At 37.3% G+C, this 115,343-nt stretch carries 102 protein-coding genes and 2 riboswitches (2 of these 104 running past the window's edge); of the genes, 48 read left to right on the top strand and 54 right to left on the bottom strand.

From position 1 onward, the window contains the following. The 5 genes from LACWKB8_RS08240 to LACWKB8_RS08260 form a co-directional block, all read left to right on the top strand. A protein-coding gene (locus LACWKB8_RS08240) for a MucBP domain-containing protein (RefSeq protein WP_038524493.1) crosses the window boundary here: on the top strand, positions 1-1,410 show its 3' portion. 1,731 nt of this gene lie to the left of the window's left edge; only the last 1,410 of its 3,141 coding nucleotides appear in the window; its start codon lies beyond the left edge, outside the window; the stop codon is at positions 1,408-1,410. A gap of 134 nt (positions 1,411-1,544) precedes the next feature. Continuing rightward, on the top strand, positions 1,545-5,084 hold the full coding sequence (locus LACWKB8_RS08245; RefSeq protein WP_038524496.1) for a BspA family leucine-rich repeat surface protein: 3,540 nt from the start codon (positions 1,545-1,547) through the stop codon (positions 5,082-5,084). Positions 5,085-5,218: 134 nt separating this feature from the next. Next, positions 5,219-8,695, top strand: coding sequence for a BspA family leucine-rich repeat surface protein (locus LACWKB8_RS09070; RefSeq protein WP_052059694.1), 3,477 nt, complete (start codon positions 5,219-5,221; stop codon positions 8,693-8,695). A gap of 334 nt (positions 8,696-9,029) precedes the next feature. Then, positions 9,030-10,994: a MucBP domain-containing protein gene (locus tag LACWKB8_RS09075; protein WP_052059695.1), complete on the top strand. Its 1,965-nt coding sequence runs from the start codon at positions 9,030-9,032 to the stop codon at positions 10,992-10,994. A 113-nt stretch (positions 10,995-11,107) separates the two neighbouring features. Next, positions 11,108-12,181, top strand: a complete 1,074-nt coding sequence (locus tag LACWKB8_RS08260) for a P1 family peptidase (protein WP_038524499.1) — start codon at positions 11,108-11,110, stop codon at positions 12,179-12,181. A gap of 146 nt (positions 12,182-12,327) precedes the next feature. Here LACWKB8_RS08260 and LACWKB8_RS08265 read toward each other — a convergent pair whose 3' ends face one another. Together LACWKB8_RS08265 and LACWKB8_RS08270 are read right to left on the bottom strand one after the other, a co-directional pair. Beyond that, on the bottom strand, positions 12,328-13,932 hold the full coding sequence (locus tag LACWKB8_RS08265) for an ABC transporter ATP-binding protein (protein ID WP_038524502.1): 1,605 nt from the start codon (positions 13,930-13,932) through the stop codon (positions 12,328-12,330). Positions 13,933-14,318: 386 nt separating this feature from the next. Further along, positions 14,319-15,311, bottom strand: coding sequence for a LacI family DNA-binding transcriptional regulator (locus LACWKB8_RS08270; protein ID WP_038524505.1), 993 nt, complete (start codon positions 15,309-15,311; stop codon positions 14,319-14,321). A 208-nt stretch (positions 15,312-15,519) separates the two neighbouring features. On the opposite strand from LACWKB8_RS08270, the gene LACWKB8_RS08275 reads away from it, so the two are divergent. From LACWKB8_RS08275 to LACWKB8_RS08290, 4 genes are read left to right on the top strand one after another with little or no spacing between them, the layout of a single operon-like run. After that, on the top strand, positions 15,520-16,230 hold the full coding sequence (locus tag LACWKB8_RS08275) for a transaldolase (RefSeq protein WP_207204697.1): 711 nt from the start codon (positions 15,520-15,522) through the stop codon (positions 16,228-16,230). 32 nt (positions 16,231-16,262) lie between these two features. Beyond that, positions 16,263-17,942 (top strand): PTS system mannose/fructose/sorbose family transporter subunit IID, encoded by a 1,680-nt coding sequence (locus tag LACWKB8_RS08280; protein ID WP_038524511.1) that lies wholly within the window; start codon positions 16,263-16,265, stop codon positions 17,940-17,942. A gap of 12 nt (positions 17,943-17,954) precedes the next feature. Continuing rightward, positions 17,955-18,374, top strand: a complete 420-nt coding sequence (locus tag LACWKB8_RS08285; RefSeq protein WP_038524514.1) for a PTS sugar transporter subunit IIA — start codon at positions 17,955-17,957, stop codon at positions 18,372-18,374. Further along, positions 18,352-18,837: a PTS sugar transporter subunit IIB gene (locus LACWKB8_RS08290; RefSeq protein ID WP_038524517.1), complete on the top strand. Its 486-nt coding sequence runs from the start codon at positions 18,352-18,354 to the stop codon at positions 18,835-18,837. Before LACWKB8_RS08285 ends, LACWKB8_RS08290 begins: the two co-directional genes overlap by 23 nt. A gap of 97 nt (positions 18,838-18,934) precedes the next feature. On the opposite strand, the gene LACWKB8_RS08295 is transcribed toward LACWKB8_RS08290, so the two are convergent. From LACWKB8_RS08295 to LACWKB8_RS08305, 3 genes are all read right to left on the bottom strand, one after another. Continuing rightward, complete coding sequence (locus LACWKB8_RS08295) at positions 18,935-19,441, bottom strand: O-acetyl-ADP-ribose deacetylase (protein WP_038524520.1); 507 nt, start codon at positions 19,439-19,441, stop codon at positions 18,935-18,937. 104 nt (positions 19,442-19,545) lie between these two features. Continuing rightward, on the bottom strand, positions 19,546-21,081 hold the full coding sequence (locus LACWKB8_RS08300) for a DUF5060 domain-containing protein (RefSeq protein WP_038524523.1): 1,536 nt from the start codon (positions 21,079-21,081) through the stop codon (positions 19,546-19,548). 23 nt (positions 21,082-21,104) lie between these two features. Continuing rightward, entirely contained in the window at positions 21,105-22,334 is a 1,230-nt protein-coding gene (locus LACWKB8_RS08305) for an MFS transporter (RefSeq protein WP_038524526.1), read from the bottom strand. A 173-nt stretch (positions 22,335-22,507) separates the two neighbouring features. Here LACWKB8_RS08305 and LACWKB8_RS08310 point away from each other — a divergent pair, with 173 nt between their 5' ends. Then, positions 22,508-23,467, top strand: a complete 960-nt coding sequence (locus tag LACWKB8_RS08310) for a LacI family DNA-binding transcriptional regulator (protein ID WP_038524529.1) — start codon at positions 22,508-22,510, stop codon at positions 23,465-23,467. A gap of 74 nt (positions 23,468-23,541) precedes the next feature. On the opposite strand, the gene LACWKB8_RS08315 is transcribed toward LACWKB8_RS08310, so the two are convergent. From LACWKB8_RS08315 to LACWKB8_RS08345, 7 genes are all read right to left on the bottom strand, one after another. Then, the gene (locus LACWKB8_RS08315) at positions 23,542-24,534 is read right to left on the bottom strand and encodes an ABC transporter substrate binding protein (protein ID WP_370448321.1); all 993 of its coding nucleotides are present in this window, start codon (positions 24,532-24,534) and stop codon (positions 23,542-23,544) included. Positions 24,535-24,565: 31 nt separating this feature from the next. Continuing rightward, a complete protein-coding gene (locus LACWKB8_RS08320) occupies positions 24,566-25,531 on the bottom strand; it encodes an ABC transporter permease (RefSeq protein ID WP_038524535.1) in 966 nt (321 codons plus the stop codon). Between the two features lies 1 nt (position 25,532). Further along, on the bottom strand, positions 25,533-27,011 hold the full coding sequence (locus tag LACWKB8_RS08325; RefSeq protein ID WP_038524539.1) for a sugar ABC transporter ATP-binding protein: 1,479 nt from the start codon (positions 27,009-27,011) through the stop codon (positions 25,533-25,535). 15 nt (positions 27,012-27,026) lie between these two features. Continuing rightward, the gene (rbsD, locus tag LACWKB8_RS08330) at positions 27,027-27,422 is read right to left on the bottom strand and encodes a D-ribose pyranase (RefSeq protein ID WP_038524542.1); all 396 of its coding nucleotides are present in this window, start codon (positions 27,420-27,422) and stop codon (positions 27,027-27,029) included. Position 27,423: 1 nt separating this feature from the next. After that, entirely contained in the window at positions 27,424-28,350 is a 927-nt protein-coding gene (rbsK, locus tag LACWKB8_RS08335; protein WP_038524545.1) for a ribokinase, read from the bottom strand. Between the two features lie 226 nt (positions 28,351-28,576). Then, positions 28,577-30,025 (bottom strand): L-fucose/L-arabinose isomerase family protein, encoded by a 1,449-nt coding sequence (locus LACWKB8_RS08340; protein WP_038524547.1) that lies wholly within the window; start codon positions 30,023-30,025, stop codon positions 28,577-28,579. Between the two features lie 111 nt (positions 30,026-30,136). Further along, the gene (locus LACWKB8_RS08345) at positions 30,137-31,153 is read right to left on the bottom strand and encodes a LacI family DNA-binding transcriptional regulator (protein ID WP_038524550.1); all 1,017 of its coding nucleotides are present in this window, start codon (positions 31,151-31,153) and stop codon (positions 30,137-30,139) included. Between the two features lie 136 nt (positions 31,154-31,289). On the opposite strand from LACWKB8_RS08345, the gene LACWKB8_RS08350 reads away from it, so the two are divergent. The 6 genes from LACWKB8_RS08350 to LACWKB8_RS08375 all read left to right on the top strand — a co-directional run bounded on the left by LACWKB8_RS08350 (position 31,290) and on the right by LACWKB8_RS08375 (position 38,922). Continuing rightward, entirely contained in the window at positions 31,290-32,123 is an 834-nt protein-coding gene (locus LACWKB8_RS08350; protein WP_038524553.1) for a transketolase, read from the top strand. Next, on the top strand, positions 32,116-33,060 hold the full coding sequence (locus LACWKB8_RS08355) for a transketolase family protein (RefSeq protein WP_038524556.1): 945 nt from the start codon (positions 32,116-32,118) through the stop codon (positions 33,058-33,060). Before LACWKB8_RS08350 ends, LACWKB8_RS08355 begins: the two co-directional genes overlap by 8 nt. A 13-nt stretch (positions 33,061-33,073) precedes the next feature. Further along, positions 33,074-34,543 (top strand): glycerol kinase, encoded by a 1,470-nt coding sequence (locus LACWKB8_RS08360; protein WP_038524558.1) that lies wholly within the window; start codon positions 33,074-33,076, stop codon positions 34,541-34,543. Between the two features lie 176 nt (positions 34,544-34,719). Continuing rightward, positions 34,720-35,715, top strand: a complete 996-nt coding sequence (locus LACWKB8_RS08365; protein ID WP_038524561.1) for a response regulator transcription factor — start codon at positions 34,720-34,722, stop codon at positions 35,713-35,715. A gap of 230 nt (positions 35,716-35,945) precedes the next feature. Next, on the top strand, positions 35,946-37,580 hold the full coding sequence (locus tag LACWKB8_RS08370; RefSeq protein ID WP_052059696.1) for an amidohydrolase: 1,635 nt from the start codon (positions 35,946-35,948) through the stop codon (positions 37,578-37,580). 1 nt (position 37,581) lies between these two features. After that, on the top strand, positions 37,582-38,922 hold the full coding sequence (locus LACWKB8_RS08375; protein WP_038524564.1) for an MATE family efflux transporter: 1,341 nt from the start codon (positions 37,582-37,584) through the stop codon (positions 38,920-38,922). A gap of 92 nt (positions 38,923-39,014) precedes the next feature. Here LACWKB8_RS08375 and LACWKB8_RS08380 read toward each other — a convergent pair whose 3' ends face one another. Together LACWKB8_RS08380 and glpK are read right to left on the bottom strand one after the other, a co-directional pair. Further along, positions 39,015-39,785, bottom strand: a complete 771-nt coding sequence (locus LACWKB8_RS08380) for a tyrosine-protein phosphatase (RefSeq protein ID WP_038524568.1) — start codon at positions 39,783-39,785, stop codon at positions 39,015-39,017. Positions 39,786-39,806: 21 nt separating this feature from the next. Next, the gene (glpK, locus tag LACWKB8_RS08385; protein ID WP_038524571.1) at positions 39,807-41,309 is read right to left on the bottom strand and encodes a glycerol kinase GlpK; all 1,503 of its coding nucleotides are present in this window, start codon (positions 41,307-41,309) and stop codon (positions 39,807-39,809) included. Between the two features lie 139 nt (positions 41,310-41,448). On the opposite strand from glpK, the gene thiD (LACWKB8_RS08390) reads away from it, so the two are divergent. The 9 genes from thiD (LACWKB8_RS08390) to LACWKB8_RS09415 all read left to right on the top strand — a co-directional run bounded on the left by thiD (LACWKB8_RS08390) (position 41,449) and on the right by LACWKB8_RS09415 (position 48,838). Then, entirely contained in the window at positions 41,449-42,261 is an 813-nt protein-coding gene (thiD, locus tag LACWKB8_RS08390; RefSeq protein ID WP_371211445.1) for a bifunctional hydroxymethylpyrimidine kinase/phosphomethylpyrimidine kinase, read from the top strand. Between the two features lie 65 nt (positions 42,262-42,326). Beyond that, on the top strand, positions 42,327-42,998 hold the full coding sequence (locus LACWKB8_RS08395; RefSeq protein WP_038525075.1) for a type 1 glutamine amidotransferase: 672 nt from the start codon (positions 42,327-42,329) through the stop codon (positions 42,996-42,998). Positions 42,999-43,185: 187 nt separating this feature from the next. After that, the gene (locus LACWKB8_RS08400; RefSeq protein WP_038524577.1) at positions 43,186-44,160 is read left to right on the top strand and encodes a LacI family DNA-binding transcriptional regulator; all 975 of its coding nucleotides are present in this window, start codon (positions 43,186-43,188) and stop codon (positions 44,158-44,160) included. A gap of 143 nt (positions 44,161-44,303) precedes the next feature. Beyond that, the gene (locus LACWKB8_RS08405) at positions 44,304-44,615 is read left to right on the top strand and encodes a PTS sugar transporter subunit IIB (protein ID WP_038524580.1); all 312 of its coding nucleotides are present in this window, start codon (positions 44,304-44,306) and stop codon (positions 44,613-44,615) included. Beyond that, positions 44,612-45,904, top strand: a complete 1,293-nt coding sequence (locus LACWKB8_RS08410) for a PTS sugar transporter subunit IIC (protein WP_038524583.1) — start codon at positions 44,612-44,614, stop codon at positions 45,902-45,904. The genes LACWKB8_RS08405 and LACWKB8_RS08410 overlap by 4 nt, the downstream gene beginning before the upstream one ends. Further along, positions 45,870-46,964, top strand: coding sequence for a DUF871 domain-containing protein (locus LACWKB8_RS08415; protein WP_038524586.1), 1,095 nt, complete (start codon positions 45,870-45,872; stop codon positions 46,962-46,964). The genes LACWKB8_RS08410 and LACWKB8_RS08415 overlap by 35 nt, the downstream gene beginning before the upstream one ends. A gap of 10 nt (positions 46,965-46,974) precedes the next feature. Further along, a complete protein-coding gene (locus LACWKB8_RS08420) occupies positions 46,975-47,313 on the top strand; it encodes a PTS lactose/cellobiose transporter subunit IIA (protein WP_038524589.1) in 339 nt (112 codons plus the stop codon). Between the two features lie 45 nt (positions 47,314-47,358). After that, on the top strand, positions 47,359-48,585 hold the full coding sequence (locus LACWKB8_RS08425) for an alpha-L-fucosidase (RefSeq protein WP_038524592.1): 1,227 nt from the start codon (positions 47,359-47,361) through the stop codon (positions 48,583-48,585). Between the two features lie 109 nt (positions 48,586-48,694). Next, entirely contained in the window at positions 48,695-48,838 is a 144-nt protein-coding gene (locus LACWKB8_RS09415; protein ID WP_371211446.1) for a hypothetical protein, read from the top strand. 119 nt (positions 48,839-48,957) lie between these two features. Here LACWKB8_RS09415 and LACWKB8_RS08435 read toward each other — a convergent pair whose 3' ends face one another. Beyond that, complete coding sequence (locus LACWKB8_RS08435; protein WP_166484955.1) at positions 48,958-49,218, bottom strand: hypothetical protein; 261 nt, start codon at positions 49,216-49,218, stop codon at positions 48,958-48,960. A gap of 250 nt (positions 49,219-49,468) precedes the next feature. Next, a riboswitch (TPP riboswitch) is annotated at positions 49,469-49,568 on the top strand. A gap of 72 nt (positions 49,569-49,640) precedes the next feature. Between LACWKB8_RS08435 and thiM the strand changes: the two genes are divergently transcribed. Genes thiM through thiE form a run of 3 tightly spaced genes read left to right on the top strand, consistent with a single transcriptional unit; the run spans position 49,641 to position 51,920 of the window. Next, a complete protein-coding gene (thiM, locus tag LACWKB8_RS08440) occupies positions 49,641-50,429 on the top strand; it encodes a hydroxyethylthiazole kinase (RefSeq protein WP_038524601.1) in 789 nt (262 codons plus the stop codon). An 11-nt stretch (positions 50,430-50,440) separates the two neighbouring features. After that, positions 50,441-51,244, top strand: coding sequence for a bifunctional hydroxymethylpyrimidine kinase/phosphomethylpyrimidine kinase (gene thiD, locus LACWKB8_RS08445; RefSeq protein WP_038524604.1), 804 nt, complete (start codon positions 50,441-50,443; stop codon positions 51,242-51,244). 10 nt (positions 51,245-51,254) lie between these two features. Next, positions 51,255-51,920, top strand: a complete 666-nt coding sequence (thiE, locus tag LACWKB8_RS08450) for a thiamine phosphate synthase (RefSeq protein ID WP_371211461.1) — start codon at positions 51,255-51,257, stop codon at positions 51,918-51,920. A gap of 100 nt (positions 51,921-52,020) precedes the next feature. Here thiE and gap read toward each other — a convergent pair whose 3' ends face one another. After that, positions 52,021-53,040: a type I glyceraldehyde-3-phosphate dehydrogenase gene (gene gap, locus LACWKB8_RS08455; protein WP_038524610.1), complete on the bottom strand. Its 1,020-nt coding sequence runs from the start codon at positions 53,038-53,040 to the stop codon at positions 52,021-52,023. A gap of 104 nt (positions 53,041-53,144) precedes the next feature. On the opposite strand from gap, the gene LACWKB8_RS08460 reads away from it, so the two are divergent. Next, on the top strand, positions 53,145-53,876 hold the full coding sequence (locus tag LACWKB8_RS08460; protein ID WP_052059697.1) for a LysR family transcriptional regulator: 732 nt from the start codon (positions 53,145-53,147) through the stop codon (positions 53,874-53,876). A gap of 48 nt (positions 53,877-53,924) precedes the next feature. Here LACWKB8_RS08460 and LACWKB8_RS08465 read toward each other — a convergent pair whose 3' ends face one another. From LACWKB8_RS08465 to LACWKB8_RS08480, 4 genes are read right to left on the bottom strand one after another with little or no spacing between them, the layout of a single operon-like run. Next, on the bottom strand, positions 53,925-54,764 hold the full coding sequence (locus LACWKB8_RS08465; protein ID WP_038524613.1) for a hypothetical protein: 840 nt from the start codon (positions 54,762-54,764) through the stop codon (positions 53,925-53,927). A 22-nt stretch (positions 54,765-54,786) separates the two neighbouring features. Beyond that, a complete protein-coding gene (locus LACWKB8_RS08470; protein WP_038525079.1) occupies positions 54,787-55,122 on the bottom strand; it encodes a hypothetical protein in 336 nt (111 codons plus the stop codon). A gap of 16 nt (positions 55,123-55,138) precedes the next feature. Further along, positions 55,139-55,900: a LiaF domain-containing protein gene (locus LACWKB8_RS08475; RefSeq protein ID WP_038524615.1), complete on the bottom strand. Its 762-nt coding sequence runs from the start codon at positions 55,898-55,900 to the stop codon at positions 55,139-55,141. Further along, entirely contained in the window at positions 55,900-56,361 is a 462-nt protein-coding gene (locus LACWKB8_RS08480) for a LytTR family DNA-binding domain-containing protein (RefSeq protein ID WP_038524618.1), read from the bottom strand. Before LACWKB8_RS08480 ends, LACWKB8_RS08475 begins: the two co-directional genes overlap by 1 nt. Before the next feature lie 267 nt (positions 56,362-56,628). Here LACWKB8_RS08480 and LACWKB8_RS08485 point away from each other — a divergent pair, with 267 nt between their 5' ends. Beyond that, entirely contained in the window at positions 56,629-56,901 is a 273-nt protein-coding gene (locus LACWKB8_RS08485; RefSeq protein WP_038524621.1) for a type II toxin-antitoxin system RelB/DinJ family antitoxin, read from the top strand. A 12-nt stretch (positions 56,902-56,913) separates the two neighbouring features. Next, a complete protein-coding gene (locus LACWKB8_RS08490; protein WP_038524623.1) occupies positions 56,914-57,231 on the top strand; it encodes a type II toxin-antitoxin system PemK/MazF family toxin in 318 nt (105 codons plus the stop codon). Between the two features lie 264 nt (positions 57,232-57,495). Here LACWKB8_RS08490 and purB read toward each other — a convergent pair whose 3' ends face one another. Together purB and LACWKB8_RS08500 are read right to left on the bottom strand one after the other, a co-directional pair. Then, positions 57,496-58,791 carry an adenylosuccinate lyase gene (gene purB, locus LACWKB8_RS08495; RefSeq protein ID WP_038524626.1) on the bottom strand — a complete coding sequence of 432 codons (1,296 nt, stop codon included), beginning with the start codon at positions 58,789-58,791 and terminating at the stop codon, positions 57,496-57,498. 3 nt (positions 58,792-58,794) lie between these two features. Next, the gene (locus tag LACWKB8_RS08500; protein ID WP_038524629.1) at positions 58,795-60,084 is read right to left on the bottom strand and encodes an adenylosuccinate synthase; all 1,290 of its coding nucleotides are present in this window, start codon (positions 60,082-60,084) and stop codon (positions 58,795-58,797) included. A 196-nt stretch (positions 60,085-60,280) separates the two neighbouring features. Between LACWKB8_RS08500 and LACWKB8_RS08505 the strand changes: the two genes are divergently transcribed. Continuing rightward, positions 60,281-61,273, top strand: coding sequence for a GMP reductase (locus LACWKB8_RS08505; protein ID WP_038524632.1), 993 nt, complete (start codon positions 60,281-60,283; stop codon positions 61,271-61,273). Positions 61,274-61,492: 219 nt separating this feature from the next. On the opposite strand, the gene LACWKB8_RS08510 is transcribed toward LACWKB8_RS08505, so the two are convergent. Next, positions 61,493-62,518: a sugar kinase gene (locus LACWKB8_RS08510; protein ID WP_038525081.1), complete on the bottom strand. Its 1,026-nt coding sequence runs from the start codon at positions 62,516-62,518 to the stop codon at positions 61,493-61,495. A gap of 5 nt (positions 62,519-62,523) precedes the next feature. Further along, positions 62,524-63,174, bottom strand: coding sequence for a bifunctional 4-hydroxy-2-oxoglutarate aldolase/2-dehydro-3-deoxy-phosphogluconate aldolase (locus LACWKB8_RS08515; RefSeq protein WP_038525083.1), 651 nt, complete (start codon positions 63,172-63,174; stop codon positions 62,524-62,526). 132 nt (positions 63,175-63,306) lie between these two features. Here LACWKB8_RS08515 and LACWKB8_RS08520 point away from each other — a divergent pair, with 132 nt between their 5' ends. Next, positions 63,307-64,296 (top strand): LacI family DNA-binding transcriptional regulator, encoded by a 990-nt coding sequence (locus LACWKB8_RS08520; RefSeq protein WP_038524635.1) that lies wholly within the window; start codon positions 63,307-63,309, stop codon positions 64,294-64,296. Between the two features lie 159 nt (positions 64,297-64,455). On the opposite strand, the gene LACWKB8_RS08525 is transcribed toward LACWKB8_RS08520, so the two are convergent. The 7 genes from LACWKB8_RS08525 to lysA are packed head-to-tail and all read right to left on the bottom strand — an operon-like array spanning position 64,456 to position 71,593. Continuing rightward, positions 64,456-65,517: an aspartate-semialdehyde dehydrogenase gene (locus LACWKB8_RS08525; RefSeq protein WP_038524637.1), complete on the bottom strand. Its 1,062-nt coding sequence runs from the start codon at positions 65,515-65,517 to the stop codon at positions 64,456-64,458. Continuing rightward, the gene (locus tag LACWKB8_RS08530) at positions 65,514-66,704 is read right to left on the bottom strand and encodes an aminotransferase class I/II-fold pyridoxal phosphate-dependent enzyme (protein WP_038524640.1); all 1,191 of its coding nucleotides are present in this window, start codon (positions 66,702-66,704) and stop codon (positions 65,514-65,516) included. The genes LACWKB8_RS08525 and LACWKB8_RS08530 overlap by 4 nt, the downstream gene beginning before the upstream one ends. Before the next feature lie 12 nt (positions 66,705-66,716). Further along, positions 66,717-67,475 (bottom strand): 4-hydroxy-tetrahydrodipicolinate reductase, encoded by a 759-nt coding sequence (gene dapB, locus LACWKB8_RS08535; protein WP_038524644.1) that lies wholly within the window; start codon positions 67,473-67,475, stop codon positions 66,717-66,719. Continuing rightward, the gene (gene dapA, locus LACWKB8_RS08540) at positions 67,475-68,398 is read right to left on the bottom strand and encodes a 4-hydroxy-tetrahydrodipicolinate synthase (RefSeq protein WP_038524646.1); all 924 of its coding nucleotides are present in this window, start codon (positions 68,396-68,398) and stop codon (positions 67,475-67,477) included. The genes dapB and dapA overlap by 1 nt, the downstream gene beginning before the upstream one ends. A gap of 18 nt (positions 68,399-68,416) precedes the next feature. After that, a complete protein-coding gene (locus LACWKB8_RS08545) occupies positions 68,417-69,556 on the bottom strand; it encodes an N-acetyldiaminopimelate deacetylase (protein ID WP_038524649.1) in 1,140 nt (379 codons plus the stop codon). A 4-nt stretch (positions 69,557-69,560) separates the two neighbouring features. Continuing rightward, positions 69,561-70,271: a 2,3,4,5-tetrahydropyridine-2,6-dicarboxylate N-acetyltransferase gene (gene dapD, locus LACWKB8_RS08550; RefSeq protein ID WP_038524652.1), complete on the bottom strand. Its 711-nt coding sequence runs from the start codon at positions 70,269-70,271 to the stop codon at positions 69,561-69,563. A gap of 8 nt (positions 70,272-70,279) precedes the next feature. Then, positions 70,280-71,593, bottom strand: coding sequence for a diaminopimelate decarboxylase (lysA, locus tag LACWKB8_RS08555; RefSeq protein WP_038524655.1), 1,314 nt, complete (start codon positions 71,591-71,593; stop codon positions 70,280-70,282). 86 nt (positions 71,594-71,679) lie between these two features. Further along, positions 71,680-71,858: riboswitch (Lysine riboswitch) on the bottom strand. 281 nt (positions 71,859-72,139) lie between these two features. On the opposite strand from lysA, the gene LACWKB8_RS08560 reads away from it, so the two are divergent. From LACWKB8_RS08560 to LACWKB8_RS08580, 5 genes are all read left to right on the top strand, one after another. Beyond that, positions 72,140-73,492, top strand: a complete 1,353-nt coding sequence (locus tag LACWKB8_RS08560; RefSeq protein WP_038525085.1) for an aspartate kinase — start codon at positions 72,140-72,142, stop codon at positions 73,490-73,492. Between the two features lie 20 nt (positions 73,493-73,512). Next, positions 73,513-74,499, top strand: coding sequence for a diaminopimelate epimerase (dapF, locus tag LACWKB8_RS08565; RefSeq protein WP_038524658.1), 987 nt, complete (start codon positions 73,513-73,515; stop codon positions 74,497-74,499). A 149-nt stretch (positions 74,500-74,648) separates the two neighbouring features. Beyond that, positions 74,649-75,545, top strand: coding sequence for an alpha/beta hydrolase (locus LACWKB8_RS08570; RefSeq protein WP_038524662.1), 897 nt, complete (start codon positions 74,649-74,651; stop codon positions 75,543-75,545). Positions 75,546-75,617: 72 nt separating this feature from the next. Continuing rightward, positions 75,618-76,496: an AraC family transcriptional regulator gene (locus LACWKB8_RS08575; RefSeq protein ID WP_038524665.1), complete on the top strand. Its 879-nt coding sequence runs from the start codon at positions 75,618-75,620 to the stop codon at positions 76,494-76,496. A 74-nt stretch (positions 76,497-76,570) separates the two neighbouring features. Beyond that, complete coding sequence (locus tag LACWKB8_RS08580) at positions 76,571-77,749, top strand: MFS transporter (protein ID WP_038524667.1); 1,179 nt, start codon at positions 76,571-76,573, stop codon at positions 77,747-77,749. A gap of 82 nt (positions 77,750-77,831) precedes the next feature. Here the strand turns inward: LACWKB8_RS08580 and LACWKB8_RS08585 are convergent, their stop codons facing one another. The 7 genes from LACWKB8_RS08585 to LACWKB8_RS08615 all read right to left on the bottom strand — a co-directional run bounded on the left by LACWKB8_RS08585 (position 77,832) and on the right by LACWKB8_RS08615 (position 84,380). Next, positions 77,832-79,232 (bottom strand): APC family permease, encoded by a 1,401-nt coding sequence (locus LACWKB8_RS08585; protein ID WP_038524670.1) that lies wholly within the window; start codon positions 79,230-79,232, stop codon positions 77,832-77,834. Positions 79,233-79,241: 9 nt separating this feature from the next. Next, complete coding sequence (locus LACWKB8_RS08590; RefSeq protein ID WP_038524673.1) at positions 79,242-79,970, bottom strand: gamma-glutamyl-gamma-aminobutyrate hydrolase family protein; 729 nt, start codon at positions 79,968-79,970, stop codon at positions 79,242-79,244. 173 nt (positions 79,971-80,143) lie between these two features. Next, positions 80,144-81,709, bottom strand: coding sequence for an ATP-binding cassette domain-containing protein (locus tag LACWKB8_RS08595; RefSeq protein ID WP_038524676.1), 1,566 nt, complete (start codon positions 81,707-81,709; stop codon positions 80,144-80,146). A gap of 274 nt (positions 81,710-81,983) precedes the next feature. Next, a complete protein-coding gene (locus LACWKB8_RS08600; RefSeq protein ID WP_038524679.1) occupies positions 81,984-82,427 on the bottom strand; it encodes an ASCH domain-containing protein in 444 nt (147 codons plus the stop codon). After that, complete coding sequence (locus tag LACWKB8_RS08605; RefSeq protein ID WP_038524681.1) at positions 82,427-82,819, bottom strand: cytidine deaminase; 393 nt, start codon at positions 82,817-82,819, stop codon at positions 82,427-82,429. Before LACWKB8_RS08605 ends, LACWKB8_RS08600 begins: the two co-directional genes overlap by 1 nt. A 28-nt stretch (positions 82,820-82,847) precedes the next feature. Next, positions 82,848-83,345 carry a GNAT family N-acetyltransferase gene (locus LACWKB8_RS08610; protein WP_207204684.1) on the bottom strand — a complete coding sequence of 166 codons (498 nt, stop codon included), beginning with the start codon at positions 83,343-83,345 and terminating at the stop codon, positions 82,848-82,850. A 147-nt stretch (positions 83,346-83,492) separates the two neighbouring features. After that, positions 83,493-84,380, bottom strand: a complete 888-nt coding sequence (locus LACWKB8_RS08615) for an SDR family oxidoreductase (RefSeq protein WP_038524683.1) — start codon at positions 84,378-84,380, stop codon at positions 83,493-83,495. A 159-nt stretch (positions 84,381-84,539) separates the two neighbouring features. On the opposite strand from LACWKB8_RS08615, the gene LACWKB8_RS08620 reads away from it, so the two are divergent. From LACWKB8_RS08620 to LACWKB8_RS08645, 5 genes are all read left to right on the top strand, one after another. Next, positions 84,540-84,905, top strand: coding sequence for a DUF805 domain-containing protein (locus tag LACWKB8_RS08620; protein ID WP_038524686.1), 366 nt, complete (start codon positions 84,540-84,542; stop codon positions 84,903-84,905). Between the two features lie 230 nt (positions 84,906-85,135). Further along, positions 85,136-85,780, top strand: coding sequence for an NAD(P)H-binding protein (locus LACWKB8_RS08625; protein ID WP_038524689.1), 645 nt, complete (start codon positions 85,136-85,138; stop codon positions 85,778-85,780). 1,549 nt (positions 85,781-87,329) lie between these two features. After that, entirely contained in the window at positions 87,330-88,595 is a 1,266-nt protein-coding gene (locus LACWKB8_RS08635; protein ID WP_038524695.1) for a M20/M25/M40 family metallo-hydrolase, read from the top strand. Next, a complete protein-coding gene (locus LACWKB8_RS08640) occupies positions 88,596-89,414 on the top strand; it encodes a DUF3100 domain-containing protein (protein ID WP_034978475.1) in 819 nt (272 codons plus the stop codon). Beyond that, a complete protein-coding gene (locus tag LACWKB8_RS08645; protein ID WP_038524699.1) occupies positions 89,407-89,892 on the top strand; it encodes a hypothetical protein in 486 nt (161 codons plus the stop codon). The genes LACWKB8_RS08640 and LACWKB8_RS08645 overlap by 8 nt, the downstream gene beginning before the upstream one ends. 284 nt (positions 89,893-90,176) lie before the next feature. On the opposite strand, the gene LACWKB8_RS08650 is transcribed toward LACWKB8_RS08645, so the two are convergent. Both LACWKB8_RS08650 and LACWKB8_RS08655 read right to left on the bottom strand, forming a co-directional pair. Further along, on the bottom strand, positions 90,177-91,343 hold the full coding sequence (locus LACWKB8_RS08650; protein ID WP_038524702.1) for a MalY/PatB family protein: 1,167 nt from the start codon (positions 91,341-91,343) through the stop codon (positions 90,177-90,179). 5 nt (positions 91,344-91,348) lie between these two features. After that, positions 91,349-92,239: a DUF3737 family protein gene (locus LACWKB8_RS08655; RefSeq protein ID WP_038524704.1), complete on the bottom strand. Its 891-nt coding sequence runs from the start codon at positions 92,237-92,239 to the stop codon at positions 91,349-91,351. 442 nt (positions 92,240-92,681) lie between these two features. Between LACWKB8_RS08655 and LACWKB8_RS08660 the strand changes: the two genes are divergently transcribed. From LACWKB8_RS08660 to tkt, 4 genes are read left to right on the top strand one after another with little or no spacing between them, the layout of a single operon-like run. Then, positions 92,682-94,634 (top strand): BglG family transcription antiterminator, encoded by a 1,953-nt coding sequence (locus LACWKB8_RS08660; protein ID WP_038524707.1) that lies wholly within the window; start codon positions 92,682-92,684, stop codon positions 94,632-94,634. Beyond that, a complete protein-coding gene (locus tag LACWKB8_RS08665) occupies positions 94,627-94,923 on the top strand; it encodes a PTS sugar transporter subunit IIB (protein ID WP_038524710.1) in 297 nt (98 codons plus the stop codon). The genes LACWKB8_RS08660 and LACWKB8_RS08665 overlap by 8 nt, the downstream gene beginning before the upstream one ends. A gap of 18 nt (positions 94,924-94,941) precedes the next feature. Continuing rightward, positions 94,942-96,216 (top strand): PTS ascorbate transporter subunit IIC, encoded by a 1,275-nt coding sequence (locus LACWKB8_RS08670; protein ID WP_038524712.1) that lies wholly within the window; start codon positions 94,942-94,944, stop codon positions 96,214-96,216. 23 nt (positions 96,217-96,239) lie between these two features. Beyond that, the gene (gene tkt / locus LACWKB8_RS08675) at positions 96,240-98,222 is read left to right on the top strand and encodes a transketolase (RefSeq protein WP_038524715.1); all 1,983 of its coding nucleotides are present in this window, start codon (positions 96,240-96,242) and stop codon (positions 98,220-98,222) included. 100 nt (positions 98,223-98,322) lie between these two features. On the opposite strand, the gene rsgA is transcribed toward tkt, so the two are convergent. The 6 genes from rsgA to LACWKB8_RS08705 all read right to left on the bottom strand — a co-directional run bounded on the left by rsgA (position 98,323) and on the right by LACWKB8_RS08705 (position 107,746). Then, positions 98,323-99,351, bottom strand: a complete 1,029-nt coding sequence (rsgA, locus tag LACWKB8_RS08680) for a ribosome small subunit-dependent GTPase A (protein ID WP_052059700.1) — start codon at positions 99,349-99,351, stop codon at positions 98,323-98,325. A gap of 138 nt (positions 99,352-99,489) precedes the next feature. Then, positions 99,490-100,512 (bottom strand): branched-chain amino acid aminotransferase, encoded by a 1,023-nt coding sequence (locus LACWKB8_RS08685; protein WP_038524718.1) that lies wholly within the window; start codon positions 100,510-100,512, stop codon positions 99,490-99,492. Positions 100,513-100,742: 230 nt separating this feature from the next. Continuing rightward, positions 100,743-102,845, bottom strand: a complete 2,103-nt coding sequence (locus tag LACWKB8_RS08690; RefSeq protein ID WP_038524721.1) for an ATP-dependent Clp protease ATP-binding subunit — start codon at positions 102,843-102,845, stop codon at positions 100,743-100,745. 208 nt (positions 102,846-103,053) lie between these two features. After that, positions 103,054-105,579 (bottom strand): AAA family ATPase, encoded by a 2,526-nt coding sequence (locus tag LACWKB8_RS08695; protein ID WP_038524724.1) that lies wholly within the window; start codon positions 105,577-105,579, stop codon positions 103,054-103,056. Continuing rightward, the gene (locus LACWKB8_RS08700; RefSeq protein WP_038524727.1) at positions 105,579-106,445 is read right to left on the bottom strand and encodes an alpha/beta hydrolase; all 867 of its coding nucleotides are present in this window, start codon (positions 106,443-106,445) and stop codon (positions 105,579-105,581) included. The genes LACWKB8_RS08695 and LACWKB8_RS08700 overlap by 1 nt, the downstream gene beginning before the upstream one ends. Before the next feature lie 5 nt (positions 106,446-106,450). Next, the gene (locus LACWKB8_RS08705; protein WP_038524731.1) at positions 106,451-107,746 is read right to left on the bottom strand and encodes a PTS sugar transporter subunit IIC; all 1,296 of its coding nucleotides are present in this window, start codon (positions 107,744-107,746) and stop codon (positions 106,451-106,453) included. Positions 107,747-107,896: 150 nt separating this feature from the next. On the opposite strand from LACWKB8_RS08705, the gene LACWKB8_RS08710 reads away from it, so the two are divergent. Continuing rightward, positions 107,897-108,133, top strand: a complete 237-nt coding sequence (locus LACWKB8_RS08710) for a hypothetical protein (RefSeq protein WP_038524735.1) — start codon at positions 107,897-107,899, stop codon at positions 108,131-108,133. Positions 108,134-108,200: 67 nt separating this feature from the next. Here LACWKB8_RS08710 and LACWKB8_RS08715 read toward each other — a convergent pair whose 3' ends face one another. The 8 genes from LACWKB8_RS08715 to LACWKB8_RS08750 all read right to left on the bottom strand — a co-directional run. Next, entirely contained in the window at positions 108,201-108,908 is a 708-nt protein-coding gene (locus tag LACWKB8_RS08715) for a DUF975 family protein (protein ID WP_038524738.1), read from the bottom strand. Positions 108,909-109,455: 547 nt separating this feature from the next. Beyond that, positions 109,456-110,430: a serine hydrolase gene (locus tag LACWKB8_RS08720; RefSeq protein ID WP_052059701.1), complete on the bottom strand. Its 975-nt coding sequence runs from the start codon at positions 110,428-110,430 to the stop codon at positions 109,456-109,458. After that, entirely contained in the window at positions 110,430-111,737 is a 1,308-nt protein-coding gene (gene dltD / locus LACWKB8_RS08725) for a D-alanyl-lipoteichoic acid biosynthesis protein DltD (protein WP_038524741.1), read from the bottom strand. The genes LACWKB8_RS08720 and dltD overlap by 1 nt, the downstream gene beginning before the upstream one ends. Further along, entirely contained in the window at positions 111,730-111,969 is a 240-nt protein-coding gene (dltC, locus tag LACWKB8_RS08730) for a D-alanine--poly(phosphoribitol) ligase subunit DltC (RefSeq protein ID WP_038524744.1), read from the bottom strand. The genes dltD and dltC overlap by 8 nt, the downstream gene beginning before the upstream one ends. Positions 111,970-111,996: 27 nt before the next feature. Beyond that, positions 111,997-113,241 carry a D-alanyl-lipoteichoic acid biosynthesis protein DltB gene (gene dltB, locus LACWKB8_RS08735; protein WP_038524747.1) on the bottom strand — a complete coding sequence of 415 codons (1,245 nt, stop codon included), beginning with the start codon at positions 113,239-113,241 and terminating at the stop codon, positions 111,997-111,999. Then, on the bottom strand, positions 113,241-114,755 hold the full coding sequence (gene dltA / locus LACWKB8_RS08740) for a D-alanine--poly(phosphoribitol) ligase subunit DltA (RefSeq protein ID WP_038524751.1): 1,515 nt from the start codon (positions 114,753-114,755) through the stop codon (positions 113,241-113,243). The genes dltB and dltA overlap by 1 nt, the downstream gene beginning before the upstream one ends. A gap of 14 nt (positions 114,756-114,769) precedes the next feature. Further along, positions 114,770-114,922: a teichoic acid D-Ala incorporation-associated protein DltX gene (locus LACWKB8_RS08745; protein ID WP_038524754.1), complete on the bottom strand. Its 153-nt coding sequence runs from the start codon at positions 114,920-114,922 to the stop codon at positions 114,770-114,772. 116 nt (positions 114,923-115,038) lie between these two features. Further along, positions 115,039-115,343: the 3' portion of a hypothetical protein gene (locus tag LACWKB8_RS08750; protein ID WP_038524757.1), read on the bottom strand. Its footprint extends 13 nt past the window's final position; only the last 305 of its 318 coding nucleotides appear in the window; its start codon lies beyond the right edge, outside the window; the stop codon is at positions 115,039-115,041.

Here is a 115,343-nt window from a genome sequence, read left to right on the forward strand (position 1 = left end):
CTTGAAAGTGTAGATTTATCTAGTTTTTCCATTAAAGATAATGCTACAGCACAGAGTATGTTTAATCTTTGTGCAAACTTGAAAAAGTTAGTTTTAGGCAAGAACTTTCAATTTACGCCAAGCAATGGTAAGCCAAACAATTCCCTCAATTTGTCAGGTACCTGGATAAACATGGGAGTTGACCAAGGCTCTCTGGCCAAGGGTACTAATCAATGGTCTTCAGCTGATTTAATGACCAATTACCAAGGTGATAGAGATCATGACACCTATGTTAGGTATACTGGTGGCATCGTAACTGTTCATCGCCAAGACGAAGAAGGCAAGCAGCTAGTTGATCAAAATGGTAAGGAAATTCCTGATGAAAAACTTTTCGGCAACATTTCAGACTCAGTAACTGTTGACACCAGGAAGGAAATTGCCGGTTACACTTTCAAACAAAACAAAAATTCTGATGTAAAAGCATTTACTTCTGATCCGCAAGATATTACTTTGGTCTATACAAAAAACTCAACAACACCCCCTACTCCAGTAAAAGCAAAACCGGTGACCGTTTACTACAAGTATAAAGCCGATAATGGTGAACTGGTTGAGATCCCCGGCACCAATCCTGAAAACTTCCCTAAGGATACCACTACTAGCGTAGTTGGCGATCACGTACCCATTTCTTTCAAATCCATTGAGGGCTATACCCCTAATTCATACCAAATTAATAATGACAACATCGTAAAGAGCACTAATGTGCCAGAAATTGCTTTAGCTGCTGATCCACAGTCTGTTAACCTAATTTATACCAAATCAGATAACAATAATGGTTCAAACACTGTTAATACTGGAACAACTGTGACCAGTCCTGCTGCTATAGCACCTGCAGTCACAGTTCATTACCAAGATGAATATGGTAATACTATTGCTCCTGACCGTGTTGTTCAAGGTCGGATTGGCGATGGCTATACTACTGGTGCTGAGACGGTTTCCGGCTATAGTTTAAAGACCAGACCGGATAACGCAACGGGTTTCTTTAACAACAATCCGCAAAGCGTTACCTATGTTTACAGCAAGAGTGCTGGCAATACTACTGACACTATACCATCAGATAACACGGCCTCAGCTGAAAATGAGCCTACTCCAATTCCAACTCATAAAACGAAAAAGTCTAAAACATTTAAGCATTGTCAGACTGCTAATAAAGGACTTAGAGAAAGGCATCAAGCTAAGCGCCAAACAACTAGATTGGCAGCGACAAGCGGCAAGCTGAATAAAGCTGCTAATGAACCGCAAAAAGGCAGGCAAGATAACACCCTGCCGCAAACTGGCGCTGAGAAACGCAACAGCTTCGCTATGCTGGCCTTAGGCAGCTTAGCTTTGGCAACCGCCTTAGGTGCTGCTTGGCTTAACCGTAAGAAAGACTAAATAAATTCTAACAAAAAACGTTCTATATTATTAAATATAGGACGTTTTTCTGTCTAGCTTAGCTTAGTTTGACTTTTAATAGGGTCAGCCATATACTAAACTTATATTAATATGCAGTTTAGAAGAGGAATTATATGAATACACATAAGAATGCTAACAAGCAAGGAGAAAAAATATTGCTCGGCGGCGTGGCCGCAGCTGCTTTAGGCTTAATTAATGCCAAACCCCAAACGGTGAAGGCAGCTAATCAAAATGGCAACCGTGCCACTAAGAAGACTGCGAGCAGAGCAGTCAAGACTAAATTGACCTACCAAAGTGAAACTAGTTCAGAAACGGAAGGCGAAACAGCTACTAATGATGACCCTGCTGGTCAAAACAGCAGCAGTCAAACAAATGGCAGTGAAAATAATGTAGGAACAGCAAGCAGCAACCCTGAAACTGGACTAGGTCAAACTGGTGCCAATAGCAATCCAGCAAGTGGCAGTAATCAAAATGCAGCTGCAGGCAATACCAGCGCTCCAAGCACTACAGACAATGCAAAAACTGACAAGCAAGAAACGGGTTCTATACAATTTGACCCTGCTAAAGCTACTCGAGATGGCGCAATTTCAGGTACTTGGAATAGTATACCTACCACTTTTTCTGATGGAGTATTGTCTATTGGAGAACAAGGAAACAATTACTCGTTTGGTAACATAAACTCCGACTATCAGGGACTTTCATTTAGTGACAATAAGAAAAACTTAAAAATTGATGATTTATCTACTATTACAGAAATTGATTTTAATGCTCCTATCAAAATTTCAGGTGGGGTAATAAATTTTTTTGGTGGTTTAACTAACTTAACTACAATTAAGGGACTGCCTAATTTAGATACTGAGAATGTAACTAGCATGTATGGCTGGTTTGATGGTTGCAAGTCTTTAACCAGTTTAGATTTATCTCATTTTGACACTTCTAATGTTACTAATATGTCTCGTATGTTTGATAAATGCTCATCACTAGCATCTATTACCTTCTCTAATAAATTTAAGACAGATCAAACAACTGACATGTCCTATATGTTCAATGGCTGCCAAAAACTACCAAATATTGACTTATCTACGTTTAAAATAACGAACAGAAACAGAACTGACATGTCCTATATGTTTAAAGATTGCAAATCTTTAACCAAATTTGACTTTCCTAATTTTTCCTGTAACGGTGATGCGAGTTATATGTTTGAGGGTTGCGATAATCTTGAATACTTAAATTTACTTAACTTTACTACAAAAGATGAATTTGATAATGGTGAAGAATTTGATAGAGCTACTTGCTACTCTATGCTTAAAGATCTTCCTAAACTAAAAGTAATAGTATTAGGCCGCTACACCCATATAAAACAGTCCGATTTTAATACTGAAGGGACTTGGGTAAACATGGGTATTCCGCAAGGGGGTTGGCCAGCCCCCAAAAAAGGTTCAATCCAACTAAGTTCTACTGACCTTACCCAAAAGTATGCTAATATGGATAATGACTTTGGCAAAGCGCTTTATCAAGACACTTATATTAACTTTAAGAATCTCGGTAAGGGAATTACAATTCAATACCGTGACGAAGATGGCAACAAAATTCCTGGTGTTGACGATGATATTCAATTTGGTAATATTGATGATTTTCTTGTAAACAATGATCCCTATACTGCCTTTAAACCACAAGAAAAGTTTACCGATAGTTCAGGGAACGAGTATGATTTTGATAATTTAGCTAAGATAAATAATAGTACGGTAAATTATAATGCTGTGAAGTTTACCCCTAATGACCAGACTATTACTTTCTTCTATACTAAAAAAGCTAATAGTTCTGTTCCTTCCAATGGTTCAGACTCTTCTAATGGCTCTAATACTTCTAATGGTTCAGATTCTTCCAATGGCTCTGATACCTCTAATGGTTCAGACACTTCCAATGGCTCTGATACCTCTAATGGTTCGGACTCTTCCAACGGCTCTGACCCCAGTGATTCTGGTCCTTTTATTTCAAGTACTTGGGAAGGTGTGCCTGTTTTCTTTTATACTGATACTGGTAAATTAAAAATAGGTCTTCCTAATAAGACATATACTGTTAAAAATAATAATACACTTGGCGATATTAGCATTAAGAACAACACCTTAGAAGTAAATCCTTCAAAGATTACAAAAATAGATATAGTAGGAACCATAGAAATCGAAGGAAATGCTCAAAAGCTATTCTCTGGGCTTTCTAATTTACAAACTTTTAAGGGTTTGGAAAATTTAAAAACAGATAAAGTAACAGGGATGAACAATATGTTCGATGGTTGTTCATCACTAACTTCCCTGTCCCTTCCTAAAAGTTTTAATACAAGTAAAGTAACTGATATGGGAGGCATGTTTGAAAGTTGTACGGCCCTAGAAACTTTAGATTTGTCATATTTTGATACTTCTCAAGTAACTAGTATGTTAAATATGTTTAGCGGGTGTACCAGTCTAAAAAGCTTAAATCTACAAAATTTCAATACCGATGAGATAGATGATTTTAATGGGTTAGGTTCTATGTTTGAAAATTGTACCAATCTTGAAGAACTAGATATCGAAAACTTTAATATTCCATCTGCTAAGTCCGCTATTTCAATGTTTGAAAATGACTCTAATCTACGAAAATTAGTTTTAGGACCTAAGTGCGATATTTCAAATTCTAATCTTAATGTTCAAGGCACCTGGGTAAACATGGGTTTAGGAAAAGGTTCTCCTAAAAAAGGTACATGCAAATGGTACTATCCACAGGCATTCTTAGATGAATTTAATCCTTCGACTCAACATGATACCTATGTATGTTTTGCTGATCTTGGAGGACCAATTACAGTTCATTATCAAAGTGATAATAAAGATATCGCTGATGCAGAACAGCAATTTGGTGATATAGATACTAAACTTGTCAACGACGGCTCATTCACTGCTTTTAATCCCAAAGAAATTAAGGGATATAAATTTGACCACGCAGAATTCAATGGATCGGGAACGGATATAAATAGCTTTCTGTTCACAAGCAAGCCTCAAACCGTTAATCTTATATATAAGAAAACTACTGGTGGTTCTGGTAGTGAAAGCTCAAGTGATAGTAGTTCTGGATCTACTTCTGACAGTGGAAGTTCTAGCAGCAGCTCCTCTACTTCCACACCTGGGAATGGCAGCACCAGCAGTAGCGCCTCAAACTCTAACTCCAGTAGTACTAGTTCTACGCCTTCTGGCAGCTCTGGTATTTCCAATGGCTCCAATAGTTCCAATAGTTCAGGATCAAACAATAGTAGCGGCAGCAATGTGATTAACAATAATACGCCTACCCCAATTCCGACCAATAATAAGTCAAAGAAGAAATCTACTAAGAAGTTACATAAAGACCACCGGATGGATAAGCAGAATAGTTCAAAGACAGTTAAGCATCATCAAACTGCTAATAAAGGACTTAAAGAAAAGCATCAAGCTAAGCGTCAAACTAGATTGGCAGCGGCAAGCGGCAAGCTGAATAAAGCTGCTAATGAACCGCAAAAAGGCAGGCAAGATAACACCCTGCCGCAAACTGGCGCTGAGAAACGCAACAGCTTCGCTATGCTGGCCTTAGGCAGCTTAGCTTTAGCAACCGCCTTAGGTGCTGCTTGGCTTAACCGTAAGAAAGACTAAATAAATTCTAACAAAAAACGTTCTATATTATTAAATATAGGACGTTTTTCTGTCTAGCTTAGCTTAGTTTGACTTTTAATAGGGTCAGCCATATACTAAACTTATATTAATATGCAGTTTAGAAGAGGAATTATATGAATACACATAAGAATGCTAACAAGCAAGGAGAAAAAATATTGCTCGGCGGCGTGGCCGCAGCTGCTTTAGGCTTAATTAATGCCAAACCCCAAACGGTGAAGGCAGCTAATCAAAATGGCAACCGTGCCACTAAGAAGACTGCGAGCAGAGCAGTCAAGACTAAATTGACCTACCAAAGTGAAACTAGTTCAGAAACGGAAGGCGAAACAGCTACTAATGATGACCCTGCTGGTCAAAACAGCAGCAGTCAAACAAATGGCAGTGAAAATAATGTAGGAACAGCAAGCAGCAACCCTGAAACTGGACTAGGTCAAACTGGTGCCAATAGCAATCCAGCAAGTGGCAGTAATCAAAATGCAGCTGCAGGCAATACCAGCGCTCCAAGCACTACAGACAATGCAAAAACTGACAAGCAAGAAACGGGTTCTATACAATTTGACCCTGCTAAAGCTACTCGAGCAAGCTTTCCAAGTAAATGGCAAGGATTAGACATCAGTTTCGACAACGCAACACGTATATTAACAATTAGTGGTGGTACAATCGATAACAGTGATAATCATACTGTCAGCCTATACTACAACTTAAATGATCAAAATCCAGTATTAGCTGCTGACATTAAAGAAATTGATATTACTGGCAAACTCAAAATTATTGGTTCTGCTGATAAAATGTTTACTAGCCTTGAGAATCTAGAAACTATCAAGGGGTTAGATAATCTTGATACTACTGATGTTACCAGCATGAAAAACATGTTTGGGAATAATCAAAAACTAAAGAGTATCGATTTATCTAGTTCAACTTCTTTCATAACCACAAAAGTGACAGACATGTCATACATGTTCTATCGTGATCAAGCTTTAACTAAATTAGATTTATCTTGCTTTGATACGTCAAATGTTACTAACATGACGCATATGTTTGAAAGCTGTGTGGGACTTCAAAGTTTTGCATTCCCAGCTACTTTTAAAACAGATAAAGTGACAGACATGTCATACATGTTTGATAACTGTAATCAAGTTTGGTCAATTGACGTAACCAAATTCAACACTTCTAATGTTGAAAACATGGCATATATGTTTTATAATTGTCAAAGTTTTCTTAAGTTAGACGTATCAAGCTTTGATACGTCAAAAGTGACAGATATGTCATATATGTTTGGTGCTTGTGTTAATTTGCTTAAATTAAATCTGCCATCTACCTTTGTTACCGATAGTGTTCAAAATATGAAGGGAATGTTTAGCGGTTGTGAGAACATAACTGAGTTAGACTTATCAAAGTTTAATACTGCTAAAGTAACTAATATGGCCAATATGTTCGCAGGTTCTAACAAATTGACAGACATTATTGCCTCTGATAACTTTACTACCGCAAATGTTACCGACATGAGTAACATGTTTTCTGCTATCCCAATTACTACTGATAGTATAAACAAATTAATATCCAGATTTAATACTAGCAAAGTCACAGATATGACAGAAATGTTTGATGGCTGCTCACAAATAACTTCACTTGATTTGTCCAAATTTGATACTGCTAATGTCGGAAATGTCCCTGAAAAACTATCTCGTGCTGGTATGGAAAGAATGTTTAGTGGCTGTGGTAACTTAACTACCTTAGACTTAAGCAATTTTGATACTAAAAATGTCCGTGATATGAGCTGGATGTTTTACTACGATAAAAATTTAAAAAGTATAAATCTTAATCTTTCTCTTTTCAATACCTCTAACGTTATTGACATGAAACACATGTTTGATGATTGTCATTTATTAACTAGTGTTGATGTTAGTCATTTTGACACTTCAAACGTCCTTGATATGAGTTACATGTTTAATGATTGTGTTAAATTACCTGCAATAGATGTTAGTCATTTTAATACTACCAAAGTAACTGATATGACGAGTATGTTTTCATATTGTGATTCTTTACCAAGTTTAGATGTCACTAACTTTAACACGGTAGCTGTTACTGATATGGTTAGAATGTTCTGGCAATGTTCAAATTTAACCAGTTTGGATCTACACAACTTTAATACCAGAAAAGTTTCTGATTATACTAACATGTTTCAAGGCTGTGATAAACTAGCAAAACTTGATCTTAGTAGTTTCGATATGCAAATTTCAGCACCATCTATTGGTGATATGCTTAGCGATCTTCCATCTCTTGAAGTGCTTATACTAGGCAGAAGAAATAATTTGAAATTAGTCGAAAATTATTGGGACGGTGGTTTAGGCAACAATCATGATGGCAAAGAAGAAGATGTCTGGGTTAACATGGGAGTTAATAAAGACAACGGTGGTCTTCAGCCTAGAGTTCATTCTTGGACTGGTGCTGATTTAATGAAAAATTATGATGGCAGTAAGGATTATGATGTGTATATTAATATCAATAAAATGCCAAATCCTTGCAACATTACCATTAATTATCAATTTGAGGACGATAAAACCGCCAAACTCTCACCAAACGATTATCAATTCGGTACTGCTGGTAATGACGTGGTTATTCCAATCACAGCCAGAAAGTTGCCTACCTACAAACTTGCTTACGTTGAAATTAATGGCAACAAATATACCACAGATAAATATGAAGATGCGTTGAGTAAACTAAAGTTTACTAATGATCCTCAAACTGTTACCTTTGGATATGAAAAGAGTAATGCTGGTAAGGGTAATAGTTCTAATGGAACAGGTTCAGATAGTAATAGTTCCAACGGCAGTTCTTCTGGTTCTACCCCAGGCAGTGACAGTTCCAGCGGCAGTTCTTCCGGTTCTACTCCAGGCAGTGACAGTTCCAGCGGCAGTTCCTCTGGTTCTAATCCTGGCAGTAACAGTTCTAGTGGCAATTCCTCTGGTTCTAATCCTGGCAGTAGCAGTTCCAGCGGCAGTTCCTCTAGTTCTACTCCTGGCAGTAACAGTTCCAGCGGCAGTTCCTCTGGTTCTAATCCTGGCAGTAACAGTTCTTCTGGTTCCAATGCTGGTAACAATACCAACAATTCTGGTAGTGTCACTAATGGAAGTTCAAATAATTCTGGCATAACCAGCACTGGACAAAATAGTAATTCATCTAACACTTCAACTGACAATAATACCGAAAAAACTCCAACGAAGAATGGTGTCAAGAGAGTAGTTACCCACAACGCTTATATCTTTAACCAAAAAGGCAAGCGTGTAAAAGGTGAATACTTCGTTGGTAAAACTCTTACTACTTATGGTACTAAGACCATTAACGGCAAGAAATTCTATGCTTTAGGCAAGAACCGTTTCGTTAAGGCTAATAATGTTACTGGTATCAACCGTAAATTAAAGCACAATGCCTTTATTTACACTAAGAAAGCCAATAACAAAGTTAAACGCTATGGTCATAAAGTCCTTAAGAAGAACAAGACAGTTAGAACTTACGGCGGTGCTGTTAAAATGCACAATAAGTTATACTACATCGTAGGCAAGAACCAATTTGTCAAGAAAGCTAACTTTTAAAGATTAATAGATTTACTCTATAAATGAAAAGAACTCAACTAGCAGTTAAAAATGCTAACTGAGTTCTTTTTCTATGCTCAAAAATTAATAAATTACTTTAAAATTATGTGTCTATATTACTAACTAGTGTCATATCTCCCAGCAAATAACCAAATTGAATTTAAAAATCAAAAATCACCTCTTAGCTGAAGCTAATTATTAATTCTTTTAAAATAAGTTGAAATGTATAAATAGTGCTATTAAGTAAAATGAATTGTATAATAAGTTAAACAAGGTATAAGCTAAATGTTAATCATGTATATGTTTATTTTATCATTTAAGAAAGAATAGTAATATGAGTAAGAAAAAAGATTCTAATCGAACAGAAGCTTCAATAATATACTTTAGTGTTGCTGCTGCAGCCTTAAGTTTATTAGCTATATCCCCCCAAACAACTAAAGCAGACGAAATAGTGCCTTCATCGACTTCTGTAACAAAATCTCCGACCACAACAGGTCAAAACAATAACAAAGATAATCTTGCTAACGCTAAAACCAATGCCAAGCAGGAAGTTATTTCTCCAAAAAACTTGCCACCTAAAGATTCAGAACTGAGCACTCAAAGTGCCACTAGTTTCAAGTGGGGTAATCTCGATGTTAGCTACAATAATCATGTAATTACCATCCCAAGTGGCAGTGTGGATCAACCGGGTTCTTTAGCTCTTATTGCAGGCATTAACAGTGACGACGTGCAAGAAGTTCGATTTGCCGGCTCATTAAAAGTTAACTCGGCTTCTGAAATGTTCAGAGGGCTAACTAATCTAACTAAAATCACTGGTTTAAAAAACCTTGATACTTCTGCCACCATAGACATGAGGTACATGTTTGCAAATTGTGAAAATTTAACCAGCATAGACGGCATTGGTGATTTGCAGACCTCGGAAGCATCTAATATGTCTTTTATGTTTTCGGGCTGTAGTAAATTAACTAGTCTAGACTTATCAAATTTTGATACTGCTAATGCTAGCCACGCAGAGAGCATGTTTCAGGATTGTGAAAATTTGCAGAGCATTAAATTTCCACCTAATTTCACAATTGCCAAGGTGGACGATATAAGTCGCATGTTCAGTGGGTGTTCAAGTTTAACTGCTTTAGATCTCAGTAAGTTTAATACTAGCCAAGTTAAAAAAATGATTTGGACTTTTAAAGATTGCTCCAGCTTAACCAAGTTGGATTTAACTTCATTTGACACTTCTAACGTAATTGATATGAATGGAATGTTTAATAATTGTAGTAGCTTAAAAGAACTTGATCTCAGGAGTTTTGTCATAGATCCAAATATTGATAAAGGTTATATGTTAGACGGACTTGCTAAATTAAATACCCTTAAACTAGGTAAAAGTACATATATTAATGATACACATCTTAATACTTCAGGAACTTGGGTCAATATCGGCAATGGAAAAGAAGATGCACCACAAGCAAACAATAAATATCTGTCTGAAGACTTAATTGCCCATGCTGACGACATTCTTGGCGACACTTATATTCGACCAGGTAATCCTATTACTGTTTCTTACTTGGATACTAGTAAAAGACCACTTGCACCTGATATTAGTTTGAAGGGCAAAATTGGCGATGATTATAAGGTGACGGCGAAGACAATTCCGGGATATATCGTAAAGGAAGTCCCAGATAATGCCACTGGGGTTTTCACTGATCAACAGCAGAATGTCAAATTTATTTATTCTGTTGACCCCGAATCTACCTCTACCACCACACCAATTAAAGCTGCAGATGTTACCGTTTCTTATCAAGATGAAAACGGCAATAAAATTGCACCTGAAACGATATTACAAGGTAATGTGGGTGATGGCTACACCACTGGTGCTAAGGCGGTACCGGGTTATACCTTAAAAGTCAGGCCTGAAAATGCCACCAGCTTTTTTGGCGCTGCACCGCAAAGCGTAACCTATATCTATGTTAAAGATGAACCTCAAGCTAATACCAGCCCTGAGCATAGCGGTCAAAATAGTTCGACCAACTCGGCTAGTCAGACTCAAAGCAAGTCTAAAAATCCTCATCAAAATAAAAATAATTCTACTTCAAACGGTATTACTGAGAACTATACCATTTTTAAACCAGCTGAAAGTGATCCTGACTCCACCAAGTCAGTGCTATTCACTGACAATGGTCGCCATGAAAAATTGCCACAAACCGGTACTAATAAGCATTTCCAGATAACAATGCTTTTATTGGGCTTCATGGCAGTAATTGGCAGTCTATTTAGCAACTGTTTTGGCAAAAAGAAAAAAGATTGATTACAATAGTATGAAAAAGTTCCGTTAATTTACGATGGAATTTTTTGTCTTGCATAAAAATAATTGAACCGTTTTAATTAAAGAAGAATATTTTTTAAGCAAAAGGAGTAAAAATGGGACTTAATAAACCACTTTTATTTGCGCTTAGCGATACTAAGCCAGGACCAAAAAATTTAATTACAGATGTTGCCGGCATTACTGTCGGGCATAAAACAGTTGTCACTGACAGACTCAGAACCGGTGTTACCGTGGTCAACCCCTGCCCAGATAATATCTTCCGAGAAAAAATGCCAGCCGCTGCGCACGTTATCAACGGCTTTGGCAAAAGCACAGGACTTGTTCAGGTTAACGAACTGGGCACAATTGAAACACCACTGGTTTTAACCAATACTCTCAGCGTGGGTACCGCATCAATGGCTTTAGTCAAAAGAATGCTGGCTGAAAATCCAGAAATTGGTCTTTCCACTGGTAGTGTCAATCCGATCATCATGGAGTGCAATGACAGTTCGATTAACCATATTCGCGATTTAGGTGTCACTGAAGACGATGTGAATGATGCTTTTGCAGCTGCTAGTACAGATTTTGCTGAAGGCGGAGTTGGCGGCGGCACGGGCATGCGCTGCTACGAACTTAAGGGCGGCATTGGTTCTGCTTCAAGACAAGTAGAAATTGACGGCAAAACCTTTACAATGGGCGCGCTAGTCATGTCTAATTTTGGTCTTAGTGCTGATTTGAACATTTATGGTCATGCTATTGGTAAAAAATTTGTGGATAACAAGGACACTAAGGAAAAAGGCAGTATCATCACAATAATTGCTACCGATATCCCGTTTAACTCGAGACAATTAAAACGCATTGCCAAACGCTCCGGTATCGGCATCACTCGCAGTGGCTCATTTAGCGGCAACGGTAGTGGTGAGATTACTCTAGCTTTCTCTACTGCTAACCGGGTAAGTCATTTCCCTGAACACGAGTTGAGCACAATCCAGGCAATTACTGATGACAAAATTGACCGCTACTTCAGAATTACGGTAGATATTGTGCACGAAGCCATTCTCAGTTCTTTGGCTCATGCCCAAACAACGCCCGACCGTGACGGTAAGCCAATGTTATGCCTAAAAGATGCCCTCATGCAACTTGGTGATGATAAAGAGGCAGTGCAATTAATTGCAGACGTAGGTCTTTAAATTAAGCCAAAAAAATTACACCGCAAAGTTCTACGCTTGATATAATGATACCAGCTATTAGGTATTAAAATTATTTGCTAATGATGTAGTTCGTGAAGCAAACAAATAAAAGTCGTATTTGAATTTAAACTCAAATACGACTTTTTTTATTTATTCAATACAATATTTTCGTCGAATAAGTCGGCTGTTTCTTTTTGTAAATGGTGTGTTACTAAAACAATGGTTTTATTTTTCAGCGTTAAAATCAGTTTTTCTAACGAAATGCTGGCCGCCTTGTCTAATGATGAGGTCGCCTCATCAAAAAGATATACGGGCGTATCACGCAAAAGCGCTCGTGCAAGCGCAATTCTCTGCTTCTGCCCACCAGATAGATTAGTCCCCTGGTTTGCCAGTATCGTGTTGATACCAGCGGGTAAATGGGCAATTATTTGATCAATGCCACACGCCGTAATGACCTGTTTTAGCTTTGCAGGAGCAACCTTTTGCCCCAAAGTTAAATTCCACTTTAAACTAGCCGTAAAAATATATGGTGTTTGTTCGACATAAGAAATTATTTGATGCAGCTGAGTATCAGTAATTTTAGCATAGTCTATGCCACCCAATTTAATCGTACCGGTATAATTTTTTAACAGGCCACTAATAATATTAAGCAGCGTTGATTTACCTGCAGCTGAATCACCGAGCAAGAGATATTTTTTCCCTGCTGCAATAGTCAAATTCAGATTATCTAAAATTGGTTGCCTCTTTTCCTTATAAGTATACGAAAGGTTCTCAATTTGAATTTGTTTAGCAGAAATTTCTTGTTTCTGATCAGGCTGCGTGGTCGTCTTAATATTTGCCAACTTATCCATAATTGGTTTAAGTGATTTAAATTCCTGCCAATTAAAGCTGATGCCACTCAATTCGGCAAAAATTGTACCGGCAAAATATTGCGCGCCGCTTATAGTTCCCACCGGCGTAAGATGCCGCAAAATTAAATAACCGCTTTGAGCTAAAACAATCACTTGACTTAAATAGGCAATGCAATTGGTAAAGGCTTGGGTAAAGCCAGCCGACTTAACGTAATCAACAGCATTTTTTCGGACATCTGCAGATCCTTGATTAATTCTTTTAACAATTACTTGTGGTAAATTTGCTAAAAATAAGGTATTGAAGCCATTCAGGACATCATTAATTTTATTAACCAACCGTTCTTGCGCATGGGAGAGTTCAAGTGAACGTTTAGATAACCATTTTGAAAACAAATTAGGCACTACCGCCATAATTGTGGTTAAGATAACAACAGTAGCAAGTAAACTGACCTGAAAATACGCTAAAGAGACTGCTCCCAACAAGATTTCGCTAATTTGCTGTACAATCATCATCAAATCGTTAACACCAAATTCATTGATCGTATTAATATCATTGGTTAGCCATGAAGCGTAGGTAGCAGTGGTTTGCTGATGAAAAGACTGATAATCCGACTGTGACAACTTTTGGGCCACATCCTGTCGAATCAGCAGATCAATTTGCTGCTTCAATTTTGTTTGACTGACCGAAATTAAATAGGTAAAGATCGCGTACATGACATAGGCAGCAGCCATAATTGTGACCCAAATAAAAAACAGTTGGGCATGCAGTTTGGTGACCTGAGTTAGGGCGTTTGCACTGGCAATTCCTGCAAGTGTTGAAAACCCTGAATTAATAATAGTTAGGGCAATTACTATACTAAATTGCCACTGAGCTCTTTTAAAATATTTGAATAAGGGCATATTACTCCTAAAACTTATTTTTTATTAATGTTTTCAATTAATAATATGATATTTTTCATTTTTATTCAATTTTATTTAGCATAAATGGTTTAATTGCAAATATTTAATGCAGTGCTATTATTAAAACATGTATTAAGCAATTGAACGTATAAATTAATATTAGATTAATAAATATTGTAAAATGTGCTGTCAAAGAAGCACTTAAAAATGGTAAAATCACTCAAGAGCATTACGACAACTTTCTCAAGTATCAAAATAAAACTAATACTCAAAAAAGTATTAATATCATCATGTATCATAAACAAAGTCTTAAAAATTGTTTTTTCAAAAATTAACAAAAGGTTCTCAGAAAATGTTTTCTGGGAACCTTTTTAATTATATTTATACTAGGTCGTTTTTCTTTTCACTAATGAAACCGGAATAGTAAATTTATGTTCTAAAATATTTTCTCTTTTCAGTATTTTTAATAAATTGGTAGATGAAACCCGGGCAATCTCTGAAGTATTCTGCCTAATTGTGGTTAATTGCAGCTTGCTGGCTACTGGGGTATCGTCAAAACCAACTATACTCAATTGTTCCGGTACTCTAATCCCCTCACCTATTGCGGCCTGATAAATATAACTTGCCACGTTATCATTGATGGCAAAAATGCCCAGTTTTTGATGTTCTTTCAGCAGCTTTTTTATCTGCTTAAATATTTTATCTTTAACTAGATAAATCTCGTCTGAATTAGTTTTAGAATTAATAATTATTGGTTTATTTATGCCACGGCTTTTGACCGTTTGCGTGAAACCCAGAATACGGCTCTTATTGCTGGAAAATTCATTATTTTTGTTTGTAAGCATAATAGGATAACAACCTCTATCAACCAAATGGTTAGCGGCTATCACTGCACCCGCGTAATTGTCAGAAGAAGCTGTAATTGTGTTGTTACTTAGTTTTGGTGACCGATCTATAAATACCGTAGGTAAATCTGCCCGATTTTTGCTTATTGCTCTTTGAGTAGAGATAACCACTAGCCCATCAACTATATGATTACTTAACTTCGCAATATATTTTTCTTCTATTTCCGCATTTCTTTCTGTATTGCACACAATAGTTAAATAATCTTTTTCAAAAAAATATTGCTCACATTTTTTAACTATAGCAGCATAATAAGCGTTAGTAATATCGGGTACCAGAATACCAATTATTGCAAGGCTACCCTTACGCATCCCTTTAGCAATTATATTCTGTGAATAGTGATTTTCCTTAGCTATTTTTATAATTTTATCCCTGGTTTGATCGGAAAACCTGCCCGTATTATTTAACACTCGCGAAACTGTTGAAACTGAAAAGCCACTTAAACGAGCAATATCTTTAATTGATTTTACTGCCATTCTGCAATTTATCCTAATTTAAATTCTATTTTTATTTTTCTAATTTTACTTTACATCTTGTCAACAACATTATACAATAAAAATGTAGTTAGCGGAAACGCTTGCATTGATTAACTTTGAGGCCTTTAACTTAGGCCTATAATTTTTACTGTTTGCGCAAACGTTACCGCATTTTTGTTATAAAAGCAGGAGGAGAAAAAGCGTGAAAATTAACGATTTAAATGTGCAAATTTATGCTGACGGTGCTGTAATCAGTGACATGGTCAAGGCCAAAGAAAGTGGAGTAGTTAAAGGATTTACTACTAACCCCTCATTAATGAAAAAAGCCGGCGTCACCGACTATCTTAGTTTTGCTAAAGAAGTATTGGCAAAAGTAACTGGTTTGCCTATTTCATTTGAGGTTTTCGGCGATGATTTTGACACAATGGCCAAGGAAGCTCGAAAAATTTCAGCTTTAGGCGAGAACGTTTTTGTAAAAATACCAATTACCAATACCAAAGGTGAATCTTCTGTACCTTTAATTAAAAAATTATCCGCAGAAGGAATCAAGTTAAACGTTACCGCAATGTTTACATTAGAGCAAACCAAGGATGTATTAGCGGCATTAAAACCCGGCTCGCAAAATATTCTCTCAATTTTTGCCGGTCGTTTGGCAGATACTGGCATTGACCCAATGCCGTTAATGAAAGAAGCGGCAAAACTTTGTCATGAAAATGGTAATGGCTGGCTTTTGTGGGCAAGCTGCCGCGAGGTGCTTAATATTTTTCAAGCCGAAGAATGCGGCTGTGACATTATTACCTGCACCGCACCCGTTATTGCCAAATTCCCACTAATTGGAACCTCTCCTAAAGAGCGTTCCTTACAAACAGTCCAAGACTTTAACAAGGATGTTAAAGCGCTGGGATTCTCCATTTTATAAGCTGCTGAAAATAAGAAAGTTGAGGCGTTAAAATGTTTTTATCTGCGTTATTAGTAGCTTTACTCGCTATTATTTCCCAATGGTGGTTTTTTGCCCCGATAACAAGATGTTTAACTTATCCATTAACCACCGGCCTTTTAGTAGGTATTTTTATGGGCAATCCAATGCTGGGAATGCTATCTGGTGCCACTATCCAGCTGGTTTATCTGGGCTGGATCAATACAGGCGGTGTAATGCCAAGTAACACTATGGTTGCCGGTATTTTCGGTACCGCATTAACCATTCTTTCCGGAGCAAATCCTAAATTAGCAGTTACCTTTGCTGTACCTTTCTCATTAATCGGGCTTTTAATGGTAGAAATCTACCAAAGCGTTAACTCATTTTGGGTTCACAGAGCTGATGCCGAATTGGCTAAGGGCAATGTTAAAGCTATCAGGTTTTTAAATTATGTACCTTCATTCATTGTGTCACTAATTGTCTACGGTATTCCTGCCTTTTGTCTAGTATATTTTGGCAAAGGCTGGGCACAAAGCATGTTACGCATGATTCCTAAGAGCTTAACCACTGCACTTGAAGTCGTTGGTGCTATCATGCCTGCTCTAGGTATCGCAATGTTACTTAATTACTTAGGTAAAAAATCACTAGTACCATACTTCTTTATTGGTTTCTTCTTGACCGCTTATCTTAAACTGGAAATTATGGCTATTGCTATTTTCGCGGGTTTATTAGCCTACTTACTTTACATCAATGAAAAATCCAGAACTACCGCTGCTAATGCTGCACCGACAAAGAAAAAGGTTAATAGACTAACTTTGCAAAATAGAACAGGAGCACCTGAAACTGTAACTCCTACTGCAGCTGAAAGTACTAGTATTGCTCAAGACATTTCCCCATTAAACTATAAAATTAAATTGACTCATAGCGACTTAGTTAAAACTTGGCTATGGGAGCAATCAGACGAGGCCTGCTATAACTATGAAAGGCTGCAGGCTTTGGGCTTAACAAATATGATGATCTACCCTATCAGAAAATTATATCCGCAAAACAAACAGGCAGACGAACTTAAAAAGTACATGGTATTCTTTAACACTGAACCACACATGGTTGGACCTGTTATTCACGGTATTGCACTTTCGATGGAAGAAGCACGTGCAAACGGTGCGAATGTGAGTGCTGAAGATATTAACGGTGTTCGTACAGGATTAATGGGACCCGCAGCAGGTATTGGTGACACAGTACAGCAAGGTATAATCTTCCCAATTTTGGCAAGTATTGGAGCCACTATGGCACTAGAGCGTAATTACTTTGGTCCAATTATGTTCACTGTCGTATTCGAATTGATTATCTACTCTATTGGTTATTTGATGTTTATGTATGGTTATAAAAAAGGTAAGGCTTCAGTTGTATCCATTTTAAAGAGTGGCTTGCTTGATAAAGTCACAAATGCGTTTTCAATTGTAGGTTTAATGGTTGTCGGCACTATGGCAGCCACTAGGGTAACAATTAAAACACCATTAATCTGGCATGTAGGTCAAAGCGTAATTAAGGTGCAGTCCTTATTTAATCAGTTAGCACCCGGTTTAATTCCTCTATTGATTACTCTGTTAGTATGGTGGCTTTTAAGAAAGAAAGTTAACGCAAGTATTATTGTTGTCGGCATTTTTGTAATAGGTATTTTATGTTCTTACTTGGGCATCTTGGCAACTATTTAAAGGAGAATTAATTTGATACAAATTATTTTAGCTAGTCACGGTCAATTTTGTTTAGGGTTAAAACAAACCGTGGAAATGATTGCCGGAAAAACAGACTACTTGGAAACAATTTCTTTTAAACCCGGTCAAGATCCTGATAATTATAGGGATAATTTCGAACAAGTACTAAAATCGCAAAATGACGAACCTACATTAGTACTAGTAGATTTAAAGGGCGGTACGCCTTTTAATACGGCAATGTATTTAAAACAAAAATATAATTTAGAAATAGTTACTGGGGTTAATGTGCCTATGCTTTTAAGCATTGTTACTAGTAGAACAGCAAAAAGTTCCATTAGCGATTTGCTCAATATCTGTTTAAATAATGAAAACTGGGGTATTCAAAATAGTAAATTAGGAGGAACACATCATGCAAAACTTAGTCTTAACTAGAATTGATGACCGTTTAATTCATGGTCAAGTCATGACCAAGTGGCTCAAAGAAACCGGAGCACAAAACGTTGTTATTGTGGATGACGCAACATCAAATAATGACTTTATGATTAACGTTTTTGAGCAAGCGGTACCCGAAGATATTGGTATTGGCATATTTAATAAAGAAGACGGCGTCACATTCTTTTCACAACCATTGGAAGCTCCGACCATTATCTTGGTTAAGGTTCCTGAAACTATCGAATATATGGTTGATCATGGTATTGACATCACAGAAGTTGACTTGGGAGGTATGGGAGCAAAAGATGGTCGCAGCACCCTATATCAATACATCTCTACCAGCCCAGCAGAAGACGAATGCTTCGAGCGTTTACTAAATAAAGGCGTAAATGTTTACGTGCAAATAGTACCGCAAAACGAAAAACAGCCAATAAAACCATTGCTCACTAAAAAGGATAAATAAATTATTTTATTACTTTTGCTAATAATTAAGAGGATCAGTTTTCATCATTTTGAGTAGAACTGGTCCTCTTAGTATATTTATAGCAACATTAAATTGACTATTCTGCCAGCTCTTGACGATAAAGCTGAGCAGTTTTAGAATCAAACGCACACATAATAATCTTCATTTGATAGTCGGCGTTCTGTTCCAGCCAAGTTCTGACGGTCGTAAAAGCAATGTGAGCTGCCCGTGATGCAGGAAAACCATAAGCTCCCGTAGAAATGGCGGGAAAAGCAATACTGTGTAACCCGCGACTTTTAGCTAAAGCTAAAGAATTTAAATAGCAGTTTCTTAGTAACTCATCGTCTTGTTTAGAACCCGAATAAATGGGACCCACAGTATGAATGACATACTTTGCCGGTAACTGATAACCATTAGTAATTTTAGCTTGTCCGGTCTCGCAACCATGCAATTGACGACATTCAGCTAATAATTTGGGTCCTGCCGCACGGTGAATTGCACCATCAACGCCTAAGCCGCCAAGAAGCGACTTATTTGCGGCATTGACAATTGCATCGATTGTTAATTTGGTAATGTCACCCTGAACGATTTGGAGATTTTCCATGATTTTAGCCTCTTTTTATTCTATTCTAAACCTAAAGCTATTTTTGCCAAAACAAAAATGCGATCACATTGTGGTCGCATTTTATGCGTTCAACTTCATTTTCTTTAACATTTTTCAGTTAAAAGTAAGACTTGGTACGGTTTTCTTGGAAGATGAAATTTGTCTTTGTTAGTAATTTCAGCCGCAAAGTCTTGTGTTGTTTCTGTCCAAGCATTAATTAGTTTGGCAGTATATTTTTTGTTTTCAGGTAAAAAGTCCAAGATAACAAATTCAGACCCATTGTCGCCAAAATAAATCAGCCACTTATCTTCTTCAGGGGTTGAACCAACCGCATAATCCCAGTGGGGACCGGATGTAGCTTGAGGCTTTACCCAGCTAAAACCGTTATCTTGGAGCAAGTCATTTAAGAAATTAATTTTCTTTTGACTTTCTCCGTATAACTTACCTCCATGTGCCCACCAGATCGGTCGGTCAGTATTAGGCTTGTCAATGTAAGTTTCGCCGTGTGTACAACCTCCACCACGCAAGATGACCCGCCAGAAGCTGTCCATCATTCCTTGAGCCGTATTATCACCCCAGCCAAATTCAATATTGCCTTCATAGCGGCATTCATCAACCACTACCGGCTTTTGGTATTCAGCAATCCATTTAGGCACCATGAATAAATTATCAGTTTGGATACTTAAGTGCGTGATCCACGGCTTAGTATGATCATACCAATTTTTAATTGTGTCTTTATGCTGAGGGGGATCATAAAAGTTATGGATTGATTCCAAGTGGTTAGACGGATCTTTCTCACAAACATACTGTCCGATTACATCCCAATCTTTTAGCGGAATTTGTCCACACATATCCATTAAATCGTACTCATTGGCTAAAGACCACCAAACATTCTTATACGATGCCAAACGTGCAACTATATATTTTACATATTCTAAGTTATTCTTCAGCCCCATACGGGCAAAGCCCCAGCGGTCATAAGGGCTAAATAAAATCAGATCAGCTTCGATTCCCAGCTCATCCAGTTTGTCAATATTATTCTCCAGGTTTTGGAAGTACTGGGGCACTGGACGGGTAAAATCAAAGCCAGTATTGGCACCATCAAAGACCCAATCAGTTCCTCCGCGCTTAACATTAGGCTGACCTGCGAAAGGATAAATTTCCGGTTCATTATTGTTATAGTCATAGCTTTTCGGAAAAACCAGCATTCTAATTTTATTGAAACTATTCTCCTTTAAAGTTTGAATAGTCTGCTTTTGGATATTTGCTGGTTGAACAGTCCAAGCATAAGCTGTCGTGCCAAATGGAATAAAACCTGTGCCGTCCGCATAGGAGAAATGAGTTTTACCGGCAACCCGAACCGGCCCATGATTATTGCCTTCTGCATCTGTAACTGTAAAATGAACCTCTTTTTTATCAAGAGCAGGTATATTAGAAGCTGTAGTCAGGGTATATTCGCCCACTTGTTCCGGCATATACCTAATCTTGTAAATACCATTGCCATCATAAAAACCGTCAACGGTGACAAAATGATTGTTATGGTTGATCGTTCCAGTCAAGTTGACATCTCTAAACGGATTACCATTTTTTGGTCCATCTAGGGATAATTCATATCTGTGCCATTTTTCAATTGTCGTCATTTTAAATAACTCCCCTCTTTAAGCTACGCCACATTTCTAGCTTTATTATTGCCTTTACTTCTAAGAATTGCCATTATTACAAAAACAACTGCTATTAGGCCCAATATACCTGCACTAATCTTCATTTGATCAACCGCCGTACTTAAGCCTGTTATTTTGCATAAGCTTGAAATAACATAAGGAGAAGCAAATGCACCTAAATTATTGCAGACTTGCGCAATTGAAATAATCATATTACTGATTGAGCCGTCAACTTCTCCCAAGATTGTGTCATAAACATAAGGGATAATTAAATTGGCAATCATCATTAATAGTAAACCGATAAAGAAAATAGCCATATTGCCTGCTTTTGAGCAAACAATAAAACCAACCGCACCACAGGCAACTGCTACTGCCGGGGTAAAGTGCTTTAACATCTTAAAGATTTTCGAATATGCCATAGAAATCACTGCGCCAATTAGGCCCGCAATTGCGATTTCTGTAGAAAGTGCACCCTGATTGGCAAGATGATTCTGTTCAATAACTAAAGCCGAAGCTGTAGCTTCAACCATAAAAGCTGAAAAGAATAGAAACAGCATCAAAAAGGCAACATATATTAAACCGGGTATTTTAACATGCTTTTTCGTTTGGGTTTTATTCGCTGCAGCACTTTGTCCTTCAACAGTCGTTTCCTGCTCCATTTTTGGTGTGTAGCCCATCATAAAGAGAACTAAGAACGGAATTATAATTAAAAAGTACAAGAAGGTTGCTTGCCATTTGATTCCCAAAAGCAAGCCGGAAACAAAGGTCATCGAGCTGTTACCCAGAGTCCCCATAGCTCCTTGAATACCAATTAATGTCTTTTGTTCTTCACCACTAAAGCAGTCGCCAATTAAAGAAACGGCAAGGGATGTAAACAGCCCTATACCTGCTCCAACCAGCAAACGGCTAATTACAATAATAGTAAAATTATTAACAAAAAACGGAATAATACCACCAATTACAGCTACAATCATGCCTATGATTACGGTATTTCTTTTACCAAACCACTTAATGACAGCATTGCTGAACAAGATGAACAACATGATTGTGAATGATGGAATAGTAAATAATGCCTGCACCGAAGTCACAGATTCATGGGGAAAAGATTTGGCAATTAAAGGTATCGCCGCCAGGTTAGAACCAGCAACCTGCAAAAAAAGTGAGATCCCCAAAATTCCTACTTTGAGTTTCCAGTTACCCTTATTTTTCTCCCGCAAATTTTCAACGTTCATAATTAAACTCCTTTCTAAAGTATTAGGTTTGACGTTGATTTACATTTTTATATTATCTTGTAACCGGTTACAAAGCAATAGCGATTTACTTAACTATGACTAAAATAGTATAAATTAATTTATGAGTTATAATAAAAATGTAACCCATTACAGTAATTAAAAAAGGATCAATCATGTCTACTATTAAAGATGTAGCTAAATTAGCCGGAGTTTCTGTAGCTACTGTTTCTCGAATTATTAATGATTCGCCTAACGTCAGCCCTGCTACTAGAAAAAAAGTCGAACGAGTTATCAAAGAAATAAATTATCAGCCTAATCAAGTAGCACGAACTTTATACCAAAAAAAATCGCGGATGATTGGCATCATCATCCCCGACCTAAACAACCGTTTTTATGCCCAAATTATTGACGGCATTCAATCTATTCTCCAAAAAAAAGGCTATTCTGCGCTAATTTCTTTTAGTGCCAATTCAAATAAAAAAAACTATTTGAATTTTATTAACGAGTTCCAAAAAAATAATATTGACGGCATTATCACTGCCGCTTTTGATATGCCTGCTAATTTAAACTTGGCAACACCTCTTGTAATGTATGATAGCGCTAATATTGATGATAATGTTGCCCGCATAGTTTCAGACAACATCAAAGGTGGCAAAGACTGTATTTCTCTATTGCAAAATCAAGCAACTAGGGTAATGATTCAGCATTGGCCGCTGAGATTGCCAACAGTAAGGGAAAGAGTAGAGTCACTAGTTAACGAGCTAAACAAGCTTAATATTCCCTACATACTTAAAAAGGTTTCCGAAACCGATCCTGAGAAAGCTGCGCAAGAAGTCTTAAAGAAAAGCAATCGTTTTGACGCTGTAATTGCAGTTAATGATATCTATGCTGCGGAAATCATTAAGGAAGCTCAACGGCGTAATCTTAAAATCCCAGCTGATTTTCAACTTATAGGCTATGATAATAACGTGCTATGCGAATATACTACGCCTACAATTTCTACAATTGACCAACAGCCAAAATTGATTGGTCAAACTGCAGCAAGGCGATTATTAGATTTAATCAATGGAAAGAAATCTAGTCAAAATAGTATTATTAACGTCATTCCTATTAAGAGAAATTCGACATATTAAATAAAATAGGAGCTTAAAGTCTAACTTTAAGCTCCTATTCATTTTTATTAATAATCTATCAACAATTGGTTTTATTATTTGTTGTAAACTTGCTTCTTAAATGAAGCTACATTATTCTTAGTAATAATCTTGACTGCTACCTTGTCGTTCTTAGGAACCTTCTTATTCTGGTAGTGATCGTAAACCTTTTGAACAGATTCTTGACCTATCTTATTCCATTGCTGACCAACAGTAGCCGTAATTTGACCCTTTTGAATTAAATTCAAGCTGGCAAGAGTACCATCAAAACCAATGATAGTTATTTTCTTGTTAGCTGCTTTAACAGCTCGAGCTGCACCAACTGCTTCTTCGTCGTTTTGAGCAAAAATACCTTTAATATCACTATGAGCTTGTAAAATGTTTTCGGTAACGGTCAGGGCCTTGGCACGGTCAAACTGAGCGGTCTGCTTAGTCACAATATTTAATTTCTTATCACCAATACTATCAAAGCCTTTACCACGTTCACGTGTGGCAGAAGCTCCAGGAATTCCTTGAATTTCAGCAATTTTAGCATTTTCGCCTAATTTTTCAATTAACCAATTAGCAGCTTTTTTACCTCCGGCAATATTGTCAGAAGCAACTGTTGAAACTACTTTACCGGAGTCAGCACTACGGTCAACACAGATTACAGGAATTTTAGCATCATTAGCTTTTTTAACTACTGTAGAAATAGCTGAAGAATCACAAGGGTTGATAATTAAGGCATCTACCTTTTGTGTGATTAAATCTTCAACGTCGTTATTTTGCTTTGAAGTATCATTATTTGCGTCATCGATGATGACTTTTGAACCATGCTTTTTAGCATAGTCACTAATAACATTCTTTAAATTAACAAATGCGGGGTTAGTCAATGTTGAGATAGACACACCAATTTTCAAATCTTTTGGTGCCTTCTTTTCTACTTTAGAAGACGAACCCGAACTGTTGCTTAAGCCTGTGGAACCACAGCCCGCAAGTATTCCCCCTGCTAAAAGCAAGACAGAAGCTGCAGTAGCAATTTTCATCAATCGTTTGGAAAAATTTTTAATATTCATCATTATTTCTCCTCTAAAAATAATTTTATTCCCTGTTCTTTTGTGTTTGGGAATCAATCATAACCGCAATTAAAATTACGACACCTTTAACAATTTGTTGATAGAAACTATTAATCCCGAGTAAATTCATACCATTGCTTAAAGAAGCAATTAACAAAGCACCCACGAGAGTCCCTGCCATTCTTCCTTTACCGCCCATCAGGCTGGCACCACCAATAACAGTGGAAGCAATAGCGTCCATTTCATAAGACATACCTGCATCGGGCTGGGCTGAGCCTAATCTTGAAGTTAGTATAAAGCCAGCCAAAGCCGCAAATAAACCAGAAATCGTGTAGATAATAATCAATAATTTCTTAGTTTTAACACCGGCCACAAACGCAGCTTTTTCGTTGCCGCCTAACGCGAAGGTCTTACGACCAAAAGCAGTTTTATGAAGTAGAACGTAGCAAATAATAAATGCAATCAGAGTAATAATTACTGGAAATGGAATACCAAATAAATAGCCTTGCCCTACAAATTGGAAGAAAAAGCTGGTATTCATTTTACCGCCAGTAATAGGATTACCACCTGTGAAGACATATGTGGCACCGCGCCAAATAGTCATAGTAGCCAAGGTGGCAATAAAGGGGGTAACTTTGCCCCAGGTGATGAATACACCATTGAGAGCCCCCAATAAAGCTCCGATTGCAAGGCCAATTAATGCGGCAAGCCAAGCAGGTGTGCCTCCTAGAATCAAGCTGGCACTGATAGCTCCTGTGAAAGCCAAAATAGAACCGACAGATAAATCAATACCGGAAGTAAGAATAACAAATGTCATTCCAAAGGCGATTAGAGCGTTGACCGATGCTTGACGAAGCAAATTTAATAAGTTATTTGGCGCAATAAATTGAGGGTTTAAAACTGTAATAATAATTACTAAAATTATTAAAGCCACGAGCGCCATGTATTTCGTAAAATCAAATTTCTTTTTTGTTGTTTTTGCCTTGTCCATTCTACTTTCCTCCTGTAGCTAATTTCATCACTTGTTCTTGAGTTGCACCTTGGGCATTAATGACGCCCATTTGTTTACCTTCATACAGCACTTCAATACGATCACTCATACTAAGAACTTCAGGCAGGTCACTAGAAATCATTATGATGGCTACGTGTCTGTCGGTTAACTGATTCATCAGTTCATAAATTTCTTTCTTGGCACCTACGTCAACTCCACGAGTTGGTTCATCCAAAATTAAAATCTTGGAGCCGCTGCCAACCCATTTAGCTAAAACAACCTTTTGCTGGTTACCGCCTGACAAGCTGCCGGCCGTTACTTGCGCATTATTAGCCTTCACTGTTAACCGCTTAATCAGCATGTCAGCAAATTTGTCTTCTGCTTTTTTGTCAATAATGCCATGCTTACGGAAAGTATCAATACTTGGCAGGGCAATATTATCTTCTAAAGATTGTTCAGTGATCAGACCCTCATTTTTTCTATCTTCAGTTAAAAAGCCAATGCCTTTTTTAATGGAGACGCTGGGACTGGTCAATTTTGTTTCCTTGCCAGCCACATAGATTTTACCGGAGCTTAATTTATCAATTCCAAATAAGGCCCTCATGGTTTCCGTTCTGCCAGCTCCCATCAAGCCGGAAAATCCTAAAATTTCTCCTTCGTGGACTTCAAAACTGATATCGTGAAACTTCTTGCCTGATAAATGTTCAGCTTTTAATGCCACTTCTCCCAAATGCGGGTGGCGGCCAGGATAATAGTCGCCAATGTCACGCCCTACCATGTCGTGAACGATTTGATTTTCGGCAACGTCTTTGGTCTGATAAGTGTTAACTGATAAGCCATCACGCATAACTGTTACCCGGTCACATATTTGCCAGAGTTCTTCCATTCTGTGCGAGATGTAAATAAAGCCGACGCTATTAGACCTTAATTCTCTAATAGTTTTGAATAAAATAGCAGTTTCATTCTCAGTCAGTGCGGCAGTAGGCTCGTCCATAATAATTATTTTGGCGTTAATCATCAGAGACTTAGCTATTTCCACCATTTGCTGCTGACCTACAGTCAAGTCGCCCATTTTACTGTCAACATCAATGTCTGAACCCAAATTAGCCAAATACTGCCGGGCTTCTTTTCTCATTTTCTTTTGATCAACTAGGCCCAGCTTAGTTTTAATTTCTTTATTCAAAAACATATTATCGACAACGCTCATTTCGGCAAAGTTATTCATTTCTTGGTGAATAAAACTGATGCCATGATGTTCCGCGTCTAATGCGCTGGCGTAGGTAGTGTCGTGGTCATCAACTTTAATTGAGCCCGCGTCTTTTTTTAGTAAGCCAGTTAAAATATTCATTAAAGTAGACTTGCCGGCGCCGTTTTCGCCCATTAACGCATGGACTTCGCCAGAATGAACGTCAAAATCCACACCCCGTAAAACTTTATTGGTTCCAAAAGATTTTTCAATCCCTTTCATTTCAATTTTCATGAAAAGGCTCACCTCCTAAAAAATCACACCACTTTCGAGAATTACGTTTGAGAAAGGTGTCTCTTCTCCTGTTCGAATAAAAGCTTTTGCCCTGCGTAAATCCTGCTTTAATTCACTGTGAGGAATAAACTCAATTTCAACGTTTGGCAAAATTGCTTTAATGTTTTCTAACTGCTGTGGGTTCTGTTTCTTAATTTCCTCAGCAACATAAACTTTTTGCACAGCCAATTCTTTAAGAACTTCTTTTAAAACTTGCGTAAATGAGGGAAGGTTGGCAGAAACTGCCAAATCAATTTTTTCTGTTTCTGGCGGTACGGGCGTACCCGCATCACCAATTCCTAGCCAATCCATGTGCCCCATATCAGCCACGACACGAGAGATATTAGAATTTAAAATACCTGTTTTCTTCATATTAATCTTCCTTTCCGTACACCTGCTCAACCTTTTCTCTGGTAGGAATTGAGGGTTGCGCACCCATAACTTCAATGGTGATTGATGAAGCTTTTTGACCATAATCAATCGCTTCAAAAATATTTGAAAAATCTGGTTTTAATATGGATGCCATTGCACCAACGAAAGTATCTCCGGCTCCCGTAGTATCTACTACATGAACTTTGTGTGCAGGAACTAATTGGCTGATGGAACCAATTGAACAGTGTACTCCGCGCGAACCTAAAGTAATTAATGTTACTTTTACTCCCTTTTTCTTAAAATACATGTCTGTTTCGTGCATTGCATTTTGGTCTTTGACTTTGATGCCTGTAATAAAGGCACTTTCTGTTTCGTTAGGAGTAATAATGTCCGTTAATTCCAGTAGTTCATCACTAATTTTTGCGGCTGGAGCAGGATTTAAGATAGTTATCACGTTATGTTTTTTAGCAATCTTAAAAGCCTCAAGAGTTGCTTTAATTGGCGTTTCAAACTGCGCAATAATGTACTGAGACTTTGCAATCACATCTTCTGCTTTAACTATCTGCTTATGACTAATTAAACTGTTAGCTCCGGCATAAACCAAAATACTGTTTTGCCCATTCTTATCAAGCAAAATTGTAGCCGCACCTGTTTGCTCGTTTTCTTTAACTTCGACGTTAGCTAAATCAATGTCTTCCTTGCCCATTGTTTCCAGCATAAATTTTCCTGCAGTATCGTTGCCTACTGCGCCGATAAAATGAACAGTAGCACCGCTACGCTGTGCAGCCACTGCTTGATTAGCTCCTTTCCCGCCACCAGCATACGTTTTCTTATTTACTTGGAGCGTTTCACCAGGTAACGGGATATGAGTAATGTGATAAGTAGTATCTAAATTGATACTGCCAAGAACCGAGATATTAATACTCATGTTTTCCCCCTCTCACTAAAAACAAGTATTAAGCTTTATCTGACTTAAGGCTTTAATATACAGAGCCTTACACAAATTTCATTATCCCAGTTAATGCAATCGCTTTCAATAGCAGTTGATAATAAAATTTTATTTTAGTTTTGGTTTAGTTGCCGTTAGAGCACAAAAAAAGGAAGAATATAGGAATATTCTTGCCTTAACAATTACTAACTTTAAAAAGTAATTTTTATTTATCAGTTAAAATTGATTCATAGTCGCCGTACCAATATGCTGCAACTTTATCTTTAATCGGGTCAAAATAATCTGGCTCAACGTTAATGTACTTTCCTGCTTCAGCAAGAATTGGCACAACGTCGGCACGGACGCCAGCCATGTGGTGAATATAAGGACCATAGACATATTTTGTTTCAAAACGGTTTAGATCATTAAATTCAAACCAAGCATAAGTTCCTTGTTCATACGGACCCGCACAAGTTTTAGCATTGCCCAGCAGCATAGAATACTTGCCGTGGTCACCGTCAAAACGAACTAAGGTATAAGTGCCGTCTTTAGCCTGAAAAGCAGCAGAACCGGGATAATCAAATACAAAGTGCGATGGTGGCAAAACCGGACGGTTTTTAGCCGTTTGGAAAGCAAATGTACCCAGATGTTGCAACAATTCGCCGTTTTCGTTTTCAGGGTGGCGGCAGTTGACATCAGCAAATAACGCTCTTTCATCCCCAAGCGTAGCAGATTCTGCCAAGACTTCTGAAATTGCCCCGTTAATATCGGTCTCACAGGTTACCGGCAGTCCTTCTGTTTGGAGCAAAGCCTCAGAAGCATACGGCAAAATTCCGATTTCACGCTGCAGCTCCGTCCAGCATTGAATAGTGCCACAGTTGCAGCCATATTGTTTCATTTTATCTTGCATAGCCAATTTCAAGGCAGCGACTTTAGTAAAATCATCTTCCTTAATTTTAATATCTGCCCATTTTCTAAAAGTATCTTTAGTCTCTGAAATGCGCGGATCGTTATTCTTAATTAAATCATTCATATATGAAGTAAGCTCACCTAAGGGGATTGGTGAAAGTTGGATACCGAATTTTTCCAATAATTCGCCTTCATTGACAATAACTGACCAAAAATCAAAGGGACGAGGACCTATCTGCAAAACGCGGGTATTCCTAAAAGTTTTCACAACATTGCATACCTTCACAAAATCAATTACTCCGCGGCTGAATGACGGATCAGCAATATCGCTGTTTCTAATATAGGTAAAAGGAACATTAAAGTGACGCAGAACTTTACCAATAGCAAATAGACCACATTGCGTATCGCGCCTCCTTGAACCGTCGGGAGCCGGTGCCTCGTCTTTTGGCCCCCACAAAAGAACAGGTACGTTGAATTTAGCTGCCAGACGTGCAACTTCATACTCGGTACCAAAATTTTCGTTTGCAATAAACAAACCATCAATAGCCGCCGCTTTAAATTTCTGGGTTATTTTTTCGAGTCCGTCATCATCATAAAGAAGTCCATCATCATTAACTTCTTTAATATCAACGTAGTTAATTCCCAATTCATCTAATTTTTTTCGGGTTTTATCTGCAAATTCAATCGCTGCTGTTGCTGAGAAAATGTTTCTTCTAGTTGGTACAAAGCCAATTTTTATTTTTTGTAAACTTTTATTATTAACCATTAAAAAAAGAGCCTCCTAATTTTTTATATTTGTATTCGCTTCCAAAGCAAAATATAAACTAAACTAGAAGACCATTCAATACTGTTTTTACTTAATTAAACTAAACTATTTTTATAATGATTCCCTCTTAACCAATTTGGTTGAGATAAAGCACTTTTGGGGCAGCCAATTGTGGTCAGCAGCTTTGTTTTGTAATTGATTAATTGCTTGGCTGACAATCTGCGTTATCGGGACGTGAATCGTTGTTAATTCCGGCGTAACCATCGTGTCTTCAAAAATATCATCAAAGCCCATGATTGCTATATCTTGGGGCACTCTAATTTTTTCTTTGGTAAATTCTTTGACCAAACGCAGGGCCATATAATCATTTTCACAAAAAAGCACTTCAGGAAAAACTTTGCTCAAATGGATAAATTGCGGCAAGGCTCCTCTAAGTTCAGTAGGATTTAAGCTAAAAATAAATTCCGGCGGAATTTCAATGTTTTTCTCTTTTAGGGCCTGGGTAAAGCCTGCCCGTCTTTGCGCAAAATTGGGAATACTATGGTTAGAAGCAACATAGCCTATTTTCCGATAGCCTTTAGCCAAAATATATTTACCTGCTAAATATGCCCCCTGAAAATTATCAATTGAGATAAAATCGGCATTTACATCTTTAAAATACGTATCAATAAAGATCACATTTTTTAGTTTTTGATTTATTAACTTAACTTGCTTTTTATTCAGATCGGTTGCCAGTACAATTGAAGCCTTAGACTGCAGCAGTGCTGTATTTTCATTCAGATTATCTTGCAAGTGATTGATATCCAGTTGCACAATTTGGACTTGTCCGCCAAAACCGCCAATATTTTGCGTTAAGTTAGATATTAAGGTGTCAAAAAAGGGCAGGCTGGCATAGCTCCGATTCATCATTCCAGCTCGATCGCGAATAATAATCAGACTGATACTGGCCAATTTGCGAACCCCGCCTTTTTTATGTTTACGTAGCGGCTCATAACCTTGATCTTTAATAACCTTAAAAATCTTTTTTCTAGTTTTTTCGCTTACACCCGGCTTGCCATTTAAAGCAAAAGAAACAGCGGCTTTAGAAACGCCCGCTATCTTTGCAATATCACTCATTTTTAGGTTCAAAAAATCATCTCTTTAATAATATTGTTTACTAATATAAGCTAAACTAACTAATCAATATAACTAAACTAGTTATAAGCATGATACTCTATCAGTGTAAGCAATTACAAGTAATTATTTTTGATAATGAGGTGTTTTCATGAATATTCTTGAATTAAAAAAGAAGGCTGTTGCACTAAGAAAAAGAACATGGCAGCTAATCTATAATCACCAAAACGGTCACACCGGTTCTGACTTTTCCTGTGCTGATATCTTAGTTGCTTTATACTATGCGGTTATGAACCAAAACGCAGAAAATATTGGTCAAAAAGATGTTGACACGTATATTCAAAGTAAGGGTCATGCTGTTGAAATCTGGTACGAAATTTTAGCTGATAAAGGTTATATAGATCGCGTTGACCTTGAAAAAAGGTACTCTACTTTTAACAGCCCCTATATTGGCCATCCGACTACCGAAGTTAAAGGCATGGAATTTCATACGGGCTCTCTGGGTCATGGGCTAGGTTTAGGCGTTGGTGTCGCTCTTGCAGCTAAGATGAAGCAGTCACGCAAACACATTTACGTTTTAATGGGTGACGGTGAACAAGCTGAAGGATCAATTTGGGAAGCCGCAATGGCAGCTGGTAATTATAACTTAGACAATCTCACGGCCATTATTGACCACAATGACCTGCAAATTTCCGGCACTACCGATTCAGTGATGCGCTCAAACCCGCTAAGCACCAAATACCGTGCATTCAACTGGGATGTTTTGGAAGTTAATGGCAATAATATGGGCGATATGGTTAATATTTTAACCAAACCAAATGACACCAACAAGCCACGCCTGATTATTGCTAATACGGTCAAGGGCAAAGGTATTTCAGCAGCCGAAAACAGAGCGGATTGGCACCATAAAATTCCTACTGCAACTGAATACCAAGCAGGACTACAGGAATTAGATGCACAAATGGAGGCGTTAAATAATGAATAAGTTGGATGAAAAATTAACTGCAAATGCAGTCATTGCAAAAACGCTAAACGAGGCAACTACTAGCGATCCAGATTTAATAGTGGTCACATGCGATTCTCGGGGATCGGCAGGACTATTTCCTTTCACAAACGCACATCCCGACAGAACCATAGAAATGGGCATAGCTGAACAAAATGCCGTAACTGTAGCCGCAGGTATGGCTCATGAAGGTATGCATCCCTATGTCTTTTCTCCAGCTTCATTTCTGGCCATGCGAGCAATTGAACAAGTCAAAGTCGATGTAGCATTTAACCGCAATAACGTTAAACTCATCGGTATTTCTGGCGGTAATTCATACACTTGGCTGGGAAATACCCACCATTCACTTAACGATGTGGCAATTACGCGGGCAATTCCTGACCTAGAAGTCTACCAACCATGTGATAAATACCAAATCAAAGCACTATTCAATTATCTGCTTAAGTCAGATAAACCTGCTTATGTGCGCATTGGTAAACGTAAACTAGACAATGTTTACCACGAAGACTTCCATTTCACTCCCGGCAAGGCCAAAGTAATTCTCCCCGGTGAAGACGTTTGCTTAATCTCTACTGGCGAGACATTATACTTTGCTCTTCAAGCCGCTAAAGAACTGGCTAAAGACGGCATACAAGCTGCAGTGGTTGATCTTGCTTCAATCAAGCCGCTTGATACCGAAATGATTGCCAACTTAGCACAAAAATTTAATTACTTAGTAACTATAGAAGAACATGACGTTATTAACGGCATCGGCGCCGCCGTAGCATGTGAAATGGCAAAGTACGGCCATGCCAAACTTAAAATTTTGGGCTTTCCAGACGAACCGGCAATTCAAGGAACACAAGATGAAGTCTTTCATTATTATGGACTTGACACTGCCGGCATCAAGAAGTCTGTCAAAAGTTTTTTGTCTAAATAGAAGCTGGTAATTTATGCCTGAAAAATATGTTTTAACAATCGATCAGAGTACACAGAGTACAAAAGTTCTTCTTATTGATCAAAATAACCAGATTTTTTGGAAAACCAGCTTACTTCATAAACAAATAGTTAGCAAGAACGGATGGATTAGCCACGATCTAAGTGAAATTAAGACTAATTTGAAAAAGCTCTTTGAAGCTGCCCTTATGCAGGTCAAACCAGACCAACTGACAGCCTTAGCAATCACAAATCAACGTGAATCTGCAGCTGCCTGGTCGAAAAAAACGGGCGCGCCTCTTTGTAACACCATAGTTTGGCAGGACAATCGTGCTGAGAAACTGATCAAATCTATCTCTCATCCAGAATTAGCAGAAACAGTCAAAACAAAAACCGGCCTGGCGCTCTCGCCCTACTTTACCGGAGCTAAATGGGGCTGGATGCTGCTTCATGAGCCCAAAGTAATTCAAGCACAGGAAAAAGGCGATCTCTGTTTAGGGACTATGGACAGTTGGTTAATTTACCAGCTAACTAATAAAAATAGTTTTAAAACAGAACCTTCAAATGCCTGCCGGACCCAGTTAATGAACATCCATACGGGAAAATGGGATCAAGAGTTAGGAGCTATTTTTGGTATCGCAATTGAAAGCCTGCCTGAAATCGTTGACTCTAATTCCCACTTTGGTAATACGAATTTATTCGGATTGCTTAACCACTCTATCCCGATCATGAGTGTTCTGGGTGACTCCCAGGCTGCGTTATATGCTCATGGCTGTTTTAATGCAGGAGATTTCAAAGTAACCTTTGGGACAGGTTCTTCCGTGATGCTCAATATTGGCAGCAATCTGCCGCGAAGTATTCAAAATAAGCTTAATACTTCGATTGCCTGGTCTTTAAATGGGCAAACTTCCTATGTGCTTGAAGGTAATATTAATTACGCTGGCGCCTGCATTACTTGGCTAAAGGATAACTTAAAGCTGATTAGTTCGCCTAAAGAAACCAGTAATTTAGCATTGGCAGCTAATCGCAACGATCACACCTGTTTAATCCCGGCCTTTGCGGGACTAGGCGCTCCCTACTGGCAACCGGATATGAAAGCAGCTTTTGTTGGAATGACGACCATCACTGGTAAAAACGAACTGGTAAAAGCGACCTTAGATTCATTAGTTTACCAAATAAGCGACACCATTAGTGAACTGAAAAAATTATTTCCGCAAATTAACCGGGAGCTTAACGTTGATGGCGGGATGATTCAAAATCAATATTTAATGCAATATTTAAGCGATATTACCCAAATGCAAGTTAAACATGCTGCTATTTCAGAATTGAGTGCCTTAGGAACAGCTATGAATGCCATGAACCATAATAATAAAATAGCAGCAGTTAAGGTTTATTCACCTAAAATGAAGTTTTCACAAGCACAACTATACCGCAAAGACTGGGAAAATTGGCTTAATATCCTTTCAACAAAGCAAAGCGCATTATAAAAAGAGCACATTTTTGCTAATTTAATTAAGACAATTACAAATCTTATTATGAAAACGTTAAGATAGTTGGCACACATGCAATGCAATTGTCGTATACTAAAAAGAGATAGGTTCAGTAAATCATTAGTTTAATTAGTAATTCTGAATCAATATTCTTACTCGGAGTTATTTTAACGATGCGCAATGATATCTTTATTTATGTCTATGACGTTATTTTCATACTTCTTTTTATGAGCGTAGTTTGTAACTGCGCCGTTGTTTATAACTTATCAAAAAAGAAGCTCTTTTTACTGTTGAAATGGCTATTTATCTCTTTTATTTTTGAAAGTACTTTTGAAACAGGCTATGAGTTTGTAACTCGCAGCATTATTGCTGTTGGCAGTCGAAAAATAATCTTAAACTACTGGTATTTGCTGGTGGAATTTACCATTACTTTTGGTGAAAATATTATTACTATCTTCTGTCTTAACGAACTAACTAATATGAATAAAAAGTTACCTGTGATCCCAATAGCCAATATTTTGGCGCTAACTTCTTTAATCCTAGAAGTAATTTTTCTTACTACCCTCAATTCAGCCGATTGGTATATTACAGGTAAAAGCACTAATCAAATCTGTCAGTTCATTATTTTGCTGCTTTTTTGTCTGCCCTGGAAAAAACTGCCCCAGAACCAACAAATATTTTATATTTGTTCGTTTATCGCGCTGGGATTGTCTTTAATTGAAATTGGTGCCTTTTCAAAATGGCAAAGACTTATCGATGTTAAATTTCCGTTTTACGAAAATCACGTCAACCTGATTGAAGACGGTTATTATTTTATTTTAGCTATTGTTATTTTATTTATTACAAAACACGAACATGAAGAATACACCCACAGGCAAGTGGAAAATTTGGTGCAACAACGGCTTAGTGAATATACTGTGCAAAAATATGAAAATAAAGATTTATCTTTTCAAAAAGCAGAAGTTCACGAATTCTGTGATCATTATGGCTTGACCAAAAGAGAAGTTGATGTCTTGCTGTTAGTTTTGCAAGGTGAAAGCAACCAAGCAATCGCAGATAAACTTTATATTACCGTTGGAACTGTTAAGGCTCATGTCCATAATATCTTAAATAAAATGGAAGTTTCCCGCAGAAGCCAACTGATTAATAAATTTTTGAATTACCATTAGACATTCATTTTACCTTGTAACGCCGCTATAGCGGCTAAATCCAGGTTCATTTTGAAATATGAGCCTGGATTTTTTAATGCCCGTTAAGCTTAAGACCTTAGTCCTTGTAGCCTAAAGATATAGAGAAATATATCTTTAGGTTAATGTGAAAATGGTGTTTTTGCGGATAATGAATTGTAGCGCATGTGTTATTAGTCACATGAGTAAATTTAGTGAAAGAGATGGGAATTATGGAAGCAGATTATGTTTTAACAGGAAAAATTTTTACTGCTGCTCAAAAGCATAAATATGTTGAGGCAGTTGCTGTTAAAGACGGTAAATTTGTTTATGTAGGCTCTAAAGACGGAGCGAAGTCTTATATTGGTCCTAAGACCGAATATATTGTTAATAATAACGGACTATTTATCCCGGGAATGACAGATAGCCATATGCACTTTTCATCTGGTGCAACTGAAGGAATGTATAAGATTCAGCTAGCTGGTGGTAAAAGTGTCGATGATTACACGAAGATCATCAAAAAATACGTTGATGAACATCCAGATCGTGATTATTACATGGGTACTGGCTGGGAAAATGCTATTATTGCCGAAAGACCCGACAAATCATGGATTGATGCTGCATGCAGCGATAAGCCGGTATTATTGCAATCAGTTGACGGACACTCTTACATTGTTAATAGTAAAGCCCTTGAAAATGCCGGCATCGGCAAAGGCTATGTTTCCAAAGAAAAAGGTGAGTTCGTTCTTGATCCTAAGACCAAAGAGCCAACTGGCTTAGTTCGCGAATGGGCAATGGGCGATATTTTAAAGACAGTTCCGGATTATACGGTTGAAGAAATTAAAAAAGCCGTTTTATGGCTGCAAGATCGCTTATTATCAATGGGGTTGACTTCAATCTACGAACCAATTTTGCGTGATGAAACTCGGGCACAACAGGCTCTGGAAGAATTGGATATCGAAGGAAAGTTAAAGTTAAAGGTCGTATCAGGCTTCCACATTAGACCTGAGCACGATAGTCCCGACAAATTAGACGATTTTGCTGCTATTCGCGATGCTTACCATGGTAAACATTATAAGTGCAACAACCTGAAGTTTGTCGTTGATGGTGTGGTTGAATCAGCCACGGCTTACTTCTTTGACGACTATGTTCATAAACCGGGATACCGGGGTAACTTCAACTGCACACAAGAGCAATTAAACAACATGATGCGGCGGGCTAAAGAGAAGGGCTTCCAAGTTCACTGCCACGTTATTGGAGATGCCGCGATTGATGCAGCTTTGACTGGAATTGAGTATGCACAAGCCAAAAAGCCTAAAAAAGATTGGCGCCCAACTTTAACTCACCTGCAGGTCATTCGTGAAAGTGACATTGCCAGAATGGCTAAAGACAAAGTCATTGCTGCCTGTGATCCAGCTTGGTTCTTCAAGGACCCAATTTACTTTGACGCTTTGGAAGTTAAGTATTTGGGCTTAGAAAGAGCCTCACGTGAATACAAGTTAAAGTCATTTTGGGATCAAGGCGTTCTGGTATCTGCCGCAACTGATTTCCCAGTGACTAATCCTGATCCAATGGAAACCATCGAAGTTGGCGTTACCAGATGTGCTCCCGGCGATAAGAGTGAAAAGACTGTCTTGGACCCAACTGAAAGAGTCAGTGTCGAACAAATGCTCACCAGTTACACGATTAATGGTGCTTTCCAAAACTTCCGTGAAAAAGAAACGGGTTCAATCGAAGTTGGTAAAGCCGCTGATATGGTTCTACTTGATCAAGACTTATTTACAATTAATCCACATGACATCCACAATACTAAGCCAATCTTCACGATGATTGACGGTAAAATGGTTTACTCGAGAGGAAAGAAGTAGCATGGCAGAAGAAAAAACTAACCGATTAGCACGCGATTTTACCTTTTTCGCTCTTTTCATGTTTGGTGTACCCTCCATTTTGCTGCAATTATGGACAGGTATTTATCAAATCTTTGATACGGCCATCGCGACAAATTTCAATAGTACGGCTACTCTATCTGCTATCAATATTATTTACCCGGTGCAGGCGGTAATTGAAGCCATATCGTTTTTGATTTCCGGCGGTTCTACTGCCGTATTAGGCAAAATGATGGGTGAAAAACGTGATAAAGAAGCCAACCAGCTGTTTACTTTTATGCTTATTAGCTCAGTTTTAATTACTTTGGTTTGGGTAATTATCGTTACTTTAATGGGCAATAATGTCTGGCTCATGCTTGGGGCTGATGCCAAACTGGCTCCTGTATGTGCAACTTATTGGTCAGTACATAAGTACTTTATGATTGTTTATTGTATTCAGCTCGATTTCCAAATGTGGCTATTGGTAGCTGGTAAACCGACTTATTGTATGGTTATCACAATTGCCGGTGGTCTGGTCACTCTAGCAGCCGACTTTCTTTATCAGGCTGTTTGGCACATGGGTACAGCCGGTGCAGCACTTGGCTTTAACACTGGTGTAGCTTTCTCAGCCATCTTGTCACTGGTTGCCGTTATTTCTCACAAAAATTCATTGCACTACGCAGCGCCAAAGGCAACACCTGGAGAAATTTGGGAATGTTTTAAGTTAGGTTTGGCTGACTTTGTCTATAGTGCCGCTACCGCTGTTATGACTGCCGTCTACAATATTCAGGCAATGAAATTTTACGGCGAAAAAGGCGTAGCTGTTGCCGCCATTTACCTCTATGCACAGTTCTTATTCTTAGCACCATTCTTAGGTTATGGCAAAGGCGTTGGTCCTATTTTCAGTTATCTGATTGGTGAAAAGAATTACGTCAAAATTAAAGATATTTTCAAAAAGTACGTCAAAGCCTGCCTCGTTTTATTAATCGTATTCGGAGTTGGATCATGGTTTATGGCTTATCCAGTGCTGCGCATTTACGTAACACCTAACTCACCAGAATTTATCTTGGGTAAGCAAAAATGGCTGCTCTTTGCGACATGCTTTGTTTTTGTGGGTATAAATATTTGTATTCAAGACATGTTAACAGCATTCAATGATACAATGATGCCTTTAGTTATCTCAATTAGCCGGTCATTAGTAATGCCAATTCTTTGTTTAATTGTGTTACCAATGATCTTTGGCGGTAATGGTATTTGGATCGCTTTAACAGTTGCTGAAGCATTTACTGCAATTATATCCGTCTTCTTCTTATTTAAGGCACGTACGAAATATCATTACATGTAAAAATTATTTGTCCAATTTAAGCTTCAAATAAAAAAAGTCGCACATAATGTGCGGCTTTTTTGCTTGGTCTAAAACTTTACTGACTATTTTTGCTATTCCAAATACATGCGCTGCAGTTGGGCTAAGTCTTCAGCACTAAAACCCAGAACTTTGGTAAAAAAGGTGGGGAAACCGCCCCAACCGCCGCGAACAGTTTCTGTGATACCGCGGATGGCAATACCTTCTCCTTTAGTGACATTCATCTTAGAAACCATTTGGGTAATTTCATCATTACTTGGCAGTTGTCTTGAAACAGCAAAATCATAAAGTTCGTTAGTTAATAAATAATCGCGGGCAATCGTATCATCATCAATACCCAGAGCCATTAAAATCAATGCCGAAACCATACCGGTTCTATCCTTTCCGGCACTGCAATGATAAACTAAAGCCTCATCTGCCGGCAATTCCAGTAGTTCCGCAAAAACGCGTGCAAACATTTCCTGACTATGTGAACTTAATAAAGTTTGCTGGTATATACGCCCAATAAAGTTATTTTGCATATTGGGAATATGATGCAAAAAGCGGTAGACCCGATTATCCTGCCTGTCACTGATGCCATCAGAATATATTGGTAAATCAACGTATTCTACCTCAGGCCAGGGATTATCAGGCGAGGAAGATTTTTCATATTCAGAGCGCAAATCACAATCGACAGTGACCCGCAACTTGGCTAATTTAACCTGATCTTTTGCCGTTAGCGAGCTAAGCGAATCCGAACGATAAATTTTATTCCATTTAACTGTTTTACCAGCCGCATTTTGATAGCCGCCAACATCCCGAAAATTCATTGGGCCGTCTAATGCAACTATGCGATCGTGTGCCAATCTTCTTACCTCCCTATGTTTTTATTTGTCATGCGCAAATAGTTGAGTAGCTTTAACTGCTTTCTTCCAGCCATGATAGAGATTTTCTCTTTCACTCTGTGACATTTGCGGAGCAAAGGTTTTACCTACAACAAAAATATCCTTTAATTCCTCAACGTTTTGCCAATAACCAACAGCTAGTCCAGCTAAGAAAGCTGCACCCATTGAGGTTGTTTCCAATACTTGAGCACGTTCTATTTTGATTCCTAAAATATCAGATTGAAATTGCAACAGATAATCGTTATTTGATGCGCCACCGTCAACGCGTAAAGCAGGAATTGTAATGCCCGAATCTTCTTGCATTGTGTCAACTACATCACGTGTTTGATAAGCCAGCGATTGCAACGTTGCCTTGATAAAATCGTAGTTGTTTGTTCCCCGTGTGATGCCAAAAACGGCGCCACGTGCTTCTGAATCCCAGTATGGTGCGCCCAAGCCGGTAAATGCCGGAACAACATAAACCTCATTTTCAGACTTTGACTGCTTGGCCGCTTTTTCTGAATCTGCAGCTGTCTTGATCATTTTCATGGAGTCGCGCAGCCACTGGATTGCACTGCCGGAAACAAAAATAGAACCCTCTAAAGCATAAGAAATTTCACCATTTAGACCATAAGCAATAGTTGTCAACAGATTATTATCCGATTCTGTCGGTTCATTTCCCGTGTTCATCACAATAAATGAACCAGTGCCATAAGTATTCTTTACCATGCCCTTCTTCAAGGCCAGCTGACCAAATAAGGCTGCCTGCTGATCCCCAGCAATGCCGGCTATTGGCACTTTGCCCCCGAAAAAAGTATAGGACTTAGTATAACCGTATATTTCAGAATTCGACTTTACTTCCGGTAGCATTGCTTGAGGGATATTGAGCAGCTTTAAGATGTCATCATCCCATTTTAGATCATGAATATTAAAAAGCATGGTTCTGGAAGCATTAGTATAATCGGTCACATGGACTTCGCCATTGGTCAAATTCCATAAGAGCCAACTATCAATGGTGCCAAAAAGCAATTTACCTTTTTCGGCCCTCTCTTGTGCTCCTGCAACATGATCTAAAAGCCAGCGAATTTTAGTTGCACTAAAGTACGGATCAATAATCAGCCCTGTTTTCTGATGGATCAGGTCACTAAAACCGTCATTTTTTAATTTTTCAGCCAACGCGGTAGTTTGACGCGACTGCCAAACAATTGCGTTATAAATAGGCTTGCCGGTTTTTTTATCCCAAATAACTGTGGTTTCACGCTGATTAGTAATACCAATAGCCGCTATCTGCTCTGGTCGCACACCAGAATTAATCATGGCATTAGCAATAGTACTTTGTACTGCATGCCAAATTTCTTCGGCGTTGTGCTCTACCCAACCGGGCTGGGGAAAATACTGGGGGAATTCTTTTTGTGAAGACGCTATTTTTTGACCTTGATGATCAATGATCATTGCTCTGGTTGAAGTAGTCCCTTCATCAATTGCCATAATATATTTTTTTACCATACGTATCCTCTCCAAAAGAAAGCGATTTAAGTTAATTTTACTACCCAGCAGTGCTTTTACAAGAAATAATTATAACATTATAGTTATTTTAAGTTATACTGGTTACATAGAGCTTTTATTAAAATGAGGATACATAATAATGAGAAAAGAAATTATTGCTTTAACAATTGCCGGCAACGATAGCGATGGCAGCGCTGGTATGACTGCTGACCTGCATTCATTTTATGCCCGCCAAGTATACGGTATGGGCCTTTTAACAGCTGCTGTAGCTGGAAACACTACTGGAATTTATGCTCAAGAAGTCATGCCTATTTCTTTTATTCAAAAGCAATTTGACGTTTTAAATGATGATTTTAAAATTAGTGCGCTTAAAACCGGTATGCTGGCTAACAAGGATGTCATTGCCTGTGTTGCTGCTAATCTGCGCAAATATGATATGGGTAAAATCGTGCTTGATCCGGTGATAATGACCAAACATGGTGACACCCTACTGGATGACGACGCCTATAATGCCTTTCTTGAGCAGTTAATGCCGCTTGCCGACATTATCACACCTAATTTTTACGAGCAGCAAAAACTGACTGGTCTAAATTTGGATAGTAAGGATGAAATTTATGCAGGCGCTAAAAAGCTCCACAATATGGGTGCCAAAAATGTATTGATGAAAGGCCGCCACGACAACTCCAGCCAGTCACAAGTAACTGACATATTACTTACGGCAGACGGCAAATTCCATGAATTTTCCAAGCCCTTTATCAACACAGACAGAATTAACGGCACGGGTGATACCCTCTCTGCCGTGATTGCTGCTGAATTAGCTAAGGGACAGACCATTATTGACAGTGTACAAACTGCTAAGGACTTCACGTACGAAGCTATTGCCCATCCCATTGAAGTTGGCTCAAAATATGGTCCAATTAATCATTTTGCAGCGCAGCAAAATCTTAAATAACTATTCTTTGCCCACTTCTAGCTATTAAGATATACTTTAAACAAGATAATAGAGGTTGGTGCATGATGACGAATAAAACAATCAAAGTTGCATACTTATACGAAGACCTGATGAATACTTATGGCGATTCAGGCGATGTTAAAATTATTAGTTTTTTACTTAAAAAGCAAAACTATCACACGCAAGTTGATAACATTTCTCTTGGCGCCAAGTTTAATGCTTTTGACTATGACTTTATCTTTTTTGGCGGCGGACAAGATTTTGAACAGACAGTTGTTGCCAAAGATTTACCGCGTCATAAGGAAACATTAACCAAGTATATTAATGAAGGCAAACCTATGTTAGGTGTCTGTGGCGGCTATCAGCTCGTAGGCACTTATTACAAAACTAATGCCGGCATCACAATTAAAGGGTTAGATATTCTACCATTTCATACTGTCTTTAAAGCAGACAAACGCATGATTGGCGATACCCGCTATATGAGTGAATGGGGTGAAGTCAAAGCCTTTGAAAATCATTCAGGACAAACCTATTTTGATGACAAAGACAAGCTGCATCCTCTTGGCGAAATGATTGAAGGCTATGGCAACAATCCCCAAGACCACGTTGAAGGTTTGCGTTACCGCAATTTTATTGGAACATATTCTCATGGCCCAATATTAAAAAACTTAAATGTTGCAAATGCCATAGTCAAAATGATTTTAGAATGGCATAATGAGCGGGTAAATGCCCAATAACAAATAGCTATCCGCAAACTATTTAAAATCAAATATTTAATGTGTGAGTATTGGACTTGTATAGGCCAATACTTTTATTATGTATTTAGAAATGCGGATTATTTTTTAACTAACTTAATTTTTATATTTAAATCATGAATGTAATAACAATTTTATTATTCTAACAGTTTTAAAAGAGGTCATAAAAGTGGCAACAGTTAAAGATGTGGCAACATTAGCTGGTGTATCAATAGGCTCGGTTTCAAATTATCTCAACGGTAAACAGCAAAAGAAAGTCACAGCTCAACGCATAAAACAGGCTATGAAAGAATTAGATTACCATCAAAATATTATAGCCAGCGGTCTAAAGAAAAATAAAACCATGTCAATCGGAATTGTCATTAATCAATTAACCGATTATTTTTCCATGTCAATCGTTTCTGCGATTGAAACTTATGTGGAACAATTTGGCTACAGCATCATTGTCTGTGATTATCATGATGATAAAAAACGCCTTGAGCAAAAAATTGATTTTTTAATTAACAGGTCAATAGATGCCCTAGTCGTTTTTCACCAAGATAAAGTGACGCCGATGCTCAATAAGATTAGCAAAACGAATATCCCCATTGTCGCAATTGACGCCCCGATTAAAGGGCTTAAATCAGATGCGGTAGTAGTTAATAATTATGAATCTTCAAAAACGGGTATTAATTATCTAATTAAAAAGGGTTACCGCAATATCGGCATCATTACAGGTTCTGCAGATAATTATATTACCCAAAAAAGGCAGCAAGGCTATGAAGACGCCTTATTGCAAAATAATATACCTTTGCGTAAAAAATACATTTGGTCTGGCGATTATACCATCAAATCTGGTTATGACGGATTTAATTATCTCACCAATCAAAATAAGGATTTAGATGCAGTATTTGTTATTAATTATTATATGTCTTTAGGTGCGATCAAAGCTTATTACCAAAAAGGATCTAATAAAAAAATCAAATTTTTGATTTATGATCACTTTTTTATTAATGACATTTTTTATCCCGGTATCAGCTCAATTGAACAGCCTCTAGATCAGATTGGCAACACCGCTGGCAGGTTATTAATTAGTAGATTAACCAAGTCAAACCAAGCTAATTATCAAACAATCTATTGTAATAATACTTTTCACAAAATGTAGAAAGCGCTTGCGGCAAGCTGAATATGGTAATATAATTTACCTGTAATTTGAAATGTTTCATTTTGATCTAAATATTAATTTATTAGTTCAACATTTATTAGTTTTTAACAAATTTGAAACGATTCATTATAAGGAGGAAAATTATGAAGATATTACTAGCATGTGGTGGTGGTATGAGTTCATCCCTTTTAGCAACCGCACTACAAAATGAAGCAGCTAAACATGGGCAAAATTGGACAGTTCATGAAACCAGCATTGATAAGGTGCCTGACGACTTGAATGAAGAAGATTATCAATTTATTCTTCTAGCCCCTCAAGTTTCCTTTAAGAAAAAAGACTTCGAAGAAGAAGCTGCTAAGAAAAATACCAAATTTATTCTTATTCCAATGACCATGTACACGCCAGCAAAAATCAGCCAGTTGTACGAATTAGTTAACCAGGAGGCTGAAAAATGAGTTATGATACCATTTCCGCAAAGATGGGGCAAATTGCCAACAACCGCTATCTAACTGCTATTAGAGACGGAATGTCGGTAATCATTCCTGTTTCAATTATCGGCTCCTTCTTTACTATCCTGTTAAACTTGCCAATTGCTTCATGGAATAATTTTATTAAGCCTTATGCTGCCATGCTATCGGTGCCAATGTATTATTCCATTAACCTAATGGCTATTTACTGTGTTTTTTCAATCACATCTCATTTGTCAAAATATTACAAAGTTGATCCAATATCAACCAGCGTTTTAGCTGAAATGTCTTTTTTCATTTTAGCTATTGAACCTATGGTTTTAAACAAGCCTAAAGCTGGTTTGGCAGCCGGTACCTATGTTTCTATCGGCAACATGGGCGCTCAAGGTTTATTTACTGCCATACTTTGTGCTATTTTCGCTACCGAAATAGTTCGGTTCTTTAACCAGCACAACTTAGTTATTAAGATGCCTAACGGTGTTCCGGCTGCTGTCGGAAAATCTTTCAGTGCCCTGATACCAGGTGTTTTAATCATTGTCGTTTCGTTTATTTTGAAAGAAATATTCAAATTAGATATCAATAAAATATTGATTTGGGTCTTCTCCCCAATTGGGTACTTTGGTCGTGATACATTCTTATCAGCTATTATCCCAGTCTTACTGATTACAATTGTTTGGCTGTTCGGCGTTCACGGTATGGTTATCGCAACCCCTATTCTTTACCCATACTGGTATGCCAACCTTAATGCTAATGTAACAGCAATTGCCCACGGCCAAGCTCCTGTACACTTTATGACCGAGCAATTCTTCCAATGGTTTGTCTGGATTGGTGGTGCAGGCGCTACCCTGTCATTATCTATACTCCTACTTTTCTTTAGTAAATCAAAATTCAGTAAAGCAATGGGTACAGTAACAATTCTCCCTGCTATTTTTAACATTAATGAACCGTTAATTTTTGGTATCCCAATCATCATGAACCCGTATTTTGCAATCCCATTTGTCTTAGCCCCTACTGCAATGGCGGCCGTAACCTATGGCGCAATGAAATTACACTTGGTGGCATACACTAGAGCTGTTGTTGCTTGGACGCTTCCGGGACCTATTGGTGCCTGGATGTCTACCGGTTTTGACTGGCGCGCAATAGTTTTGTGCATAATCAATATCTTGATTTCGCTTGTCATATACTATCCATTCTTCAAAATGTTTGACAACAATCAATTAAAATTAGAAAAGGAAGGCAATAATGAAGGGGATATCAGTCTATCCGAACAAAAGTAGTGTCGCTAATTGCATTAACTATATTGATAAAGCGGCTGATTTAGGTTTTAGCAGACTTTTTACCAGTCTGTTAGAACTGACAGAAGATCAATCAAAAACTCTTAATAAATTTAAAACGGTATTAACCCATGCCCGAGCAAGAAAAATGTGGGTTAGCTTAGACGTTAATCCTGCTTTGTTTGCAAGTTTGCATGTCAGTTATAATGACCTTTCTTTTTTTAAAGAATTAGGAGCTGATATTGTACGCCTAGATTCCAGCTTTGACGGGCTGCCTGAATCAGTCATGACCTACAATCCCGAAGGACTAACTATTGAAGTTAACATCAGTAATGACACCAAGAATCTGGAAAACATCCTTAGTTATAGTCCCATAAAAGACAAAATTATTGGCTGCCACAACTTTTATCCCCAGCGCTACACTGGCTTAGACACAGAATACTTTTTGAACACAACCAAAAAATATCATGACCTCGGGTTAAGAACAGCAGCTTTTATTTCTTCAAATTCTGGCAAAATTGGGCCACATCCATATAACGCCGGTCTCCCTACTTTAGAAATTCACCGCGGAATTCCAATTGAAAAGCAGGCGCAATATTTGATTAATACTCAACTGATCGACGATATTTTAATTGGTAACGCATTTGCCAGCGATGAAGAATTACAAAAGGTAGCAAAGTTAAGCTCGAATATTCCCCAATTTTTTATCGATTTCGTTCCTACAGCCACTGAACTTGAAAGAGAAATAGTGCTTAAAAATCTACACTTTAATCGTGGGGATATTAACAGCTATGCTATTCGTTCTACTTTTGTTAAATTAAAATACAATAAGCAAAACATTCCTGTGAATAACCCAGTAGCCACCCTAAAGAGAGGGATGATTACAATCGGTAATAATGATTTCAAGCAATATAAGGGTGAATTGAATATCGTTAAACAGAACATGGATAATCATGATCATTTAAAAAATGTTGTTGCTCAGATAGTCCCTAGTGATTTGCAATATATCGACTTTATCAAGCCGTGGGACAAATTTAAATTTATTGAGCTTGCTAGTTATTAAAGGAAAAACTATGAAAGGTTTAGAAGAAAGCAGTTTTGAAATTATCAGCCATTCCGGACAGGCAAAGACAGAAATAATGGCGGCAATAGCTGATTCCAGAGATACAGTAAAGGATCCTCAGCCATTGCTTGAGGATGCAAAAGAAGAACTAAAAAAAGCACAAAATGTGCACTTAAAAGTGATATCAGACTTTGCCAAAACTGGTAAAAGTAATATTGATCCCTTATATATGCACGCTGAAGACCAAATGATTACAGCGGAAACTTTTCTTGATTTAGCTACTGAATTAATTAAAACTAATTCAGAAATCAATAAGTTGAAACAAGAGAAACGAAATAATAAGGATTAATAATTTACTATTAGTTAGTCCACCAATTGGTCCGAAAGAAAAATAATGGAAATAGCAACTAAACTGATAAATTTTGAAAAAATGGGTATCGGTCTCTTTGTTCATTGGGGACTATACTCAAAATTTGCTAAGGGAGAATGGTCACAAAATATTTTAAATATTACCAATTATCAAAACGCTTTTAGCGAATTTAATCCCATTGAAGATAATATTCATAACTTAGTAAAGCTGGCTAAAGAATGCGGTTTTAAGTATATTGTATTGACTGCTAAGCACCATGATGGCTTTTATTTATTTGATACCAAGGGCATCCACAATTTTGATAGTGTTCACACACCCTTTGGCAAAGATGTAATTAAAATATTTACACATGAGTGCCATGAGCAAGGAATTGCACCATTTATTTACTACGCTACTTATGATTGGCATAATAAAAAATATCAGGCAGATTTTAACGGGTATTTAAAGGAATTACGCCAGCTAATCGGAATCCTCTGCACTAATTATGGTAAAATTGGCGGTTTCTGGTTTGATGGTAACTGGAACAAGCCCAACGCTGATTGGCAGGATGAGCAGCTTTATCAGGAAATTAGAAAACTGCAGCCACAAGCTATTATTACCAACAACACCGGATTAGGAAAGCAAGGAATAAATGACGGGCGAAAAGTGGACGTCCTGACTTTTGAAAGAGGCAATCCTCAAGTAATTAACCATTTTCAAAATAATCGTTATTTTGCTGCTGAAACCTCATTGACTCTAAACAGACATTGGGGCAATGCCCAAAATGACCTTAATTATGTTTCTGCGCGGCACTTAATTGAACAAATTTGTCACACTCGCAAAGTGGGGGCAAATTTATTAATTAACGTGGGCCCAGAATTTGATGGCTCTTTAAATATTCATTGCCTGTCGTTACTAGAAATTATTAAACAATGGATGGCAATTAATAAAGAAGCAGTCTATAACACCAACAATTTTGAGCATAAAACTTACACCGCTGCTGGAAATGATAATGATTTTATTAAGGGTAATTATTTATTTGTGGATAATTTGGGTAATGTTGGCAATCAGAACGTAGTACTGGGAGGAGAAAAAATGCGAGAAATAGTATTTAATAATTTTCCGCCCCAAAAGATCGAGCGCATTGTTTGGCTGGATAATGGCACCAATGTGGCGTTTAAACAACTGCCAGAAAAAAGCCAACTAATAGTTAAAGCAGACGGATTCGAATACGGAACCAACTTGGTAGAGCGTGTAGCCAAGATTTATTGAACTTTATTTAAATAAAAAGACTAATAAATTACCATAATAAGGTGGTGAACCCCAAAAGTTAGACAACTTTTGGGGCTTTTTTACCAATGGCGTTATTAGTATCATTAAAATGGTGGCACAGTTTATCGGATCCGGCTTACTACTTTTTGTGTCATATTCTGATTTAGCAGTCTTTAACGCTTTGACTTTCTCCTTTTTACCAATGTTAGTCACGATTAGCACAAGAATGACCCACGAAAAGAACCACTTGTAGTTAATAGTCACTGGTTCTTTAAAGAACTTGTTTCACCATTCAAACAAGTTTTGATTTACTGGACTTTTTTGTATTTAAATCTCAGAAAATTAAATTAAAACTGTCTTGCAAAATTACTTTTAAAATTTGTCCCTATCATGTTTTCTCTTGTGCCAATCATGTATTTCAAAAAATGTACATATTGCGAAATAGAGCAGCACAACAACAAAAACCACGGTAATCACTTTAACGAAAACAGCAAAATTAAACAAAATTGATAACCATAAAAAGGCCACAAACACTGCAGCAATAGGTAAAAATATTTTATCAATTTTATGTTCTATAAAAAGTGTATGAAGCGCGTTATTTCGATCTGTATTTGTAATTTTCTTTTTCATCATGACCGCTCCTTTCGCCTAACATTAAAAATTAATTAATTAATTTTATTTAGTATAATATAGCATAAAAATTTAGGCAGCGAGTAATTGGCTAATTTTTTGATCTAAAAAAAGCGGCTGCTATAATTATTTGCTTTACTTGACAAAATACTTGGTTAGATTATGTAAAGAAAGCTTGATATTATAAGCAGAACCATATTAAGCAACAAAACATGACATTGTAATCTAGCATTAATTTCGTTATAATTGAAAGCGATAACACGAGGGGTGCCTTTTTGGCTGAGATGAAAATTATTTCAGACCCTTTGAACCTGTAAGTTAACACTTGCGTAGGAACGTGTCGAACCTGTTAGGCTTTGGCATTTTCACATGCTAAAGCTTTTTTATTAATCAAAATTTTAAAGGCAGTTAATTAGGAGAATATAATGCAGTTAAAATTATTAGACAAATTACGAGCGCAAAATCCGGTTATTTTCAACATTGCCAATTTTGTAACAGTTCAGGATGTGGCTAACGCAGTTAATGCTATCGGTGCGTCACCAATTATGAGTAACGAAGTCGCTGAAGCCGAAGAAATAGTGCGGCTGGCTTCCGCTGTTACAGTTAACATTGGCTGTTTAACCAAACAGCAAATTAATCACATCAAAAAGGTGGAAGATTTAGCACGACAATATAATAAACCAATAGTGTTTGATCCCGTAGCTGTTGGTGCGGTTGAATATCGCTACAAAATTGCAGATAAGCTTTTGTGGGATTTTCATACGAGTATTATTCGCGGCAATATTGGTGAGATCGCTGCCTTAGGTGATTTTGAGTGGAATTCAAAGGGCATTGATGCAGGTTTAGGCTCCGGTAATATTGATGATATTGCTATGAAAACTGCTCAGAAATATCATTGTACGGTCATTGCCAGCGGTCCTACAGATACAATTAGTGACGGCAAAAGACTAGCGCATATACATAACGGCTCGCCCCTTTTTAAAACCCACGTGGGCTCTGGTGACATGTTGACCAGTATTGTTACAGCTTTTACAGCTGTTGCTGACGATTCTTTTGAAGCGGCTCAAATAGGTGCTTTAGTTTTCAGTTGTGCTGGTCAATTAGTAGTTCAAGATCATCCCAATGTCGGACCAGGTACTTTTGGCATGTATCTCATGGATTATTTATATAAAGTAAAAGTTGCTGATATTGAACGAATTGCTGATTTTGATTAAGGAACTTTATGATGACTGAAAAAATTAATTCTTTTCCCCAAGTTTTAACTATTGCCGGCACAGATTCAGGTGGTGGTGCTGGAATCATGGCTGACTTAAAAACTTTTCAAATGCAAAAAGTATTTGGTACAGCTGTAGTAGTAGCAGTGACAGCACAAAACACTTTAGGTGTGCAAAAGTCGTTTTTACTGCCCTTAGAAATGATCGATGCCCAATTCGCCTCTCTGGCAGAAGATTTCCACATTCGTGCTTGTAAAACAGGAATGTTGGGCGATGCGGCTCACGCCCACCAAGTTGCACTTAATTTGCAAAAGTATGACTTTGGTCCTATTACCATCGATCCCGTGATGGTTGCTAAGGGGGGCGCACCATTATTGAGTCAAGATGCTGTCGCCACCGTTAAAAATGAACTACTGCCTTTAGCCGATTTAATCACACCTAACTTACCAGAAGCAGAAACTTTAACTGGCATTAAGGTACAAATGCAAGATCAATATCCAGAATTAGCTCATAAATTACAAGATATGGGAGTTAAAAATGTGCTAATTAAAGGCGGTCATGCAAGTACCGATCAAGTAAAAGATTATGCTTTATTTGCTGATGGTTCCGATCTTTGGGTCAGCAGTTCCAGAATACATACCGAGCGCACCCACGGCACCGGTGACACGTTAGCTGCAGCAATTACGGCTCAACTGGCTTTAGGTCAAAGTTTACCTGTGGCAATTAAAATTGCTAAAAAATACGTTACTAAAACCATTAAAGAAACTATTCAAGTTGGTCATGGTCACGGCCCTTTAAATCATTGGGCTCAGTAATTTAGGAGAAATAATGAAAAACTTTAACACTGATTTTTTACATGCTTACTTTATTTGTGGCAGTCAAGACGTGCCGGAAGGTAAAACATTACCGGGCATAGTCGCAGAAGCACTTGCTGCAGGTATTACTGCTTTTCAATTTCGGGACAAGGGTCCTAATTCAACTTTAAGTGAAGCTGAAAGACTCCCTATGGCGCAAAAGCTGCACCAATTGTGTTATGCATATCAAGTACCCTTCTTCATTGACGATGATGTTCAGCTTGCACAACAAGTTCATGCTGAAGGCGTTCATGTTGGTCAAAGCGATGAAGAAATCAGACAGGTCATTAAAGAAGTTGGCGCTCAAATGATTATCGGCTATTCTTGCTCGAATTTAGCTCAAGTTGAGCAAGCCAATAAAATTAGCGGAATTGATTATTATGGCAGTGGCCCAATTTATGCCACCCAATCTAAAAGTGATGCCGACCCCGAAATTGGTATTGCCGGCTTAAGCAAACTGGTCAAAAGCACAACCAGGCCAATTGTTGCTATTGGTGGGATTACCGCTAGCGACTTAGAAGCAATTGCTAAAACTAAAGCAGCTGGAGCTGCGGTCATTTCTTTGATTGCTCAAAGCAATGATATTAATCAGACCGTTAGTCAAATGCTCACAGCACCATGGGTGAAAAATGACTAGTATATTTTAAAAACAAAAAATGATTCTGCACCTGGCAGAACCATTTTTTATTGATGATAAACAGTTATAAATTGATAAAAATATCAGTTAATTTTTGGAATTAACCTAGCTGGGCAATCTTTTGGAGTGTTCTGATCATTTGGGCTACAAAACCGGACTCATTATCATACCAGGCGTAACCCTTGACTAGTTGTACCCCATTATCTCCAGTTTCAACTTGGGTGAGAGTTGGATCAAATACCGAACCAAATTCAGTGCCAATAATATCTGATGAGACAATTTGGTCGTCATTATAGCCAAAAGAAGCATTGCCTTCGGTATGCTTTTTAATTCTAGCGTTAAATTCTGCAGCTGTAACTTTTTCTCTTAAAACGGCAGCTAGTTCAGTAATAGAACCAGAAATAACCGGAACTCTCTGTGCAATACCCGTAAGTTTGCCATCCAGTTCAGGAATAACTAGTCCAATCGCTTTAGCTGCCCCAGTTGAATGCGGAATAACGTTAGCAACTGCAGCACGGGCATTACGGACATTGCCACCACGATCAGGCCCATCCTGCAACATTTGTGAAGCAGTATAGGCATGCGTTGTAGACATAATGCCCACCTGAATGCCAAATTCATCGTTCATTGCTTGAGCTAGTGGTGCTAAACAATTAGTGGTACATGAGCCTGCGGAAATAATTTGATCAGAGTCAGTTAATTGATCATCATTTACGCTATAAACAATAGTTTTCATATTGCCTGCAGGTGCAGAAATTAATACTCTTTTAACACCGGCATCAAGGTGAGCTTGTGATTTTGCAGTTGAAGTATAAAATCCGGTGCATTCAAGTACTATTTTAACTCCATCGTTTTTAACCCACGGAATTTGACTGGCATCTTTTTCCGCATAAACCGGAATATTTTTACCATCAATTACAATACTATTAGTTGTAGCAGTTACTTCATGATTAAATTGACCATGCGCAGTATCATATTTTAATAAGTGTGCTAACATAGCTGGTGAGGTTAAGTCGTTGATTGCGACGATTTCAATGTCGTCAGTGGCCACTTCATAAATTCGCCGTAAAGCAAGCCGACCAATGCGACCAAAGCCATTAATACCAATTTTTGTAGTCATAATAAGTTCCCCCTTTAGATTACAAAATTAGTATATTAAAACAAATTCACTCTGCATAATCCGAGATTGTAATAGGGTTATCACTTTTAATGATATGGAGTATTATGAATTTTAACGATTTATATATTTACCAAACAATTTATGAAACTAGATCACTGAATAAAGCGGCACTAAAATTGGGCTACACTCAATCCAATATTACGGCCAGGCTCAAAACAATGGAGCGAGAACTGAAAGCGCCACTTTTTGTGCGTTCTAATTTAGGGGTTAGACCAACTAAAAATGGGCAAAAAATGTATCATTTTGCAACTAAGGCACTACAAAACTATCAAAACTTAAAAGACGATTTAACCAGTAACAAACCAAAAGTTTTAATCTCTGGGTTGCTTTTTGGCTATGTTATTACCCAAAAGAAACAGTTTGCACTTGATCAATATGAAGTCATCATTAAAAGTACTAATGAAATTCAAGAATTATTGACTAAGCATCCCTATGACATGGTCTGGGCCTTTACTCCGATCACTTTACCCCAATATTCGTTAATCAAGAAAAGTCATTTACAAGCTTGTTTTTTAAAAGGCAAAAAGCAGGAAAATAAAAGAGTACCGGTTGCCATAAATGCAGACATAAATTGTCCGTTTCGTAACTTGACTCTCAAATTAACGCAGAATAAAAACAGCGTCACTGAAATTGATTCGCTGGAAATGATTTTAGAGCTGGTCAAAAAAGGTCAGGCAACTGCATTATTGCCTAAATACTTAATGAATGATGATTTAGTTGCAGCTGATTCGCAAAGCTGGAATATCCCCTATTATTTTTACCGCTATCAATTATAGACAAGTAAAAAGACACCATTATTTGAATAAAGGTGTCTTTTTAAATTTCTAATTTAATTTTTTTAAATACGTTTCATAAACTGGACACAGATTAAACGCATATTTTCTGTAAGTCCTCGTTGCTAATGGGTCCGTAGAGTCAAATTCACCACTTAAAGTTTGATATTTTGCTTGTGCCCAATTTAGCAATTGCTGTTGCAATTGGTCTAATAAATTAGGCTTAACAGCACCCATCCATCCTAAAGTCAATTCTTGAGGGGTATCCTCAAAAGAAAAGCAATAAGCCTTAATTTGTCCAGCAGCAATTAGCGCTAAGGGGGCGTGTTCAAGTTGATCAGTGAAAATGGTTTTGCTCCACTCACTAAGAGGTATCTTTGCAACCGGATTTACTAAATGATTTTTTTGATAATCGGAGAAACTCACTTGTGCCAGCTTATTCATCATTACAGAATCTTTTTTTATTTCGTGTAGAGTGATCAACTGTAAATCAGTATCTATCAGAATATTTTTCAGTGCCCTTTTCAAGGGCATCTGGGGTTCTACAGTAGTTCTGATTAACTTAAAACCATTTTTTTGACCAATGGCATTAAAGAGTAACTGCGGTGCATAATCATAAGTAATTAATGTGTTTTGGTGATTTTTTTGGGCTTTTGCCGTTAAATCCGTCAGTATTTGCTCATAAACCTGCATTTGTTCACCGCTGGTTAATCTAGGTGCAAGATAGCCCGCAAAATTTAAGGAATAAGGGTGAAAAGCATTTTGCCAACATGTCATTAATCCGACTGGCTTATTTTCCAGATAATAGGCTTGTGTATGTTGAGGAAATTGTTCTATAGTTTCCTTAATTTTTCTATCTGAACTTACATTGGCTAATAATGAGCCATACATAATTAATAATCTCCTTTATGGACTATTTTTTCGCCCGTAAAATTTTGGTCTTGGCATCATTGTAGCCGTCAATGTAGCGTTCTATTTCAATTGCTTTATTCTGGATAACACGATTAACTAAGTTAACACCTTTTTTAGGAAAAGCCTTGAAAGAATGACTCTCTGCATAGTCCTTTTTGGCTTGTTCATAACCCATTTGATAATCACTGAGAGAACTCTTTTTCACAGCAGTTTTTGCTGCATTATAGGTATAATCAGTGGTATCACGCCATTTTTTATAGGCTTTTTCAGCTTCTTTATAGTTTCCGGCTTCATAATTTTCTTTGACATAATCATGTAATTGTTTTAAATTAACCATTTTATTTTTCCCAAAGTTAAACATAATTAACTTCCACATCGCCCATGCTGAAATGACCTGTTAACATTAATGTAGGACCGCCACCGGTAGATCCGTCATCAATATCTAATTCTCCCAGAGCTAAGTCTAAGTTATCACTATTGACTCTCCATGAAGTTGGAACGTAAATTTCAATCTCACCCATAGTGCCACTAATGTCAACAGTCACTACATCGCCTGCAGCTTTAGCTTGATCAAGGTAGACCTCAACTTCTCCCAAAGAAGAATTAATTGTTATACTGCGTAAATTTTGTGAATGAACGTAGCGTGAAACTGATGACAAGCGCTGATTAATTACTATATCTTCGCCATCAACATTTCCAGTACCGCCACTGAATACGTTATTATCAATTCTTGAATGATTATTGCTAAAGTTCTTCCATTTCCCGTCTTTTTTTTGATTAAAATAGACTATCTTGGGAAACCAGCTTCTCTTAAAAATCAGTGTTAAACCTAAATAAATTAATAACGCCGCCACTAAGACCGTCCACGGTACAATTTGAGTAATATGCAACGGTTCAGCGTAAACAATTAACAAAAAGGCAATGGAGAAAGTTGTACCAAACAAACTTTTATCCGCTACACTTTCAATCAGTGCCGCTCCGAAGATGATAGTCCAAATAATCATGCTGACTTTTAGATGAAATGAAAGCAGATGCAGCTGATTAAGAACTAAGAACACTGCAGCAGCAACTAGAGCAATGCCCCAAAATATTTCTCTGAGTTTAAATCTTTTCATTATGATGACCTTCTCTCGTTTAATCTATCATTCAAATTATGATAGTAGTGACGTGAAACATAGACAGTTTTATAAGAATCGCGAAAATTAATCTTACAGTTAGAAATCGAGCGTGTTAACGCATAGATTTGATTTAAATTTAAAATTGTTGACTTAGATACCCGCATGAACTGGTTACTTAACAAGTTTTCCAATTCATAGAGCTTATAGTCTACCGTAAACGCATCCCTGGCAGTATGTGCAATTACCTGTTTATCTTCTGTTTCAAAAAATAAAATTTCATTCATACTCAAGTAATAGGACACATTTTCTTTTTTGCCTTCAATTTGATCTGGATGTTTATTAATACCTTGAAGTTGACGGTAAATTTGTTCAACTTCTGGTGTCACGGCTTTAGCATGAATTGTGATACTGGTATCATCATCGTCCAGATCTGGATTTAGTTCTATTTTTATTTTCACGCTTCTCACCTGCCCTTCATCACTTGATGATTTAATTAAACGCTTATTTTAATTTAAAATCTAGCACTTTTGACTAAGTGGTAATTATAAGAAACCAAGTGGCATATTTTTTTGATTAAGGAAAAGCCAAAAATTTAAAGTCAGTTTTACTATAGTATTTTATTTAAGACAATTTTAGACTAAAACTTATCAAAATTACCTAAAATATGCTATTCTAGGTAATTTTATGATATTATTATGTAAGAAGATAATTTTGGGAGGCAAATTATGGCAACTAAGATTGTTACTAAAAGATATTCTGTTAATATAGACAAACAAATAGCGGATACTGCAGAGCTAGTTATCCGAAAAATTGGTCTTAAACCTAATGATGTAATTTCAATGATGCTTACACAGATTGCGGACAAAGGTAAACTACCCGTAGCATTTTCAGTTGATGACTATGACCATCTAAAAGATGAAATTATTGCAGCTAGTCGTAAAATTCCTGCACAAAAGGTTGAAACCTCCGAAGAAATAGCTGACTTTTTCGCAGATTAAGGAGACCAGTTAATGAATTTGGGCGATATTTTTATAACATACCTTGAATACGAAGATGTACCAAATGGAAAAAGTCGGCCAGTTTTATACATTGAGCAGGATGATGAATTTTATTATGTATTTAAAATTACCAGTAAATATCAAAATAAGTCAAAACGCATTCGCGCAAAGTATGCTAAAATTACCGATTGGCAAAAGTCTGGCCTTAACAAGGAATCATGGATAGACTGTAATAAACGTTATCAGCTCAGAATTGATAAAACTCGACTAAAAGATATAGGTAACTTAACGGTAACTGATTTGAATAATCTTAAGAAATTTATGTGGTAACCAGCAATTTTACAGGTATTTATGCCTGCAAAGTTGCTTTTTGATATAACCAAAAAGTGGCCATTAATCTGAAAAAGAAAGCCAATTACAAATTAAGTAATGGCTGCCTCATCACTGGTATGCCACTGATTAGTGATGATTGATCTCTAATCTATTAAAATTATTAAACAGTATCAAGAATCAAAAATGCATTGAGTAATGAAGCTCAATGCATTTTTGGTTAGTCTAATAGCAATAATTTTTTCAGACTGCTTTACTAATTATTTATTCTAAACCGACTTTTTTAAAGATTTCGTCAACATGACGCAAATGGTAATGATAGTCAAAGGCATCGGCTACATCATCTTTAGAAAGGTAATTCATAATTCGACTATCTTCAACTAATTTTCTAAAGGAAATTCCCTCATTCCAAGACTTGTTAGTTAGCTTTTGGACCATATCATAAGCATCTTCACGAGAAAGACCAGCCTCATCAATCAATTTTAATAATAAGCGCTGGGAATAAATCAGGCCATAAGTTTTATCCATATTCTTAAGCATTGTTTCTGGGAAAACATCGAGGTTGGTTAAAATGCGGTTAAAACGATCAAGCATATAATCAATACCAATTGTCGTATCCGGTAAGATTATTCTTTCGGCACTGGAATGGGAAATATCGCGCTCATGCCAAAGTGATACATCTTCATAAGCAGTAATAATATGACCCCGTAGAACCCGCGCCATTCCGCAAAGATTTTCTGAGCCAATAGGGTTGCGTTTATGAGGCATTGCCGACGAGCCCTTTTGTCCCGCACGGAAGTGCTCCTCCACTTCGTGAATTTCAGAGCGTTGCAAACTTCTAATTTCGGTAGCCCAGTTCTCAATACTGGTAGCTATTAGCGCCAAAGTCGCAATATATTCAGCGTGTAAATCACGCGGCAAGACCTGGCTGGTAATAGGCTGCTGGGTCAGGCCCAATTGTCTTAAGACACTAGTTTCAACAGCTGGTGGGACGTTAGCAAAAGTTCCCACTGCTCCAGAAATTTTCCCTGATTCTACACCTTTTGCTGCATGTTCAAAGCGTTCAATATCCCGAGTAATTTCTGCATACCAGCGAGCGAGCTTCAGACCGAAAGTAGTGGGCTCAGCTTGCACACCATGCGTGCGTCCCATTTCCACCGTATTTTTATATTTACGTGCTTTATTCGCAATCGTCTGTTTTAAATCTTGCAAATCTTGGCGAATAATTGCATCAGCCTGTTTTAAAATATAACCCTGCGCCGTATCAACCACATCTGTTGAAGTCAAACCAAAGTGCACCCATTTTTTCTCCGGGCCCAGACTTTCAGAAACTGTTCTGGTAAAAGCTACTACATCATGGTGCGTTATCTGCTCTAATTCAGCCACTCTTTTAGGCGTGAAGCTGGCATTTTGGGCAATTTTAGCAGCATCTTCTTGAGGCACTTCCCCTAATTCGCTCCAGGCGTTGGTAGCAGCTATTTCTACTTTTAGCCATGCTTCATATTTATTTTCATCAGACCATATTTTACCCATTTCTGGGCGAGTATAACGTTCTAACATAAATTACATTTCCCACGGATCTTGTAAAACTATTGTTTGTTCACGGTCAGGACCCACTGAAACAGTAACTAAAGGTATCCCCACAAGTTCTGACACACGATTCAAAAACTTCTGTGCATTCTCTGGCAAATCAGACCAGGTCTTGGCATTCGTAATATCTTCTTTCCAAGCTGGTAATTCTTCGTAAACAGGTTGACAACGGTCTAATTCTTTTAGACTAGCTGGGTAGTAATCAATTTTTTGACCATCAAGTTCATAAGCAGTTGCAATTTTAATAGTGTCAAAGCCGCTGAAAATATCAAGTAGGTTAAGACTTAATCCGTTAATGCCAGAAACGCGCTTGGCATGACGTAAAGCGACTGAATCAAACCAACCTACGCGGCGTGGACGACCGGTAACTGTCCCATATTCATGAGCAGTTTCACGAATACGGTTACCAGTTTCATCTAATAACTCAGTTGGGAAAGGTCCGGCACCAACACGGGTCGTATAGGCTTTGCAGACACCAATAACAGTTTTTAACCGATTGGCACCTACCCCCATGCCACTGGCAATGCCGCCGGAAATGGTATTTGATGAGGTAACAAAAGGATAAGTCCCTTCATCTATATCAAGCATAATTCCCTGTGCACCTTCAAATAACACTTTTTCATCATTATCTAGTGCATCGTTAACTAACACTGACGTGTCAGTAACATATTTTTTCATTTTTTGACCATATTCATAATACTTAGTGAAAATGTCATCAAATTCAAGTGCCGGTTTGCCATAAATTTTAGTGAAAATGTCATTTTTTTGAGTCAAGTTAGCACGTAATTTTGCTGCAAAAGTATCTTTTTCAAGAAGATCACAAACTCGAATGCCTATTCTGGAAGCCTTATCCATATATGCAGGTCCGATTCCATTTTTAGTAGTACCGATTTTCTGATCGCCTTTTGCTTCTTCTTGGTACTCATCTTGCTTAATATGATATGGCATGATGATATGAGCACGATTGGAAATCTTCAATTTACTAGTGTCAATTCCCTTTTCTTCCAGATTTTTTAATTCGCCAAATAAAACCTCGGGATTGATAACTACGCCATTACCAATTACCGCACCTTTATCTGACGCAAAAATACCTGATGGAATTAAACGCATCTTAAAGTCTTGACCATTTATCTCAATAGTATGACCAGCATTATTACCGCCATTTGAGCGTACAGTGTACTCTGCTTCGTTACTTAAAAAATCGGTAATTTTACCCTTTCCTTCGTCGCCCCATTGACTACCAACAACTGCAACTGCTGTCATTTTTTATTCACCTCATTAAAATTCTACAAATATCACGTAAATAGTCTAGCAATTTACCAATCTTTAGTCAAATTTAAATGCGAATTATTATAGCAATTGTATTTTTAATAGTTCGATTTTTATGTTGACAAAAAAACTTTTATTGATTATAGTTACTTCGTTTGCAAAGAGATTTTATTTAGGAGCCGATTTATTTATGAGTAATTATTTCAGTATGGAAGCCTATGATTATGATGATATTCAGCTTGTGCCTAACAAGGGAATAATTAAAAGCCGTCATGACGCGGATACAAGTGTTAAGTTTGGAAACCGAACATTTAAAATACCGGTTGTTCCAGCAAACATGGAAAGCGTCATTAATGATGATTTAGCTGTTTGGCTGGCACAAAACGGCTACTACTATGTCATGCACCGCTTCCAACCTGAAAAACGACTCGCTTTTATCAAAATGATGCACGAAAAAGGCTTATTTGCCTCAATATCTGTTGGTATTAAAAAAGGTGAATACGACTTTATTGATCAATTAGTTAATGAAAACGTCAAACCTGAATATATCACGATTGATGTCGCACACGGACATTCAATTTACGTAATTGACATGATTAAGTACATCAAAGAAAAATTGCCAGATACTTTCTTAACGGCTGGTAATATTGCTACTCCAGAAGCCGTCCGTGAATTAGAAGGTGCGGGTGCAGATGCTACTAAAGTTGGTGTTGGACCCGGTCGTGCATGTATTACAAAACTCAAAACTGGTTTTGGCACTGGTGGCTGGCAATTAGCCGCTTTAAGAATGTGCAGTAAAGTAGCCAGCAAACCATTAATTGCTGACGGCGGTATCCGTTATAACGGCGATATAGCGAAGTCCATTCGTTTTGGTGCCACCATGGTCATGATCGGTTCAATGCTTGCAGGGCATGAGGAATCACCCGGTAACGTTATTAAAATTAATGGCAAAACGTACAAGCAATATTGGGGGTCAGCTTCTGAAGTGCAAAAAGGGGCGTATCGTAACGTTGAGGGCAAGCAAATGCTTGTTCCTTATAGAGGGCATATTGCCGACACGCTTAGAGAAATGCAGGAAGACTTGCAATCTTCAATTTCGTATGCCGGTGGCAAAGATCTTAGTTCAATTAAATTGGTTGATTATGTAATTGTCAAAAACACAATTATGAACGGCGACAAATAAATTCAGCTAATTTGAGATAAATTATGCAATTTATATGGTAAAACGGCGTTATTTTCGATAAAATGAGATTTATCTCAGTATTGTTAGGTAGGCAGTACTGAGATTTTTATTTTCTTCTAATTTATTTGATGCCTAGTTTTAACAAAGAAAAAAATAAAAGCGCGTCATATTAAGATTTCTTGGTCTTAATACGACGCGTTTTAAATTTAATTAAACTTTTTATCTTAATACACGCATATTACCTTGTTTAGCCATTACCGCTTGAATTTCTGCATCACTAACTAAGTTAAAATCACCGCTAATAGTTAATTTTAAGACGCTGGCTGCTAAGGCATAATTAAGCATCTTTTCCTTAGAAAAATTATGCACCAAGCCATGAACTAAACCAGCACCAAAAGCATCACCAGAAGCTACACCTTCCCAGACATGCATTTGATAGACTGGTGCTTGAAAAACCTCACCATGATCAACCATCAAAGCAGTCCACTTTGAATCTTCAACCGAATGAATATCTCTTAAAATGCTGGCTACTGTCTGACATTTAGGATATTTACGCGAAATTTCTTTCATCCCTTGAATAAATGTTTCTCTTTGCTCAATACCATGACTCATATCGTTATCAAAAGCTTTGATCCCTAAAGTCGCCTCAAAGTCTTCATCATGTGCAAGACAAATATCTACATAAGGCATTAATTTTGCCATTGCTATCTGTGCATCCTTAGGCGACCACATTTTTCCCCTATAATTAAGGTCACAGATAACCTTAATATCATGCTTTGCGCAATATTGACAAGCCGCCAAAAGTGCTTTTTGCAATGCAGAAGAAATCGCAGGCGTAATTCCTGAAAAGTAAAAATAACCCGCATCTTGCAAAATTTGGGGCCAGTCATATTCTTCAGCCGGTGCCACAGCAAAAGAACTTCCTGCTCGATCGTAAACTACACTGGTATTGCGGATGCTGGCTCCCTTTTCGAAAAAATAAATACCTAAGCGTGGTCCGCCCCGATGAATTTCACTGGTATCTACCCCATAACGACTTAGTGCTCCTAATGCTGCCTGACCAATAGCATGAGCTGGTACTTTAGAAACAAATTGAGCATTATCACCTAATAGAGCCAGTGATACGGCTACATTTGCTTCTGCTCCTCCATATAGACCAGAAAAGCTATCTGTTTGAATGATACGCTCGTTTTCACGCGGCTTCAGACGCAACATAATTTCACCAAAAGTGACAATCTTTTGCATACCCATCACCTATTTTCTTTAATTCGCAGATATTCTTTGCGATATAACTTAGCTTGCTCAGTTACTGCCGCATAATTTCCTTTGGCGGCAGCTGCAGTCAAACTGCTGCCGGCACCAACTACAGTGACACCAGCTTCGAACCACTCGTGCATATTGCTTAAGTTAACACCACCAGTCGGCATAATATTAGCTTGGGGTAAAGGTGCTTTAACAGCCTTAACAAAGCCAGGTCCCATGGTACTTCCCGGGAAAACTTTAACAATCTCTGCACCATAGCGCATAGCCGTTTGAATTTCACTCACAGTCATACAACCTGGTATATAAGGTACCTGATACTCATTACACAAAAATGCGGTATTCTGGTCGAAAGTAGGAGCTACAATAAATTTGGCTCCTGCCAAAAGTGCAATTCTTGCAGTTACTGCATCCAAAACTGTGCCGGCACCAATCACAACGTCTATGTCTTTAGCATATTTTGTACTTAGTTTTTGTATAATTTCTGAAGCATTAGGCACAGTAAAAGTTAATTCAATCGCTTTAATTCCACCCTTAATACAGGCATTGGCAGTTTTCTCAGCTTCTTCAGGAGAGTTTCCTCTAACTACTGCAACTATTCCTGCATTTTTGATAGCTAAAAGTGTTTCTGATTCTTGCATTGTAAGTCCTTTCATTACTCTTTTTATTTTATGGTAAACCTTTACCCAAAATAATTCAATGACGTTTTTCGCGGACCCGACAGTTTTTGGTTATTTGTTATAATGAACTTAGTACAATTATTCGAGGGTATTATGAAGAAAAAAACAGCAAGTATTAAAGATGTAGCCAGCTTGGCAAATGTCTCTATTGCAACAGTTTCACGTTATTTACATGGTCAACTTAATCGAATGTCAGCTGAAACAGCTGATCAGGTAAAAAACGCAATTGTTAAACTGAATTATGTTCCTAATGCTGCAGCCAGACAACTAATAACTCACAAAAGTAAAATGATTGCGATCATTGTTGTTAATATAGCTGATTCGTTTTCTACCGAATTATATAAGGGAGCGAATTCTGTCTTAGAAGGCGCTGGCTACGCCACCGTAATGCTTGATACTGATTCTCAACAAGCTAAAGAAAAACAGCTAATTAATATGGTGGGATTAAATACTTATGACGGGTTAATATTACAGCCTTTAAGTAGTGATGTTGCTAAAATCAAATCTGAAGTTCGGAGAGATTTGCCAATGGTAATTCTTGACCGTCAATTAAAGGACTCCCCGTGGCCCCAAGTAATAAGCGAAAATTTTGCGGCTAGTAAAAAAGCTGCTCAGTATTTTTATCAACATGGATTTACAAAAGCAATTGTTTTTTCATCTTCAATCGCAATTGCATCAACCAGACAAAAGCGTCTTAAAGGTATTAAAGCTGTTTATCCGCAAGTTACCATCTTTGAACTTGACGAAAAAATGCTCCAACATAAGGAAATATTTGCTAAATTAGAAAAAATTTTGGCTGAAAAAGCAGAAAAAACCGTGCTTTTCTTTTTAGAAGAACGGTGGCTTTTGTTATTTTTACCAGATTTAATCCATGCTAACCTTTTACCCAACAAAAATATAGAAATTTCTGGTTTTGCGGATTCCAGCTTAATTTCGTCTATTTGGCCCTCTGCTAAGATGATATTGCAAGACCCTTACAAAATGGGGCAAAAAGCTGGTGCAATCATGCTTAATTTATTGGCAAACAAACAAAACGTACCTCATACCTCAATGGTTAAAACCAGTTTTATTAAAAAAGACTAAAAAGGGGCAAAATCAAACTCAAAAAATAAAGCGTTGAGAACTTATCTTCTCAACGCTTTTTCAGATTGAATATAATATTGGTTTTCGTTAATTTATTCTGACTAATTTACACTATAAAAGCACAGTACAAAGTATTTTTTAGCCTGCTAATATAAATAGCTACTTAGGAACATGAACCAGGTTATCACGTACCAAGCATTCCGCAATCTCAACAGTATTGCTGGCGGCGCCTCTTAATAAGTTATCGGCTACGACCCACATATTGAATGCGCCGGGATTTTCTTGATCTGGGCGAATACGCCCAACAAAAGTTTCTTTTTTTCCTGCTGCTAACAAAGGCTGTGGATAAATCTGGTTTTGGGGATCATCTTGTAGAACCAATCCTGGAGTCTTCTTAATTTCCTGCTGGATAGCAGCTGCAGTGACTGATTTGTCTTTAAGGACGAAATAAACCGTTTCGCCATGACCAATTTCAACTGGCACCCGTACGCAAGTAGCAGTAACTTTTATCTGTTGTGAATCTTGATCATTATACAAAATCTTTTTTGTTTCATGAATCATTTTCCATTCTTCGTGTGTATAACCATCATCTTCAAATACATCAATTTGCGGTAATAGGTTAAATGCCATCGGATAATGCTTTTTAGCAGATGCAGTTGGCAATATTTTGGCTTCAGTCTCTTGATTATTCAGCCTATCTTGTGCTTGTTGAAGCAGCTCATCCCAAGCTGCCTTACCGGCACCAGAAACGGCTTGATAAGTCGAAACAATAATTTGTTTAATTCCCCACTTAACGTGCAGTGGATAAAGCGCAGCCACCATTTGTATTGTTGAACAATTGGGGTTAGCAATAATTCCGTGATGGTTAACTAATTGGTCATCGTTAACTCCTGGCACAATTAGCGGAACATCATCAGCCATACGAAAAGCACTGGTATTATCTACACACACTGCTCCTCTTTTAACCGCTTCAGGCAACAATTTTTGAGACACCGCACCGCCGGCAGATGATAAAACCAAGTCTACGCCATTAAACGAGTCCGGCCGTGCTTCTTCTACTTTAATTTCTTGATTTTTAAATTTTAGTTTTTTACCTGCTGAATTCTTAGAAGCCAGCAATTTAACTTCTTTAACAGGAATTTGTGCATGTTCTAATTCACTAATTAAGCGTTGACCCACTGCGCCTGTAGCACCTAAAATTGCAACTACATATTCTTTCATTTAATATCGCCCTTTTCTGCTAAAAATTTTTGAATACGCTTCATAGCTGTATGCAGATCTTCATCGCCAGCAGCATATGAAAAGCGAATATATCCTTCTCCACCAGCACCAAAAGCACTTCCGGGAGTACCACCAACTTTAGCTTCATGTGCTAAATCTAAGGCAAAAGCTTCGTCATCTTGACCGTAACTTGCTGGTATTTGGGCAAAAACATAAAATGCGCCCTCACTCTTATGCGTTTTTAAACCCATTTTATTCAAAGCAGCAACAATATAGTCACGCCTTTTTTGATAAATTATTCGTGCTTCGACAGGATCCTGATTGCCATTTTCAAGGGCTTCTGCAGCCGCGGCTTGAGCAGGATTAGAAGGTGCGGTTACCAAAAAGGCGTGCATCTTGGCAACTAAACTAATTAAAGCAGCTGGACCTGTCACATAACCTATTCTATAACCCGTCATAGCATGAGATTTTGAAAGACCGTTAATTACTAAAGTACGTTCAGGTAAATATTGCGCTATTGAAATATGGGCAAAATCATACGTCAATTCACTATAAATTTCATCAGAAATCACATACAGCTGATGCTGCCTAATAATTGGAGCCAGTTGACCTAAAACTGAGGCTGGGCACTCCCTACCAGTAGGGTTAGTCGGGTAATTCAGTAAAATGGCTTTTGCTTTAGGATACTTAGTTAGAGTTTTTTCCAGAACTTGCGGAGTTAAAACAAAATTTGTGTCTGCAGTATTAATGGCAATCAATTCGGCTTTAGTATACTCAATTAACGGAAAATAAAGAGCATACGATGGCGTTGGTACAATAATTTGATCTCCCGGTTGAAACAATGCCAACATAGTTGCAGCTATGGCTTCAGTTGCACCGACAGTAGCAATAATTTCACTTTCAGGATCATACGAAAGATTTTGTTTACGTTTTAAATAATTGCTGATTGCCTTCCGCAGTCTTAAAGTTCCCTTTTGAGCTGAATAGTGTGAATCATTATCTAAAATGCTTTGAGCAGCCGCTTGTTTAACATGTTCAGGTGTATTCAAATCTGGTTCTCCCAGAGTCAATTTGATTAAATCAGGTACATTTTCAATTTTTTGAGCAAAAGCCCGGATACCAGAAGCAGGAATTTGTGCCAAAGGTATGTGGGTAATTGAAGTTAAATCAGCAGCTAATTGTGGCATTCATTATTCTCCTTATAAAATTTGGTCCAAACCGACCACTAATTCCGATAAATTCATTATTTGATCTAAAGCAACTTTCACGCCTTGCATAAATGAAGAACGTGAAAACGAGTCTTGTCTAATAGTTAAAGCTTCGCCAGGACCACCAAAAAGCACCTGCTCGTGAGCTATATAGCCGGGTAACCGCACAGAGTGAACGGGAACGCCATCATAATCGGCACCGCGAGCTTGAGAATCATTTGCTGTTTGAGAGCAGTTTTCTGAATTACGATTAGCAGCAATTAATTTGGCAGTGGTAATAGCCGTAGCACTCGGAGCATCCTTTTTGTCAGCATGATGCATTTCAATGACTTCAGCATCAGGAAAGTAACGGGCTGCTTCTTGTGCAAATTTCATTAATAACACGGCCGACAAGCCAAAATTAGGAGCAATAATACCGCCTAACTTTTCTTTTTGTGCAATTGCTTGTAATTTCTCAGTTTGTTCAGTAGTTAAACCACTAGTGCCAATAATAGGACGTATATGGTGCTTGAGTGCAAATTCGGTATTTTCATAAACAGCTTGTGGAGTAGTAAAATCAATCCAAACATCAGCAGCAACATCAACCATTGCTAAATTATCAAATCGCTTAACGTCAGGCTTGAAATCCGAACTGCTAGAGGCTGTGGGTGCTAAAACTGCTACCAGTTGGCAATCCGGTAATTTTTCAACTAATTGAACTGCTTGTCTGCCCATAGATCCTGTGGCACCAGCTATTAAAATTTTTTTCATTAATCTACTCCTAATTCTAGTGGCAGTTCATGCAATAAAGCCGCTTCATCTAAACCTAAATGAATAGCTAATTGTCGTTTTTCTGCCTCATTTAAATCTACAATCGGTAACCGGCAGCCACCAGCAGGTAAACCCTGAGCGTTTAAAACTGCCTTAACAGGTGAAGGTGAGGGGTACATAAATAATGCTTGCATTTTCGGCATTAGTTGTCTTTGCAATTTACCCGCTGCAGCAATTTTGCCCTGATCCATGTCATCATACATTTCCCGCATAGCTTTGCCATAAATATGAGAAGCTACCGAAATTACTCCTTTTGCTCCCAAGATTTTAGCCGTTAAAGATTGTAAGTCCTCGCCTGTATATACCAAAAAGTCATTGGCTGCATGTTCAACAATATATTCCAAGTCTTCTAAATCTGAGCACTGCTTAACACCAGCAATTTTTGGATTACGCGATAAATCAACCAGAGTTTCCTTGCTAATCTTAATTCCTGTTCGTCCCGGAATATTATAAATAATGATTGGTACAGGTGAATTTTCAGCTACTTTTTGAAAATGAGCTGTAATTCCTCTTTGATTCGGCTTGTTATAGTATGGTGCAACTACTAATGCCATATCAATACCGGGAATTTGTCCTACTTCTTGCGTAAACGCAACGGTTTGTGCAGTATTATTGCTACCTGTGCCGGCTATCACAGGTACACGGTGATCAACTATTTGAGCGAATTTAGTATATAACGCAATTTTTTCATCATGGGTCATGGTTGCTGTTTCACCAGTCGTACCGCCAATGACGAAACCATTGCTACCTGTATTGAGTAAATGTTCGGTTAATCGTTTCAGACCAGGATAGTCAACTTCTCCCTCTTTATTAAAGGGAGTAATTATCGCAGTCATTAAGTCTGCCTTATCAAAATTAGTCATGTTTTTTCTCCTTTTGAGCTACATGTGACTCAGTAAAAAACCTACCATTGCTTTAATTCCTAATACTATTGCTTCTTCGTGCGGATTAAATGTTGCAGAATGAAGTTGGGAACTATCATTTACGCCCAGCCAAAACATGGTACCAGGTATTTGTGCCAGTAAATAGCCAAAGTCCTCCCCTGTCATAGCCGGCTGCATCTCTTGGTAATTAATTTGAGTATTTTCCTTCATATAATTAATGAACTCGCTTGTGATTTGAGGATTATTTTCAACTGGCCAATAGCCGCCTTGATTAAGCTGCAAATCAACCTTAGCATTATAGCTTTGTGCTATTCCTTGAGTTACCTCCCGCAGACGCTGATCGATTCTTTCGATCATTTTTTGAGTTAGCCCGCGAATAGTTCCTTCTAAATGAGCATGACCGGCAATCGCATTTCTAACTGTTCCAGCCCTAACTTTTCCTATTGTAATAACACCACTTGCAATTGGATCAATACTGCGAGATATAATTGTTTGAATTTGTTCTATTAAAGCAGCAGCGGCCACTACCATATCATTAGCTTGCTGTGGATATGCGGCGTGACCATCTTTACCATATAAGTCAATATTGATTTCAGTTGTGCCCGCAAATAATGTTCCTAAACGGCAGCCAATTGTGCCGGTGGGCAAGTCGGGGGTAACATGCAAGGCGAAGAATTCATCTGGATGCCATTTACCAGTAAAAACCCCAGCTTCATAAGCTTTTTTACCACCACTTTCACTTTCTTCAGCTGGCTGGAAAAAGAAAAGTAAATTATCCTGAGGTTGCTGATCACAAAAATAAGCCAAAATTCCAAGCGCTACTGTCATGTGGATATCATGACCACAGGCATGCATTTGACCATGATTGTGGGAAGCAAACGACAAGCCAGTATTTTCTTGAACTGGCAGACCATCTATATCTGCTCGATAACCAATTGTTTTTTGTGGTTTACTTCCCCGAACCAGAACTAATATAGCTGTAGGCAGTTCAGGGCATGTACGTATTTCAATATTTTTCTGGTTAAAATTACCAATGACTTGCAAGAGATATTTCTGTGTTTGATATTCATGCAACGCTAATTCCGGTATTTGATGCAAGTCACGGCGAATTTTAATAAGTTGCGCAGAAGTTAACATTAATTCACAGCTTTCTTAGTCCCTGTTCAATTCCTGTCTTAGAGGCAGTTTTTTGATCACGCATTTTAATAATTTTTGCTGGTACTCCGGCAACGACGCTGTTTGCAGGTACATCTTTTGTTACTACCGCCCCGGCCGCTACTACCGCATGGTCACCAACTTGGATTCCTTCTAAAACTACTGCATTAGCACCTATCAAAACATTTTTGCCTATTTTTACTGGTTGTGCTGAGGCTGGTTCCACGACTCCGGCAATTACCGCTCCTGCTCCTATGTGGCTGTTCGCACCAACGATTGCTCGGCCGCCCAAAACAGCATTCATATCAATCATGGCATTTTCGCCAATTTCTGCTCCAATATTAATGACAGCCCCCATCATAATTACCGCATTTTTGCCTATTTCAACATTTTCACGAATAAGGGCACCCGGTTCAATTCTGGCAGAGATGTTCTTCATGTCTAGCAGGGGAATAGCAGAATTCCGACTGACATTTTCCACTTGATAATATGTTATCTTCTCAGCGTTTTTTTCTAAAAAAGGACCCAAATCTTGCCAATCTCCAAAAACGACCCCGGTATGAGTTTCACTAAAAATCTTGCAATTTTCAGGCCACTTTAACTTAGACATCTCAGCCTTGACATATACTTTCACAGGTGTTTTTTTGGTTGAATTAGCAATGAAATCAATAATTTCAGTTGCCGACATTTTTTTCATATTTTTAATTATCCTTTCGGTTGATAAAAGCGATCATGACTAATTAAATCCGCATAAGTTTCACGTGTAACTACTACCTGTGCTTGACCATTTTCTGCAAATACGACTGCTGGCCTTGGAACACGATTGTAATTCGATGCCATGCTATAACCATAAGCGCCAGTAGCCAAAACTGCTATTACATCGCCCGGTTTACTTTTAGGGATTTTCAGTTTGTTAATAATAATATCGCCTGATTCACAATAACGTCCCGCGAGTCTAACCGTTTCTACTGGTTCTGCATGTGGCTTTTCCGCTAATACTGCCTCATATTGTGCTTGATAAAGTGCCGGTCTGATATTATCACCCATACCGCCATCAACTGCTACATAAGGCAGCAGTCCCGGTACTTCTTTGCGAGCACCGATTGTATATAAGCTATAACCGGCTTCACCGACAATTGAACGTCCTGGTTCAATCCAGATAGCCGGAATTTTTAAGTGGCTTATTTGCGCACACTTTTTAACTGTCTGCACTATTTGACTGATGAAGGTTTGAGCAGTTATAGTTTCATCCTGTTCGGTATATCTAATACCAAAACCGCCCCCTAAGTTTAAAACACGCGGTTGGTAATCATATTTTTGCTGCCAGTCCCTAACTAATTGCATAAGTTTTTCAACTTCCAGCTTAAACCCGGCTGTCTCTAGAATTTGTGAACCAATATGTGCGTGCAGACCAATTAGATCCATTTGCGCGTTAGCTTTAACCTGTAAAAAGGCCTGCTCGGCTTGACCCGAACGAATATCAAAACCAAATTTACTATCTTCTTGGCCAGTTTGATCATATTCGTGAGTATGGGCCGAAACTCCTGGAGTTAGCCGCAACATTACCTGCATCTGACTATTTGTTTCTTGCAAAATCTGGCCTAACAACTTAATTTCAGTAAAATTATCTAAAATAATGACGCCAACATGATTTTTCACAGCCATTAATAACTCAGCTGCAGTTTTATTATTACCGTGAAAGCTAATTCTTGCTGCAGGAAAGCCTGCTTGCAGCGCGGTATATAATTCACCCCCAGAAACAACATCCACATGTCCGCCCAGCTCATTAATTACCTGGTAAATTGCTATCGTAGCAAATGCTTTACTGGCATAACTAATCGCATAATTCACATTTTCTTTTGCAAAAGCGTTTTGGAAAGCCCGAAATTGCTGTTTGATTTTTTGTACGTCATAAACAACTAATGGAGAACCAAACTCTTTTGCTAATTTTAGTGCATCAACCCCACCAATTACCAAGTGACCTTGAGCATTAGTTTGATAATAATCATTAGCAGCCATTTAAGTCTCTCCCTTTTTCTTAAAATAAAAAGGGCTCTTTTGTCGTGCCTAACAAAAGAGTCCTTCAAGTTATTATCTGGTATCAATTTTGTCGATAGCGCTCCGCGAATATAAAATTGCGACAGTCCGTAACCTGTTAGATTACGTCCCAGCTAATTAATTACCGCAATAATTAATGCTTCGGCAACCGCCCCTTTCACTAGTTTCTCAGCCTTTGCAGAAACTCCACCAGCTACTTTTGTTGGTTGCAACCTCTTCGATTTATTAAAATATTATTATTAATTAATATCATTGTCAACCATTTTCAGTCAGAATTATTTTTTGTTTTTAAAATAAAGACAATGATTTTAAAAAAATGTCATTTTAACTACAAGCAGAAAAACTTCTAGTAGCAATGTTTTTTGGCTTTTTACAGCTTAAAAATAGTTAATCAAAATGGCTCATTTTCAAAAGTTCTCTTTTTATTTTTGATTGAAGATTAAAATTTTAATGATAAAATGCAATACTAATTACTTAAAATTAAATTTAATTGTGAAAGGTATTAACATGAAAGTCGTTAAATTTGGTGGTAGTTCCCTTGCAGACGGGGAGCAATTTGAAAAAGTAGTAAATATTATTAAAGCTGATCAGACTCGTAAAGTAATTGTAGCTTCTGCTCCAGGAAAAAGATTTGCAAATGACATTAAAGTAACAGATTTATTAATCGAGTTTGCACATAAAACAATTAATAAAGAGGATTGCAGTGCAACTGTAAAAACAATTTGGTCTAGGTATCATGATATTGCTGCTTACTTTCAAATATCTGAACAATTATTACAACCTTTACTGCAAGAACTAATTGCTTTGCCAAAAGCTGATTACCCTAATCAAGACTATTTAATGGCTAGCTTTAAAGCTCACGGTGAAAAACTTAACGCACAACTTTTGACTTTAGTTTTGCAAAGTTATCATTTACCAGCTTACTTCCTTGACCCCCAAGAAGCGGGCTTTATGGTTACTGACAACGCTAATGACACCCAAGTGATGCCAGAAACTTACAAAAATTTAGAAAAGTGGTCTAACAGAGATAACGTGTTGGTTGTTCCCGGCTTTTACGGTATTACCAAAGACGGCTTAATTGCTACTTTTTCCCGTGGCGGATCAGATATCACTGGCGCAATTTGGGCACGGGGGATTAAAGCAGATTTATATGAGAACTTTACCGACGTCGATGCTATATATGCCGCTGATCCCAGAATTATTACTCACCCCCACGCAATTAAAGTTATGACATATCGCGAATTGCGGGAGCTGTCATACGCTGGCTTTTCGGTTTTCCATGATGAAGCGATCATTCCTGCAATTGAAGGTCAAGTACCCATAAATGTCAAAAATACTAACCACCCTGATTTACCAGGAACAATGATTGTTCCCGAGCATAATTTTCATCCCCAAAGCATAATTACTGGGGTCGCAAGTTCTAGTCATTTTGCTGCATTATATTTACATAAATATTTACTAAATAAAGAGGTTGGATTTACACTTAAATTATTACAAATTTTCTATAAATTTAATATTTCATACGAACACATGCCATCAGGAATTGATGATCTGACTGTTATTTTTGACAAAAGACAATTTAATGAGCAAATCCGCCAGCAAATGTGTTTTGAAATTCAACAAGCACTGCAACCTGACCAACTAGAATGGTTTGATGATTATGCCATCATCATGGTAGTAGGAGAAGGAATGCGCAACAAGATTGGCGTAATGAAGAATATTACAATGCCGCTGGCGCAGAAACACGTTGCAATCCACATGATTAATCAGGGTGCCTCACGTATTTCTATCATGCTGGGCACTAAAAGAGCTGACGCAGCAGCGGCAGTTAAAGAAATTTATCAACAATTTTTTAAGTAAATATTTAAAGGAGAAACTTTATGGTACAACTACAAAAAGTTCATGGTTCGCAAAACCAATTTTTTCTGCTCGATCAAACCCAATTAAAGGCACCATTAACTAAAGAAGAACTAGTCAACTTGGCACAGCAAATAACCAGACGCGACACAGGTTTATTAAATGGCGCGGACGGTTTGCTTGTAGTCAGCAAGTCACACCATCCCCAAGTTTTAGGTAAAATGCAGGTTATCAATGCTGACGGCTCTTTTGCTTCAATGTGCGGTAACGGCCTAAGGACAGTCGGCCGCTATTTAGCACAAAAATATCATAAAGAAACATTTAAAGTTGAGACTATGCAGAGTGATTTGCGTGTCAGCTGCAAGCCGGATTGGGCTCAAGACGTTAAGGCAGTCAGTGTTGAAATCAGCCCTGTCAGTTTTCAGGCAAGTGATCTCCCGTTTACCAATTTAGTCGCTACTGAGTTAATTAATCAAAAGGTTCCCGAATTTGCACCTAATTTAAAATTTTCAGCAGTTGCTGTTCCCAACCCACATTTGATTAGCTTAGTGCCAAATAACATTTTACAAAGTAACTTATTAGAAAAACTGGGAACAAGGTTAAATCAGAAAAACCCTTATTTTCCAGATGGCGTAAACGTTAGTTTTGCTCAAGTTTTGAATGCGCATCATCTTTTTGTACGCACTTTCGAACGGGGTGTGGGTTTTACCAATGCTTGTGGCACTGGCATGTCAGCTGCAAGTCTGGTTTACGCATTAACTTATCCGCAGGAACACCTTTTTGGGCAGTTACTAACTATCTCCAATCCCGGAGGATTTGTTCAAACTAAAGTGCATCGGACTGCACATAGCTATTGGATAGAATTAATAGGTAATGCGACAATTACGCACTATATTGATGTTACAGAAAGTGAATTACACGAAAAACAGCCGTACTTTAGTAACTTTAAGATTACATCAACTACAGAAAATAAAGCTTACCAAAAATTTATGGCAACACATAATAAGTAAAAGGTAATTTTGGTAATAAAGTATTGTACTAAAATAAAAATTTGAGCTGCTTAATAGCCATTTTGAAGTGACTTTATAGCCTTTCTTTTTCATAATAGTGAAGTAAAATATATTTGTTAAAGCGATTTCACAAAAAGGAGTGCTGTAAAATGGCAGAACCAGATTATTTAAAATTAGTTCAGGAAATGCGAAAAGAATTTAAAAAAGGTGATGACCAGCGCGATGCTGATTTACCAACACAAATACCTGAAGTAGAAAGATTTGATAATGTGACTTACGGTCAAGATCAACAATATCAGATTCTTGATGTGTATTTACCCCAAAAAAGAACTGATGCTAAACTGCCAGTTATTATCAATATCCATGGTGGTGGCTGGGTATATGGCACTAAGGAAACTTACCAATTTTATTGTTTAGCTCTAGCTAAAGCAGGCTTTGCAGTCGTCAACGCCAATTATCGTTTGGCACCAACCGTTGTTTATCCGGGCGAATTAGATGATGTTAACCGTGTATTTCATTGGGTAGCCAAAAAAGAAAATGCGGCTAAATATCAGTTTGACTTAAACAATGTCTTTATAGTTGGTGACAGTGCAGGCGGTCAAATGGGTGAACAAATTTTAGCAGTTTACACTAACAATGAATACCGTAAATATTTTGGCTATTCTGTTCCCAACTTGACCATTAAAGCAGCAGCTTTAAACTGTGGCGCTTACTTCTTAACGGAAATTAATTCCTTTGCCGGCGCACCCGAGGCTTATTTCAGACCCGAAATTCGCATGAATAAACACGAAGAACTAAATGTAGAACAATTTCTAACTTCTGCATTGCCGCCTTTATTTATCATGACCTCTACCGATGACTTTTTGCGTGATAATGCCTACATGCTTTCCGGATACTTACATGCCAAAAATATTTATCACGAACTACATTTTTATGGGGACAGTAATAATCCTCGCGGACATGTTTTCCACATTAACCAAAAAGATGAGTTGGCAAAGCAATGTAACGAAGATGAGCTGGACTTCTTCCGTAAATACCTCAATTAAATAATAATTACCAAAACTGGTTGAACTAGTAGCTTTTTTAGTTCGACCATTTTTAGTAAAGGAGAAAACATCATGGCAAGTGACAAGCATGAGTTGGTGCAGCTAGATGAACTGCCTGTTTTTATTAAGGTTCATCAATACCCGGGCTCCTCAGAAGTACCTCCCCACTGGCATCAAAGTATTGAACTGAGCTTTACATTAAAGGGAAAAATTGACCATTTTATCATCGGCGGTGTAGATTATCAAACCCAACCAGGCGAAATTTTAATTATTAATACCCAAGTTGTCCACAGCGTGCGCAATCTTAACAGCACTAAAAATGATTTGGCTTTAACCCTGCTTTTTCCTTATTCTTTAGTATTACAAATGTTTCCTGAAATGGATCATTATCAGTTTGAAGTAAAGCCGGTTGAAGAATTAAGCGTAGAACAAGCAACGCAATATCATCATCTGCAAACTTTACTAAGTAAAATTATTGCAACAAAATTAGCACCTGCTGCAACTTTTAAAAATCTTGATTTAACTATTCTTAGCTATAAGGTTTTAAAGATATTGCTCAAATACTTTTTAAAGCCACGTGATAACAAGTGCCAAATATCACGTAACTTAATTATTACAGGACATTTGCGTAATGCGTTAGATTATATTCAAGACCACTATCAAGAACCGATCACGCCACAAGATATTGCGAACAGTTGTCATTTATCACGGCAATATCTGCAAAGAGTTTTTCACCAAAATATGGGAACTACTATCGGAAAATATCTCAAGAATTTTCGGGCGCAAAAAGCCTATCAGGACTTGCGTCACACTGCCAATACTCTTACAGCAATTGCAATGAATAATGGTTTTAGTGGCATTCGCTCATTAAACAGGGCAATGGTTGATTATTACGGACAAACTAGTATGCAAATCAGAAAAAGTTCCTCAGCGCCATATTCAAGCTACTGAAAGCGCTATTTTATATGCAAAAAAAGAGTAATATATTACTAAACTAATATTCAGTAAAAAAGAGGCAAGTTAATATGAAAAAAATTAATCCTAAATCTGGGTTATTCAAATGCGCTTTATTATCAATATCGCTATTGCTAATGATAGCGCCACAAATTTCTTCAGTATTGCCATTGATGTACTCATCATTTCCACAAGTTTCAAGGGCAGCTGTCGAAACATTAAGTACAATTCCTAATATTGGCATTGTTGTTGGTCTTATTATAAGTCCATTTTTAATTAAACTAATCGGCACCAAGCCAACAGTTATGGCTGGGCTAGCAGTTGCCCTGCTGGCAGGTACTTACCCAATATATGGCACAAGCTATACACCAATTTTAATTTCCCGTTTTCTTTTAGGAGCCGGGATTGGGCTATTTAATTCTTTAGCAGTTAGCCTTTTGTCCAAATTCTATCAAGGCGATGAATTATCAACTATGCTTGGCTTTCAAAACTCGATGGGTAGTGTTGGTGCTGCCGTATTTTCATTTTGTGTTGGTCTCTTAGCCGTTAGGGGTTGGCATGCAACTTTTGCAATCTACCTAGTATCATTACCAATCATACTATTGTTTGGTTTAGTAGTATCATTGCCTGACGAAAAAAGTAGTGAAACAAATACTGGAGCCCCGGCAGCTAAAGAAGAAAATAAGATTAACGGCAGCGTAGTGGAGATCTCTTTAATCATGTTCTTTATGTACGTCTTCTTTATGCCAATGACTTTTAAGTTGCCGCAACTGGCTACTACACAAAAAATTGCTAATGTGAGCCAAATTGCTTTTGTTTCGAGTGTGGCAACTCTTGTTGGTATTCCTGTTGGTATGTGCTATGGCTATTTAAAAAAGAAACTGCAAGATTTGATCTTACCAATTGGCTTATTACTACAAGTTGTTGGTCTATTGGCTCTTGCTTATGCTTCTAACCTGCCAGTATTGGTGATTGCTGTTATTGTTTTAGGCACTGGGTTTGGTCTATCCGTACCGTATATTTTTAATTGGCTAGATGAAGCAGCACCGCAAAATTCAGTCAACTTTGCTACAACGATTACTTTAGTGCTTGTAAATGTAGGTTGTGCCGCTTCACCGACGATTATAGACTGGTTAGGCAGCAATTTAGGCAATGGTTCACCTCGTGCCGATATGACAATGTCTGGAGCTGGTATGGCTATTCTATTTTGCTATAGCTTAATTCATTACTTTAAAGTCAAAAAGCACTAAGAAATAGCTAGATTAAAAAAGAGTTGACGCGCTCTTGCACGTTCAACTCTTTTTTAATTGCATAATTTATTGTTGCAAATTATTATTGCTCATTTCTTTCTTTTCTGGAGAACCAAAACATGAATAACGGCAAAATGACGAAGCCGAAAATCATCATAATGATTGCATACCAGTTTACACCAACGACTTGACCATTCTCAATAATGCCGAATTGCGCCTGCCAATTATATTTAACCAGCAAAAAGATTACTAAGACAATCGACAATATTGGTACAAAGATGTCAGTTACAACATTTTTAGGGGCTGGTAAAATTGGCTGCTTATTTTTACCATAATAAAAGCAAATTACTGCTAAAGGAACAATAATGAACCCTAAAAATCTGACCATGGCACTCAGAGTAATCAAGTTTGTCATATTAAATTGAAATGATAAGGGTACTAAGACTGCCAGAGCTTCAGAGATAAAAAATGTCTTAATGGGAAAATTATTTTTAGTTCTTTTTGTTAAAGATGCCGGTAGCTGGTGCTCACGCGCCATTGCTTCCAGAATGCGCGGTGCATTAAAGCTAGAAGCGACATTTATTCCCAACATAGAAATAAGCGCACCAACTAAAATTACATCCCGCAAGACTTCATTTTTAAAAATTGCACTAATAGCTACCACTTGTTTAGTTGTCATGAGGGACTTGGGATCTAAAACCATTGCCACGGCTACTACTCCAATATAAATTGCGGCAATAACTAGAATGGCTAACGGGATGGCCTTAGGTAAATTTTTTTCTGGTTCCTGCATGTCTTCAGAACCGGAAGCAACTGATTCAAAGCCCGTAAACGCATAAAAGGCAGAAACAACAGCCATCACAAAGCCTGTAGTAGTTAACGCGGGTACGATTTTGTGGCCGTTTTGTGTAATTTGATCAACAGATGATAGGCTGTGTGTAGCTCCCGTTGTAATTAATAAAAAAACGCCAGCTACAATAATCAAAATTAAGGCTGCTAATTTCCCTACTGTTGCCATATTCATCACAAATTTCACAAATTTTTGCCCGAATAAATTAATTACTGTAACGAGCAGCATTAGTACTAAGAAGCCGATAGTAACATTTAAAAAATTATCCGGATTGCCGCCGAAAATAGAAATAGTTGATTTGATAACACCGACAGCCATCACACCCCAAGCAACACTAGCGGAAAAATAGCGCAAAATGCCGACGTAAAAACCCATATTATTGCCAAAGGCAGCCTTAGAATAAGCATAAGAAGCCCCAGATTTAGTGACATATTTAGCCGCTGCAGAAAATGAAATGGCTAAAACTGAAGCAAAAAGTGCAGCAATGAAATAAACAATTAGTGCCTTACTACCTGCTTGACTAACCACACTACCCGGCGTTAAAAAGATACCGGAACCAATAATTGAGTTGATTGCCAAAAAAACAATTGACCAAAAACCTAGTTTATCTCCTGTATTTTTACTCTGATCCATTATTACTCCCTACTTTGCTCTTTCAATCACAAATTTGAATAAATTATTCATATTTGCTGTATTGGGATTATTATGCAGCATTTCTGGATGCCATTGCACTGCCAAAACATTACCTTGCTTATTTTCAAGTCCTTCCGGCACACCATCACTGGCATCTGCAACTTCAAGTAAATCAGGAGCAACCTTCTTAATTAACTGATGGTGAAAAGTATTAACCATACATTCGGTTACACCCAATGTTTTAGCTAATAAACTATTTTCTTTGATAGTTATTTTATGCGTAGGTAAATCTGGTGTATGCCCCTGCTCATGCTTTAATGTCTGCTGAGTGCGATAGCTAACATCTTGGTAAAGACTGCCGCCGTGCGCCACATTAATAATTTGCGCTCCTCGGCAAACTCCCAAAACTGGTTTATTAGTTTCTTCTGCAATTTTTAATAAAAGCATGTCAAAATGATCCCGCTCGGGCCAAATTGGACCAATTTTAGGCATTAATTCCTCACCATATAAATGGGGATCAACATCATGACCACCAGATAAAATCAGTCCTTGAACATGAGCCATTTGGCTTTTTATAACTTCATCATCAGCAGTAAAAGGGATAATAAAGGGAACGCCGCCGTTTTTAACAACAGAATCCACATAGTCTTCATTCACATAACTACGCCGATAACCGGGAAACATTCCACCAGAATCAATCATTTCCGATCCCGCAATACCAATAATTGGTTTAGTCATTTTTCCTCCTTATTTAAGCTTATATTATTATTTATTAATATTATAATAGTTATGAGCGATTTATGTGTGCCTTTTGTTTTTAATATTGACCCCTTAATTTGCTTTACAGTAAAATACTTAAAGTAAAACAAGCCATCCATAATTTTTGCTACTGTTGTCCCAATTAATAAAACTTAGTTCTCTTTAGAGATTTTATGTTTGAGATTATTTATTTCCCGGGAAATATTTTCTATCTCTTTAAATGAAGCATTGGGGTCGGTAATTAGTTTATCTAATTTAAATTGAAGTAAATTAATCCGATTATCAATATTGGTATTCTTATGACTGGAAAAATCACTAGCCGTAATTAAGTTATGATTTTTTATTTCCCAGATTGCAAAATTCAAATTTTTCAGCAAGTTCTGATCATGAGATACCAGAATAATAGCAAACGGATAATTTTTCAGAAATGTCTCAAGAGCATTAATAGCTGAAATATCTAAAAAATTATCTGGTTCATCAAGTATCAGTAAGTTATGTTCACCTAATAGCACCTTTGCCAATTTATAACAAACTAGCTGGCCTCCACTTAAATCACAGACTTGGTTATTCAGAAATCTTCTTAAATGTAAATCACCTAAAAGTTGCATAGTAGTTGTTTTATCAAAAACACTGATTTTAGAAATTGTTTCTATCACTGTCTCCCTTTCCGCAGCTTCTTGAGCAATATTCTGTTTAACATAACCGATTTTTAATTGCGGATTAAACCAAGCGTTAAGTTTTTGATGAAATAATTTTGCTAAAAAAACTGATTTTCCGACACCATTTTTGCCAGTTAATGCAATTTTTTCTCCTCCCTTTATCTGCAATTCTTTTGTTATACTGAACAAATTATTTCCGTGTAAGACAACGTCTTGAATGCCTAATCTAACTAAACTACTTTTTTGTGATAGATCTAAGTTTGTGGTCTTAACGTTACTTAATGTAATTGTATGATGGACTTGTGGTTTTCCCAGTAAAGCTTCTTCGCTAGTTATACGTTTTTTTAATTGAGTACTAATTCGGCTAAGCCTTTTCTCTATCTTGCCGCTGTCTTTTATTTTCCAATCCGACCAAGACATATCTTTCTTTTTCTTGGTAGCCTTTTGAGACTTTATTTCAGCGTCTCTTTGATCTTTCTTTAGTTTTTTAATTTTAGTTAGTTTTTCATGGTATTCTATGTTTTTTCTTTTTTCTTCAGCTGTGAGAAATCGACAATATTCACTATATGAACCCTTAAATTCATGAACTTGATGATCTTTAATGTGCCAAATAACATTAACAAGTTTCTGTAAAAAAGACTGATCATGACTAATTATCAAAATTGGCTGGCTTAAAGTGCTTAGGGTTTTAATTAGCCATCTTTGCTGCTCAATATCTAAATTAGAAGTAGGTTCATCCAGAATTAGCAAAAAATTTCTGGCTTGACCCAACTTAATTATTGCCTGAGTAATGACTTCTTTTTCTTTTTCCCCACCACTTTGCTCATCATTATTTAAAAGTTGTGGCACCAAAACAATGCGGCAGTGGCGCTGAATTTGTCCCGTTACTCTGAAAATTGTAGACACTTGGGCAATAATATTAATCAATGTGGTCTTACCTACACCGTTATCGCCTATTAAGCCAATTATTTGATTGTCCTGAATATTCAAATGTGGGGCATAAAATAAAGATTCGTCACGATTTTCAACGTTGAGATTAGTTATTCTAATATATTCCATACTAGCACCTGCTTTTTGCTAAATAAAAAGCACTGATAACCAAATTGCCCATAATTTGATTAGCAGTGCACAAAAAGCGGTGAAATTAAAGCGCCACCTTAATAGAGAACAATACTAATTTCTGATTATCGGCAAAAATGCATGATAAAAGCATTGGTTATCAAACTTTTTTGCTTACTAATAAAACCAGAAATTAATTCTCCATTTTGGCAATAACCTCTTTTTCTAAATTATTTTAACTATATCATATTTTTTTCATTTTGCAACGTCCCAATTAATCAACTTTTTCAAAAATCTCACATACCATTGGTGCCTGCGGATAAAATTTTTGACCATTGGCTTTAAATTCTTCTTCAAAGAATTGATCATGAATTTTGCGCCAGTACTGATAGCTACGGTCACCTTCACCTTCATGATAAGCATGTTCTGCAGAAATTTGATTATAAGGGATAATTTCTACAACTTTATCTTGAACTACACAGACAGGGTCACCCTGACCATCAAGAATTATGTTCCAATCGCCAATATTTGAAATATCTTCATAGCCAGGTACATATTCCGAAGTTGTTGCAGTTTTGATTCCCTTGTCAACTAGTTCAGCCAATTCATCTGCATCTTCTTTACTAGAACCAAAAGCCCAGGCATCAACTTTAGTATCAATAGCCAAATTGTGTTTAAGACAAAAGTTATACCAGAATTGTTTTACTTTTTCGTCCATTATAACCACCATTCTGGAGTCAGTTCACCCATTGTAGCAACCTTCCCACTTTCATAATCCAGCATTACTTCAACATGGCGATAATCTTTTTCCATTAATTGAACAATAAATTCGCGACAAGCTCCACACGGCCCACCATTTTTACCATCTGCCATTAGTGCTAAAACTCTGCTAATCCTTGTTTCACCATTAGTAATCATATTAAAAAGAGCATTTCGTTCTGCGCAAACACCTAATCCGCAAGCTGTATCAACACAAACTCCCGTATAAATATTTCCTGACTCTGTCATGACTGCAGCAGCGACACCACCAGCTTCCATATGGGGACCAATCGCGGTGAATCCTTGTACTTTCTTAGCTGCTTCATACATTTTTTGCCATTTTTCATCCATCTTTTTCCCCTCATTTTTTATAAATTGTCTATAGATTACGTTCAAATTTTCTTTGACATAATATTGAATTTATAGATGCCGCCATTTGAATGAACCATTTCTGTCCCTGTGTTGACATAACCGGCCTTTTGGTAGACTTTAATTGCACGCAGGTGAATTCAGCTACCGCTAAAACAATTACTTGATAATCATAGTTATTTTTAACATAATTTTCGATAACCGTCATAAATTCGCTGCCTAAACCACGACCAGTTAAATTTGGAGCCAATCCCAAGCCAACTTCAACTTGTTCTTTTTTCTCCTTATCTGGGTCAAGACAAAAGAAAGCGACTAAATTGTCATCTTCATCCAAAACCTGAAAGTAATTATTTTTACGCAATTGGGGAGAAATTATTTCATCATAATCTTCTTGATCATTTTTCATATCATAAAAAGCGTATTGTCCGTTGTAATGCCATTTATCCGCAATAATCAGGGCATTTTTTTGCGACAGCATTGCTATTTTTTGAAAAATACTTTTATTCATTTCCTCACCTCTATTCTTTTAAATATTAAAGACTAATTAATTATTTAATATACGGAAACCCCATTCAAAAAGCAAATTTACGACAAAAAATCCGTTTTTACTTATTACACTAAGTAAAAACGGAAACTAAATTTTATTTGTTACCCTTTAATTAATAGCTGGTCCACCTGTAGCACCATAGACTTGACCTGTGACATAACTTGCCAAGTTTGAAGCTAAGAAAATATAAACATGAGCTATTTCATCTGGTTGTCCTGCACGTTTCAAAAGTACTTCTTGACCGAAAGTAGCAAGAGCCTCAGTTGGTTGACCGCCGCAAACTTGTAAAGGTGTCCAAACTGGGCCAGGAGCAACACTATTAACCCTAATACCCTTTGGAGCAAGACTTTGAGCTAAATTAATAGAGAAGCTGACGATTGCCGCTTTAGTTGCGGCATAATCAAGCAATATTGGTGATGGACTAAATCCTTCTAAAGAAGTCGAGGTCAAAATTACACTGCCCGGTTTCATATGCGGCACAGCCGCTTTAGCCATTTCAAACATGGAGATGATGTTAACTTCAAAGGTATCGTGAACTTGATCCATTGACAAATTCTCTAAACCATCAGCATTTTGTTGGATAGCTGCGTTCATGACCAGTAATTCTAAGCTGCCGAATTCCTTGACAGCTTTTTCAACAACTTTTTCTGCTTCGCCGCGTTTACGGAAATCAGCTGGCAGCAAAACTGCCTTACGTCCAGCCTTTTTAATGAGTTCAGCTGTATCTTTAGCATCGGATTCTTCTGCCGGTAGATATTGAATTGCTACATCGGCTCCTTCTTTGGCAAAGCCAATTGCGACAGCACGACCAATACCAGAATCACCACCTGTGACAAGTGCATGGCGATCTTTTAACAAGCCGTGTCCTTCATAGTCAGCCATGTCGCCACTAGGCGTAGGATCCATTTTACTTTGCACGCCTGGATATTCCTGTGATTGCTTAGGAAAATCATCATGATGATAACGTTTTAACGGGTCTGATAAATTATTGTCCATTTCTACTTTCTCCCTTCAATAAATTCAATTTCAAGATACCGCTTTTATAATAATAAAACAAAAATATTGCTTATTAATTAACAAAAAGCCATTATCTTTGCCCAATTAAATGCGATGCTATATTATGAATTTATTAGGTGTAATAGGAGGAAATACTTAATGTTTAAATTATACAAAAAATTCTGGCAGAATATCTTTAATTTTTCTGGTACCGCTAGTCGTTCAGAATACTGGTGGCCGGTAATTATTAATTGGGTTCTGGCTTTTATCTTAATACATTTAGTTGAGAGCCTTTTAGGCCATTCAATCAATGATATTTATACTTGGGGCGACTGGAGTATCAAGACTAGTTCTCTCATTATTTCCTTCGTTGTCTGGATTGCAATGCTATCTTTGCGTTTTCGCCGTTTGCATGATAGCAATCACACTGCTTGGTGGATTCTGATTATGATAATTCCAATCATTGGCGACATTTGGTTTGTCATTTTAATGCTGTTACCATCCAAGGCAAATAATTACGATTAAAATGTAATTCCTTTTCTAATATAAATCACGTGCAATAATGTACTTTTAGTGCAATTATTGCACTTTTTCTTTCATAGCCAATATTTTCGCTAGCAATTTCACCAAGATAGGATAAGGCTTTTTACTTTTACATTTCACATTCAACTAACTAAGTAACAATTATAAAAAATTTGACTTAGAGTTGCTCGAATCCACTATACTGAACATTAATTACAAAAAGGGGTGTAATTATGAATTTCTTAATTTTAGCGGCTAATGGCCAAATAGCTCGAATTGTTGAAAACCGCATACTTTCTGAAGATAATTTCCAAAATATTAATTTAACTTTGGGTTTGCGAAATTCACATCGTTTAGCTTCATTGGGACCAAAAGCCCGAATAATGGAAGTAGATTTAACTAACAACCAAGATGTCAATAAAGCTATATATAAACAAGAGATAGTTTTTGTGGACGTTGTAGATCATACTAAGGATAATATCATTACTAAAAACGTAATTGAAACAATGAAAGCCAACCGAGTTTCACGTGTAATTTTTGCCAATATTCTTGGAATATATAATGAAGTAGGTGGAGAATTTGGTCGATGGAATCACCAATTTGTTTTGCCGGGACTACAGGCAGCCATTAACTCTGATAAACTTTTAGCAAAATCTGGCTTGGATTATACTACCTTACGTTTACCTTGGCTCAATGATCGTAATGAAATCAAATATTCTATTACTACTCATAATGAACCTTATATTGGTGTTTCAGGTTCACGCAAAAGCATTGCAGATGTAATTTTAAAAATCGTGCGCAATCCTGAATTATATGATAAAGATAGTATTGGTATTGCCGATCCAGATACTCAGGGAAAAGAGCGGCCAGTTTACTAGTGATCTAGTAAAAATGAAAGCTAGGGCATTTATTAAACTAAGCAAAACGAATTAAGAGAATATCCTATACTAATACTCTAATCAAAAATAGCGGTTACCAGTCAGACCTTCATCACGCGAACTGGGTATTAAGCAAGATACCGTGAAAGCATACAAATTACGATTAAGTTTCACATGAAACAAGAATTGACTATCATGCATTAATCCAGCGATAAAAATCTGTATAATCCGTAATTCTTTAACTGATATATTTTTACCTTGCCAGCAAACAAGTAGCTGACTAATACTTGGTCTAACTGCATTTACAAACCAAACTTTTACCAGTATCTATTAAAAAAATTAGTTGAATGATACTAGTTAGTTTAGTAACAGCTTTCATTATGAAAGTAATTGAATTATTTGTTTCAAATTGGATATTAGCTTGATGTAGTAGCAGCTTCAGCAATACTTATAATATACAATTTTTTAAATGTATACAAAATAATGATACAATTGTCACAGAATAAATGATATTTGTATGAAATTAATCACTTGTTTATGATTAAAATTTTCATATAATTAAAAAATGTACCGGTACTAAAAATTTAACAGCAAAGGGATGATTAAATTTAAAACTCAAAAACTAGCAATTCCAGGAATGGCTAATTTAGCTTTAAGTCCAATTGCTACTTTTATCTTTTAAAAAATAGAGTGTTATTATGGAAACAAATAAACAAAAATTAACGGCAAGTCAAAAAAGATCTAGAAGTAAGCCCAAACACTTTAAACTTTATCAGTTTTTTGCATACTTTTTCTCCATAATGATAAGCAGCATTTTGACTGAAAAGTTTTTCCCAAACTGTTGGCCATTTTGGTCTAGTGGCAGAAATCTTCTGATGTTTTTGATTAGTCTTGCAATATATTTTATATTTTTTACTTTTACGGATAAAGCCCTTGACTATTTCTGTTCTAAAAATAATAACTAAACTATAATTACGAGTGCAGATAAACCTCTCGACTATTTCTATTCTAAAAACAATAATTAAACTATAATTTCGGGTGCAGATAAATCATCAAATTGTGATTTATCTGCTTTTTTGTGATTTCATTGATCTACTTTTTTACTTTTTCAAAATAAAAAAATACAGTTCATTGCGTATTCAATAAATTCAGCTATCTATTGCCAAAATTTTAAAAAGCCAAACAATGACGTGCAATCAAGACTAGCGGGTAATTAATATTAGGTAACCCAACCTGTTAACGCGGACCTAATTCACCAGAACCAATTTAATAATCATGCTAAAGCTGATAGATTTCAATTTTATCTTATTTAACAATAAAAATACCCTCAAGTTTATCTTAAATTTGGAGATCACATCATTTTGTAGTTGCTTCATCTTTTCGTTTAAACATTGCTACCTGCCTTCTCGTAACATATTTTGATAGAAAAAATATAAAATACGAACTTTAATAATATAACCCAATCTTCTTGTTCTTGCATAGTTCTTAATTTTATTTTATTCTTATTATTGTCACATTCGATAATAAGAAAGCAAAAAGTGAGGATCTAATGTCAAGTTTTCAAAAATATTACGCTAAACTAACTGAAATTGCTGATTTTTTACTTCATAATCCAGAACTTGGTTATAAAGAATTTAAAACATCTAGCAAGATTGAAGCTGAAATTAACAAAATTAGTCCCGAGTTAAAAGTCGAACATTATCTCAATACAGGTTTAAAAGTAACGTTAACTAATGGTAGCCAAAAAACCATTGGAATTATTGCTGAAATGGATTCACTCTATCAGCCTAATCACAAATTTGCAGATACGAATACTGGTGCCGCTCAAGCCTGTGGCCATTACACACAAGTCACTACCGCACTAGCAATTATGAATGAAATAATTGCCAATCACCGACTTAAAGATTTTGGTGCTAATCTAGCATTTATTTTCACTCCATCCGAAGAATTTGTTGATCTTGCTTGGAGAAAACAGCAAAAAGAAGCAGGAAAAATAGATTACTTTGGTGGCAAACAAGAGGCTATTAAACTCGGCATTTTTGGCGATATTGACTATTGTGTTTCAGTTCATGCGATAGGCGAAGATTTTGATGAACGAACTATCGAAATTAATTGTGATCTCGCGGGCTTTAATTTTGAATATTTTGATTTTTATGGCAAGGCCAGTCATGCGGCTTTCGCTCCAGATGCAGGTATTAATGCTCAAAGCATAGCAACATTATTTAATACCGCTTTAGCTCTGCAGCGTCAGCAAATTAAGGATCCCAATCGTATAAGATTTAATCCCGTAATTGTTGGTGAAAATCATGAATCAATTAACGTAATTCCTGATCACATCAAAATGGGGACAGATTTAAGATTTTTCGACATAGACAATGCTCAAAAATTAATGAACCGTTTTAAACTGGCAGCAGAAGGCTGTGCGTCAGCACTTGGTGGCTCAGTTGAGTCTGAAAGGCAAGTTGGCTACCTACCTTTGATCTCCAGTAAAAGTATGAGTGCTATTGTGAAAGATGTCTTCTCTTCAGATGAAAAAATTACCGGTTTAATCGAAAATCGGGGCTACACAATGGCGGCGGGTGATATTGGGGATGTCAGTTTTTTAATACCAACCATCCAAATCGGTTATGGTGGTTGGAACGGAACTATTCATGGTGATGACTTTACCCTAGTTGATCCTGAGTTTGTTCTAGCAATTTTTCCTGAATTTGTCTTTAACAGTATTCTTAAGATTTCAAATAACTTAGATCAGGTAAAAACCTATAAGAAAACAAAAGAAGAATATTTAACTGAATTAGAAAAGATGGCAAAATAAATGAAATATTTAAAAGCATACGGCCCGCTAATCATTTTAGTGTTGTTAATAGATACAGTTTCTGAAATGATTAGTACCCAAGTATTTAAAATCGGCAAAATTGAAATCTCTATCTTACCTCTAGTGTTTGCGGTAATTATTGCTATTTTAGTTTATTTAATCCCGGCAAAGCCTATTAAAAAACTTTACAATGATAAACGGGTAAAATTTGCCGGTAAATACATGATTCTTATCATGTTACCTTTAATGGCACGTTATGGAGCGAATGTGGCTCCTAAAATCAACGAAATTATTTCTGTTGGTTGGGTTTTTCTAGTCCACGAATTAGGTAATTTAGGCACGATTATCTTCGGTTTACCTGTGGCACTATTACTTGGCTTAAGAGAAGAAGCTATAGGTTCAACCTTAGGCTTAGGCCGTGAAGGTGAACTAGCATATATTAGTGAAAAATACACGCTAAATTCCCCTGAGGGTCGTGGCGTACTCGGAATTTATTTAATTGGTACCATTTTTGGTTCAATTATCTTTTCAATCCTTGCTCCACTTCTTCTAGGCATGGGCTTTAACTATAAAGCTGTCGCAATGAGTGCCGGTGTTGGTTCTAGTTCAATGATGACTGCAGCTTCATCGTCTTTAGCAGCTTTGGTACCAAAACACAGTGACACTATTTTGTCCTTTGCCGCGGCCAGTCAGTTACTAACTAGTTTTATTGGTACTTATATCATGTACTTCCTGGCAGTGCCTCTGCAAAGATTCATGTACACACACATTACCAGCCTGCTAGACAAAAAGAAAGAAGTTTATCCAGATCATGACTAAAGAAAACAATTTATATGAATTATTTAAAGATGCTGTCATTCTTCTACTCAGTATCAGCTTAGTATTATTTGTTCAATGGGTTAAATTAATTAGAAATCCCAAAAGCACACCAATTACTATTGACACATTCATTGGTTTAGGTATGTTATGGCTTTTTTCACTACTAGGCATAGTTATTAGTATGCTGATGAAAAAAGTACCTTGGAAAATCATTCAGGGCTTCCCTATTCTAGGCTGGGTTTCAATTGTTTCTCTAATTTTTTGTTTGCTTAGTCCCTACTGTGTTCGTGTTATTAATGCTGTAGACTTTCTTTCACTAACAACCTCTGTTCTAGCATTTGCTGGAATATCAGTTACCCACCGTTTGAAAGAACTGACTAAAATATCTTGGAAGATTTTAATAGTAGCAATTTTTGTTTTCTTTGGTATGTACTTTATGGATACCTTAATCTCACAAATTGCTCTCAATCTTCATTAAAAGTAGTTTTAAAGAGTTAAAAGTCGCGCTAACTTTAATTAGTTTAAGCGGCTTTTTTGTATATCATCTTATAAATAGGATAAGTTTATTGCCAAAAAAATAATTGCTTTTAATAGCTTTAATTCACGTATCAGCCTATACGTTATTATTTCCCGGGAAATACCATATAATCTTCTACTCTAACTATTTGCCTCATTACTATTCCATTTTCACATGAAACAATATAATTTTTTAGGCAATAAAAAGCGACTAGGATAATTTACCCTAGTCGCTTTTTAATGTGCTTAAGCAGAATATTTTGTCAGTCCTACTCTTAACCGTTCTAAGCCATCTTTAACTGTTGCTAACGGACAGGCAAGGTTCATCCGCAAGAATTTATTACCATTGCCGCGATAAATACTTCCCGGAGATAAAACTAGACCTGTTTCCTTTTCTAAAAACTCTGCTAATCCTTGCGAATCTGTACTAATCCGTTCCACATCAAGCCAAATTAAGTATGTTGCATTTCCTGCAACCACTTTAACTTGCGGTAGATTTTTACTGATAAATTCTTGAGCATAAGCAAAATTAACATTTAACTGTTTAATCAATGCTTGCAGCCAGTCATGACCACGTTCATAAGCAGCAATTGTTCCTGGAATGGCGAGCAAATTTGGTTCAGCCACTTCATCACTATTAAGACCACGATTAACCATAGCGCGCAAATTACTATTTGGCACAATCGCAGTCGCTGCATGTAAAGCAGCAACGTTAAAAGTTTTACTTGGTGAAACTAACGAAATGACATTGTTACGTGCAGAACCATTAACCGAAAAGCTTGGAGTATAACTTGGACCCTGTCGCACCAGGTCACCATGAATTTCATCAGACAAAAGTACCACATGATGTTGATAACACAAATCAGCAATCCTTTGAACTTCTTCTTGAGTCCATACCTTGCCAATAGGATTATGCGGATTGCAAAAAATCATGAGTGTTGTTAACGGCAGAGCCAATTTTTGTTCAAGATCTTCCCAGTCGACTGTATAATTTGAACCATTAAATTGCAAGTCATTGGACAAAACATGCCGACCATTATTCTCAATTGAATTGTAAAAGACATTATAAACCGGCGCTTGCACTAAAACATTGTCTCCAATATGCGAAATTCGCCGCACAATTGCAGAAATTGCTGGTACCACACCTGTGGTGAAAATCTCCCATTCTTGCTGCGGGCGATGACCATGTTCCTTTTCAAACCAATCAGCCACGGCTTTAAAATAATCGTCTTCAGGCCATTCGTAACCAAAAACACCTAAATTAACCTTTTCTTTCATTGCCGTAATTATTTCCGGGGCTGTTTTAAAATCCATATCAGCGATTGACATTGGCAATTCGCCTTTTTTAACATGCCATTTGACTGAGTCCGTGCCGCTTCTATCTGGTGCATTAACAAAATCATATTTAGCCATTATCTTTAATCCTTCGCTTTCTGATTTTGATCTGAACTATTAACTTTCTTGTCAATTTTAGCACAGATAATTTCAGTTTTAGCGGGGGTAATTTTTTGCGGATCTAAAATTAACTTGCCAATTGCTGGAGCAGAAATCTTACCGGAAATTGGATTTTTTACACTGTCAATTTTAGTTAAAACAGTAGCATCAATATTAGAAACATATTCAAACGCTAAATCGGTGTGAATTAAACTGGTATTTTTTAGTTCCAGATGATCAATATAATTAAGTCCCTGATTACTTTCAATTTTACAGTTGATAAACTTAATATTTTGCCCGTTCCAGGCCAAATATTCACCATCTATTAGCGAATCATACACAGTAACATTTTCACAATTCCAAAAGGCATCTTTAGAAATAAAAGTAGAATGATGGACTTCAACATTTTTAGCGCCATCAAAGACGTAATTACCAACCACGCTAACATGATCAAGGTAGATATTCTGGCTATCTTTACCAAAATAATCACCATTAACTTGACTGTTCGTAATTCTAATATCTTTACAGCTCCACATTGTTTCTGCAGCGTTAGCAAAGTGAACATGATCCAAGTTTATCTTTTCTGCCCTTCTAAATAATTTCGGTGCCTGCAGAGCCGAATTTTTGATAGCAATGTTTTTGGTGTACCAAATACCGCTACGAGCCATAGTTTCAAAAACAGTACTCTCTACAGTAACGTCATTGTCGTACCATAATGGATATTTCCATTTAAAAACAGAGTCTTTGATATTGATTTTACTGGCTTCCTTAAGTGGCGATTCACCTTCGCCAAAAGTAATCCCTACCAGCTGCGAATCTTTTAGTCCAAAAAGAATTCTTTCGCCTTCAAAAAAATGATCTTTGATAATTTTCATTCTGATCTCTTTTCTTTTAAACCAAACACTGTTTTTTGCTAATAGCGGCCAACTATTAGAATTAAAGCTTCTTTTTCTATCAATTATCCACTGAATTGACTGCAACTTAAAATACTATTTTATTAGGTCTTTTAATTACAAATAGTTATACCAATTCTAGTATTCATCAATAATTTTAAAATACTTTTCTTCAAAGTGATTAAAAAAGTTTATATAAAAAATATTACTTACAAATGGGGGTGTTCACGGACACCCTTTTTTTGCACTTCAATGTATTCACTTTTGCTTTTTAAATATGCCTTTTATGGGATTGGCACCCTTTTAACTCTAAGCAGAAAAAGCCAGTAGGGTTATTCTTAAAAATGTCTAGTACAACGGACATATTCTTGGAAGGGCTTTCGCAAGTTCAAAATTATAATCAGTTCTAGGGGGTAGTAAGCAAATGCTAACAGACAATGAAGACAACATTATCAATTTTTTATTAAACAGCAATTCTTTTGTGACGGCCAAAGAAATTGCAAACCAGTTTTTGATGTCAACCAAAACCGTTTACCGCACAATTAAACATCTTAATTCTCTGACCCCCTCAGGCGAATTGATTAACAGTAAAAAAGGAAGGGGGTTCAAAATAAACTACGATAACTACTTAAAGGAAATGAATTATCAACAAGATTCCAACACTTTTACGGCAAAAGATCGTCAACAGGCTACTTTGACTAAATTGTTGATGATTGCACCCAGATCACTAAAATTATCTTCATTATTCAGCCAATATTATTTAAGCGAAACCAATATCAATGAAGACTTGAAATCAATTAGATCCCAATTAGCATCATATTCTCTAAATTTAGTAAGAAAAAATCATCAATTAAAAATAACTGGAAGTGAAACCAATATTCGTCATGCGTTACAGGATATATTGATTAAGCAAAACTTCTCCAATACTTCTTTATCCAAAAAAGGCGGCTTAAATTTCTATTCGCTGCAGTTCTGCATTAAGCAACTAAATTTTATTAATGAAAAACTAGACAGTGAAATTACTTATCCATACAACGTAAACATTATTTCTCACATTTATATTTTGATTACCAGATACCAAACACATGCAGTGGCCAAAAGTGTCTTAACCAAATTAAACAGCTATGATCAAATGATTATTAAAGAGAATAAGCAACTATACTCCATAGCGGCAGAAGTAATTAAGCATATTGAAAATTACTTGGACATGGCTTTAGAACCTAATGAAATTTATTTTTTATTACAATATTTAATTTCTTCACGTCTAGATGTAATGGATAAAATTGAAAATTCTGCTTTTCAGTCTAATCTCGTCCAAAAAGTGACTAATTTTTATATCTCTAATGTGGTTGCCAAGTTAAATCTAGGAACAATTAATAATGATTTTAAAGATGACCTAGCAAATCATATTCGACCAATGATAAATCGCTTATATAACAAAATAAGTTTGAATAATGCACTGCTGCCCGAAATAAAACGTGTGTACTTAAAATTGTTTAAAGTGATTGAACATACTTCGGATAAATTAACTAAAGAATTGGGGTTGCCTCCCATTTCTGCAGACGAAAGTGGATTTATTACGATTTATTTTGCTCGTTATTTAGAACAAAATCGTCAATATATTAGGGCTCTTGTTGTTTGTACAACTGGCGTAGCTACTGCACAACTGATAAAGGTTAAAATTCAAAGTTACTTTAACAATATCATTGTTGTTGCTGATGCTGCCAGCAGCAATGTTCAACAGCAAATTCACAAATACGCTCCCATTGAATTAATTATTTCAACGATTCCACTCAATAATACGTTTGAAATTCCAGTAGTTGTCGTAGGGGCATTATTAACCAATCAAGATAAAAAAAGAATAGAAGACAGTATTAAGCGAAATTATCATTTTCAGGGAAGTGAAAAGATGTTAAGTGAAGTTACTAATGAATCGTTAATTAGGCTCAATATTGAAGCTGTAAATTGGAAAGATGCAATTAGAAAGAGTGCGGATCCATTAGTAAAAAATGGTTATGCGACTGAGAACTACGTTAACGGTATGATCAAAACCACAGAAGAATCAGGACCGTATATCGTTATTAGTAAAGGTGTGGCATTGCCACATGCCCGTCCCGAATTAGGTGCTAAAAAAATTGGGATAACGGTTACTACTTTAAAGACGCCAATTAAATTTGGCAATAAAAGCAATGATCCCGTTCAGTTCATCTTTGCTCTGTGCGCAGTTGATAATAAGTCACATTTAAAAGCAATGTCTGAGTTAGTAAATTTTATTAGTGATCAAAACTTTTTAAAAAGCCTAGTTAAAGAAACTAGGCCTGCTAATGTCTATACATTAATAAAGAAGTTTGAATCGAGGTATAGCGAAAATGAGTAAAAAATATTCTATTTTGGTAGCTTGTCGAACAGGAATGGGATCCTCAATGATGCTCAAAATTAAAATTAATCAGGTTGTGCGAGAGAACAAATTTCCCTTCGAAGTCTCTCATGACGTAATCGACGCAGCAAAGGGGCTTGATCCTGACCTATTGGTAACGATGGAGGATTTAGTACCTGATGTTAAAGATGACGTCAGAAATATTATTGGGATAAAAGACATAATGGACAAGAATGAAATAAAAACGAAGTTGCAAAATTTTCTCGATCAACAAAATCCTGCATCTTAAAAAGGAGAGTGAATAATAATGAATGCCATTCTATCTCTATTGGTAGATTTATTAAGTACAGCTTCAATTATGATTGGACTGATATCTTTTATTGGTCTGGTCTTACAAAAAGAAAGTCCCACTAAAATTATCAATGGTACTTTGAAAACTATTGTTGGTTTTCTAGTTTTTACTATTGGTAGTTCTGCTGCAACAGTTGCTTTAAACGATTTTCAGGCATTATTTGCTAAAGGATTTCATCTTCAAGGGGTTTTACCATTAGCAGAAGCCGTTACCGCTCTAGCTCAACAGCGTTTCGGCACTGTAGTTGCATTGGTGATGACTTTAGGCTTTGTAGTCAACTTAATTGTTGCTAGATTAACGCCAATGAAATATATCTTCCTTACCGGACAACACAATTTATATTTGGCTGCTCTATCTACCATCATGCTTAAATCAGTAGGTTTGAGTAATCCCTATATAGTGGTAATTGGAGGAATAATAGTAGGCTTTATGTCCGCAGCAATGCCTGCAATCGCCCAACCAGGAATGCGTAAAGTTACTGGCGGTGATGATATTGCATTAGCTCACTATGTATCAATTGGTTATGCCCTTTCCAGCTGGATCGGGGGAAAAGTGGGCAGTCCGAAAGAAAGTACAGAAAAATTGAAGTTACCAGGATGGCTTAGTATTTTTAAAGATTATGTCATCGGAGTTTCAATTACGATGGTCATTTTTTATTACATTGCTGCTTTATTCGCCGGCAAGGCACAAGTTGAGCAATTATCAAAAGGAGTTAATTGGTTAATTTATCCTTTATTACAAGGACTACAATTTGCTGCAGCCTTATACGTAATTATTACAGGGGTGAGATTACTTTTAGGCGAAATTGTTAATGCCTTCGTTGGTATCTCAGAAAAACTGATTCCTAATGCAAAGCCAGCTTTAGATGTTCCCGTTGTTTTCCCTTATGCTCCAACAGCAACAGTTATTGGCTTCGTATCTGCTTATGCAGCGGGATTGTTGATGATGCTGGTATTTGCGGCTCTACATATGCCCGTAATCATTCCCGTTGCAGTGCCTTACTTTTTCATTGGTGCTACAGCCGGCGTTTTTGGCAATGCTACGGGCGGCTGGAAAGGCTGCGTTATTGGTTCTTTTATCGTAGGAATTTTAATCGCCGTAGGTCCATCCCTAGTATATCCAGTATTATCGTCAATTGGCTTAAAAGGAACCGCTTTCCCGGAAACAGATTTCAACGTCGTTGCCTTAATTATTAAATTTATTGGTCAAATAGTACACAGTATTTTTTAGCAATATTAAAGGAGTCAATATAAATGAATTCAGAATTAGACCAATTATCAGTTGATACAATTAGAAATCTAACTCTTGATGCGGTTCAAAAAGCTCATCATGGTCATTTAGGAATGCCTTTAGGAGCAGCTCCTTTGGGCTATACTTCATGGCGGTATTTTCTTAAGGTTAATCCGGCAAACACAGAGTGGTTTGATCGTGACCGCTTTGTCTTGAGTGCTGGTCACGGATCAATGCTTCTATATTCACTACTGCATTTAGCAGGCTTCCCGCTTTCTATCGCAGATATTAAGCAGTTTCGTCAATTACACAGCCTGACCCCAGGCCATCCTGAATATGGCAAAACAGCAGGAGTCGATGCCAGCACAGGTCCACTAGGACAAGGATTTGCTATGGGAGTTGGAATGGCGATTGCGGAAGCTCATCTGGCAGACAGATTTAATAGACCTAATTTCCCTATTATTAATCACTATACGTATGTAATTTCAGGCGATGGTGATTTTGAAGAAGGCGTTTGCCAAGAGGCAGCATCTCTTGCCGGTAATTTAGGTTTAAATAAACTAATAGTCTTATGGGATGCAAATAAAGTAACATCGGACGCCGATTTAACAGCTTCGAATACTGAAAATGAATTACAAAAATTTGCTGCTATGGGCTGGAATACACTGGAAGTTGCTGACGGCAATAATTGCCGTGAAATTTATAATGCTCTTAGCGCAGCTAAGCGCTGTTCAGACAAACCAACTTTGATCAAGGTTAATACAATCATAGGTTATGGTTCGACCCTTCAAGGTACCAATGCTATCCACAGCGATCCTGTTTCAGAGCAAGAAGCAGAACATATGAAAGAGCAATTTGGGTTTACTGATAAAGAAGCTTTTTATGTGCCCGAAGAAGTAAAACAGTGGTTTTCCGCTGTTAAAGAAAGAGGAGCTAAAGCTGAACAAAATTGGCTTAATTTAAAGCAAAATTATGTAAAGCAGTTTCCGCAACCGGGTCAACAATTAGAACAAATTATGACTAATGAGCTTGCCCTACCTGATTTTACTAATATTAAAATCACAGGAGAATTAGCTACAAGAGCTGCTTCTGGTAAAGTTCTCAATAACATTTATCAACAATACCCTATTCTAGTAGGTGGAAGTGGTGATTTAGGCACATCAAATAAAACCACAATTAACAATAAGTTTTTTATGTCTAAACATCGTTATCAAGGTCCAAACATTTACTTTGGCATTAGAGAATTTTCTATGGCAGCAATTGCTAACGGAATAACACTACATGGTGGGCTACGGGGCTATACCGGAACATTTCTAGTATTTTCAGATTATATGAGAAGTGCTATCAGGCAAGCAGCAATTATGAATACACCTACAATTTTTGTTTTTACACATGATAGCCTTTATGTAGGGCAGGATGGACCTACTCATCAACCAGTTGAACAATTAATGTCACTAAGAGCCATGCCTAATATTACAGTTTTTCGACCTGCAGATAATAATGAGGTTAAAACTGCTTGGCAATTAGCCCTAAAGTCTACCACAACCCCAACTGCAATTATTTTAAACCGTCAGCCTGTACCACAACTTGCTGGAAGTGACAGTATTAAAGCTGAAAAAGGTGCCTATATTATTTCCGAAGCTGCTAATAACAATCCTACTGGGATTATCATTGCAACAGGTTCAGAAGTAAGTTTAGCAATTGCGGCCCAAACTATTTTGGCAGAACAGGGGGTTTATGTGAGAGTTATTTCAATGCCATCATGGGAACTATTTAACGAGCAAACTCCAGACTATCAAACTAAGATTTTGCCCGTTAATATTAAAAACAGGATGTCTATTGAATTGGGAGCTACAATGGGCTGGCAACAATATGTTGGTCTGAATGGCGTTCGCATGGGTTACGATCATTTCGGCGAATCTGCTCCAGCTTCTGACATTATTAAGATGATTGATTTCACTCCCCAACACGCAGCGCAATTGTACTTAAATTCTTTTCCAAAATAGATTAGGATTTAGAGATAATTTAAAGCAATAACAACTAAATACGCGTTTTTAACACCAGTTTAAAAACGCGTATTTTTATTTATATTTTCCCCTGTAAAAACTACATTGGCGGCTTGCGGTAATTACGCTTACTCATTGCTTCTCTCTTACCTTCTGCTTTGCGGCTCAATTTTTTGGCGGTTTTGGCATCAAGATAGCCCTGCGTAGATTGGCTTTCTTCCTGCAGCTGAAGAAATTGGTCATAAGACTTGCGCTCTAGCGTACCATTCTTGACGGCAGCTTTAACTGCGCAACCCGGTTCGTCAATGTGCTTACAATTACGAAAATGACAATTTTGAGCCAATTGTACAATCTCAGGAAAAACCTGTGCCAAGTCACTAGCGCCCACACCAACACTTTTTATCCCCGGAGTATCAATCAAAACAAAATCACCCTGTTCAATCAAAATTAGCCGTGAACTAGATGTGGTATGACGTCCCTTATCTGTTTTGTCACTAATATGACTAGTTGCCATTACCTCTTTTTGAGCAACGGCATTTACTAGGGTTGATTTGCCTACTCCAGAATTGCCATAAAAAGAAACTGTTTGTCCCGGTAAAATACTGGCTCTCAATCCTTCGATTCCCTCTGTTGTCACACTGGAAGTAGCAAAGACAGCAATATCAAACTCATCTGCAAGTTCTGCAGCTATCTCCGCGCTTTCCGGGTTGAGATCTGATTTTGTTAAAACTAGGGAAGTTTGATACTCATCATCTTTTTGAAAAGCATACAAATACCGTTTAATACGGCTACTTTTAAAGTTCTTATTCATGGAAATACAAATAAATAATTGGTCTATATTGCTGGCAGCATCTTTTTCCTGAACATGATACCCTTCACCCGTTAACCTGCCTAATGTACTGTATCGTGGCAAACGCTGATTAATTAAGTCAAAATCAACTTGGGGATCTAAGGTTACCCAATCGCCTACTAAAAATTGTTCGGTTCTATTTTTAGGAATAGCATTTATTTCAGCGCCGTTTAAATGTATAACTTTATACATCCCTGCAGAATTCAGCGATATGCGCCCCAAAGTTGCATTATCATCAACTTGTTCATGTTGTTTATACGTGTTTAATCCTAATTCCATAGTTATCTCCTAATAGCAATGGTTAAAATTATTAATCAACTTTTTATTATTTTCTCACTATTCAACCTAACTCGCAATTAGGTTTTTAACAGAAAAAAACGAGACCTCAGCCTCGTTTTTTGTTCCCGAATTTCCAACTTATTCTAATGTTTGGACCCAGCCATCTGGCCCTTTCTTATTACCATATTGAATATCAACTAGTTCATTATAAAGCTTAGTAGTAATCGGACCTGTTTCTGTTTCACTGTAAATAACGTGCTTTTTACCTTTATAAGTAATTGAGCCCACAGGAGAAATTACCGCAGCTGTCCCCATCGCACCAGCTTCTTTCATGTTAAAAGCTTCTTCTAAAGTAATTTGCCGTTCAACCGGGTCTAGTCCTTGCCACTTAGCGACTTCCAAAAGTGAGCGCTTAGTAATCGAAACCAAAATTGATTTTGACTTAGGTGTGACAAATTGACCTTCTTGGGTAATACCATAAAAATTGGCACCACCAAATTCATCAACATATTTATGTTCACGTGGATCAAGGTACAAGCAATCGGCATAACCATTTTGATGCGCATCAACAGCTGGAAGCAGGCTGCTGGCGTAGTTACCTGATGTCTTTGCTCGACCAGTACCGGCATAAGCGGCACGATCATAATCACTAACAATGTAATCTGCAGGGTTCAATCCTTTAATATATGCACCAACGGGAACCGCAAAAATGCGGAAAGTATATTCATCGGCTTTTTCAACGCCCAGAACTTTAGAAGTTCCCACCATAAGTGGTCTTAAATATAGAGTTGCGCCGCTATCATAAGGTGGCACGAATTCTTTATTTGCTAAAACCACTTGTTTCACTGCGTCAACAAACCTATCTTCTGGAAATGGCGGCATGGCTAAACGCTTTGCTGAAAGAGCAAAACGATGGGCATTTTCATCAGGTCTGAAAAGATTAATCTTACCGTCTTTTCTCCGATACGCTTTTAATCCTTCAAAAATTTCTTGACCATAGTGCAGTACTTCCGCACCCTCAGAAAAAGTCATGGTCGAATCTTCAGTCAGTTTACCTTCCTGCCATTCACCATCTTGAAATTTAGCCTCATAACGATAAGGCAGATCACGATATTTAAATCCCAGATTCTTCCAATCCAGGTCTTCTACTCGTTGTTTCATATGAATTGTCCCCTATATACAAAAAACACATAGCTGAAAACCTTTCAGCTTTTTAATATTAATTTAATTGCTAACTAATTTAAACTAAATTTTTACTGCTGTCAATAGCTTTTCCCGTTCTTTTTTATATTACCATTATTCTATTTTTATATTGATTAACTGCTGTTTCACGTGAAATAATATCAACCAAAAAAGGGGTCATCCCTTTACGAGATGATCCCTTTTTAAAATTAGTCTTGTTTTACTTTAGCTTTAGTTTCAGCTTTTGGTTCTGGTTTTTCAGTAATATCCAAAATAGCAGCATCATTTAAGTAAACATGCTTGTCATCAGCTGTAAACTTAACTTCTTTAGTGTCAGGCTCCTTCATTAATAATTTAGCAATCGGTGTCTCCAAGTCTTGCTCAACTACTCTGCGTAAAGGTCTTGCACCAAATTTCTTATCATAACCTTTTTCAGCCAGATAAGCTTTAGCCTCATCAGATACTTCAACTTTCACATTCTTTTTAGCTAAAACATGTGCCATCTTCTTTAAGTAAATATCAATGATCTTATTCATATCATCTTTAGTTAACGAATTAAACGGCACGATCGCATCAAGCCTATTCAAAAATTCAGGTCTGAAGTATGCTTCCAGAGCTTTAATCAGCTTATCATGATCAACTTTGCCGTCTTTTAATAATTGGTCAGAATAACCAGCATTAGAAGTCATGATTAAAATTGTATCCTTAAAGGAAACAGTCCTACCTTGAGCATCAGTCAAACGACCATCGTCCATGATCTGAAGCAAGGCATTAAATACTTGTGGATTGGCTTTTTCAATTTCATCGAACAAAATTAAGCTGTATGGTTGGTGACGAACCTTTTCAGTCAATTGACCGCCCTCACCATAGCCAACGTAACCTGGGGCAGAGCCAATTAGTTTATTAACAGCCATCTGATCTTGATATTCAGACATATCAAGTCTAATAAGATGATTTTCACCACCAAATAGTTGGATGGCCAATTGTTTAGCTAATTCTGTCTTACCTACACCGGTAGGACCAGTTAATAAGAATGTACCAGTAGGACGATCATTGTCTTTGAAAACTTGTTTACGGGCAATTGCATCAGTAATGACATCAACCGCATTATCCTGATCAATAACCACTTTCTTTAATTTCTGAGCCAAATCAAGGTTCTTTTGTCCTTCACTTGCGTGCAGTTCACTCATTGGAATTTTGGTCTTGGCTTCAATCAAAGCGTAGATATCCTCATCGGTGACATGCGGCGTTGCTTTCTCATCTACATGATTAGCTTTGTCGCGTAAGTCTTCAATCTGCTTCTTCAGCTCGCTTGCTCTACTGTAATCTTCTTTTTTGGCAGCAGCTTCTTTTTCACTTTCCAGCTTTTTAATCCGCTTCTTTAAAGTTGCCTCATCATCAGGAATAGTGTCGAGACCCTTTTTGGCACCTGCTTCATCCATTAAATCAATGGCTTTATCAGGTAAATAACGTCCCTGAATGTAACGCTGTGATAATTCAACAGCCAGCTTCAAAGCACTATCATTGTATTTTACATGATGGAAAGCTTCATATTTATCTTTTAGACCTTCCAAAATTTTGACAGTCACTGCAGCAGATGGCTCAGGAACTTGCACTGGTTGGAATCTACGTGCCAGTGCCGCATCATTTTCAATTCTCCGGTATTCACTCGTGGTCGTTGCACCTATTAAGTTCAAGTCACCACTAGCTAAAGCCGGCTTCAAAATATTAGCGGCATCACCGTTATTGTTTTCAGAATCCGTAGAACCTGCCCCAACTATATTGTGCAATTCATCAATGAATAAGATAATATTGGGGTTCTTCTTAGCTTCATCAATTACTTTTTTAAGACGTTCCTCAAAACTACCACGGAGACTAGATCCGGCAACCATATCATTAATGTTGATTGCAATAATATGCTTATCCTTCATTTTATCTGGAACATCGCCTGTAGCAATTTTTTGTGCCAAGCCTTCAACTATAGCAGTTTTACCAACACCAGCCGGTCCCACTAAGACCGGGTTGTTCTTTTTACGCCGACTCAAAATTTCAATTACTTCCTGAATCTGTTCGTCACGACCAATAACAGGATCGTATTTATTCTTTTTAGCCTGTTCAACCAGGTCAACCCCAATTGGTTTTTGACCTTGCTTTTGTCCGCCTTGTGCATTTTGTTGAAAATCCTGGGGAGAAATGTTCATGCTACTAGAATAGTGAATAGGAATAGCCCCGCCGTTATCATTAGTATTGTTAAAGAAAGAATTGTTTAATTCATTAAATAAATCGTCAAAATCGTTATCAAAATATGCCATATGTAAACACCCCTTTGATAGGTTATAAATTTGTAATTAGCACTCGATGAGTTCGACTGCTAACTGCTTACATATTATATTATAGCAGGTTATCCACAGAAAGCAACTTTTTTACTTGTTTTTTCCACAATTATTGCTTATTTTTCCACAGTAGCAAAAAAGCCTGATATAGCAGCACTTAATTTGTACTATCAGGCTCAGATTAAGATTATTTTTGATATAATTTAAATTGTTTTCTTAGATATTTACCGGTTAAACTGGCAGATTTTTGAGAGATATCCACAGGAGTACCGCTTGCTACAATTTTTCCTCCTTGAAGTCCACCTCTTGGTCCCATATCAATCATATAATCACTGTTAGCCATAATATCTAAATCGTGGGTAATAGTGATAATCGTTCCTTTTTGATCAAGTAATTTCTGAAATACTTTTAACAGCGTTCTGACATCCTGTGGATGTAACCCAACTGTAGGCTCATCAAAAACAAACAGAGTGCCCTTTTGTCTTTGATGAATATGACTAGTTAATTTCAAGCGCTGCGCCTCTCCACCCGATAAAGCTGGAGTTGATTCTCCTAAATGAAGGTAGCCCAAGCCCATGTCATGCAAGGTACGAATAGTTTTATTAATTTTAGGTTCTTCTTCAAAAAGTCCTTCTTTTAATGCATCATCAACTGAATAATCCAATACATCCGCAATACTAAGATTATGCCATTTTACTTTTAAAACATCTTTGTTAAAACGATGCCCTCCACATACTGAACAAGTTTCGACCATATCTGGCAAATATTGTATATCAAGCGAAATCACTCCCGTACCATTACATGCCGGACATGCACCTTCTTTATTATTGTAGGAAAAATGAGCAGCAGTATATCTTAATTTTTTTGCTAATGGTTGTTTGGCAAACAGTCTGCGCAAATTATCCATAATGTCAGTATAAGTTGCAACAGTTGATCGTTGATTTTTGCCCACAGGTGAAGAATCGACACTAACAATATTTTTAATACCAGGATTTACTAAATTTTTTACCCACTCTGGTCCATGATTATTTTCTGCCTTAAGGGCAGGGATAAGGGAATCAAGTATCAAAGTTGTTTTACCAGCACCAGAAAAACCGGTTACTGACGTTAAGCGGTTAATAGGAATCTGAGCATGAATATTTTGTAAATTAAACCGATCCGTTACAGTAAATTCTACTTTACCCTGATCAAAAATATGATCTGCACCCGCTCTTTGACGAACAAGTAGGGTTGCTTTTCCTGTTAAATATGGACCAATTAGTGATTTATCATTATGCTTAATGTCTTGAGGTATTCCCTGGGAAATAATTTCTCCACCTTGACTTCCAGACCCTGGACCAATTTCAATTACCCAGTCAGCTGCATTGATAATGGCAGTTTCATGGTCAACCACAACCAGAGAATTTCCTTGATTAACCAGTTCATGAAAAACTTCAATTAGTCCCGCCACATTGTCAGGATGTAGTCCCACAGATGGTTCATCTAAAACATACAGCACACCTGTTGTTTCTGTGCGCAAAGTTCTCCCCAGCTGGATTCTTTGAAGCTCACCTGTGGACAAGCTGCTGGCTTGACGATCTAAGCTCAAGTAGTCCAGTCCTAATTTTAATAACGGCTTCACTTGGTGCATTAACTCGTCAATTAAGTTTTTAGCTAGATCATACATATTTTGCGGCAGCGCTGCTAAAATTTCTTTCATATAATGACCTAATTGACCCAGAGTCAATTGCTCAGCTGCTACAATATTTTTACCGGCAACCAGTTGCTGCCACCTGCTAGGATCAATACGATAGCCATGACAACGTGGACAAGTGCTAAATTTATAAAAAGAGTTTATTCTTTGCAAACCCCGCTCCGACTTGGTGGTTTTGCGTGAGTTAGCTACAGCATTATAAGCATTTTCGTATAGTGCATCTAAGTGATAGACCCTACCCGTTGAAGTTGGCAGGTCAATCGGTATCTTGCGCTCTTTTCCATGTAGCACAATTTCTTTTTCTTTGGCGTTCAATTTTTTATACGGTATATCTGTGCGCACTCCCAATTCCCGCGCAATCCGCCACATCCAATTACGACCTGGAATTTGCCAAGTAGCAACTGCCCCTTTTTCAAGAGACAAATTTTCATCAGCAATAATTTTACTGTCGTCAATTTGCTCAACAGTTCCCAGTCCCTGACACTTTTGACAGGCACCATCCGAATTAAAGGCGAAATCTTCTGCACTATAAGCATAAAATTGCACGCCACATGTTGGGCAAATCAGCCGTCCCATTGCTTCTCCGGTTAAATCCATTGCCTCAGCAATTTTAATAGTCGGTGGAACCCTGTGGCCGTTGGGACAAACCGGTGAACCTAAACGCGAAAAAATTAGACGTAAAATATTAAAGACCTCGGTAACAGTGCCTACCGTTGAACGTACACCTGGAATGGCCGGGCGTTGGCGCAAAGCCAAAGCCGAGGGAATGTGTTTTACTTCGTCAACTTGTGCACGTCCAACTTGACTGATACGTCTCTTAGTGTATGCTGCTAAAGAATCAAGGTAGCGTCTTGCTCCTTCAGAATACAAAATGCCCATCGCTAAGCTTGATTTACCAGAACCACTTAAGCCCGATATAGCTACAAATTTATGTAAGGGAATATCAACGTTAATATTTTTCAGATTATTAACTCTGCCACCAATTACTTCAATATGCGTGGGCTGTTTGTGATACTTCATCAATGATTTTCCTTTCTTTTATTTGGTTTTAAAGGTCTTTCTGGTTTCTTTAATAGATACTGGCGAATAGCCTGAATAACTTGTTTGTTTTGAGGCAGGTCTGAGTGATCCGCTTTTTCACCAGTTACTGTTATGGCTGTATAATTCTTAACTTGATTTTGAAAAATGAATTTTCCTGCTGCCACACTCGTTTCAGGGACAATGCCGTCTGATTCGTAATTTTTTCCTCCTGAAAGAGAATAGACTTTCAAATACGTAGGCAATTTAGACCGGTTTTTAATAAAATCTGCCAACATTTGGGTACGGTTATTAATATTACTTTCGTTAAAATTATACGGCGTACCAAGCGTCATTAATTTTTTTATTTTGATATCGCCGGAATATTCAGCATAATAGTGTTCCAGCCAATATGTCCAAATTAATCCGCCATTAGAATGGCCAAAAGCCTTGAAATTGTTAAATTTATAATTTTGCGCTAGTGACTTAAATGCTGCATTTAACCATTTCGCCTGCTTCTTAATATTAGTATAACCATCCTTATTATTGTCAAATCCGATAATAATTAATGGTTCCAAGTCATTTTTACCAATAGCACCGCTGTATGTCAATTTTGCTTCACGTGAAACTGTAATTTTGATTACGCTGTGTCTTTTAAAAGTGGTTTTATTCAGCTCATCAATTAACTGGTTAAAGCGCTCAGTAGTAGCACTGGAACCCGGTACCATGATTACTGGCGAAAGAAGGGATTTACTACGTTCTGCTCTTGCATTATTATCTTTTCTCATCCAAAAGAAACTGGGAATAGACAATATAGTTAACATGATTACTACCAATACCAGCCATTTATAATTGGCTTTTTTATTCATTTTGCCTATCCTTTCTTTTGGTTATTTATCCTTGTTACCATTTTTTCATTAAAAATAACCACAGGTAACAATAAAACTATATCCAGCAAAAATAATAGTATTGTAAAAATTAGCGCTGCCCAATTGCCGTTTGTACCGAAAAATGAAACTAATAATCCTGGTGTTCCCTTTAAAATCTGATAAACGCATACTGGAATAACATGTAAGCTAATTGCTGCTGCAGCTAGCGTCATGTTAATAAGCGGAATCACTATGCTAGGAATCAGGAACACAGGATTTAAAATCAGCGGTAAACCAATATTAAAGCCTAAAGTAGAACCAAAAGTTGCAGGCAACAAATTAATTTTGGCATTGATCTCATTTTCTCTATTACTCCTTATTAGCAGCATTAGTACTATGATGGCTAAAACTACGCTGGCTCCACCCATAGTGCCGTAAGTATTAATAAGAGAACTGCCCAAAAATTTGTAAGGGACATTCCAAGAATTACCATGCCTTAACGTGTAAGTCAGGTTTTCAGCAGTATAAGCATTATTGACTGTTCCTGACAAAGAATGCAGTGGGAAGCCTATACCCAGCCAATCTAAGAATGTAATTGCAACCGAAAGGACTAAAACTTCAGCAAAATTATTAGTAGTTTGCATGCGACTGACAATTTCGTTAAAGCTGGCAGAATTAAGTAATTTCAGTTGTAATTCATAAATAATAATACCTAATAAAATGCCCGCCAAAAGTGAAACAAAACTCGGTAGAGCTGCAGCCCCCGCCCTTTTTTGTATAACTTTTGTGCCCTCATCTTTTACATAAGAATAATTTTTGCCTAACAAATGAAAAACTTGCCCCACGCAGTAACCCACAACTAATGCAATAAATAGCGCATTAACTTGTAATAAACTAGCTGTAAACGGCATGCGGGCATCACGACCGCTACTAGACGCATAGGAACAAAAAAGCATAATTGATACGGCAGTTAAACCCGCCATTGTAGAGTCTTTATGATAAAGGCGGGCAGTATATCGTGCCATAAAATAGCTGGCGTAAACGCCAAAAACGCCAAAGGTAATCTCAACCATACCCCGACAAACAAAAGAACCGGCATACCATATATGGTCTGACAATATTTTGTCTAAGCTAAAAATGTTATAAATTAACCCATTAGGTGTAAAGACTAGATCATTGAGGACTTTAAAGTATGAACCAACCACAGCGATTGGCATTAGCATCGCCATCGTGTGTCGTGCCGCACGAAAAAAGGAGTATTCTTGTATGCGCACTAAGATATTAAAAGTAAATTCTTTCATTTTGCAGACCCTTATCCTGATTATTTTATTTAAAAGAAAATAATACTCTAATTTTTTAGTACTAGCTATTTTTATACAGTCCTTTTTCGTTTTTAAATATTTAATGTTGTAAAAATGTTATAATAAAATTAAGTTCTAGAAGGCGATAAAATGAGCAGAAGAAAAATCGAACTAAATGAAAAAGTAGCAAAACTGACGGCAAAGTATATGGAAGTCACCGATACTGACTTTAATGATCTGATTAACGAGGCACTTAAAATGTATCTTTTTGATCGCTTGAATTCCAACCAGATTAAAGATGCACTTAAAAAGTCTGATGATACAAGTTCTGAATATACCGGCAAGTTATTTAGAGAGCGTATTGACGACTTGAATCGCTTCGAATAAATACTACTATGCAAATAAAAAGAGTGGGATTTTTAATAACCTCACTCTTTTTATTTATTATTAATAATTACTTTTTCAAAAACTGATCACCAGCTAAATTACGGTAAAAGTTGGCTTTTGTCGTCTGTTCGTATGGCAATAGCCAGATATAACCAATGCCGAAAGTAATAACGGAAAGAATGTACCAGCCAATAAAGCTTAAATTCAACACAAATAATTCCCATTTATGCCCGTCCATCAATTGCCGACTCGCTGTTATGGCAGTGGTTGCATGCACTTCTTGTCCACTTTCCACTAAATCATTAACTATATAGGGTGTCATAGCATAGGAATAAGATTTTATCAGACCAGGAATTACCAGCAACAAGGACCATAAAAATTGAAAAATATAGCTTAACAGAAAGTTCAGAAACTCGGGCACAAAACGACTATCCATAAAAACAGAAAAAATGCTCTTGAAAAAGCCCATCCTTTCTCCACGGGTAAAGTGCAAGAACGTCACCACTAAACTCAATAGGAAAAAGCTGCCGAGAAAGTTTACTCCTGTGTTAATACCTAATTGTCCGGCCCAAACACCAGGCTTAAATACTGAATCAAGCGAACCGCTGCCCATTGCATTATTAATATTATTCATAGTTCTTACAGTGGTATCAAACACTGGTTTACCAAAAAAGATACCAACGAACACAGTCATTACTATACCAACAGAAATTGCCCAGCCCCAATTATGCCTTAACTGATTTTTGGCTTCTGCTTTTAATTCTGCTCTAGTCATAACCTATCTCCTTACCTAATATATATTAATTTTATTTTACACTTCATTAGTAATATTTAGCAAAAAATATACCAAAAAGTATAGATTTATCAGCATTTAATCTATGCTAATGATATGTATGTATTGATTTAATACTCACATTATAAAAACTAATTTTTATTCATTATCTTTATCTATATGCTTTTTATGCTGGTTGCTTTAAGCTAACGAGTCTTTTACCTGCATGATTAATATCTGCAGTTTGTTTTGGCTTGGGAGCCAATTTTCACAGCTCCCAGTATTTACGGCTGGTATAGCTGCACACTTCATGTTGCAGAATGCTGCTAAAATTGCATCTTTACTTTAAAAAACTATTATGAATTTTTATCAATATTTTGAGGCATACAAAAAGCCTAGTTCCACCAACATCGGAACTAAGCTCACACAGTGTTTGTGCCGTCATTACTGACCACATTAAAGAAATTTACATTTTCGCTACCGGAGAAAATGATTACTTCCTATGGCGACACAACAGAATTTTAGCATGCAATTATATAAAAAACAAGTTTTAACCAAACATATTTGCACTTCTAGCCTTACGGCCAAGCAGTTCTAGCATAATTTGATTGATTTGCCCTTTTAGCTGGTCAAACTCGCCTTCACGGGTTTTATTTGACTGAATAATTAATATTGTTTGAGCATTATTGGTGCTGCGCATAAAAGTATAATATCCCTGCCCAGCACCGTTAGCTGTTTTAGTTTGCAGCTTATTATTATTATAAAAACCGCCATTATAATAAGCAGGTGGTCCGGCCCGATATAGCAGCATACGACTCTTTTTAGTCAGTAATTTGCCCGCAAGGAGATAATGAATTACTTTGGCCAAATCATGATTAGACATCACTACCGATCCTGCACCCAATTCATTATGGGCATCTTTTAAAGCAGCCTTATGCTTAACCACATCATAACGACCCTTGCGGTAAATCATTCCCGGTACTAGGTGACTGGCAATTATTTTTCCCGGTTTAGACCATAAAAACTCGGTCTGTCTCAGCCTTAAAGGCCTAACATAAGTTTGACGAAATAGCCGTTCATAACTTTTCTTAGTAATCTGACTGGCTATTCCGCAAAGATACACGTAGTTGAGTGAACTATAGTGCCATTTATTCAATAGACGTGGCTCAAAAATAGTTTTAGCCGCATCACAACGAATATTATCGCTATCTGAGATAAAATGCTTGCGCCCTAACTTTGTTCCCGGTTTGAGGTCCAGTCCTGCTGTCATTGCCAGCAGGTTTTTTATTTTAACCTTATTCGCGCCCGGAATTTGCGGATAAAATTGACTAAGCTTATCCTGCAAGCTTAACTTGCCTTCTTGTATCAAACGCATAACGATTGCAGCCGTCATAGACTTCTGCACAGAATTGATTAAATAACTAGTGTCAGTATTATTGCCTAAAGCATAGTTAAGCATAATTTTGCCATTTTTAATGACTAGAATTGAGCCTTTAATTCCCAGGGCATCAACTTGCTGGCGCACTACTTGCCTTTTAAAGATTCTTTTGAATTGCTTTTTAATGGATTTTCATTAGTTAAACTAATCTGATATGGCTTCTTTTGCCATTTGCGACTGTAAAAGTAATTATGAATATTATAATTACGTGGAATATCGGCTTGCGCCATAAACGGCTTTACTGCCTGGTCAACAGCTACCCAGCCGCGCCAGCCTATATGAATAGTATCTTCCATGAAATACTGTTCACCACCACGTTTGGATAAGTCAGTGACGTTATCAAAACCTTGGCTCGCCAACTGGTATTTAATTTTAGAAACGGCCTTTTGGTACATCTTCTGGGATAAGCCCGTATAATTAGACCATTTTTCATTAATCGGCGGGATAATGAATAACACATTGGTATGCTGCTTGGCAAACTGATGCAACATCAACTCGAAATCGCTGTATTCCACCGATTTAGTGTAATTAAAATGACGCTGACTATCTTTTAATTTGGCTAATAAGCGTTTATTCAAGCGTTTTTTGAAGAAGCGATTATTAATACCAAAATTATTAGAATTGGTGTTTATAGCAGCCTGCTCACTTGCCACTTTATTTAAAGCTTTAACTGAATAGGTAGCTGGTAACAGCTTAGCCCGATCGTTAATTTTTTTGATGCGGTCACGCAACTGAAAGGTACTGAAAAACTTATCCTCATTGTTAAGTATGCGCCGCTGGTTTTCGAGATAAAAACGTTGAAATCCCGTTAGCTTTTGCCCGTCAGCAACTCTTTTCATCCCTTGCCTGATAACGCCCTTCACTTCTGGCATTTGCAAGAAACGCTTAGCTGCATAGCGGTTTGTCGGTGTATCTTTTTTAATCCCTAACAGAAAATTGCAGGCTTGTAGTGGTGAATAATACAGTGCGAAGGCATCGGGATTTTGTCCCCTCTTGGTAAACCATTGCGGTGAAACAATGACCACGGCCTTTTTGTCCTTAAGCTGCTCGGGCGTGCTCTGCATTTCCAAAAAGTGCGCTAAGGATTGACTGCCTGGCCCACCTAACAAAAATGGCCGGTAATTGCGGTGATATTTTTGCGCGATTACACTCGGATGCAGCGGGTCAAGCCGTGATAATTCACTTGAGCCATAAAAAGGCACGTAGCCATCTTTATAAGCATCTTGTTTCATTAAGGAGCCCTTAAAAATGGTCGTGGTCTGCGAATTCGCAGCTTGATAGATCGCACCTTGCGAAAAAGTCCGCTCCCACGGCAGTAAAAAGATAACCAGTAACAAGACTGCCGCGCAAAGTACCGGGCCAAAAATCTGCCACAGCCGGCGTTTGTTACTCATTTTCTAAATTTTCCACCTTTGCCACAATTTTATTAGGCGTGTCCCATTCATTTCTGTCAAATTCAGAAACAGGTACATCAATTTGAAATTTTTCCTGCAAATTTAACAACATTTGCACACTGGCCATTGAATCCATTAAACCGTTGGCAAAAATATTTTCATCCATTCTGTCTGTTAAATCTTCACCAGTTAAATCTTGTAAAATTGCTAAAACTTCTTTTTTGGTATCCATGATAAAAACTCCTTAATAATTCACTGCTTATTTCCAGCCAAACCATAATTGGCTGAGGAACCCTGAAAAAATCAGGAAACTGAAACAAACAACATTAAAAGTAACAAAAATTGCCAGCCATTTCGTATATTTGTTCGATGGCAATTTATCTTTGTGCTTCTTTTTAAACCGCAACCAACAATCATTGATGATGATAGCGAAAGCATGGAATAAGCCGTAAACAATGTAGTACCAGGTTAACCCATGCCAGAAGCCCATTACTAAGAATAATAACAGATAAGCTGCTTGAGATAGTCTAACGGGATTTTTGAACAGCTTTTTCTTCATCGCAAAGAAGGTAAACCGCATATAGATGTAGTCGCGGAACCAGAAGGACAAGGTCATGTGCCACCGATTCCAGAATTCTTTGATGTTTTGCGCGATAAACGGCTTATTAAAGTTCATTGGAGTGTGAATACCCATAAAGTAGGAAATTGACACTGCAAACAAGGAATAGCCCGCAAAGTCAAAGAATAAATACATGCTGTAGCAGTACATGTAGGCGACTACCCACCACGACAGTTTCAAGCCGCCATTAGCTGTACCTGTTATCATTGCTGCTCGGGTAATTCTAGGCAGCCAGTGGGTACCAAAGAACCAGCCCAAGACAAATTTATATAAAAAGCCTTGAAACAGATAGCGTGTCGCCAGTTCTAAATCAGTCAGATATTCGCTGCGTTTAGGGGCCTTATCACATTCCTTAGCAAACCTACGGTAGCGATCAATTGGACCTGATGAAATAGTGGGAAAGAATAAGAGAAAGCGTAGATACATTCCGAGATTAAGCTCTTTAATGGCACCATCGCGAACCTCCATCACAACTTGCACAGTCTTAAAAGTTAGGTAAGAGATCCCCAAAAATGCCAAAACACCAGGTATCTTAGCTTGCGGAAAAGCAGTTTGCACTTTAACTAAAATCAGAGGCACAATTGCTAAAATGACGGCCAGATAGAAAACCCAGGTTTTATTTTGACTATTTTTACGCCTACGATAATAAAAGTAGCCATAAGTGACTAACAACTGAAACAGAACGTAGATAATCAAACTAACACCCTGTTGCCACTTTTCCGCATCAAAAATAAGAAAAAGAAAAACTAATGAGAACACAACTTCATAGATTTTTAAGCGGCGTCCCCAATACAGCCCAATAATGATTGGAATTAAACCAATCAACAAATACACAAAGTAATGCGGATTAGAGTACGGCTGCAAGTTAATGAAATTAAAATTCACTACTCGTTAACCTCCTTGATAACCGCCTTAATATCAACCTTTCCATTTTGAGAGACAGGTAATGTTTCACGGTAAACATAGCGCTGCGGAATCATGTACGGCATCAAATTTTTAGTTAAATCTGCTCTAATCATCTTAGTGATTTCTACTTCAGAATAGTGGTCTTTCACACCATCTTTCAGCTTAATTTCGGCGACGATTTGCTTGACCGTATGATCTTGGTTGTATTTAGGTGCGGCTACTCCATGATCAACCAACTTGTTCATCCCGATATAATGGTTAATTTCTTCCAGTTCAATACGGTAGCCGTTAAACTTGATCTGAAAATCAATTCTGCCCCGATAAAAGAGCATGTCGTGGTCAAAGAAGCCCTCATCACCTGAACGGTGACTCAGATATTGATCACCCGGTTTTTTAAAGAAAGCCTTAGCAGTTTTTGCAGGATTATTCATATAACCCTTCGAAGTACTCGGCCCGGTAATGATAATCTCGCCTTCATCCGGTTGATCGCCCTTAGTTTTATCAATAGTAATTTTGGTATCAGCTTTAACTTTGCCTATAGGCAGACGGTCATATTTTTTTAAAACAGCATCAGTAATTTCTACTTGAGTGACTGCGACCGTAGTTTCAGTTGGCCCGTAAGTGTTAAAAATACGCGTCTGGGGAAATTTCTTTTTTAACATTACCACTTCGTTATGTGGCAATTCTTCACCGCAAAACATGAAATGAGTCAGGTTTGGATGGTGCTTTTCGTCAAAAGTTTTATCCAGAAAACACATTTGCGCAAATGAAGGTGTCGAAACCCAGACGTTAAATTGCAAATTGGGCAGCGTCTGAAACAGCTGGGCAAAATTTTGTGTGACTTCATGTGGCAGAGCAACTAACTTCCCTGCTCCAACTAAAGCGGGATAAAGACTCATCACTGAAAGATCAAATGAATATGGCGCTTGGGATAAAAATGCTGGATGCTCTGGCAGATCAAAATCCGTCATTTCCCAATTGATAAAGCTAAGCAGATTATTATGACTAATTTGCACCCCTTTAGGCTTGCCACTGGTGCCTGAAGTAAAAATGATGTAGAAGTTGTCATCACCTTGAACAAAGTTCGCAGGGTCAGATTCAAAGTCTCCTTTTTCTACATCAGCAGGATGCACTACTTTAATAGGTGGTAAATCAATTTCAGGCAGATCGTCAATCGCTAGAAGCGCTTCAGCGCGGGAAACATCTTGGATCATAACTATCCGTTCAGCATTAGAGTAACTGGCAATGGGAATATAAGCATGCCCCGACTTGACACAACCCAAAAAACTGGCAACAATTTCGAAGTCTTGGCCGCCCCAGATCATAACTGGGCTTTGAGGCGAAAGACCTAAATTGGCAATTTTATGTGCCCACTCATCTGAACGCTTTTTTAAATCACCATAGGTATTGGTTTTACCCAAATAATCATAGGCTATACGCTCAGGTTCTTTTTGGGCAACTTCATCAATTTTTGCAATTACATTTTTAATCATATTAACGTACCATCTTAAAATTCATTATAAATAAAGTGAACGGAAGTAAGGCCGCTGTATTGATACAAATAAATTAGTACCAGTAAAATGACGCAATAGATAATTGTCGTCAAAATAAACTTACCCACACGTTTACCACGTGAATCAGTTTTTTCTTTTTTAGCCATAATTTCAGATCTCTTTCAAATATCAATAAAATGTACTATCGAATATAGTACTACTAAAGATTTCCAACTAAAAAAATCGTCATCAACTTTTACCAAATTTAAATATTTTCCTAATACTATTCGCCATTCAGTTTACGGCAAGCGTGATATGCGAAACCTAGAGGAATTGCCACAATAACCGGTCCAAATAACAGTGCGATAATTATCAGAATAAAAATATTTTTTTCTTTGAGCCAGCGCTCACTTAACGCAGTGGTCAGAATATAGACCGCAAACAAAATTGTGAAAACCAATTCCGCTAAAAAGAGATATCTCAAGGGACTTTGACCAATTCGCTGGTAGAACAATAACAAGTTGGATGCTGGTAGTAAACAAAACCAACCTGAAAAACGTAACCAGAAAGTAATTTTTTTACGGTAAT

The sequence above is a fragment of the Lactobacillus sp. wkB8 genome (genome assembly GCF_000761135.1).
GTDB classification, from domain to species: Bacteria; Bacillota; Bacilli; order Lactobacillales; family Lactobacillaceae; genus Lactobacillus; species Lactobacillus helsingborgensis.

Excerpts from the sequence above, each read along its gene's own strand:
- LACWKB8_RS08635 (WP_038524695.1), top strand. The coding sequence starts at position 87,330 with ATGTCAAGTTTTCAAAAATATTACGCTAAACTAACTGAAATTGCTGAT.
- LACWKB8_RS08660 (WP_038524707.1), top strand. The coding sequence starts at position 92,682 with ATGCTAACAGACAATGAAGACAACATTATCAATTTTTTATTAAACAGC.
- LACWKB8_RS08320 (WP_038524535.1), bottom strand. The coding sequence starts at position 25,531 with ATGGACAAGGCAAAAACAACAAAAAAGAAATTTGATTTTACGAAATAC.
- tkt (WP_038524715.1), top strand. The coding sequence starts at position 96,240 with ATGAATTCAGAATTAGACCAATTATCAGTTGATACAATTAGAAATCTA.
- LACWKB8_RS08435 (WP_166484955.1), bottom strand. The coding sequence starts at position 49,218 with ATGATGAAAAAGAAAATTACAAATACAGATCGAAATAACGCGCTTCAT.
- LACWKB8_RS08360 (WP_038524558.1), top strand. The coding sequence starts at position 33,074 with ATGCCTGAAAAATATGTTTTAACAATCGATCAGAGTACACAGAGTACA.
- LACWKB8_RS08295 (WP_038524520.1), bottom strand. The coding sequence starts at position 19,441 with ATGGAAAATCTCCAAATCGTTCAGGGTGACATTACCAAATTAACAATC.
- LACWKB8_RS08470 (WP_038525079.1), bottom strand. The coding sequence starts at position 55,122 with ATGGTTAATTTAAAACAATTACATGATTATGTCAAAGAAAATTATGAA.
- rbsD (WP_038524542.1), bottom strand. The coding sequence starts at position 27,422 with ATGAAGAAAACAGGTATTTTAAATTCTAATATCTCTCGTGTCGTGGCT.
- LACWKB8_RS08685 (WP_038524718.1), bottom strand. The coding sequence starts at position 100,512 with ATGAAACAACGAGTAGAAGACCTGGATTGGAAGAATCTGGGATTTAAA.
- rsgA (WP_052059700.1), bottom strand. The coding sequence starts at position 99,351 with ATGGAATTAGGATTAAACACGTATAAACAACATGAACAAGTTGATGAT.
- LACWKB8_RS08705 (WP_038524731.1), bottom strand. The coding sequence starts at position 107,746 with ATGAAAGAATTTACTTTTAATATCTTAGTGCGCATACAAGAATACTCC.
- LACWKB8_RS08260 (WP_038524499.1), top strand. The coding sequence starts at position 11,108 with ATGGGACTTAATAAACCACTTTTATTTGCGCTTAGCGATACTAAGCCA.
- LACWKB8_RS08645 (WP_038524699.1), top strand. The coding sequence starts at position 89,407 with ATGACTAAAGAAAACAATTTATATGAATTATTTAAAGATGCTGTCATT.
- LACWKB8_RS08365 (WP_038524561.1), top strand. The coding sequence starts at position 34,720 with ATGCGCAATGATATCTTTATTTATGTCTATGACGTTATTTTCATACTT.
- dapD (WP_038524652.1), bottom strand. The coding sequence starts at position 70,271 with ATGAAAAAAATGTCGGCAACTGAAATTATTGATTTCATTGCTAATTCA.
- LACWKB8_RS08595 (WP_038524676.1), bottom strand. The coding sequence starts at position 81,709 with ATGGAATATATTAGAATAACTAATCTCAACGTTGAAAATCGTGACGAA.
- LACWKB8_RS08500 (WP_038524629.1), bottom strand. The coding sequence starts at position 60,084 with ATGACAGCAGTTGCAGTTGTTGGTAGTCAATGGGGCGACGAAGGAAAG.
- LACWKB8_RS08575 (WP_038524665.1), top strand. The coding sequence starts at position 75,618 with ATGGCAAGTGACAAGCATGAGTTGGTGCAGCTAGATGAACTGCCTGTT.
- LACWKB8_RS08600 (WP_038524679.1), bottom strand. The coding sequence starts at position 82,427 with ATGGACGAAAAAGTAAAACAATTCTGGTATAACTTTTGTCTTAAACAC.
- LACWKB8_RS09070 (WP_052059694.1), top strand. The coding sequence starts at position 5,219 with ATGAATACACATAAGAATGCTAACAAGCAAGGAGAAAAAATATTGCTC.
- thiM (WP_038524601.1), top strand. The coding sequence starts at position 49,641 with ATGCAGTTAAAATTATTAGACAAATTACGAGCGCAAAATCCGGTTATT.
- purB (WP_038524626.1), bottom strand. The coding sequence starts at position 58,791 with ATGTTAGAACGTTATACTCGCCCAGAAATGGGTAAAATATGGTCTGAT.
- LACWKB8_RS08305 (WP_038524526.1), bottom strand. The coding sequence starts at position 22,334 with ATGAACGTTGAAAATTTGCGGGAGAAAAATAAGGGTAACTGGAAACTC.
- LACWKB8_RS08425 (WP_038524592.1), top strand. The coding sequence starts at position 47,359 with ATGGAAATAGCAACTAAACTGATAAATTTTGAAAAAATGGGTATCGGT.
- LACWKB8_RS08325 (WP_038524539.1), bottom strand. The coding sequence starts at position 27,011 with ATGAAAATTGAAATGAAAGGGATTGAAAAATCTTTTGGAACCAATAAA.
- LACWKB8_RS08590 (WP_038524673.1), bottom strand. The coding sequence starts at position 79,970 with ATGACTAAACCAATTATTGGTATTGCGGGATCGGAAATGATTGATTCT.
- LACWKB8_RS08580 (WP_038524667.1), top strand. The coding sequence starts at position 76,571 with ATGAAAAAAATTAATCCTAAATCTGGGTTATTCAAATGCGCTTTATTA.
- LACWKB8_RS08485 (WP_038524621.1), top strand. The coding sequence starts at position 56,629 with ATGGCAACTAAGATTGTTACTAAAAGATATTCTGTTAATATAGACAAA.
- LACWKB8_RS08415 (WP_038524586.1), top strand. The coding sequence starts at position 45,870 with ATGAAGGGGATATCAGTCTATCCGAACAAAAGTAGTGTCGCTAATTGC.
- LACWKB8_RS08745 (WP_038524754.1), bottom strand. The coding sequence starts at position 114,922 with ATGGCTAAAAAAGAAAAAACTGATTCACGTGGTAAACGTGTGGGTAAG.
- LACWKB8_RS08370 (WP_052059696.1), top strand. The coding sequence starts at position 35,946 with ATGGAAGCAGATTATGTTTTAACAGGAAAAATTTTTACTGCTGCTCAA.
- LACWKB8_RS08270 (WP_038524505.1), bottom strand. The coding sequence starts at position 15,311 with ATGGCAGTAAAATCAATTAAAGATATTGCTCGTTTAAGTGGCTTTTCA.
- dapB (WP_038524644.1), bottom strand. The coding sequence starts at position 67,475 with ATGAAAAAAATTTTAATAGCTGGTGCCACAGGATCTATGGGCAGACAA.
- LACWKB8_RS08570 (WP_038524662.1), top strand. The coding sequence starts at position 74,649 with ATGGCAGAACCAGATTATTTAAAATTAGTTCAGGAAATGCGAAAAGAA.
- LACWKB8_RS08245 (WP_038524496.1), top strand. The coding sequence starts at position 1,545 with ATGAATACACATAAGAATGCTAACAAGCAAGGAGAAAAAATATTGCTC.
- dltA (WP_038524751.1), bottom strand. The coding sequence starts at position 114,755 with ATGATTAAAAATGTAATTGCAAAAATTGATGAAGTTGCCCAAAAAGAA.
- LACWKB8_RS08460 (WP_052059697.1), top strand. The coding sequence starts at position 53,145 with ATGAATTTTAACGATTTATATATTTACCAAACAATTTATGAAACTAGA.
- LACWKB8_RS08530 (WP_038524640.1), bottom strand. The coding sequence starts at position 66,704 with ATGCCACAATTAGCTGCTGATTTAACTTCAATTACCCACATACCTTTG.
- LACWKB8_RS08625 (WP_038524689.1), top strand. The coding sequence starts at position 85,136 with ATGAATTTCTTAATTTTAGCGGCTAATGGCCAAATAGCTCGAATTGTT.
- LACWKB8_RS08510 (WP_038525081.1), bottom strand. The coding sequence starts at position 62,518 with ATGCAAAAGATTGTCACTTTTGGTGAAATTATGTTGCGTCTGAAGCCG.
- LACWKB8_RS08525 (WP_038524637.1), bottom strand. The coding sequence starts at position 65,517 with ATGAAAGAATATGTAGTTGCAATTTTAGGTGCTACAGGCGCAGTGGGT.
- rbsK (WP_038524545.1), bottom strand. The coding sequence starts at position 28,350 with ATGAGTATTAATATCTCGGTTCTTGGCAGTATCAATTTAGATACTACT.
- LACWKB8_RS08340 (WP_038524547.1), bottom strand. The coding sequence starts at position 30,025 with ATGGTTAATAATAAAAGTTTACAAAAAATAAAAATTGGCTTTGTACCA.
- LACWKB8_RS08560 (WP_038525085.1), top strand. The coding sequence starts at position 72,140 with ATGAAAGTCGTTAAATTTGGTGGTAGTTCCCTTGCAGACGGGGAGCAA.
- LACWKB8_RS08280 (WP_038524511.1), top strand. The coding sequence starts at position 16,263 with ATGTTTTTATCTGCGTTATTAGTAGCTTTACTCGCTATTATTTCCCAA.
- LACWKB8_RS08350 (WP_038524553.1), top strand. The coding sequence starts at position 31,290 with ATGAATATTCTTGAATTAAAAAAGAAGGCTGTTGCACTAAGAAAAAGA.
- glpK (WP_038524571.1), bottom strand. The coding sequence starts at position 41,309 with ATGGTAAAAAAATATATTATGGCAATTGATGAAGGGACTACTTCAACC.
- dapF (WP_038524658.1), top strand. The coding sequence starts at position 73,513 with ATGGTACAACTACAAAAAGTTCATGGTTCGCAAAACCAATTTTTTCTG.
- LACWKB8_RS08300 (WP_038524523.1), bottom strand. The coding sequence starts at position 21,081 with ATGACGACAATTGAAAAATGGCACAGATATGAATTATCCCTAGATGGA.
- LACWKB8_RS08545 (WP_038524649.1), bottom strand. The coding sequence starts at position 69,556 with ATGTTAACTTCTGCGCAACTTATTAAAATTCGCCGTGACTTGCATCAA.
- LACWKB8_RS08465 (WP_038524613.1), bottom strand. The coding sequence starts at position 54,764 with ATGTATGGCTCATTATTAGCCAATGTAAGTTCAGATAGAAAAATTAAG.
- thiD (WP_038524604.1), top strand. The coding sequence starts at position 50,441 with ATGACTGAAAAAATTAATTCTTTTCCCCAAGTTTTAACTATTGCCGGC.
- LACWKB8_RS08515 (WP_038525083.1), bottom strand. The coding sequence starts at position 63,174 with ATGCAAGAATCAGAAACACTTTTAGCTATCAAAAATGCAGGAATAGTT.
- dltD (WP_038524741.1), bottom strand. The coding sequence starts at position 111,737 with ATGAGTAACAAACGCCGGCTGTGGCAGATTTTTGGCCCGGTACTTTGC.
- thiD (WP_371211445.1), top strand. The coding sequence starts at position 41,449 with ATGAGAAAAGAAATTATTGCTTTAACAATTGCCGGCAACGATAGCGAT.
- LACWKB8_RS08265 (WP_038524502.1), bottom strand. The coding sequence starts at position 13,932 with ATGCCCTTATTCAAATATTTTAAAAGAGCTCAGTGGCAATTTAGTATA.
- LACWKB8_RS08420 (WP_038524589.1), top strand. The coding sequence starts at position 46,975 with ATGAAAGGTTTAGAAGAAAGCAGTTTTGAAATTATCAGCCATTCCGGA.
- LACWKB8_RS08690 (WP_038524721.1), bottom strand. The coding sequence starts at position 102,845 with ATGGCATATTTTGATAACGATTTTGACGATTTATTTAATGAATTAAAC.
- LACWKB8_RS08290 (WP_038524517.1), top strand. The coding sequence starts at position 18,352 with ATGCAAAACTTAGTCTTAACTAGAATTGATGACCGTTTAATTCATGGT.
- lysA (WP_038524655.1), bottom strand. The coding sequence starts at position 71,593 with ATGGCTGCTAATGATTATTATCAAACTAATGCTCAAGGTCACTTGGTA.
- LACWKB8_RS08700 (WP_038524727.1), bottom strand. The coding sequence starts at position 106,445 with ATGAATAAAAAAGCCAATTATAAATGGCTGGTATTGGTAGTAATCATG.
- LACWKB8_RS08605 (WP_038524681.1), bottom strand. The coding sequence starts at position 82,819 with ATGGATGAAAAATGGCAAAAAATGTATGAAGCAGCTAAGAAAGTACAA.
- LACWKB8_RS08650 (WP_038524702.1), bottom strand. The coding sequence starts at position 91,343 with ATGGCTAAATATGATTTTGTTAATGCACCAGATAGAAGCGGCACGGAC.
- LACWKB8_RS08505 (WP_038524632.1), top strand. The coding sequence starts at position 60,281 with ATGAGTAATTATTTCAGTATGGAAGCCTATGATTATGATGATATTCAG.
- LACWKB8_RS08670 (WP_038524712.1), top strand. The coding sequence starts at position 94,942 with ATGAATGCCATTCTATCTCTATTGGTAGATTTATTAAGTACAGCTTCA.
- dapA (WP_038524646.1), bottom strand. The coding sequence starts at position 68,398 with ATGACTAATTTTGATAAGGCAGACTTAATGACTGCGATAATTACTCCC.
- LACWKB8_RS08310 (WP_038524529.1), top strand. The coding sequence starts at position 22,508 with ATGTCTACTATTAAAGATGTAGCTAAATTAGCCGGAGTTTCTGTAGCT.
- LACWKB8_RS08715 (WP_038524738.1), bottom strand. The coding sequence starts at position 108,908 with ATGACTAGAGCAGAATTAAAAGCAGAAGCCAAAAATCAGTTAAGGCAT.
- dltC (WP_038524744.1), bottom strand. The coding sequence starts at position 111,969 with ATGGATACCAAAAAAGAAGTTTTAGCAATTTTACAAGATTTAACTGGT.
- LACWKB8_RS08655 (WP_038524704.1), bottom strand. The coding sequence starts at position 92,239 with ATGAAAATTATCAAAGATCATTTTTTTGAAGGCGAAAGAATTCTTTTT.
- LACWKB8_RS08490 (WP_038524623.1), top strand. The coding sequence starts at position 56,914 with ATGAATTTGGGCGATATTTTTATAACATACCTTGAATACGAAGATGTA.
- LACWKB8_RS08405 (WP_038524580.1), top strand. The coding sequence starts at position 44,304 with ATGAAGATATTACTAGCATGTGGTGGTGGTATGAGTTCATCCCTTTTA.
- gap (WP_038524610.1), bottom strand. The coding sequence starts at position 53,040 with ATGACTACAAAAATTGGTATTAATGGCTTTGGTCGCATTGGTCGGCTT.
- LACWKB8_RS08620 (WP_038524686.1), top strand. The coding sequence starts at position 84,540 with ATGTTTAAATTATACAAAAAATTCTGGCAGAATATCTTTAATTTTTCT.
- LACWKB8_RS09075 (WP_052059695.1), top strand. The coding sequence starts at position 9,030 with ATGAGTAAGAAAAAAGATTCTAATCGAACAGAAGCTTCAATAATATAC.
- LACWKB8_RS08375 (WP_038524564.1), top strand. The coding sequence starts at position 37,582 with ATGGCAGAAGAAAAAACTAACCGATTAGCACGCGATTTTACCTTTTTC.
- LACWKB8_RS08615 (WP_038524683.1), bottom strand. The coding sequence starts at position 84,380 with ATGGACAATAATTTATCAGACCCGTTAAAACGTTATCATCATGATGAT.
- LACWKB8_RS08410 (WP_038524583.1), top strand. The coding sequence starts at position 44,612 with ATGAGTTATGATACCATTTCCGCAAAGATGGGGCAAATTGCCAACAAC.
- LACWKB8_RS08585 (WP_038524670.1), bottom strand. The coding sequence starts at position 79,232 with ATGGATCAGAGTAAAAATACAGGAGATAAACTAGGTTTTTGGTCAATT.
- LACWKB8_RS08665 (WP_038524710.1), top strand. The coding sequence starts at position 94,627 with ATGAGTAAAAAATATTCTATTTTGGTAGCTTGTCGAACAGGAATGGGA.
- LACWKB8_RS08475 (WP_038524615.1), bottom strand. The coding sequence starts at position 55,900 with ATGAAAAGATTTAAACTCAGAGAAATATTTTGGGGCATTGCTCTAGTT.
- LACWKB8_RS08710 (WP_038524735.1), top strand. The coding sequence starts at position 107,897 with ATGAGCAGAAGAAAAATCGAACTAAATGAAAAAGTAGCAAAACTGACG.
- LACWKB8_RS08395 (WP_038525075.1), top strand. The coding sequence starts at position 42,327 with ATGACGAATAAAACAATCAAAGTTGCATACTTATACGAAGACCTGATG.
- LACWKB8_RS08640 (WP_034978475.1), top strand. The coding sequence starts at position 88,596 with ATGAAATATTTAAAAGCATACGGCCCGCTAATCATTTTAGTGTTGTTA.
- LACWKB8_RS08695 (WP_038524724.1), bottom strand. The coding sequence starts at position 105,579 with ATGAAGTATCACAAACAGCCCACGCATATTGAAGTAATTGGTGGCAGA.
- LACWKB8_RS09415 (WP_371211446.1), top strand. The coding sequence starts at position 48,695 with ATGGTGGCACAGTTTATCGGATCCGGCTTACTACTTTTTGTGTCATAT.
- LACWKB8_RS08520 (WP_038524635.1), top strand. The coding sequence starts at position 63,307 with ATGAAGAAAAAAACAGCAAGTATTAAAGATGTAGCCAGCTTGGCAAAT.
- LACWKB8_RS08610 (WP_207204684.1), bottom strand. The coding sequence starts at position 83,345 with ATGAATAAAAGTATTTTTCAAAAAATAGCAATGCTGTCGCAAAAAAAT.
- LACWKB8_RS08355 (WP_038524556.1), top strand. The coding sequence starts at position 32,116 with ATGAATAAGTTGGATGAAAAATTAACTGCAAATGCAGTCATTGCAAAA.